105 protein-coding genes and 1 rRNA gene (1 of these 106 cut by a window edge) are annotated in these 112,492 nt (G+C 61.7%); 58 read left to right on the top strand and 48 right to left on the bottom strand.

Going from position 1 to position 112,492, the window contains the following annotated elements:
- Together rrf and D0544_RS00005 are read left to right on the top strand one after the other, a co-directional pair.
- A 5S ribosomal RNA gene (rrf, locus tag D0544_RS17470) occupies positions 1-74 on the top strand; the annotation flags it as partial.
- A 126-nt stretch (positions 75-200) separates the two neighbouring features.
- Positions 201-1,757: a cation:proton antiporter family protein gene (locus D0544_RS00005; RefSeq protein WP_125015811.1), complete on the top strand. Its 1,557-nt coding sequence runs from the start codon at positions 201-203 to the stop codon at positions 1,755-1,757.
- A gap of 41 nt (positions 1,758-1,798) precedes the next feature.
- On the opposite strand, the gene ppa is transcribed toward D0544_RS00005, so the two are convergent.
- Positions 1,799-2,329: an inorganic diphosphatase gene (ppa, locus tag D0544_RS00010; protein WP_125013619.1), complete on the bottom strand. Its 531-nt coding sequence runs from the start codon at positions 2,327-2,329 to the stop codon at positions 1,799-1,801.
- 221 nt (positions 2,330-2,550) lie between these two features.
- Here ppa and D0544_RS00015 point away from each other — a divergent pair, with 221 nt between their 5' ends.
- Positions 2,551-2,886: a rhodanese-like domain-containing protein gene (locus tag D0544_RS00015; RefSeq protein WP_207905728.1), complete on the top strand. Its 336-nt coding sequence runs from the start codon at positions 2,551-2,553 to the stop codon at positions 2,884-2,886.
- A gap of 37 nt (positions 2,887-2,923) precedes the next feature.
- Here D0544_RS00015 and D0544_RS00020 read toward each other — a convergent pair whose 3' ends face one another.
- Positions 2,924-4,897 (bottom strand): type IV pilus assembly protein FimV, encoded by a 1,974-nt coding sequence (locus tag D0544_RS00020; RefSeq protein WP_125013621.1) that lies wholly within the window; start codon positions 4,895-4,897, stop codon positions 2,924-2,926.
- 321 nt (positions 4,898-5,218) lie between these two features.
- Between D0544_RS00020 and D0544_RS00025 the strand changes: the two genes are divergently transcribed.
- The 3 genes from D0544_RS00025 to D0544_RS00035 all read left to right on the top strand — a co-directional run bounded on the left by D0544_RS00025 (position 5,219) and on the right by D0544_RS00035 (position 10,856).
- On the top strand, positions 5,219-9,100 hold the full coding sequence (locus D0544_RS00025) for a DUF1631 family protein (protein WP_125013623.1): 3,882 nt from the start codon (positions 5,219-5,221) through the stop codon (positions 9,098-9,100).
- A gap of 80 nt (positions 9,101-9,180) precedes the next feature.
- Positions 9,181-10,062, top strand: coding sequence for an NAD(P)-dependent oxidoreductase (locus D0544_RS00030; RefSeq protein WP_207905729.1), 882 nt, complete (start codon positions 9,181-9,183; stop codon positions 10,060-10,062).
- A 2-nt stretch (positions 10,063-10,064) separates the two neighbouring features.
- Positions 10,065-10,856 (top strand): hydroxypyruvate isomerase family protein, encoded by a 792-nt coding sequence (locus D0544_RS00035; protein WP_125013626.1) that lies wholly within the window; start codon positions 10,065-10,067, stop codon positions 10,854-10,856.
- Here the strand turns inward: D0544_RS00035 and D0544_RS00040 are convergent.
- Positions 10,848-12,458 carry a DUF3369 domain-containing protein gene (locus tag D0544_RS00040; protein ID WP_207905730.1) on the bottom strand — a complete coding sequence of 537 codons (1,611 nt, stop codon included), beginning with the start codon at positions 12,456-12,458 and terminating at the stop codon, positions 10,848-10,850. The genes D0544_RS00035 and D0544_RS00040 overlap by 9 nt on opposite strands.
- A gap of 118 nt (positions 12,459-12,576) precedes the next feature.
- On the bottom strand, positions 12,577-13,491 hold the full coding sequence (gene mnmL, locus D0544_RS00045; protein ID WP_125013628.1) for a tRNA modification radical SAM protein MnmL/YtqA: 915 nt from the start codon (positions 13,489-13,491) through the stop codon (positions 12,577-12,579).
- Between the two features lie 46 nt (positions 13,492-13,537).
- Between mnmL and D0544_RS00050 the strand changes: the two genes are divergently transcribed.
- The 4 genes from D0544_RS00050 to D0544_RS00065 all read left to right on the top strand — a co-directional run bounded on the left by D0544_RS00050 (position 13,538) and on the right by D0544_RS00065 (position 16,352).
- A complete protein-coding gene (locus D0544_RS00050; RefSeq protein ID WP_125013630.1) occupies positions 13,538-14,125 on the top strand; it encodes a 2-thiouracil desulfurase family protein in 588 nt (195 codons plus the stop codon).
- 180 nt (positions 14,126-14,305) lie between these two features.
- Positions 14,306-14,932 carry a c-type cytochrome gene (locus tag D0544_RS00055; RefSeq protein ID WP_125013632.1) on the top strand — a complete coding sequence of 209 codons (627 nt, stop codon included), beginning with the start codon at positions 14,306-14,308 and terminating at the stop codon, positions 14,930-14,932.
- A gap of 20 nt (positions 14,933-14,952) precedes the next feature.
- Positions 14,953-15,546: a hypothetical protein gene (locus D0544_RS00060; protein WP_125013634.1), complete on the top strand. Its 594-nt coding sequence runs from the start codon at positions 14,953-14,955 to the stop codon at positions 15,544-15,546.
- Between the two features lie 44 nt (positions 15,547-15,590).
- Positions 15,591-16,352, top strand: coding sequence for an amidohydrolase family protein (locus tag D0544_RS00065; protein WP_125013636.1), 762 nt, complete (start codon positions 15,591-15,593; stop codon positions 16,350-16,352).
- Positions 16,353-16,396: 44 nt separating this feature from the next.
- Here D0544_RS00065 and D0544_RS00070 read toward each other — a convergent pair whose 3' ends face one another.
- Positions 16,397-17,662, bottom strand: a complete 1,266-nt coding sequence (locus D0544_RS00070) for a 6-phosphofructokinase (protein WP_125013638.1) — start codon at positions 17,660-17,662, stop codon at positions 16,397-16,399.
- 222 nt (positions 17,663-17,884) lie between these two features.
- Here D0544_RS00070 and mpl point away from each other — a divergent pair, with 222 nt between their 5' ends.
- Positions 17,885-19,270 carry a UDP-N-acetylmuramate:L-alanyl-gamma-D-glutamyl-meso-diaminopimelate ligase gene (gene mpl, locus D0544_RS00075; RefSeq protein WP_125013640.1) on the top strand — a complete coding sequence of 462 codons (1,386 nt, stop codon included), beginning with the start codon at positions 17,885-17,887 and terminating at the stop codon, positions 19,268-19,270.
- A complete protein-coding gene (locus D0544_RS00080; RefSeq protein WP_125013642.1) occupies positions 19,260-19,874 on the top strand; it encodes a flavin prenyltransferase UbiX in 615 nt (204 codons plus the stop codon). Before mpl ends, D0544_RS00080 begins: the two co-directional genes overlap by 11 nt.
- A 22-nt stretch (positions 19,875-19,896) precedes the next feature.
- Here the strand turns inward: D0544_RS00080 and D0544_RS00085 are convergent, their stop codons facing one another.
- Positions 19,897-20,457 (bottom strand): DedA family protein, encoded by a 561-nt coding sequence (locus tag D0544_RS00085; protein ID WP_125013644.1) that lies wholly within the window; start codon positions 20,455-20,457, stop codon positions 19,897-19,899.
- A gap of 78 nt (positions 20,458-20,535) precedes the next feature.
- Between D0544_RS00085 and D0544_RS00090 the strand changes: the two genes are divergently transcribed.
- From D0544_RS00090 to lipA, 11 genes are all read left to right on the top strand, one after another.
- A complete protein-coding gene (locus D0544_RS00090; protein WP_125013646.1) occupies positions 20,536-21,792 on the top strand; it encodes a glutamate-5-semialdehyde dehydrogenase in 1,257 nt (418 codons plus the stop codon).
- A 42-nt stretch (positions 21,793-21,834) separates the two neighbouring features.
- Positions 21,835-22,176, top strand: a complete 342-nt coding sequence (rsfS, locus tag D0544_RS00095) for a ribosome silencing factor (protein ID WP_125013648.1) — start codon at positions 21,835-21,837, stop codon at positions 22,174-22,176.
- Positions 22,177-22,183: 7 nt separating this feature from the next.
- The gene (gene rlmH, locus D0544_RS00100; protein WP_125013650.1) at positions 22,184-22,651 is read left to right on the top strand and encodes a 23S rRNA (pseudouridine(1915)-N(3))-methyltransferase RlmH; all 468 of its coding nucleotides are present in this window, start codon (positions 22,184-22,186) and stop codon (positions 22,649-22,651) included.
- Positions 22,652-22,662: 11 nt separating this feature from the next.
- On the top strand, positions 22,663-24,531 hold the full coding sequence (mrdA, locus tag D0544_RS00105; RefSeq protein WP_125013652.1) for a penicillin-binding protein 2: 1,869 nt from the start codon (positions 22,663-22,665) through the stop codon (positions 24,529-24,531).
- On the top strand, positions 24,528-25,670 hold the full coding sequence (gene rodA, locus D0544_RS00110; protein ID WP_125013654.1) for a rod shape-determining protein RodA: 1,143 nt from the start codon (positions 24,528-24,530) through the stop codon (positions 25,668-25,670). Before mrdA ends, rodA begins: the two co-directional genes overlap by 4 nt.
- An 81-nt stretch (positions 25,671-25,751) precedes the next feature.
- Positions 25,752-26,738 carry a lytic murein transglycosylase B gene (gene mltB / locus D0544_RS00115; protein ID WP_125013656.1) on the top strand — a complete coding sequence of 329 codons (987 nt, stop codon included), beginning with the start codon at positions 25,752-25,754 and terminating at the stop codon, positions 26,736-26,738.
- The gene (locus D0544_RS17385; protein WP_125013658.1) at positions 26,716-27,624 is read left to right on the top strand and encodes a septal ring lytic transglycosylase RlpA family protein; all 909 of its coding nucleotides are present in this window, start codon (positions 26,716-26,718) and stop codon (positions 27,622-27,624) included. The genes mltB and D0544_RS17385 overlap by 23 nt, the downstream gene beginning before the upstream one ends.
- 148 nt (positions 27,625-27,772) lie before the next feature.
- Positions 27,773-28,957 carry a D-alanyl-D-alanine carboxypeptidase family protein gene (locus tag D0544_RS00125; RefSeq protein WP_125013660.1) on the top strand — a complete coding sequence of 395 codons (1,185 nt, stop codon included), beginning with the start codon at positions 27,773-27,775 and terminating at the stop codon, positions 28,955-28,957.
- Between the two features lie 93 nt (positions 28,958-29,050).
- Positions 29,051-29,347, top strand: coding sequence for an HP0495 family protein (locus tag D0544_RS00130; RefSeq protein WP_243647211.1), 297 nt, complete (start codon positions 29,051-29,053; stop codon positions 29,345-29,347).
- A gap of 30 nt (positions 29,348-29,377) precedes the next feature.
- Complete coding sequence (lipB, locus tag D0544_RS00135) at positions 29,378-30,058, top strand: lipoyl(octanoyl) transferase LipB (protein ID WP_125013662.1); 681 nt, start codon at positions 29,378-29,380, stop codon at positions 30,056-30,058.
- On the top strand, positions 30,055-31,038 hold the full coding sequence (lipA, locus tag D0544_RS00140) for a lipoyl synthase (protein WP_125013664.1): 984 nt from the start codon (positions 30,055-30,057) through the stop codon (positions 31,036-31,038). The genes lipB and lipA overlap by 4 nt, the downstream gene beginning before the upstream one ends.
- Before the next feature lie 69 nt (positions 31,039-31,107).
- On the opposite strand, the gene D0544_RS00145 is transcribed toward lipA, so the two are convergent.
- The 4 genes from D0544_RS00145 to leuS form a co-directional block, all read right to left on the bottom strand.
- On the bottom strand, positions 31,108-31,656 hold the full coding sequence (locus D0544_RS00145) for a hypothetical protein (RefSeq protein WP_125013666.1): 549 nt from the start codon (positions 31,654-31,656) through the stop codon (positions 31,108-31,110).
- A gap of 159 nt (positions 31,657-31,815) precedes the next feature.
- Positions 31,816-32,841: a DNA polymerase III subunit delta gene (gene holA / locus D0544_RS00150; RefSeq protein ID WP_125013669.1), complete on the bottom strand. Its 1,026-nt coding sequence runs from the start codon at positions 32,839-32,841 to the stop codon at positions 31,816-31,818.
- Positions 32,838-33,407, bottom strand: a complete 570-nt coding sequence (locus tag D0544_RS00155) for an LPS-assembly lipoprotein LptE (RefSeq protein ID WP_125013671.1) — start codon at positions 33,405-33,407, stop codon at positions 32,838-32,840. The genes holA and D0544_RS00155 overlap by 4 nt, the downstream gene beginning before the upstream one ends.
- Positions 33,408-33,410: 3 nt before the next feature.
- Positions 33,411-35,873, bottom strand: coding sequence for a leucine--tRNA ligase (gene leuS, locus D0544_RS00160; RefSeq protein WP_125015815.1), 2,463 nt, complete (start codon positions 35,871-35,873; stop codon positions 33,411-33,413).
- A gap of 266 nt (positions 35,874-36,139) precedes the next feature.
- Here leuS and D0544_RS00165 point away from each other — a divergent pair, with 266 nt between their 5' ends.
- Positions 36,140-36,616, top strand: coding sequence for a hypothetical protein (locus D0544_RS00165; RefSeq protein WP_125013672.1), 477 nt, complete (start codon positions 36,140-36,142; stop codon positions 36,614-36,616).
- Positions 36,617-36,687: 71 nt separating this feature from the next.
- Positions 36,688-37,461, top strand: coding sequence for a YdcF family protein (locus D0544_RS00170; RefSeq protein ID WP_125013674.1), 774 nt, complete (start codon positions 36,688-36,690; stop codon positions 37,459-37,461).
- On the opposite strand, the gene lnt is transcribed toward D0544_RS00170, so the two are convergent.
- The 5 genes from lnt to miaB all read right to left on the bottom strand — a co-directional run bounded on the left by lnt (position 37,445) and on the right by miaB (position 42,774).
- Positions 37,445-38,962 carry an apolipoprotein N-acyltransferase gene (gene lnt, locus D0544_RS00175; protein ID WP_125013676.1) on the bottom strand — a complete coding sequence of 506 codons (1,518 nt, stop codon included), beginning with the start codon at positions 38,960-38,962 and terminating at the stop codon, positions 37,445-37,447. The two genes, D0544_RS00170 and lnt, sit on opposite strands and share 17 nt — an antisense overlap.
- Entirely contained in the window at positions 38,962-39,804 is an 843-nt protein-coding gene (locus tag D0544_RS00180; protein WP_125013678.1) for an HlyC/CorC family transporter, read from the bottom strand. Before D0544_RS00180 ends, lnt begins: the two co-directional genes overlap by 1 nt.
- 35 nt (positions 39,805-39,839) lie before the next feature.
- Positions 39,840-40,298 (bottom strand): rRNA maturation RNase YbeY, encoded by a 459-nt coding sequence (ybeY, locus tag D0544_RS00185; protein WP_125013680.1) that lies wholly within the window; start codon positions 40,296-40,298, stop codon positions 39,840-39,842.
- Entirely contained in the window at positions 40,295-41,329 is a 1,035-nt protein-coding gene (locus tag D0544_RS00190) for a PhoH family protein (protein ID WP_125015816.1), read from the bottom strand. Before D0544_RS00190 ends, ybeY begins: the two co-directional genes overlap by 4 nt.
- Before the next feature lie 101 nt (positions 41,330-41,430).
- Positions 41,431-42,774: a tRNA (N6-isopentenyl adenosine(37)-C2)-methylthiotransferase MiaB gene (gene miaB / locus D0544_RS00195; RefSeq protein WP_125013682.1), complete on the bottom strand. Its 1,344-nt coding sequence runs from the start codon at positions 42,772-42,774 to the stop codon at positions 41,431-41,433.
- Between the two features lie 140 nt (positions 42,775-42,914).
- Between miaB and D0544_RS00200 the strand changes: the two genes are divergently transcribed.
- The 3 genes from D0544_RS00200 (at position 42,915) to D0544_RS00210 (ending at position 45,433) form a co-directional block, all read left to right on the top strand.
- A complete protein-coding gene (locus D0544_RS00200) occupies positions 42,915-43,241 on the top strand; it encodes a DUF1820 family protein (RefSeq protein WP_125013684.1) in 327 nt (108 codons plus the stop codon).
- 507 nt (positions 43,242-43,748) lie between these two features.
- Positions 43,749-44,192 carry a glycine zipper 2TM domain-containing protein gene (locus D0544_RS00205; protein ID WP_125013686.1) on the top strand — a complete coding sequence of 148 codons (444 nt, stop codon included), beginning with the start codon at positions 43,749-43,751 and terminating at the stop codon, positions 44,190-44,192.
- Between the two features lie 188 nt (positions 44,193-44,380).
- Entirely contained in the window at positions 44,381-45,433 is a 1,053-nt protein-coding gene (locus tag D0544_RS00210) for a peptidase M42 (protein WP_125013688.1), read from the top strand.
- A gap of 11 nt (positions 45,434-45,444) precedes the next feature.
- Here D0544_RS00210 and D0544_RS00215 read toward each other — a convergent pair whose 3' ends face one another.
- The 11 genes from D0544_RS00215 to D0544_RS00265 all read right to left on the bottom strand — a co-directional run bounded on the left by D0544_RS00215 (position 45,445) and on the right by D0544_RS00265 (position 56,118).
- A complete protein-coding gene (locus D0544_RS00215; protein ID WP_125013690.1) occupies positions 45,445-46,056 on the bottom strand; it encodes a tetratricopeptide repeat protein in 612 nt (203 codons plus the stop codon).
- A gap of 79 nt (positions 46,057-46,135) precedes the next feature.
- On the bottom strand, positions 46,136-46,789 hold the full coding sequence (locus D0544_RS00220; RefSeq protein WP_125013692.1) for a hypothetical protein: 654 nt from the start codon (positions 46,787-46,789) through the stop codon (positions 46,136-46,138).
- An 11-nt stretch (positions 46,790-46,800) separates the two neighbouring features.
- The gene (gene hemL, locus D0544_RS00225) at positions 46,801-48,081 is read right to left on the bottom strand and encodes a glutamate-1-semialdehyde 2,1-aminomutase (protein ID WP_125013694.1); all 1,281 of its coding nucleotides are present in this window, start codon (positions 48,079-48,081) and stop codon (positions 46,801-46,803) included.
- 11 nt (positions 48,082-48,092) lie between these two features.
- Complete coding sequence (gene thiE, locus D0544_RS00230; protein WP_125013696.1) at positions 48,093-48,713, bottom strand: thiamine phosphate synthase; 621 nt, start codon at positions 48,711-48,713, stop codon at positions 48,093-48,095.
- Positions 48,710-49,501: a bifunctional hydroxymethylpyrimidine kinase/phosphomethylpyrimidine kinase gene (gene thiD / locus D0544_RS00235; RefSeq protein ID WP_125013698.1), complete on the bottom strand. Its 792-nt coding sequence runs from the start codon at positions 49,499-49,501 to the stop codon at positions 48,710-48,712. The genes thiE and thiD overlap by 4 nt, the downstream gene beginning before the upstream one ends.
- Positions 49,498-50,886 (bottom strand): DNA repair protein RadA, encoded by a 1,389-nt coding sequence (radA, locus tag D0544_RS00240; RefSeq protein ID WP_125013700.1) that lies wholly within the window; start codon positions 50,884-50,886, stop codon positions 49,498-49,500. The genes thiD and radA overlap by 4 nt, the downstream gene beginning before the upstream one ends.
- 61 nt (positions 50,887-50,947) lie before the next feature.
- Complete coding sequence (locus tag D0544_RS00245; protein WP_125013702.1) at positions 50,948-51,319, bottom strand: PilZ domain-containing protein; 372 nt, start codon at positions 51,317-51,319, stop codon at positions 50,948-50,950.
- Positions 51,320-51,432: 113 nt separating this feature from the next.
- The gene (gene ettA, locus D0544_RS00250; RefSeq protein WP_125013704.1) at positions 51,433-53,094 is read right to left on the bottom strand and encodes an energy-dependent translational throttle protein EttA; all 1,662 of its coding nucleotides are present in this window, start codon (positions 53,092-53,094) and stop codon (positions 51,433-51,435) included.
- A gap of 167 nt (positions 53,095-53,261) precedes the next feature.
- Positions 53,262-54,569 (bottom strand): TRAP transporter large permease, encoded by a 1,308-nt coding sequence (locus tag D0544_RS00255; RefSeq protein ID WP_125013706.1) that lies wholly within the window; start codon positions 54,567-54,569, stop codon positions 53,262-53,264.
- Entirely contained in the window at positions 54,569-55,087 is a 519-nt protein-coding gene (locus D0544_RS00260; protein WP_125013708.1) for a TRAP transporter small permease, read from the bottom strand. The genes D0544_RS00255 and D0544_RS00260 overlap by 1 nt, the downstream gene beginning before the upstream one ends.
- A gap of 56 nt (positions 55,088-55,143) precedes the next feature.
- Complete coding sequence (locus tag D0544_RS00265; RefSeq protein WP_424220684.1) at positions 55,144-56,118, bottom strand: TRAP transporter substrate-binding protein; 975 nt, start codon at positions 56,116-56,118, stop codon at positions 55,144-55,146.
- Positions 56,119-56,687: 569 nt separating this feature from the next.
- Here D0544_RS00265 and glyA point away from each other — a divergent pair.
- From glyA to ribA, 11 genes are all read left to right on the top strand, one after another.
- Positions 56,688-57,941: a serine hydroxymethyltransferase gene (gene glyA / locus D0544_RS00270; RefSeq protein ID WP_125013710.1), complete on the top strand. Its 1,254-nt coding sequence runs from the start codon at positions 56,688-56,690 to the stop codon at positions 57,939-57,941.
- Positions 57,942-58,115: 174 nt separating this feature from the next.
- Positions 58,116-58,583: a transcriptional regulator NrdR gene (gene nrdR, locus D0544_RS00275; protein WP_125013712.1), complete on the top strand. Its 468-nt coding sequence runs from the start codon at positions 58,116-58,118 to the stop codon at positions 58,581-58,583.
- Between the two features lie 19 nt (positions 58,584-58,602).
- On the top strand, positions 58,603-59,745 hold the full coding sequence (gene ribD, locus D0544_RS00280; protein ID WP_125013714.1) for a bifunctional diaminohydroxyphosphoribosylaminopyrimidine deaminase/5-amino-6-(5-phosphoribosylamino)uracil reductase RibD: 1,143 nt from the start codon (positions 58,603-58,605) through the stop codon (positions 59,743-59,745).
- A 7-nt stretch (positions 59,746-59,752) separates the two neighbouring features.
- Positions 59,753-60,421 (top strand): riboflavin synthase, encoded by a 669-nt coding sequence (locus D0544_RS00285; protein ID WP_125013716.1) that lies wholly within the window; start codon positions 59,753-59,755, stop codon positions 60,419-60,421.
- Between the two features lie 24 nt (positions 60,422-60,445).
- A complete protein-coding gene (ribBA, locus tag D0544_RS00290) occupies positions 60,446-61,555 on the top strand; it encodes a bifunctional 3,4-dihydroxy-2-butanone-4-phosphate synthase/GTP cyclohydrolase II (RefSeq protein WP_125013718.1) in 1,110 nt (369 codons plus the stop codon).
- A gap of 30 nt (positions 61,556-61,585) precedes the next feature.
- The gene (gene ribH, locus D0544_RS00295) at positions 61,586-62,062 is read left to right on the top strand and encodes a 6,7-dimethyl-8-ribityllumazine synthase (RefSeq protein WP_125013720.1); all 477 of its coding nucleotides are present in this window, start codon (positions 61,586-61,588) and stop codon (positions 62,060-62,062) included.
- Between the two features lies 1 nt (position 62,063).
- Complete coding sequence (gene nusB / locus D0544_RS00300; protein WP_279387266.1) at positions 62,064-62,525, top strand: transcription antitermination factor NusB; 462 nt, start codon at positions 62,064-62,066, stop codon at positions 62,523-62,525.
- Positions 62,525-63,487 carry a thiamine-phosphate kinase gene (thiL, locus tag D0544_RS00305; protein WP_125013722.1) on the top strand — a complete coding sequence of 321 codons (963 nt, stop codon included), beginning with the start codon at positions 62,525-62,527 and terminating at the stop codon, positions 63,485-63,487. The genes nusB and thiL overlap by 1 nt, the downstream gene beginning before the upstream one ends.
- 1 nt (position 63,488) lies before the next feature.
- Positions 63,489-63,965 carry a phosphatidylglycerophosphatase A family protein gene (locus D0544_RS00310; protein ID WP_125013724.1) on the top strand — a complete coding sequence of 159 codons (477 nt, stop codon included), beginning with the start codon at positions 63,489-63,491 and terminating at the stop codon, positions 63,963-63,965.
- 34 nt (positions 63,966-63,999) lie between these two features.
- Positions 64,000-64,647, top strand: a complete 648-nt coding sequence (locus D0544_RS00315) for a retropepsin-like aspartic protease family protein (RefSeq protein ID WP_125013726.1) — start codon at positions 64,000-64,002, stop codon at positions 64,645-64,647.
- 117 nt (positions 64,648-64,764) lie between these two features.
- The gene (gene ribA / locus D0544_RS00320) at positions 64,765-65,364 is read left to right on the top strand and encodes a GTP cyclohydrolase II (RefSeq protein ID WP_125013728.1); all 600 of its coding nucleotides are present in this window, start codon (positions 64,765-64,767) and stop codon (positions 65,362-65,364) included.
- Between the two features lie 19 nt (positions 65,365-65,383).
- Here ribA and dxs read toward each other — a convergent pair whose 3' ends face one another.
- The 3 genes from dxs to D0544_RS00335 all read right to left on the bottom strand — a co-directional run bounded on the left by dxs (position 65,384) and on the right by D0544_RS00335 (position 68,486).
- A complete protein-coding gene (dxs, locus tag D0544_RS00325) occupies positions 65,384-67,294 on the bottom strand; it encodes a 1-deoxy-D-xylulose-5-phosphate synthase (protein ID WP_125013730.1) in 1,911 nt (636 codons plus the stop codon).
- 68 nt (positions 67,295-67,362) lie between these two features.
- Positions 67,363-68,247 (bottom strand): (2E,6E)-farnesyl diphosphate synthase, encoded by an 885-nt coding sequence (gene ispA, locus D0544_RS00330; protein ID WP_125013732.1) that lies wholly within the window; start codon positions 68,245-68,247, stop codon positions 67,363-67,365.
- Entirely contained in the window at positions 68,244-68,486 is a 243-nt protein-coding gene (locus tag D0544_RS00335; protein WP_125013734.1) for an exodeoxyribonuclease VII small subunit, read from the bottom strand. Before D0544_RS00335 ends, ispA begins: the two co-directional genes overlap by 4 nt.
- A gap of 302 nt (positions 68,487-68,788) precedes the next feature.
- Between D0544_RS00335 and pomA the strand changes: the two genes are divergently transcribed.
- Positions 68,789-69,550 carry a flagellar motor protein PomA gene (pomA, locus tag D0544_RS00340; protein ID WP_125013736.1) on the top strand — a complete coding sequence of 254 codons (762 nt, stop codon included), beginning with the start codon at positions 68,789-68,791 and terminating at the stop codon, positions 69,548-69,550.
- Between the two features lie 39 nt (positions 69,551-69,589).
- Complete coding sequence (locus tag D0544_RS00345) at positions 69,590-70,585, top strand: flagellar motor protein MotB (protein WP_125013738.1); 996 nt, start codon at positions 69,590-69,592, stop codon at positions 70,583-70,585.
- A 138-nt stretch (positions 70,586-70,723) separates the two neighbouring features.
- Here D0544_RS00345 and D0544_RS00350 read toward each other — a convergent pair whose 3' ends face one another.
- A complete protein-coding gene (locus tag D0544_RS00350; protein WP_125013740.1) occupies positions 70,724-71,032 on the bottom strand; it encodes a hypothetical protein in 309 nt (102 codons plus the stop codon).
- Positions 71,022-71,675 carry a hypothetical protein gene (locus tag D0544_RS00355; protein WP_125013742.1) on the bottom strand — a complete coding sequence of 218 codons (654 nt, stop codon included), beginning with the start codon at positions 71,673-71,675 and terminating at the stop codon, positions 71,022-71,024. Before D0544_RS00355 ends, D0544_RS00350 begins: the two co-directional genes overlap by 11 nt.
- Before the next feature lie 122 nt (positions 71,676-71,797).
- Here D0544_RS00355 and D0544_RS00360 point away from each other — a divergent pair, with 122 nt between their 5' ends.
- The 3 genes from D0544_RS00360 to D0544_RS00370 all read left to right on the top strand — a co-directional run bounded on the left by D0544_RS00360 (position 71,798) and on the right by D0544_RS00370 (position 74,593).
- On the top strand, positions 71,798-73,474 hold the full coding sequence (locus D0544_RS00360) for an ATP-binding protein (protein WP_125013744.1): 1,677 nt from the start codon (positions 71,798-71,800) through the stop codon (positions 73,472-73,474).
- Positions 73,471-73,860, top strand: coding sequence for a hypothetical protein (locus D0544_RS00365; protein WP_125013746.1), 390 nt, complete (start codon positions 73,471-73,473; stop codon positions 73,858-73,860). Before D0544_RS00360 ends, D0544_RS00365 begins: the two co-directional genes overlap by 4 nt.
- 73 nt (positions 73,861-73,933) lie before the next feature.
- Complete coding sequence (locus D0544_RS00370) at positions 73,934-74,593, top strand: glutathione S-transferase family protein (RefSeq protein WP_125013748.1); 660 nt, start codon at positions 73,934-73,936, stop codon at positions 74,591-74,593.
- 16 nt (positions 74,594-74,609) lie between these two features.
- Here D0544_RS00370 and D0544_RS00375 read toward each other — a convergent pair whose 3' ends face one another.
- From D0544_RS00375 to D0544_RS00390, 4 genes are read right to left on the bottom strand one after another with little or no spacing between them, the layout of a single operon-like run.
- Positions 74,610-75,791 (bottom strand): MFS transporter, encoded by a 1,182-nt coding sequence (locus D0544_RS00375; RefSeq protein WP_125013750.1) that lies wholly within the window; start codon positions 75,789-75,791, stop codon positions 74,610-74,612.
- Complete coding sequence (locus D0544_RS00380; protein ID WP_125013752.1) at positions 75,784-76,662, bottom strand: DMT family transporter; 879 nt, start codon at positions 76,660-76,662, stop codon at positions 75,784-75,786. The genes D0544_RS00375 and D0544_RS00380 overlap by 8 nt, the downstream gene beginning before the upstream one ends.
- Positions 76,659-77,333 (bottom strand): class I SAM-dependent methyltransferase, encoded by a 675-nt coding sequence (locus tag D0544_RS00385; RefSeq protein ID WP_243647212.1) that lies wholly within the window; start codon positions 77,331-77,333, stop codon positions 76,659-76,661. The genes D0544_RS00380 and D0544_RS00385 overlap by 4 nt, the downstream gene beginning before the upstream one ends.
- Positions 77,334-79,565, bottom strand: a complete 2,232-nt coding sequence (locus D0544_RS00390; RefSeq protein WP_125013754.1) for a S9 family peptidase — start codon at positions 79,563-79,565, stop codon at positions 77,334-77,336.
- A gap of 173 nt (positions 79,566-79,738) precedes the next feature.
- Here D0544_RS00390 and D0544_RS00395 point away from each other — a divergent pair, with 173 nt between their 5' ends.
- Together D0544_RS00395 and D0544_RS00400 are read left to right on the top strand one after the other, a co-directional pair.
- Entirely contained in the window at positions 79,739-80,653 is a 915-nt protein-coding gene (locus tag D0544_RS00395; RefSeq protein WP_125013756.1) for a histone deacetylase family protein, read from the top strand.
- A gap of 73 nt (positions 80,654-80,726) precedes the next feature.
- Complete coding sequence (locus D0544_RS00400) at positions 80,727-81,563, top strand: mechanosensitive ion channel family protein (protein WP_125013758.1); 837 nt, start codon at positions 80,727-80,729, stop codon at positions 81,561-81,563.
- A gap of 62 nt (positions 81,564-81,625) precedes the next feature.
- On the opposite strand, the gene D0544_RS00405 is transcribed toward D0544_RS00400, so the two are convergent.
- The 4 genes from D0544_RS00405 to hutI form a co-directional block, all read right to left on the bottom strand.
- Positions 81,626-82,924, bottom strand: coding sequence for an NAD(P)-dependent malic enzyme (locus D0544_RS00405; RefSeq protein ID WP_125013760.1), 1,299 nt, complete (start codon positions 82,922-82,924; stop codon positions 81,626-81,628).
- A 193-nt stretch (positions 82,925-83,117) separates the two neighbouring features.
- Complete coding sequence (locus D0544_RS00410) at positions 83,118-83,873, bottom strand: spermidine synthase (protein WP_125013762.1); 756 nt, start codon at positions 83,871-83,873, stop codon at positions 83,118-83,120.
- A gap of 3 nt (positions 83,874-83,876) precedes the next feature.
- Positions 83,877-84,860, bottom strand: coding sequence for a formimidoylglutamase (hutG, locus tag D0544_RS00415; RefSeq protein WP_125013764.1), 984 nt, complete (start codon positions 84,858-84,860; stop codon positions 83,877-83,879).
- On the bottom strand, positions 84,844-86,073 hold the full coding sequence (gene hutI / locus D0544_RS00420; protein WP_125013765.1) for an imidazolonepropionase: 1,230 nt from the start codon (positions 86,071-86,073) through the stop codon (positions 84,844-84,846). Before hutI ends, hutG begins: the two co-directional genes overlap by 17 nt.
- 154 nt (positions 86,074-86,227) lie before the next feature.
- Here hutI and hutC point away from each other — a divergent pair, with 154 nt between their 5' ends.
- The 3 genes from hutC to hutH are packed head-to-tail and all read left to right on the top strand — an operon-like array spanning position 86,228 to position 90,180.
- A complete protein-coding gene (gene hutC / locus D0544_RS00425; protein ID WP_125013767.1) occupies positions 86,228-86,956 on the top strand; it encodes a histidine utilization repressor in 729 nt (242 codons plus the stop codon).
- A gap of 9 nt (positions 86,957-86,965) precedes the next feature.
- Positions 86,966-88,642 carry a urocanate hydratase gene (gene hutU / locus D0544_RS00430; RefSeq protein WP_125013769.1) on the top strand — a complete coding sequence of 559 codons (1,677 nt, stop codon included), beginning with the start codon at positions 86,966-86,968 and terminating at the stop codon, positions 88,640-88,642.
- Positions 88,642-90,180, top strand: a complete 1,539-nt coding sequence (gene hutH / locus D0544_RS00435) for a histidine ammonia-lyase (protein ID WP_125013771.1) — start codon at positions 88,642-88,644, stop codon at positions 90,178-90,180. The genes hutU and hutH overlap by 1 nt, the downstream gene beginning before the upstream one ends.
- A 63-nt stretch (positions 90,181-90,243) precedes the next feature.
- On the opposite strand, the gene D0544_RS00440 is transcribed toward hutH, so the two are convergent.
- Positions 90,244-91,794: an ATP-binding response regulator gene (locus D0544_RS00440; RefSeq protein WP_125013773.1), complete on the bottom strand. Its 1,551-nt coding sequence runs from the start codon at positions 91,792-91,794 to the stop codon at positions 90,244-90,246.
- A 71-nt stretch (positions 91,795-91,865) separates the two neighbouring features.
- Positions 91,866-94,817 (bottom strand): response regulator, encoded by a 2,952-nt coding sequence (locus tag D0544_RS00445; protein WP_164880772.1) that lies wholly within the window; start codon positions 94,815-94,817, stop codon positions 91,866-91,868.
- A gap of 248 nt (positions 94,818-95,065) precedes the next feature.
- On the opposite strand from D0544_RS00445, the gene D0544_RS00450 reads away from it, so the two are divergent.
- Both D0544_RS00450 and D0544_RS00455 read left to right on the top strand, forming a co-directional pair.
- Positions 95,066-95,941 carry an SDR family oxidoreductase gene (locus tag D0544_RS00450; RefSeq protein ID WP_164880773.1) on the top strand — a complete coding sequence of 292 codons (876 nt, stop codon included), beginning with the start codon at positions 95,066-95,068 and terminating at the stop codon, positions 95,939-95,941.
- A 122-nt stretch (positions 95,942-96,063) separates the two neighbouring features.
- Entirely contained in the window at positions 96,064-99,831 is a 3,768-nt protein-coding gene (locus D0544_RS00455; RefSeq protein WP_125013778.1) for an EAL domain-containing protein, read from the top strand.
- A gap of 61 nt (positions 99,832-99,892) precedes the next feature.
- Here D0544_RS00455 and accC read toward each other — a convergent pair whose 3' ends face one another.
- The 4 genes from accC to dsbD all read right to left on the bottom strand — a co-directional run bounded on the left by accC (position 99,893) and on the right by dsbD (position 104,244).
- Positions 99,893-101,233: an acetyl-CoA carboxylase biotin carboxylase subunit gene (gene accC / locus D0544_RS00460; protein ID WP_125013780.1), complete on the bottom strand. Its 1,341-nt coding sequence runs from the start codon at positions 101,231-101,233 to the stop codon at positions 99,893-99,895.
- A 30-nt stretch (positions 101,234-101,263) separates the two neighbouring features.
- Positions 101,264-101,719, bottom strand: a complete 456-nt coding sequence (gene accB / locus D0544_RS00465; RefSeq protein ID WP_125013782.1) for an acetyl-CoA carboxylase biotin carboxyl carrier protein — start codon at positions 101,717-101,719, stop codon at positions 101,264-101,266.
- A 51-nt stretch (positions 101,720-101,770) separates the two neighbouring features.
- Positions 101,771-102,217 carry a type II 3-dehydroquinate dehydratase gene (gene aroQ, locus D0544_RS00470; protein WP_125013784.1) on the bottom strand — a complete coding sequence of 149 codons (447 nt, stop codon included), beginning with the start codon at positions 102,215-102,217 and terminating at the stop codon, positions 101,771-101,773.
- A gap of 197 nt (positions 102,218-102,414) precedes the next feature.
- The gene (gene dsbD / locus D0544_RS00475) at positions 102,415-104,244 is read right to left on the bottom strand and encodes a protein-disulfide reductase DsbD (protein ID WP_125013786.1); all 1,830 of its coding nucleotides are present in this window, start codon (positions 104,242-104,244) and stop codon (positions 102,415-102,417) included.
- A 230-nt stretch (positions 104,245-104,474) separates the two neighbouring features.
- Here dsbD and D0544_RS00480 point away from each other — a divergent pair, with 230 nt between their 5' ends.
- The 4 genes from D0544_RS00480 to D0544_RS00495 all read left to right on the top strand — a co-directional run bounded on the left by D0544_RS00480 (position 104,475) and on the right by D0544_RS00495 (position 107,018).
- Complete coding sequence (locus D0544_RS00480; RefSeq protein WP_125013788.1) at positions 104,475-105,161, top strand: tetratricopeptide repeat protein; 687 nt, start codon at positions 104,475-104,477, stop codon at positions 105,159-105,161.
- Between the two features lie 124 nt (positions 105,162-105,285).
- Entirely contained in the window at positions 105,286-106,308 is a 1,023-nt protein-coding gene (locus D0544_RS00485; RefSeq protein WP_243647213.1) for a DUF2333 family protein, read from the top strand.
- Positions 106,309-106,324: 16 nt separating this feature from the next.
- Positions 106,325-106,648: a translation initiation factor Sui1 gene (locus D0544_RS00490; RefSeq protein WP_125013792.1), complete on the top strand. Its 324-nt coding sequence runs from the start codon at positions 106,325-106,327 to the stop codon at positions 106,646-106,648.
- A 94-nt stretch (positions 106,649-106,742) separates the two neighbouring features.
- A complete protein-coding gene (locus tag D0544_RS00495; protein WP_125013794.1) occupies positions 106,743-107,018 on the top strand; it encodes a hypothetical protein in 276 nt (91 codons plus the stop codon).
- On the opposite strand, the gene D0544_RS00500 is transcribed toward D0544_RS00495, so the two are convergent.
- Entirely contained in the window at positions 107,015-107,620 is a 606-nt protein-coding gene (locus D0544_RS00500) for a Crp/Fnr family transcriptional regulator (protein ID WP_125013796.1), read from the bottom strand. The genes D0544_RS00495 and D0544_RS00500 overlap by 4 nt on opposite strands.
- 116 nt (positions 107,621-107,736) lie before the next feature.
- On the opposite strand from D0544_RS00500, the gene D0544_RS00505 reads away from it, so the two are divergent.
- The 3 genes from D0544_RS00505 to D0544_RS00515 all read left to right on the top strand — a co-directional run bounded on the left by D0544_RS00505 (position 107,737) and on the right by D0544_RS00515 (position 111,248).
- Positions 107,737-108,543, top strand: a complete 807-nt coding sequence (locus D0544_RS00505; RefSeq protein WP_125013798.1) for an SDR family oxidoreductase — start codon at positions 107,737-107,739, stop codon at positions 108,541-108,543.
- Positions 108,544-108,555: 12 nt separating this feature from the next.
- A complete protein-coding gene (locus D0544_RS00510; RefSeq protein WP_125013800.1) occupies positions 108,556-109,443 on the top strand; it encodes a bile acid:sodium symporter family protein in 888 nt (295 codons plus the stop codon).
- 119 nt (positions 109,444-109,562) lie between these two features.
- Positions 109,563-111,248, top strand: coding sequence for a phytoene desaturase family protein (locus D0544_RS00515; protein ID WP_125013802.1), 1,686 nt, complete (start codon positions 109,563-109,565; stop codon positions 111,246-111,248).
- Between the two features lie 12 nt (positions 111,249-111,260).
- Here the strand turns inward: D0544_RS00515 and D0544_RS00520 are convergent, their stop codons facing one another.
- Positions 111,261-112,073, bottom strand: a complete 813-nt coding sequence (locus tag D0544_RS00520) for an acyl-CoA thioesterase (protein ID WP_125013804.1) — start codon at positions 112,071-112,073, stop codon at positions 111,261-111,263.
- A 45-nt stretch (positions 112,074-112,118) separates the two neighbouring features.
- Positions 112,119-112,492 carry the 3' portion of a flagellar brake protein gene (locus D0544_RS00525; protein ID WP_164880774.1) on the bottom strand. 262 nt of this gene lie beyond the right edge of the window, so 374 of the gene's 636 nt are visible here — the last part of the coding sequence; its start codon lies off the right edge, out of view; the stop codon is at positions 112,119-112,121.

Here is a 112,492-nt window from a genome sequence, read left to right on the forward strand (position 1 = left end):
AACTCAGAAGTGAAACCTCTTAGCGCCGATGGTAGTGTGGGGTTTCCCCATGTGAGAGTAGGTCATCGTCAAGCTTTTACACAAAACCCCGATCTGCACAGGTCGGGGTTTTTTTATGCCTTGCTGACGCTGCCGGGTATACTCTTTGGTGTTGAGACCTGTTCACGTTGCACATCGATGGAGTATGCCCCTTGGACCCCATGATCCTACTCTTTGCCTTCGTGTTCGGCTTGGCTGCCCGTCAGTTAGGGTTGCCGCCACTGGTTGGCTTTTTGCTAGCTGGATTTGGCCTTAATTTTAGTGGCGTCGAAGCAACAGAGCTGCTGCAGAATATCGCTGACCTGGGAGTCACATTGCTGCTTTTTTCCATCGGGTTAAAGCTCGATGTACGCCAGCTTCTGAAGCCCGAAATCTGGCTTAGTGCCTCGCTTCATATGGGGCTAACAGTATTGCTCTTTATTGGGGTCTTAAAGGTGGCCGCCTACAGCGGATTATCACTTTTGCAGGGTGTTGATGGACGCGCCCTTGTCCTGATCGGTTTTGCACTCAGTTTTTCCAGTACCGTCTTTGCAGTTAAGGTGCTGGAGGACAAGGGTGAGGTTCGTAGCCTCTATGGGCAGATCGCGATCGGTATTCTCATCATGCAGGATCTTTTTGCAGTGCTCTTCATTAGCGCTTCAAAGGGGGAATGGCCATCGCCCTGGGCGCTCTCCATTTTGTTATTGCCACTGATCCGCCCGCTCATGTTTCGCATACTGGATCGTGTCGGTCACGGTGAAGTACTGGTTCTGTGCGGTCTGTTCTTTGCGCTGATATTCGGTGCTGAGCTCTTTTATCTGGTTGGCCTAAAGCCGGATTTGGGCGCGTTGCTGATCGGTATGCTTCTCGCCTCCCACGATAAGGCCGGGGAGATGGCAAAGGCGCTCTTTAACCTTAAAGAGCTTTTCCTGGTCGCTTTTTTTCTAACCATTGGGCTCACCGGACTGCCCACCTGGGAAACATCGGTGGTAGCACTCTTGGTTGTGTTGGTCCTGCCCCTTAAGGTGGCACTCTATTTTGCACTTAGCAGCCTTTTTGGCCTGCGGGCAAGAACCAGCATGCTGAGTGCTTTCGCGCTGGCCAACTATAGCGAGTTTGGGCTGATTGTCGCGGCCATTGGCTGGAAGTCAGGCTTGATCTCCGAACAGTGGCTGATCGTGATGGCGTTGGCGCTCTCTTTCAGCTTTATCCTCTCATCACCGCTCAACAGTCATGCGCTGTTAATTTATCAACACCTGGGGCGGTACCTCAATCGCTTCCAGCGGGCACGCCAGCACCCCAGTGACCGGCCTCTTGAGCTAGGAAACCCAGAAGCCCTGGTGTTCGGCATGGGGCGCATTGGTGCAGGCTGTTACGATTCGCTCCGCGCTCGCTTTGGTGATGTTGTGGTTGGAATAGAGCACGACCCGTTGAAGGTTCAGCAGCACCGGGAAGAAGGACGCCGGGTTGAGTTGGGGGATGCGACCGACAGTGATTTCTGGGACAAGCTACGTACCGGGGACCGGTTAAGGCTGGTTATGCTGGCGATGCCACACCACCACAGTAATCTTTTCACAGCCAGCCAGCTCAGAAAGAGCGACTACCAGGGGCGCGTTGCTGCGGTTGTGCGCTTCAATGATGAGGCCGAAGAGCTGCAGGCGGTTGGTGTTTCATCGGTGTTTAACATGTACGAGGAGGCCGGGGCTGGCTTTGCGGACCATGTGTGCGCTGAGGATTGAACAATGGTGGCGGGCAGCGGTCGCTGCCCGCGCCAGGTACCTTAGCCTTTGTAAGCGGCTATGGAGTCCATGATCGCTTTTTTCGCAGCGTCTGCATTGTCCCAGTTGTCAACCTTGACCCATTTGCCCTCTTCCAGATCCTTATAGTTCTCGAAGAAGTGCTGGATCTGCTTGAGGAGCAGCTCAGGAAGATCGGTGTACTCCTTGATGTCCTTGTAAAGGGTGGTGAGCTTATCGTGGGGAACGGCGATCAGCTTGGCATCTTCACCGCTCTCGTCACTCATGTTCAGTACACCGACGGGACGGCAGCGGATGACTGAGCCCACGGCTACCGGGTAGGGGGTTACCACCAGTACGTCCAGGGGGTCGCCATCGTCGGCCAGGGTGTTGGGGATATATCCATAGTTGGCCGGGTAGAACATGGGGGTTGCCATGAAGCGGTCAACGAACACCTCGTTGCTGTCCTTGTCGATCTCGTATTTGATTGGAGCACTGCTGTTGGCCGGGATCTCGATCGCTACATAGATATCGTTAGGAGCGTCTTTTCCGTAGGGGACCTTGCTAAAACTCATGATGTCGCCTTTTAACTGATGCGTTGGAGAAATGGTGGGCGCAAAGTATAAAACCTGATCAGCGACGATGCCAGCATGCTGAGCGTTAAGTCGTGGTGGGATGGGGGGAAGGAGGCAGTGGATTTGGCGTCTTGAGGGGTTTAGTGTGTGGAGTTACAGACGAGTGCGGCAGGCTTCCCGAGTATGCTGCCTTTTAATTTGATTGGAACGAGGTAAGCCAGATGATGACAAAGGTCCGTGCAGGATTGGGTGCCGTACTTATGGCGGTTTTGGGGATCAGCTCAGCGGCCATGGCGGCAGGGCCCTCCCCGGATGAGTTGGTGATTGATGTTCGCACCCAGGCTGAGTTTTCCGGTGGCCATTATCCTGGGGCTACGAACATCCCCTTTGATGTCATCGAGAGCCGTATTGAGGCGCTGACCAGCGACCGTGACCAGCCGATTGCACTTTACTGCAAAAGTGGCCGGCGTGCGGGCATTGCATTGCAAACACTGGAGGCGATGGGATACACCCGGGTCACCAACTATGGTGGCCTGTCCGACATTTCGGCGCCCTGATCGACCCGGGGACGCCGGGGGAAGCCGCTAGTGGGGGCTATCCCTTCGGGTCCTTTTGCTTGCTTTCTTTCCCGGCCGCTTTGCTGCTCTGGATTTTGTGCCACTCCTCTTCCGATGCGCTGTCCAGGTCCAGGTCAAGCCCGGTAAGAGACTCCTGGGGCGGGAAGTAGTCCAGTTCTTCGCTGTTGAGCCCCAGCTCCTCATCGGTGAGAAGCACCTCGTCGAGAGTGTCGGGGACGGCTTCCTCGGGTTCGGAGAGCTCATTTGAGAGCGGCCTGTTCATAAGGCGCCTGAGCTCACGCAGCTGCTGCAGCACGGCCTCGCTTGGGCTGCCATCCAGTTCAGCGGCCAGCTGGTCAAACGCCTCAGTGTTCTCCTCTTTGCAATGCAGTTCTAGTAAGGTCAGCTTGAGGTCTTCGCGGTCCGGGTCCTGGGCAAGGGCATCCCTTATCAGGGCTTTGGCTTCACGCAGTCGCCCATATGCCAAATAGATATTGGCGGCGCGTATGGTCTCGTCGAGTTCGTCCTCCTCCTCTTCGAGGAGCTGGTCATCCTCGATTCGAAGTGGGTCTGGCTCGGGGGTGCGAAACACAGGTTTTTTTATGGGCTCATCCGGCTCCTCCCGGGAGGGCATGGCAAGCTCCGTATCGTTGGTCTCTTTTTCACGAGTAATCAGGGTGTCGGCCGTCAGGGTCTCGTTGCGTTGATTGATGCCACGCCTGATCAGCAGCCAGATCAGCGCTATAAAGAGTAGAAGCGAGGTGGCTGCTGCAGCAAGGAAGGCGGGATGGGTAATCACCTCCCGGGAGCTGAGCGCGGTTGGTGGCTGGTCGACACGGATATTGACCAGGTTGCTGTTTGGGTTTGCGTCGGCCTCGAGGCGGGTCGTTGTATTGGTAGACGATGACGGCTGGGGGCTGTCGCCAGCGGCTTGCAAAGAGGCCACTGCCGGTAGCGATGATCGCTCGTTGGCCAGGGTCTGGTCCAGCGATTGCTGTTTCACCTTGAGCGCTTCCAGCTCTTCGTACTGCTGCAAAATGGTTCTGAGCAGAACAGCTTTCTCCTCCATCAGCTCATTATAGGTCGACTTGAGCTGGGCGATATCTTGAGTGGCCAGGCTCTGCTCTTCATCAGCGGACAGCAGGCGCAAGCGATCACTGCCTGATTCGGGGGGCAGGGGGGCGGGCTCGCGTGGCGGTGTTGCTGGGGGCGGGGGCTCGTTAGCCCTGGTTTCGGAAGCGGCGACAGCGGGAGCCGCGTTGGTCCCAAGAGCGGCTATTGCCTGATTGCCCTTGCTGATCTGGGTGGCTATGTAGCGGCGTGCTTCGTTCTGGTTGAGAGCCATTACGTCGCTTTGTGTGGGAACCTTTAACCGCTGGTTGGTCTTAAGGAGGTTGATGTTGCCGTTGATGAACGCCTTTGGGTTCATCTGGTGCAATGCCTGCATGGTTTGGCGCACACTGACCTGCTCGGAGGGGCGTAGCCGGCTGGCGATGATCCAGAGAGAGTCGCCGGGGCGGGTTTGGTAGTGCTCCGTGGAGGGGGGCGCAGGTGCAATTATTGACTCAGTCTCCTGGGGGCGACTGCTGCCAGCGGCATCCGGTGCCGTGGGCGTTTCGGCGGGTGGATCGAGTAGCACGGCGTATTCGCGCAGTAACTGCCCCCTGGACCACTGCAGGTCCAGCACAAAATTGAGGAAAGGCTCCTTCACGGCATCCTTGCTGGTAACGAGCAGGTAGGGGCGTCCGCGGTTATTTGTGCGTAGCTCGAATTTCAGTTGGGTCAGGAATTGATCACGGGCAATGCCCATGCGTTGGAACGCTTCCCGTCCTGCCAGTTTGGCGATTACCTCTCGGGGTTCGACGCTTTCCTCGGTGGTCAATTCAATCTCGGCCCACAGAGCGCTACCCAGAGTCGACTTGACAGTGATCTGCCCTACCCCCATCGCCAGGACCGGGTTGGACAGAAGCAGCGTGCTGCACAGGGCAGCGATCGAACACTGACGCAACATATCCTAGATTTCCTTCATTTCCCTGATGGTTGGCGCGTAAATCTCACGGCAAGAGGCTATGGTGGTGTGTCGGCCATAATCCCGTCTCTAATTCTGTGCCCTGCTTCTATTTTTAGCACAGAGTCTTTTGTATTTCAGAATACTTTATAGCTGTTTGTTAAAAAGGAGGGGGAGGGCGCCTTTAGCATCCTAATCAGCATACTGAATATCGAAAGTCGGCATATGGCATGCTTTCGTATAATAGCGCTATGATAAGGTGAGCTTGGGGAGCCAACCCAACCAGTAGCTGTACTCCCACACGACAGGAAACGATGGGCCAGGATGAGGGACGAACGCAGAACATCGGTACGTATACCCTTTAACTGCCGTGCGCAGTTGATGGTGATGGGCCATTCGGCGCTCGGCTGCCGAGTGTCGGATCTGTGTTCAGGGGGATTCTACCTGACCCAGATTATGGGCTTGGCCAGAGTTGCCCGGGACCCGCTTAACCCGATGGTCGAAGGGGCTCAAGCCGAAGTGCTGGTCTACCCAACCGGAGTTGAAGGGGAGGTACCACTGCGTTTCAGCACCTTCGTTCGGCGCATTGAGCAAGACTCCCTGGGAGTTGAGTTGGCCGCGCCCGGGTCGGTGCATATCACCAGTCTGATCGAAATGGCTCGCAACCACACTCAGCAGGTGGCTCATGAAACCTACCGGCGACCGCCCCAACCTTCGCTGGCCGTGCGCAGTGAGTTGGTGGCGCGCTTAAGGCCCTCGGTGGATCATAGCCTCTCAGCGGTGCTGGATGACTTCTTTGAGTCTGCATCCAGCCGCCTACTGACATCAGCGGGTCAGGCGAGCAACAATACCGAGCAAAGCCAGTACTTTGACCTGATGGGCGAGCTGAAGAAAAGCCGCCAGCTGTTCTCTCGGCAGATTATGCGCCAGCTGTTGGAGGCCTGGGATGCCTTTGCCAAACCGGTTGTGGTGGTCAAGGAGGTGGCACAGCAGCACCCTGAGAACGACCTGTCGGTGGTGGACAAAGATGAGTTTGAGGACTGGCTGGCCATTAACGTCATGGTGAGCAATGCGGAAGCCAAGTATCGACAACAGGTTGAGTGGCTCCAGGCTCGACTGAGTGTGCTGGCCGGACGTGATCTGGAGGCCTCCAGCAACCCTTTCAGCCCAGATTATCTCTACGCTTGCATGCAAGGGGCCGTGGGAATGATCACCACTACCTCGCGCTTGCAAAAAGAGCTGTACAAGATTTTTGAGCTGGCGGCACTACCTCGATTGGGTGAGCTCTATGCGGTATTCAACGAGCAGTTAAAGGCCGCAGGCGTGCTACCTGACATCGAAAAGCGCCGTAAAGAGCGCCGCCAGGGAGCGGCACAAAGCCGACAGGAGGCGAGAGCCGAATCCCCTCACCCCCACCAACAGGTACCAGAGGCCGACCCTGCACCGCATCAGCAACGGAGTCGGGCCGAGGACGGGAGTGCGTCCCTCGCCGCGCTGGAAAGCATACAAAACCTGTTGGCCTGGCGGCGAGCCTCGGCGACAGTGGCGCCCCATGCCCCGAAAGGAGCCGCCAACAGTGATGAGTTCTCTGCTGTGGCGCCTGCGTCGGCTAAGAGCGCTAAGTGGTCCCAGGTGGAGTTGATGGCTGCGTTGACGGTACTACAGGGTCAGCTGCGGGATGCCGTACCGCAGGCGTCAGGGCAGGACTTAAGGGACCAGCTTGCATCGACGCTGAGTTCATCTGATCTTCAGCAGCGGGAGTTTAGCGACATACAAAAGGATTGCCTCGATATTGTCGATTCGCTGTTCGAGGTGCTGATGAACCACCATGACATACCCGAACGCATTCAGCCCTGGCTCAAAGCGCAGCAGGTCCCCCTGTTAAAAGTATTGGTCCAGGACCAAAGTTTTTTTAATAATCCCCAGCACCCGGCCAGGCAGGTATTGAACAAGATGGCCAGGCTGGCTGCGGCCCCCAGTGGGTCGGTCGAAAGTATGCAAAAAACCCTCAAAGGCTACTGCGACCGAATTATCACCGAGTATGACCGCGACCCCGGTGTGTATGACGAAGTGCGCCAGGAGCTGGACAAACTTGAAAGTCGGCAGTTGCAGGCGATCGACCGCAACACCCAGCGACTGGTTCGCAGCTACGATGGCCAGCAAAAGCTGAAGCAGGCGAAACAGGTGGTGGGCTGCGAAATTGACTTGCGCATCGGCGGTCGACGCGTTCCCCCTGTGGTAATGGAGTTGCTGGATATCGGTCTGCGGGACGCCATGGTGTTGACCTTTGTACGAGAGTCCGTCAACAGCGAAACCTGGCACGAGCTTTGGCAACTCTTTGATCAGCTGTTGGAGTGGCTGGGCGTGTGCAAGCGGCGCGAGGTGGGGGCTGAGCTGGAGCGGTCGCTGGAGACGGCGGCGCTGCTGGAGATGGTTGAGCGCTATCTCGAGATTCCGGCGGTTGACCCCTTTAGGCGAGATCAGGTGATCGAGCAACTTCAGCAGGCTCTCCTCCTGGACCCCTCGGCCCAGACACGGGAGGACTGGATCGAAGTGCCGGTCGTCAGCACCCCCAGGGATGATCGAGAGCATTCCGAGGAGACTGAGAGTGTAGTCGGTGCGCGCTGGAGACTGAGGGCCAAGCGTCTTCAGGTCGGGGATTGGTTGGGCCAGATTGATAGTGCCGATCGCTCGGGTGATATTAAACTGGCCTGGATCGGTGACGGTTTCTCGACATTTGTGTTCGTCAACCGCCAGGGGTTGAAGGCCGTAGAGTACGAACTTGATGAGCTGGCCCAGGCAATGAGCGAAGGATTGCAGCCGGTCGACCACCGTTCGGAGGACTCCCTGTTGGATCAGGGTATATTCAATATTGTCCAGAACGTCTATCGAGATATGGCCTATCAGACCAGCCATGACCAGCTGACTGGATTGTTGAGTCGAAAGGCGTTCGAAAAACAGCTGCAGGGGCTGGTGTTCGCGGGCCATCAGGCGGAGCGAAGCCATGCTCTTTGCTATATCGATGTCGACCTGTTCAAGGTGGTCAACAATAACTGTGGCACCGAAGCGGGCGACCAGCTGCTTCAGGAGGTCGCCCTGACCCTGGGTGAAGCTGAACACCCCATTCTGTTGAGTGGGCGGGTCGGGGGCAATGAGTTTGCGGTGGTGTTTGAGGGCATGGGGTTGGAACCCGCGCTGCTGGCGGCAGAGTCCCTGCGATCTGCCGTAGAGTCGATGGAATTCAGCTGGGGGGATAAACGACTCCCGCAAACCGTCAGTATCGGGGTGGTGGAGATCAACACCTTTGCCAGCTCTGCGGCGGATCTTTTGCACAACGCCAGCGCCGCCTGCATGAAGGCCAAGGAGGGGGGGCGTAACCAGGTGATTGCCTTCCAGCCCGGGGCAGAGTTTTCACGGCAGAGTGAAGAGATGGCTATGCTGGCACTGGTTCAGCGCGTGTTGGAGGAGGAGTTGTTGGAGTTGCGATGCCAGCGCATTCAAAACCTCGCCAGCCCCAATGCGCCGGGCCATTACGAAGTGCTGTTGAGTGTTCGGAATGCGGAGGGGGACGATATTCCGCTGGAGGATTTCATTCGGGCGGCGGAGAAGCACAACCGGATGGCCGCCGTGGATCGCTGGGTCATCCGCACCCTGTTCCAGTGGATTGCCGATCACCCGTTGCAAGCCGAGCTGATGGGCAGTTTTTCGGTCAACCTGTCGGGTAACTCCCTGAATGACAACCGGTTGATGGACTATATTCTCGAGCAGTTTTCCGCCAAGGGCGTTGCCCCCGAGCGAATCTGTTTTGAGGTCACGGAAACCTCCACCATCACCCACATCGCCAAGACCGCGGACCTGATTAGGGAGTTGAAGCGTTTCGGTTGCCGTTTCTCACTGGATGACTTCGGGACAGGGCTTTCCTCCTTCGCCTACCTCAAGCAGCTCCCTGTGGATTACCTGAAGATCGACGGGGTATTTATCAAAGAGATTGCCCGAAGCCCGGTGGATTTTGCCATGGTGAGGTCGATTAAAGAGGTCGGCCATTTCATGGGCATGGAAGTGATCGCTGAATATGCGGAAAGTGATGACGTATTGCGTTGCCTGCGTGAGATAGGTGTTGACTATGCACAAGGCTACGCCGTCGAAAAGCCTCAGCCCCTGAGCTACTTCCGGGAATATTTTTCCGACCCGGTATTTGCCTCCTAACAACCACTTTACCCACCCGGGTCAGGCCTGCCCTCCGTTTTGCGGAGGGCAGGCCGGGTGACAGCGATTTACAGGAAACAGTGAGCATGGAAAAACTGGGATTTATAGGTATCGGACTTATGGGGGCAGAAATGGTGCCGCGCTTTCTCGATGCCGGCTATGAGGTCTTTATCTGGAACCGGACAGTGGAAAAGATGGCACCCCTGGCGCAGCGGGGCGCGCGTCCCTGCGCGTCGATTGCCGAGTTGGTCGAGAGTGCGGATATCCTTCTGCTCTGTCTGGGGGACACGGCCGCCGTTGAGAGTGTCGTGTTCGGCTCTGGCGGTATCTCCTCCCAGGGGAGGCCGAGCCAACTACTGCTGGATTTGTCGAGTATCGATCCGGGGAAAACCCGCCAGTTTGCGGCGGACCTGAAGGCGAGTGCCGGAGTGGCATGGGTTGACTGTCCGGTGTCGGGCGGGGTTGTGGGTGCCCGTCAGGGCTCGCTGGCGATCATGGCTGGAGGCGAGGAGGCGGTTATCGAGCGTGCGCGGCCGATACTGGAGTGTGTTGGCCAGCGGCTGACCCGTATGGGGCCGGTGGGGAGCGGCCAGTTGACCAAGGTTTGCAACCAGATGATTGTGGGCTGCAATGCGATGGTCATCGCCGAGATGATCGCATTGGCCCAGCGCGGTGGCGTCGATGCCGAGAAGATTCCACAGGCACTGGCGGGCGGCTTCGCGGACTCGCGTCCTTTGCAGATATTGGGTCCGCAGATGGCGACTCACTGTTTTGAGCCTGTTGCCTGGCATGTCAGAACGCTGCTGAAGGATCTGGATACGGCGCTTCAGGTCTCCCGGGAGGCGAACAGCCCCGTGCCCATGAGTGCAGCCGCTGCCCAGCTGATGCGTGTGCATGCGTCCAGGGGAAATGGCGAACGGGACCCCTCTACCCTGATCCAGCTTTACTGTGAGGCCGAATAACGATGCCCAAATTTTGTGCCAATATCAGCCTGCTTTACACCGAGGTTCCCCTTGAGGAGCGGGTGTCGAGGGCTAAAGCCGATGGTTTTGAGTCGTTCGAGGTCCAGTTTCCATACAGCATTGAGCCCGCCGAGTGGCGCAGGCAAATGGATCTGCACGGGGTCGACTGCGTGCTGTTCAACGTGGAGGCCGGTGACCTGATGCAGGGCGGTGAGGGGCTGGCCGCGGTGCCCGAGCGGCAGGCGTCGTTCCGGCAGGCGGTCGACCAGGCGCTGGTTTATGCGCAGTGGCTGCGCCCCGCGGTGATCAACGTGCTCCCCGGGCGCTGTCGCCGTGCGCAGCAGCGGGATCTCTACCTGAGCACTCTGGGGGAGAACCTGGCCTATGCTGCCGAGCGGTTTTCAGCGTTGGGGATTACTACCTGCCTGGAGGCGATCAATACCACTGATATGCCCGACTTCCTGATCCATAACAGCGGGCAGATGGCGCAATTGCTGGAGGCCGTCGGCCGCCCCGATGTAAAAATGCAGTATGACCTCTACCACATGGCAATGATGCAGCAGCCGCTGACGGCAGACCTGGGGCACTACCTGGATCGCATTGGTCACATACAGTTTGCCGATGCGCCCGGGCGAGGTGAGCCCGGCAGCGGTGAGTTGGATCTTGCCGGATTGTTTGCCGAAATCGATCGCTTGGGGTATCAGGGCTGGGTCGGTGCCGAGTACCGCCCCACCCGGGAGACCTCCTGCACCCTTGGCTGGAGGGGACCTTCTCAGGACCTGAGCCTAGGGTGAGCCGCTGGGGCGACTGTCCGAAACAGGGGGCGGTCGAAAGGCATCCCGGTAGCGCTCGCGGATCAGGAGGACCTGGTCGAGGTTATCAAACAGCAGGTCAACCACCCTTGGGTCAAACTGTGCTCCCCGCTCCCTGCGAAACAGTTCCAGAATGGCGTCCAGCTCCCAGGCCTTTTTGTAGCAGCGGTCGCAGGCGAGGGCATCAAACACATCGGCGACGGCGGTAATACGCCCGGCGATATGGATCTGCTCTCCTTGTAAGCCGTTCGGGTAGCCGCGGCCGTTCCAGTGTTCGTGGTGCTGATGCGCAATAATCGACGCCATCTGCAGAATGGGACGGTTGGAGGTGCGCAGCATCTCGTAGCCAATACCCACGTGCCGTTGCATCACCTCCCACTCTTCGGCCGAGTGCTTTGCCGGCTTGTTGAGCACGGCATCGGGGATGCCGATCTTGCCCAGGTCATGCAGCGGGGAGGCTGATTTAATGATGGTAGCCTCCTCCTCGCTGAGGCCAGCCTTGAGAGCCAGTAGGTAGGAGATTTCGGCGACCCGCTTGACGTGATTGCCCGTCTCCTTGGAGCGGGATTCGACCGCTTCGCCAAGCATATAGACCGTTTCCTGTTGGGTTTGCTCCAGCTCATCCTTGAGGTGGGTGTTTTCGAAAGCGATAGCAACGTTGGTGCAAAAGATCTCGATCAGCTGGCGGTCCAGTTCATTGAGCTGGCCGACATTTGAAATGCACAGCAGGTGCACCTGACCGCTACGGGTTTCAAAGTAGGCGACCATATGCTCATCGAAATACTGGTTGCAGCGCTCGCGGGTGGCCTGTTCCAGTGCATCGTAGACGGGCTTCTCCAGCATGTTATGGCAGTTGTGCTGCCCCACCAGTGGCTCGTAACTGCCGGTCCCCGCCAGTACATGGTAGCCGTTGCCTTCCCGGGTTACAGCAAAGCCGCTGGCCACTTTAAAGTAAGCCGCATGTTCGCTGAGATTCAGCAGTGAGGTGAGCTGCATGAGGACCGCTGAGGTGAAACGCTGAAGCGAGGTAATCTCGAAAATATGGGAAGAGGATAGAATGACCTGCTCGAGCCCCCTGCGGCTGGACTCCAGCGCGGTGATGTCACGGAATGAGCGCAGGGTGGAGTACATCAAAGTGCGCAGCTTGGTGGCGGTAAGCTCCGTCTTATCTTTGTAATCATTGATGTCATAGGCCGAGATGACGGTCTCCTCCGGGGCCTGGCCCGGTTGCCCGGTTCGCAGCACCAGTCGGATGCGGCTGTTGCCCAACTCTTGGCGAATGGCCTTTACCAGCTCCAGGCCGGCGTGGTCGGTCTCCATCACCACATCGATCAAGCCAACCGCGATATCGGGGTGCTGCTCGAGCGTGTGACGGGCCTCCTCGGCCGAATAGGTGCTGAGGATCTCAAGGCGGCGGCCTGCAAACTGGTAATCGGAGAGCACCAACCGGGTTACGCTGTGCACCTCCTCTTCATCATCGACCACCAGGATTTTCCATGCGGGCAACGGCTGGATGGGGTGTGATGCCTCCGACCGTTGATCAGGAAACTCATCGGCAAACATAAAGCTGGAGCTGTCCTTCATTAGCGGTACTCGTTCGCAAACAAAAGGCGGTCCCCTGGGGACCCTTAGCCAAGTTTAGACGAGAAATTGTTAGGCAATTAAGGCGGAATCTTTTGGCGGGATATAAGCAAAATGGGTTTTATTGCGAGAGGTAATGCTCGCCCGGTTTCTGCGTCAGGCGCTGGTGGATCTCGCCCAGTACTCCCCACTTGCTGCGACACCACTGGGGAGCCAGCAGGTAATCGGGCGACCCTGAACCGTGCAGGCGGTGGAAGATCAGCCCGGGGGGGGCGCGGCGAATGATCTCGGCCACCGTTTCGCAATACTCATCCAGCGACAGCTCCTCTATCTCGCCCCGCTTCCACTGGCGCGCAAGTTGGGTGCCCTTGACGATATGCAGTGGATGGACCTTGATGGCGTCAACTCCGAGCTCAATCACCCTTGCGAAGCTGTCGAGGGCGTCGCTGCCCCGTTCGCCGGGGAGGCCGATGATCAGGTGAGTGCATAGCTGCAGTCCGCGCGCTCGCACGCGCTGGACAGCGTCGCGGTATTCGGCGAAACCGTGCCCGCGGTTAACGGCGGCGAGGGTGTCATCCCGTGCCGACTGAAGCCCCAGCTCGAGCCACACCTCTTTGCCTTGGCGTTGGTAGCTGGCCAGCAGGTCCAGTACCGGGTCGGGGACGCAGTCGGGGCGGGTGCCGACCGCCAGTCCGATGACCTGGTCGCAGGCCAGTGCCTCGTCATAGAGCTGTTTGAGCCGCTCCAGCTCGCCATAGGTGTTACTGTAGGCTTGAAAGTAGGCGATGAATTTACGCGCCCCGGTCATCTGACTCATCCGTCGGCGCCCCTGCTCAATCTGCTCGCGGACACTGTCGTAGCGGGTGGTTTGCGGGCTGAAGGAGTTGACGTTACAGAAGGCGCAGCCGCCTATGCCTCGGCTGCCATCACGGTTGGGGCAGTTAAAGGCGGCGTTGACCGAGAGCTTGTACACCTTCTCGCCGTACTTGCGCTGCATGGCTTGGCCGAAGGTGGTAACGTAACGCGTGAGATCCATGGTTAAAACGGGGTATCTGATTGGGCGGCTATAGTAAGGCCGCAGGATGCATCCGACCAGAGCGGTCGCCTGGGAGTTAGGTGGGAGTTGGCCAATCCTTGACCTGGGTCATCCGGAGAGGGGGGAGGGAGGTGGTGTGGAGCGGGTGTTGGTGAGCGCTTGCCTGCTGGGGCAGCGAGTTCGTTATGATGGAGAGGGGTTTGAGCCCGGCGATCTGCTCCTGCGTTGGCAGGGTGAAGGGCGCACCCTGGCGCTGTGTCCCGAACAGGCGGGAGGGTTGGCGGTACCGCGACCTCCGGCGGAGATTGAGGGGGGGCAGGGAGGGAGCGTACTGGCGGGAGACACACGCGTGATCACCCGCAGTGGTGCCGACCTGAGCGACGCCTTTATTCGAGGGGCTGAAGCGGCGTTGGCGCTGTGCCGGCGCGAGGGGGTGCGCATGGCGGTGCTCAAGGCGCGGAGCCCCTCCTGTGGTAACCGGGAAAGTTACGATGGCAGCTTTACAGGTGTGCGTGTCAGTGGGCAGGGGGTGACCGCTGCGCTGCTGATGAGGGAGGGGGTGCGGGTGTTCAATGAGCAGGAACTGGAGGATGCTGAACGCTATCTGCAGGGACTGGAGTCACTGTCCGGGTAATAATTTTTTTTGAATTGAGACCATGGGCGCACTCTGGTGTCAACTTCTGTGCGCCAGATCTTTAAATGTGCTAAGCGCGTCAGTGACCCGTGGGGGAGGGCTGGTATATCATAGCGGCCTTTTAGGGATACTCTTCGCCTGAAGGGCGTCCCCCTTGTGCGCACGATTGAGGATTTACGGATGAGATACATGGTTTTGCTGCTGTCGTTGATGGCCTCTTTGGCTCAGGCCGAGACGGTCGAGCAGTTGATGACAAAACTGAATGCGATTCAGAATGACCCTAAGCTGTACGAGAGCGCCCTCTATCGTGCGGAGCAGCGCTCGGTGCTGTGCGGTCATTGCCACGGGGTAGATGGTAATAGCAAGCGAGACCATATTCCGAATCTGGCTTCCCAGCGGGCCGAGTACCTGCTGACCCAGTTCGAACTGTTCGGCAACGGCAAACGTCACGATTATGTGATGAGCAAACTCGCCAAAACCCTCAGTGAGGATGAGCGGGTGGATATCGCCATCTTCTTCTCTCACCAGGCGGTGGTGCCCCGTGAGAGCAGTGCCCCGGGGCCGCTGTTGGCAAAGGGTAAGAAAACCTACGAAGCGACCTGCGTGGCCTGCCATGGTGCGGATGCGTACGGACAGGGGCTGCAACCTCGCCTGGCGAGCCAGCCGGTCCAGTATCTGGTCAATACGCTGCAAACCTACCGTGACGACCCCAGTGTGCGGCCGCTCTCGGCCATGCATGATATTGCCGGCAAGCTGAGTGATGGCGAGATCTCTGCATTGGCCGCTTACCTCTCCAGCCTGCCCTAGGGCCCCGACCCTTGCGAACGATGGGGTGGCGACTGTGGTGTGGTGTGGGGCTGCTGCTCTCCGCCGGCCTGCTGCATGGCGAGGAGGTCCGCTCGACGGACCCGCTGTGTGGGCTCTATAGCCAGCGGGTCGCTGAAATTCTCTACTCGCCCACCGCCCTCTGGCAGCGTACAGGCCAGCCGTTACAGGCGATCCGCCTGGTGGAAGACCTGGAAGCGCAGGGGCGTTACTGTGCGGCCCCCCCTCGGATCCAGTCTCATGGACCGGGCAGCGCTCTGTTGTGCGCCGAGCTGGATCGCCTGTTCAGGCGTCACTCGGGGTATCTGGCGCGTCAGTGGGCCGTGAGCGAAAGTGACGGGCAGAGCCTTTCCCTCTTCCAGCTCATGGGGGAGAAACGGGGGCGCTACTGCCCCGGTGCCCTCCCCCTGGCCATTGATCCGTTAAGGGGGTTGACGCGAGCATTGTCCTTCACCCTGCTGACCGACCCATCGATCCCGGCCCTGCCGGCCTCCGCGCCCCTGCCCGCCGCCTCCCTGCCGGCATCGGGCCCACGGCTCAGCATGGGCTGGTATTATCTCGGGGGCAGTGCGGGGCTCCATCCGCACTACCGGTAGTAGTCTACACTGGGGAACTGGCAGCCTATCCAGACGAGCCCTCGATGTCCCGATCCCTGTTTGACGCCCACCTGCACATCATCGACCCTGCCTACCCACTGATCGCCAACCAGGGCTATCTGCCGGAACCCTACGGGGTCGACGATTATCGGCAGGAAGTGGCCCCCTTCTCGATGGCGGGCGGGGCGGTGGTCTCCGGCTCTTTCCAAGGGTTTGACCAGACTTACCTGCTGGCGGCGCTGGAGCGGTTGGGGTCCGGCTTTGTGGGGGTGACCCAGCTGCCCCGGCACACGTCGGACGAGGAGTTGGAGCGGCTCGACCGGGCGGGGGTGCGGGGCATCCGTTTTAATCTCTATCGGGGTGGTTCAGAGGGGGTTGAGCAGCTGGTGGGTATGGCGCAGCGGGTTTTCGAGCGCTGCGGCTGGCATACAGAGCTCTACGTTGACTCCCTTGCGCTGGCACCCCTATTGCCGGCGCTGGGGGATATTCCCCGCTACTCCATCGATCACCTGGGGCTGCGTCGCGAAGGATTGCCGTTGCTGCTGCGGGCGGTAGAGCAGGGGGCGCGGGTCAAGGCCACCGGGTTCGGGCGGGTGACCCTGGATGTGGCGGACAGCCTGCGGCAGATCCACCAACTGGACCCCAGCGCCCTGATGTTCGGCACGGATCTGCCGGGTACCCGTGCACCCCGGCGCTTTCAGGCGGCCGATATCGCACTGGTGGAGGAGAGCCTCGGGAGCAAGGCGGCGGAACGGGTGTTGCGGCTCAATGCGCTGGCATTTTATCGCTGCGGGGGAGAGGGCTGACGTAAGGGGTGGGGAGCTGCGCGGCGGCGCAGCTCCTGCCAGGGTTAGTCGAACTTAAACTCGGTACGCAGCTTTTTCTCAACCAGCTGGTTTTTCAGGGTTACGTAATGGGGCAGGCCATTGACGTAGGGAGGGTAGTCTTCGCCCTGAATCAGCGGTGACAGGTACTCACGACAGGAGTCGGTGATGGCGTAGCCGTTATCCTTGATAAAGTGGATCGGCATCTTCTTCTCCTGGTTGGCTACCTGGCTCAGAGGCGCCTCCCCCACCCTCCAGCTGTAGGGCTTGTCCGACTCGCGCACGATAATGGGCATCACCGCATTGCGACCGGCCAGGGCGAACTCAATGGCCGCCTTGCCCATGGCGTAGGCTTGCTCCACATCGGTGGCGGAAGCAACGTGGCGCGCCGCCCGCTGCAGGTAGTCGGCAACCGCCCAGTGGTACTTGTAGCCCAGTGAGTGCTTGATCATGGTGGCCAGGGTCGGTGCCACACCGCCCAGCTGGGTGTGTCCAAAGGCGTCCTTGTTGCCAGAGTCGGCAAGAAAACGGCCATCTTCGTACTGGGCGCCCTCGGAAGCCACGACCACGCAGTAACCGTATTGCTTCACGCACTGCTCGACGCGGGCGAGGAACTGCTCGCGGTCGAACGCGATTTCCGGGAACAGGATAATGTGGGGCGCGTCCCCCTCCTTCTCGGCGGCCAGGCCGCCGGCGGCTGCGATCCAGCCCGCGTGGCGTCCCATGACCTCCATGATGAACACCTTGGTGGAGGAGTTGCACATGGAGGCGATATCCAGCGCCGCCTCCTTGATGGAGACCGCCACGTACTTGGCGACGGAGCCGAAGCCGGGGCAGTTATCGGTAAAGGGCAGGTCGTTATCGACGGTCTTGGGGATGCCGACGCAGGTGATCGGGTAGCCCATCTTCTCGCTGATCTGGGAGACCTTGTAGGCGGTATCCTGGGAGTCGCCACCGCCGTTGTAGAAGAAATAACCGATGTTGTGCGCCTTGAACACCTCGATCAGGCGCTCATACTCCGCCTTGTTCTCCTCCAGGTTGTGCAGCTTATAGCGGCAGGACCCAAAGGCCCCGGCGGGAGTGTGTTTAAGGGCGGCGATATCCTCGCAGCTTTCCAGGCTGGTATCGATCAACTCTTCGCTGAGGGCACCGACGATACCGTTGTGGCCCGCATACACCTTGCCGATTTTGTCGGGGTGCTGGCGAGCGGTTTCGATCAGTCCGCAGGCGGACGCGTTAATGACAGCCGTTACGCCGCCAGACTGGGCGTAGAAAGCGTTTTTGGGGGACATCAGGAGACTCCTGCAGGGTTAGCTTGGATGGGGGCGAATCATACTCGAAAATGGGATCATTTGCATAAGGGGATCTACGCATCGGTGCGCCGGTAGCCCTTGCGCCCCCTGATATGTGGCCGGTTTGCCGCGGTCGGCGGTTGGGCCGGATGGGCGTTGTGGCGCAGCCGTGGTAGGCTTGCCGTTTTTCACTCATTGTCTACAGCGATTGTCGGGGCCTCTATGCACATACACATTCTCGGGATTTGCGGTACCTTTATGGGGTCGCTGGCGGTATTGGCCAAGTCCCTGGGGCATCGTGTGACGGGCTCTGACCAGAATGTCTATCCGCCGATGAGTACCCAGCTGGAGGCCCATGGGATCGAGCTGGTGGAGGGGTACGATCCCGCCCAGCTGGAGCCGGCCCCCGATCTGGTGGTGGTGGGTAATGCCATGTCGCGGGGCAATCCCGCCGTGGAATACCTGCTCGACAAGGGGTTGCCTTACCGCTCGGGGCCCCAGTGGCTGGCGGAACAGGTGCTGCAGGGGCGCTGGGTGCTGGCGGTGGCGGGTACCCACGGTAAAACCTCGACCAGCTCGATGCTGGCCTGGATCTTGGAGTATGCCGGCATGGCGCCTGGTTTCCTGATTGGCGGGGTGCCGGGTAACTTTGGTGTCTCGGCGCGGCTGGGGGAGACCCCCTTCTTCGTGATCGAGGCGGACGAGTACGACAGCGCCTTCTTCGACAAACGCTCCAAGTTTGTCCACTATCAGCCCCGCACCGCGATCCTCAACAACCTGGAGTTTGACCACGCGGATATCTTTCCCGACCTGGCGGCGATACAGCGCCAGTTCCACCATCTGGTGCGCACTATACCGTCCTCAGGACTGGTCATCTTTCCGGCCGGCGATGAAGCCCTGCAAGGGGTACTGGCCGAGGGGTGCTGGAGCGAGCAACAGCCGCTCTCGCTGACCGATGCCGATGCCACCTGGTTTGCCCGTCCCCTGGCAGCTGATGGCAGCCGCTTTGAGGTCTGCCATCAGGGACAGCGTGTCGCCGAGGTCAGCTGGTCCCTGCTGGGGGACCATAATCGGGCCAATGCCCTGGCCGCCATCGCGGCCGCCCGCCATGTGGGGGTGACTCCGGCGGTGGCCGCTGAGGCGCTGGGCAGCTTTGCCGGCATCAAGCGGCGCCTGGAGCTGATCGCCGACTGCGGTGGGGTGCGCGTATACGACGATTTTGCCCACCACCCCACCGCCATCGAGACCACCCTGCGGGGGCTGCGGGCCCGGGTCGGGCAGGAGGGGCGGATACTGGCGGTGATCGAGCCCCGCTCCAATACCATGCGCATGGGGGTGCACCGCCCCAAACTGGCTCCTGCGACCGCCTGTGCTGACCGGGTCTACTGGTTCCAGCCGGCGGGGGTCGACTGGGCCCTTGAGGAGGTGGTGGCCCAAAGCCCCGTTGAGGCGGATGTCGAGTCATCAGTGGAGCAGTTGGTGGAGCGGTTGTTGCTGGAGAGCCGGGCAGGAGATCATATACTGGTGATGAGCAATGGCGGTTTTGGAGGGCTTCACCTCAAGCTCAAACAGGCCCTCGAGGAGCGGTATCCACAGCATGAGCACTAAACGCGTTACCCTGGCTTTAACCGGTGCCTCCGGCGCCCAGTACGGGCTCTGCCTGCTGGAACAGCTGCTGGCGCAGGGCTGCGAAGTCAGTTTTCTCATCTCCCGCGCGGCTCAGGTCGTAGTGGCCACCGAAACCGATCTCAAACTGCCGGGTGCACCCGCCGAGCTGGAGCGCTGGTTTGCCGAGCAGTACGCCGGGCTACCGGGGCGGGTAAGGGTGTATGGTCGTGAGCAATGGATGGCGCCGGTGGCTTCGGGCTCCGGGGCGCCCGCGGCGATGGTGATCTGCCCCTGCAGCACCGGTACCCTGTCGGCGATCGCCTGCGGAGCCAGCAATAACCTGATCGAGCGGGCCGCGGATGTGGCGCTCAAGGAGCGCCGCCAGCTGATCCTGGTGCCGCGGGAAGCGCCCTATTCGGAGCTGCACCTGGAAAACATGCTGCGCCTGACCCGCATGGGGGCCATGATACTGCCCGCCAGCCCGGGCTTTTACCATCGACCTGCCAGTGTCGAGGAGATGGTGCAGTTTGTGGTGGCGCGGATTCTCGACCAGCTGGGGCTGGAGCAGCGCTTTGTGCCACGCTGGGGAGAGCCCTCGCCCTAACGGGACGGAGAGGGTGGAGTGATCAGGGCCACCATTGGTAGAGCCACTCCAGCGAGGCGAGGGTATCGGGGTTGGTGGCTGCCCCCGCCAGGTAACCGGGTAGCAGGTAAACAGGCGCCCAACCGACCGCCGACAGCAGGTTGATGGCCACGAAGCGTTGTGCGGGCATCTCCAGCATGCCGGCCACCATCGGAATCACCGGCCTGAGTGGGCCGATAAAGCGGCCCAGGACCACGCTCAGCATGCCGTGGCGCTCGAAAAAGCGCTCCCCATTGTCGATCCACTGGGGGTTGTTGCGGAACAGGCGGGTGCGGCTCAGCGGGCCGTGGCAGTAGCGCCCCAGCAGGTAACTGAGGTTATCGCCGGCGATGGCGCCGATAAACCCCCAAAACAACAGGTTTTCCAGCGGCATGCCGCTGCTGGCGGCGAGCAGGGCGATGCCAAACAGCATCACCACCCCGGGCAGCACCAGCCCCACCAGGGCCAGGGACTCGGCGAACGCGGTCAGGCAGGTGACCAGCCCCAGCCACTGCTGGTGCTCCTCCAGCCAGGTGAGAAGCGGTTCAATCAATGCAAGGTCCATGAATAGGGGCGACTCCCGCCTGCGGGCAAGTTATAATCGGGCAAATTTTCGCTGCTATTGTCCCAATCTGGAACCCCTATGGATGTAAAAGAGTATATGGCGCAGGTCGGGCGCCGTGCCCGGGCCGCATCCCGTGAGATCGTCAAGGCCTCCACCGCGCAGAAAAATGCTGCCCTGCTGGCCACCGCCACCGCCCTCGACAGTGCTCGCACCGAGCTGGCCAGCGCTAACCAGAAGGACCTGGAGGCGGGGCGCAGCAAGGGGCTGGATGAGGCGATGTTGGACCGGCTGGCGCTCACTCCGGCCCGCATTGATGCCATGATCGAGGGGCTTCGGCAGGTGGCCGCCTTGCCCGACCCGGTGGGCACCATCAGCGATATGCGTTACGTACCCAGCGGGATCCAGGTGGGCAGGATGCGGGTGCCTTTGGGGGTGGTGGGAATCATCTACGAGTCCCGCCCTAATGTGACCGTTGATGCCGCCAGCCTCTGCCTCAAATCCGCCAACGCCACCATCCTCCGCGGCGGCTCCGAAGCGATCCACTCCAACCAGGCGATCGCTGCCTGCATTCGCCAGGGGCTGGCCGCGGCCGAGTTGCCACAGGATCTGGTGCAGGTGATTGAAACCACCGACCGTGCGGCAGTGGGGGAACTGATCACCATGCCCGAGTACGTCGATGTGATCGTGCCCCGCGGCGGCAAGAGCCTGATTGAGCGCATCAGCCGCGATGCGCGGGTGGCGGTGATCAAGCACCTCGATGGTATCTGCCATGTGTACATCGATGACCGTGCCGACAGCGGCAAGGCCCTGAAGATTGCATTGAACGCCAAGACCCACCGCTACGGCACCTGTAACACCATGGAGACCCTGCTGGTGGCAGAGTCGCAAGCTGAGCAGCTGCTGCCGGAGCTGGCAGCGCTCTACGCTACCCACGGGGTAGAGCTGCGGGGTTGCCCCCGTACCTGTGCACTGCTCCCCGAGGCGGTGCCAGCCACCGAGGCGGACTGGTCGACCGAATACCTGGCGCCGGTCCTGGCCATCCGCGTCGTCAGCGGTATGGAGCAGGCGATTGAACACATCAACCGCTACGGCTCCCACCACACCGATGCGATCGTCACTGAGGATTTAAGCAAGGCGCGCCGCTTCCTGACCGAAGTGGATTCCGCCTCGGTGATGGTCAACGCCTCCACCCGCTTTGCCGACGGCTTTGAATATGGGTTGGGGGCTGAGATCGGCATCTCAACTGACAAGATCCACGCCCGCGGACCGGTGGGCCTGGAGGGGCTGACCTCTGAAAAATACGTTGTGTTCGGAGATGGCCACATCCGCCAGTAATCCGAGCTGATCCTATCCCTAACGGAGAGATTTTTTTACTACATGCAATCTGAACAACTGAAAGACCTGGTGATCGAGTCCCTGGAAAACATGAAAGGCAAGGAGATCACCTGCCTCGATGTGCGGGAGCTCACCGACATTACCGACTACATGATCATCGTCAGCGGTACCTCCAATCGTCACGTAAAGTCATTGGCCGACGCCGTGGTAGAGGATGCCAAAAAGCAGGGGATTCGACCCCTGGGCAGTGAGGGAGAAGCCGGCAGCGAGTGGGTGCTGGTGGATCTCGATGAAGTGGTGGTGCACGTGATGTTGCCCGCTACCCGTCAGTTCTATGACCTGGAACGCCTGTGGGAGGGCTCCACAAGGCACGCCGCCGACTGATTCCTCCATGCGAATTCGCCTTATTGCCGTAGGTACCCGGATGCCCGACTGGGTTCAGCAGGGCTACCAGGAGTACGCCAAACGTCTGCCCGCCGACTGCGCGCTGGAGTGTGTCGAGATTCCGCTGGGCAAACGTACCAAGGGGGCCGACATCAAACGCGCCCAACGCAAGGAGGGGGAGGCGATGCTGGCGGCTATCGGCAGTGGTGATCGGGTGATCGCCCTCGAGGTGGGTGGACGCGCCTGGAGCACCGAGCAGTTGGCGCAGCAGATGCAGCAGTGGCGGCTCGAGGGTCGCCACCTGAGCCTGCTGGTGGGCGGACCCGAGGGTCTGGCGCCGGAGTGCGTGGCGCGGGCCGACCAGAAGTGGTCGCTGTCGCCGCTGACCTTGCCCCACCCGCTGGTGCGGGTACTGCTGTCGGAGCAGCTCTACCGCGCCTGGAGTATCCTCAACAACCACCCCTACCACCGATAAACAGATACGATATGGCCCGCCCAACCGCCATCAAGGATACCCGCAGCGAGGCAAGGATCTTCACCTCACGCCTGCTGCTCTCCCTGTTTGTGGTGCTGGGGTTGGTGGGGGTGCTGGTGGCGCGCATGATCAACCTGCAGGTGGTGCAGCACCAGGAGCTCAGCACCCAGTCCGATGAGAACCGGATTCACCTGCAACCCCTGCCCCCGACCCGGGGACTGATCTACGACACCCACGGCGAGTTGCTGGCAGAGAACAAGCCCAGCTATACCCTGGTGCTGGTGAAGGAGCGGGTTGCCAATCTGGATCAGACCCTGGACAGCTTGCGGGAGATGGTGTCGATCAGCGATGAACAGGTGGAAAAGTACCGCGAACTGGCACGCCAAAGCCGCCCCTTCGAGTCGGTTCCTCTCAAATATCGCCTGCAGGAGGAGGAGATTGCCCGCATCGCGGTCAATGAGCACCGGCTTCCCGGTGTCGAGGTGGAGGCGCAGCTTGTGCGTTATTACCCCAGAGGTGAGCACTTTGCCCATTCGGTGGGCTATGTGGGGAGCATCAACGAACGCGAACTCAGTGGGCTGGATCCTGACGCCTACAGTGGCACCCGCACCATCGGCAAGATTGGTATCGAACGCTTTTACGAAATCCAGCTGCTGGGTAAAGCGGGTTACCAGGAGGTGGAGACCAATGCCCGTGGCCGGGTACAACGGGTCATCAGCCGCCAGGACCCTGAGCCCGGCAGTGACCTGACCCTCTATCTGGACAGCCAGCTCCAGCAGGTGGCCATAGAAGCCCTGGGTGAGCACCGGGGTGCGGTGGTGGCGATGGATACCCGCACCGGCGGGGTGCTGGTGATGGCCAGCACTCCAGCCTACAACCCTAACCTCTTTGTCACCGGGATCGCCAGTCGCGACTACAGCCAGCTGCGGGACAACCCCGACCGGCCCCTCTACAACCGGGCCTCCCTGGGTGAATACCCGCCGGCCTCCACCATCAAGCCGATGGTGGCCCTGGCCGGCCTCGACAGCGGGGTGACCAGCCCCGGTTACACCATTTTTGATCCCGGCTGGTATCAGTTGCCCGGTGAAGAGCGACTCTACCGCAACTGGAAGCGTGAGGGGCACGGCACGGTGGATATGGAGCGTGGCATCATGTACTCCAATGACACCTATTTCTACGACCTGGCCCTCAAGCTGGGGATCGATAACATGGACCACTATCTGGCCGGCTTTGGCCTCGGGCAGCGGATCGGGCGCGATATCTCCGAAGAGCGCCCGGGGCTGATGCCTTCGCGGGACTGGAAGCGGGGGGCCCGTGGTCGTCCCTGGTACCCGGGGGAGACCCTGATTACCGGGATCGGCCAGGGGTATATGTTGGCGACTCCCTTGCAGCTGGCGGCTTCGACAGCCGTGATCGCCAACCGCGGCCACTGGATCCGCCCGCAGTTGTTGAAACAGGCTTCACCGGGCTTCGAGCAGCCGGTGAAACCCGACCTGCCAGATGTCGAGATGAAAAAAAGCGAGTACTGGGACCTGGTCATCGAAGCGATGCGCAAGGTGGTCCACCACCCCCGGGGAACCGCCCACTACCGCATCGGGCGGGATATCACTTACCAGATGGCGGGTAAAACCGGCACAGCCCAGATTGTGGGGATCAAGCAGGATGAGGAGTACGATGCCGAGAAACTGGCCGAGCGTAACCGTGATCACGCACTCTTTGTCGGCTTCGCTCCCCTGACAGCGCCGCAGATCGCGGTCGCGGTGGTGGTCGAAAACGGTGGCAGTGGCAGTGCGGCCGCGGCCCCTATCGCCCGCAAGGTACTGGACGCCTATCTGCTGCCCCGTATCGAAGCGGGGCTGGTGGCGGGAGGAGCCCCATGAGCCGGCTGGATTTTGAGCGCCAACTGCCCCTCAGCGAAGAGAATATGCAGAGCCGGGCGGTCTTCTGGTTGCGACTCGACCCCGTGCTGCTGGGGCTGTTGCTGTTGCTGATGGGGGGCGGGCTACTGGTACTCTACAGCGCCAGCGGCCAGAACCTGGCCATGGTGACCCGGCAGGCGGTTTATCTTACCGTGGGGTTGGTGGGCATGATCGTGATCGCCAATATCCCCCCCCGCATCTTTGAGCGCTGGTCCCCCTGGGTTTATGTACTGGGGATTGGGTTGCTGGTGGCGGTGCTGGTCAGCGGCACCGGGGCCAAGGGGGCCCAGCGCTGGCTGGCGCTGCCCGGCTTCCGCTTCCAGCCGTCGGAGATCATGAAACTGGTGATGCCGATGGTGGTGGCCTGGTATCTGGCCAAGCGAGTGGTTCCCCCCAGCTTCAGGCACCTGTTGACCGCGCTGGCCCTGATCCTGTTGCCGGTGCTGTTGATCGCCAAGCAACCCGACCTGGGCACCTCGTTGCTGATCGCCGCCTCTGGTGTGTTTGTTCTCTTCCTGGCGGGACTGCAGTGGCGCATTATTTTTGGCGCCGTGCTGGCCGCGTTACCCTTTGCCTGGGGGATGTGGCACTTCCTGATGCGCGAGTACCAGAAGCAGCGCGTACTCACCTTCCTGAACCCGGAAAGCGACCCCTGGGGGTCTGGCTGGAATATCATCCAGTCCAAGGTCGCCATCGGTTCGGGAGGGATTTATGGCAAGGGTTGGTTTGGTGGGACCCAGTCCCAGCTCGACTTTTTGCCCGAGAGCCATACCGACTTCATTATTGCGGTGCTGGCCGAGGAATTTGGCCTGGTCGGGGTGCTGCTCCTGTTGGTGCTCTACCTTGCGATCATTGCCCGGGGTATCGTCATCGCTCTCAATGCCCAGACCCTTTTTGGTAAGCTGCTGGCGGGCAGTATTACCCTGACGTTTTTTGTCTACGTATTCGTTAACATCGGCATGGTGAGTGGTTTGCTGCCGGTGGTGGGGGTGCCGCTACCGCTGGTGAGCCGGGGAGGAACATCGGTGGTGACCCTGTTGGCGGGATTCGGGGTGTTGATGTCGGTGCACTCGCACCGTAGCTGGCTGGGGCGAGGCTAAGCGCCGGGTTGCCCTCTCTTGAATTATCTGACACCGTGTAGCAGTGAGCGTTGTAACCCTTGCGAGGAGGAAGACCCAAGAATGAGACGGTTGCCGGTACTGGGGATATCACTTTGTTTGGCGGCGGGTGGTGCGCTGGCCGCAGATTACAGTGGCTCGCCACAGGCGCTGGCACTGATCGAGGAGATGGTCGAGGAGCACCAGTACGACCGGGAGACCCTGCAACGGGTGTTCGACTCGGCCGAGCGCAAGCAGCCGATACTGGATGCCATCGCCCGCCCCGCCGAACGAACCAAAACCTGGGGCGAATACCGCAAGATCTTCCTGACCCCGGCCCGCACCGAGGCGGGCCTTGCGTTCTGGCAGCAGCACGCCGAGGCGCTGTCGCGGGCCGAGCGCGAGTATGGGGTGCCGGCGCAGATTATCGTTGCCATTATTGGCGTCGAGACCTTTTACGGAAAGCACAAGGGACGGTTCCGGGTGGTCGATGCCCTCTCCACCCTGGGGTTTGATTACGAGCCCCGCCAGAGCTTCTTTCGCAAACAGCTCAAGGAGTTCCTGCTGCTCAGTCGCGAGCAGCGATTCGACCCCCTCGAGCTGACCGGCTCCTACGCCGGGGCAATGGGCTTTCCTCAGTTTATCCCCAGTAGCTTCCGCGCCTATGCGGTCGACTTTGACGGTGATGGCCAGATCGATATCTGGAACAACCCCGTTGATGCCATTGGCAGTGTCGCCAACTATTTTCGCCGCCATGGCTGGCAGCAGGGGGCCCCCGTGGTTACCCGCGCCCGTGTCAGCGGTAGCCGTTACGCTGACGGAGTCTCCGATAAGCTGAAGCCGGCGCAAACTCTTGAGCAGCTAGAAGCCCTGGGGTGGGAGCCCTTACAGGCACCTGCGGCGGACGCCAGTGTGCGTGGGATTCGCCTGCAGGGTGAGCGGGGCAGCGAGTTTTGGGTGGGGATGCACAACTTCTATGTCATTACCCGCTACAACCACAGTACCCTCTATGCGATGGCCGCCTACCAGTTAAGCGAGGAGTTGAAAGATGCCCAGGCCAAGGCGCTTTGATCTCTCGCGAGGGGCGCGATGGGCGCTGCTGTTAAGTAGCCTGCTGCTGGCTGCCTGCAGCAGTGACCGCAGCCTGAGACCCGGCGTTGACGGCGCGCCCGATGGCCACTTTGATGTGTCCACCGTACCCGATGCGGTCCCCCGCACCCACACGGGGCCCGTCAAGTCGACCCCCTATAGCCTGTTTGGCGTCAAGTATTACCCTCTTTCCACCGCGGTGGGGTATCGCCAGGAGGGAACCGCCTCCTGGTACGGCACCAAGTTCCACGGCCATAAAACGGCCAACGGTGAAACCTACAACATGTACGCCATGAGCGCAGCCCACAAAACCCTGCCGCTGCCCTCCTATGCGCGAGTGACCAATCTGGCCAATGGCCGCTCCGTGGTGGTGCGGGTCAACGATCGTGGCCCCTTTCACGGCGATCGCCTGATCGATATGTCCTATGCGGCAGCACATAAACTGGGGTTCTTCGGCCAGGGCACCGCGCGGGTGCGGGTGGAAGGGATCGACCCGGCCAACTTCAGGGCTCAGGCCGAGGAGAACGGAGCCGGGCCGGTATCCAGGGGACTGAGCACGGAGGCGCCCGCGACCACGTCATCACAGGGGGCTGCTCCCTTGCCGGCACCCGAGCGGGCCACCGAGCCCCGCCATCCACGCATGTTCCTGCAGGTGGCCGCCCTGCAGAATGCGCAGTCGGCCCAAAGCCTGCAGCGGCGTTTGAGTGAAGTAACCCGCTTCCCCGTGGCTGTGGTGGCCGGTATCGAGCACCCTGCCCCCCTGCATCGCGTACGTATCGGCCCCTTTGCCACGCTGCAAGAGGTTGAAGAAGCGAAGCAACAGGTCGATAATGCCGCGCTGGGCGCTCCCCATCTGGTGTATGAGTAGCGGTTGTCGGCAGCGACACCGTGCCCAGCCGCTGGTTTGTGAACTCGTTCCCGTGCGAGTGCCATTGTCGGGGAATTTCTAACCCGCCCCAGGGTCTCACTAGTGACCCCTAGCCCTTCATTCAAAACAGGATAGTTTTTCACTGCTTATGCGATTCTTTGGTTTTCGGTTCATTTACCTGCTGGCACCCCTGGTGCTGCTCCTCTCCGCCCCCCTGAAAGCGGCCTCGCCGATCCCTTCCGCTCCCTCGCTGGCCGCCAGCAGCTATCTGCTGATGGATGCTGATAGCGGTCGTATACTGGTGGAGTCCAATGCCCACCAGCCCTTGCCGCCGGCCAGCCTGACCAAGCTGATGACCGCCTATGTGGCTGAAAACGAACTGGCGGCGGGTAATATCGGGGCCCAGGATGAGGTGCTGGTGAGCGAGAAGGCCTGGAAGATGGGGGGCTCCACCATGTTTATCGAGGTAGGTGAGCGGGTGCCGGTGGAGGAGCTGCTGAAGGGGATTATTATCGTCAGCGGTAACGACGCCAGTGTCGCCATCGCCGAGCACATCGCCGGTAGCGAAGAGGCCTTTGCGGATGTCATGAACAGCACTGCCAGTGAACTGGGTATGAGCAATACCCATTTCGTTAACGCCAGCGGCTGGCCGGCGGATGATCACTACACCACCGCCGCGGACCTGGCCAAACTGGCGCGGGCAATCATCTACCGGCACCCCGACCGCTACGACATCTACGCCGAGAAGTATTACCAGTATGGCGTCGATAAGAAGACCGGCAAGCCGCTGCGTAAACAGCCCAACCGTAACCGCCTGCTGTGGAGTAACAGTGCGGTGGATGGCCTCAAGACCGGGCACACCGAGGAGGCCGGTTTTTGTCTGGTGACTTCGGCCGCGCAGGATGGTCGTCGCCTGATCTCGGTGGTGATGGGGGCCAAGAGCGAAAAGGCCCGCGCCAGCGAAACCCAAAAGTTGCTGACCTATGGGTTCCGCTTCTTTGAGAACGCGTTGGTTAAGCGCGGAGGCGAATCCCTGCAGAGCCCCAGGGTCTGGAAAGGGACTGTGGATCAGGTGGCCGTCGGTGTCAGCGAGGATATTGTGGTGACCATTCCCCGCGGCCAGAGCAAGAACCTGAGCGCGGTGATGGAGCTGAACCCCCAGCTGGAGGCGCCCCTGAAGCAGGGCCAGGTGCTGGGTGAGGTGAAGGTTAAGCTGGGTGATGAGTTGATTGAAACCGTACCGGTGGTGGCGCTGCAGGCGGTCGAGGCGGGGGGCTTCTTCAAGCGCCTGTGGGACTCGATCATGCTCTTCGTATACGGTCTCTTTGCCTGAGGCCAGGGCTGCGATCGCGGCCCGCTTTGTATTATAATTGACCAGCCGGAGCCTGGCTCCGGCCTTTCTGTTTCTATCCCAGGCGGTATTCGTGTGAGCGAAATCATTATCAACGGGCAGACGACCGAGCAGCCCGAAGCCCCCAAAATCGAGTTTCCCTGTGACTACCCGGTGAAGATCATGGGGGAGGCCGAGGTTGATTTTATTGAATTTGTGCTGGAGGTGATCACCCGCCACGACAGCAGCTTCGATGGTCAGCATGAGGTTAAAACCAGTCGTAACGGACGCTACCATTCGGTAACGGTGGTGATCACCGCCACCGGAGAGGTCCAGCTCAAGGCCCTGCACCAGGAGTTGATGGGCAGCGGTCGTGTCAAGATGGTGCTCTAACCCCTGCGACCCCCTATCCAAGGCGATCCCATGAGTAGTAACGATAATGACCAGGCCCTGCTGGTTCGCGAGCTGGGAATGGTGGAGTATGAGTCCACCTGGCAGCTGATGAAGCATTACACCGACACCCGGGGCCCCGACAGTCGCGATGAGTTGTGGTTACTGCAGCACCCCCCGGTGTATACCCAGGGGCAGGCGGGCAAGGCAGAGCACCTGCTGATGCCCGGGGATATCCCGGTCGTACAGGTGGACCGCGGTGGCCAGGTGACCTACCACGGCCCCGGCCAGCTGGTAGCCTACCTGCTGGTGGATATCAGGCGGCGCGGTAAAGGAGTGCGCGACCTGGTGACTGCGATCGAACAATCCATTATCGACACCCTGGCCGAATGGCAGGTTGAATCCCGTGCCCGGGCCGATGCCCCGGGGGTTTATGTGGGGCAAGACAAGATCGCCTCCCTGGGGTTGCGGGTGCGGCGCGGCTGCTCCTATCATGGCCTGGCGCTGAACGTGGATATGGATCTGGAGCCCTTTTTACGTATCAACCCCTGTGGTTACGCCGGCCTGGCGATGACCCAGCTCAGTACCCTGGTCGGCCCGGTACAAATGGAAGTCGTTAGCGACAGATTGAAACAGAACCTGACCCACTTGCTCGGGTATAATCGCTGCGAGACTACCACCGACCCCCTGCAACTGGACGATATCCCCCTATGAGTGCAAACAACGAGACTACCAGCAAACCCAAGCGCGTCGAGCAGGGGGTTAAGCTCCGCGGAGCGGACAAAGTTGACCGCATCCCGGTCAAGGTAATCCCCACCGCCAAGGAGGATATGCCCCGCAAGCCTGACTGGCTACGCGTCAAGATGCCGGCCTCACCGGAGATCAGTCGCATCAAAAACCTGCTGCGCCAACACAAGCTGCACACGGTGTGCGAAGAGGCGGCCTGCCCCAACCTGGGCGAGTGCTTCAGTGGGGGGACGGCCACCTTCATGATCATGGGCGACATCTGTACCCGTCGCTGCCCCTTCTGCGATGTGGCTCACGGCCGTCCCAACGCACTGGATGCCAATGAGCCCAGGCAGCTGGCCGAGGCGATTGCCGATATGAAGCTACGCTACGTGGTGATCACCTCCGTTGACCGGGATGACCTGCGGGATGGTGGGGCCGGCCATTTCGCCGACTGTATCCGCGAAGTGCGTGCCCTTAGCCCCGATATCCAGATCGAGATTCTGGTGCCCGACTTCCGCGGGCGCATGGAGATCGCGCTCGATATTCTCAGCGAAACCCCACCGGACATCTTCAACCACAACCTGGAATCGGTACCAAGCCTCTACAAGAAGATTCGCCCGGGTTCTGACTACCAGTGGTCACTCACCCTGCTCAAGGAGTACAAGCGCCGCAATCCGCAGGTGACTACCAAGTCGGGGTTGATGCTGGGGTTGGGGGAGACCATCGACGAGGTGATCGCCGAGATGAAGGATATGCGTGCCCACGACATCGAGATGATCACCCTGGGCCAGTATCTGCAGCCGAGCCGTAACCACCTGCCGGTGGACCGCTTCGTTCATCCCGACGAGTTTGCCGAGCTGGCCGCCATTGCCCAGGAGCTGGGGTTCTCCAAGGTGGCGAGCGGTGCCCTGGTGCGCTCCTCCTACCATGCAGACCAGCAAGCCAAAGGCGATCTTCTCTGCTAGTTCGTAGACTATGTAAGCCAATAAAAAAGCGGCCACGGCCGCTTTTTTATTGCTGATCGGTATCGGGTGCTAGAATCCACTGGCCCGCGACCATTGGCTATCGGCCGGGGGGGGGAGGGAGGAAAGATCCGCTGCCGGAGTGAGGTTGACCCGCTGCTCCAGCTGGTTCAGTGCGACCAGAGCGGCCTCCAGGCTGTCGGGCCAGATCACCTCCACCGCAGGGCCCATCATATCCACCAGCAGCGGCTGAACCCCCAGCGCACGGCGCAGTAGCTCGAACTGGGTAAAGCTGATCCGGCTGCGCCCGAGGCGTTGGGCGAGGAGCCACTCCAGGTGGACCTCGTGGGTGGCCTTGTCAATGGTGGCCACCTTGACCCGGCGGTAGCGCTCATCCCGGGGGGAGCAGGCCAGGGCTTCGGCGATGCGGGGGATCTCGCTGCCATAGCGTGCCATCAGGCCCGGATCCAGATGCAGGTTGCGCCCGAGATCGTAGCGGCCAATCTGGGCACTGTGGGCCAGCTGCTGGCAAAACTGCGATCGAGACAGATAACCGAAGCTCGGAAGTCGGAGGTTGGAGGGAACCAGCACAGGGTATTGCCAAAAGGGAGCCTGGGACATCGTAAGCCTTAACGCATTGGATAACAGGCTTTCTATTGTCTACACCGGGGCGAACTTCGCTATCGTCGATTACCGTGGTGATCTAGGGGAAACCCGGACAACCGAGCGGGCGGGCTGCGGGGTAGCGCACCCGCCTAGGGAAAAACCGAAGTCAACGGCTCAGTAGTCAGCCGCGGGGGTTCGTAGGCCGGCCAGTCGCAGGCAGAGAGCGCTGAGCTCGTCCCACACATTGCCCGTCTCCATCCCCTTGATGGTGCGATCAATACGCGCGGCGTGTTGCAGCATCATGCGCCATTCCCGCTCGGAGAGACGCGTCAGGGCACGGCGAACCGGCGCTTTACGCTTTTCCCACACGCGCTGGCTTTTGAGTACCTGTTCGACCGCCTGCCCCTGCTGTAACAGCCGCGCCATACTGCCCAGGCTACGCAGCTCACGGGTCAGGGCCCAGAGGATGACGGTAGGCTCGCTACCTTCGGCGCGCAATCCGCTGAGCATACGAGCGCTGTGGATGGCATCGCCGGTCAGGGCGCTGTCCACCAGGGAGAAGATATCAAAGCGGGCACTGTCGGAGACCACGGCGTTGATGGTATCGACCTCAACCCGCTCACCGGTAGCCAACAGCCTGAGCTTTTCGATCTCCTGCTGGGCGGCCAGCAGGTTGCCCTCTACCCGATCGGCCAGCAGCTGCACCGCATCGGGGCTGGCGGCCAGGCCGGCGGCTGCCAGGCGCTTCTGGATCCAGCCTGGAAGGGCGGCGGCGTCGATCGGCCATAGCTGGATCAGCACGCCAGCCTGCTCCAGCATCTTGAACCATTTGCTGCGCTGGGCCGCAGCATCCATCTTTGGCAGGACCAGTAGCAGTACGTTGTCGGGGGAGGCGTTTTCGGCGTAGTGAGTCAGCGCCTTGCTGCCCTTGTCGCCCGGCTTGCCGTTGGCAATCCGCAGTTCAATCAGCTTGCGATCCGCAAAGAGGGAGAGGCTGTTGGCGCTTTGCAGAAGGTCGTTCCAGTCGAAACCGCCATCGGCGTGCATTAACTCCCGCTCGCTGACGCCTTGCTCACGGGCTGCCAGGCGGATGCTGTCGCAACACTCCTGCAGTTGCAGGGGGTCATCGCCGCTGACGATGTAGAGCGGTGCCAGCCCCTTCTTGAGGTGGCTGGCGAGCTGCTCTGCACGGAGTTTCATTGCGCGGCCGGAGCGGCCTGTTGGGCTTGCAGCTCGCGAGCCTCGGCCGCCTGCTGTGCTTGCGCCAGCTGGGCCGAGGTGATCGCCTGCAGGCGCAGCATCAACTGTTGAACCAGCGACCGCTCCAGCTCACGATCGATCATCTTGCGTTCGGAGATCGATGCGGTGGTGTTGTTCTGGTCCGATTGGTAGGTACGCTGCGCGTCAAGGCTAAAGGGACCCATTAGCTCCGTACCATTGCTGTTCTGCAGGTTAAAGCGCAGCGTGCCGCTCACTTCGAACTGCGCACTCTGGCCGGTGCCGGTAAAGGTGATGGCTCGCTGGTCGGTGCTGTATCCCAGCACCGCCAGTGAGAGATCCGCCGTTTCGCTCAACTCAACACCGTTGCTGGTGAGGCTCTGGCGCAGTGCCTGGGAGAGCGGGCTGCCACTTTGAACGCCGCTCAGGTTGAGACGCTGGAGCTCGCTGGGCAGGCTCACTTCCCCGCGCAGCTGGAACCCGCAACCGCTGGCCAGCAGCAGAAGCGTCAACAAAGACAGCCACAATCCATAGCGCGCTGGTTTCATGGGTTAACCTACTACGATGTTGATCAGTTTGTTGGGCACTACGATGACTTTACGCACCGTCAGCCCTTCGGTAAAGCGCTGGACGTTTTCGTCAGCGATCGCCAGGGCTTCGATGCTGGCTTTGTCCAGATCGGCATCCACCTCGATCCGCGCCCGCAGTTTACCGTTGACCTGAACCACGTACTCGATGCGGCTGCGGGTCAGGGCGGACTCGTCTACCTGGGGCCAGGGTGCGTGGATTACCGCCAGCTCATGACCCAGCAGCTGCCACAGGCGGTGGCTGATGTGAGGGACGATGGGCGCCAGCAGCAGGGTAGCTGCTTCCAGCGCCTCCTGAACCACCGCACGGGACTGGGCATCGTCGTCGGCCAGGCGGGTCACCTCGTTGCTCAGTTCCATCACCGCGGCAATGGCGGTGTTGAAGGTCTGGCGGCGGGCAAAATCATCGGTCACCTTGGCGATGGTCTCGTGAGTCTTGCGGCGCAGGTCGCGCTGGGCATCGTTGAGCTGGCTAAGGTCAAGCGCTGCTGCCTCACCGCGGGCGAGGTGCTCCTGGGTCAGCTTCCACAAGCGTTTGAGGAACTTGAAGGCCCCCTCTACACCGCTGTCAGACCACTCCAGTGACTGGGTGGGGGGCGCCGCAAACATGGTGAACAGACGTACGGTGTCGGCACCGTAACGGCTGATCAGCTCCTGGGGGTCAACGGTGTTGCCCTTGGACTTGGACATCTTGCTGCCATCCTTGAGCACCATGCCCTGGCAGAGCAGGCGTTTGAAGGGCTCGTTGCTGTCCACCAGACCGGTGTCACGCAGCAGCTTGTGGAAGAAGCGCGCGTAGAGCAGGTGCAGGATTGCGTGCTCGATACCGCCAATATACTGGTCCACCGGCAGCCAGTAGTTGGCCGACTGGGGCGACAGCATCGCCTCATCGTTGTGGGGACTGGTGAAACGGGCGAAATACCAGGAGGACTCCATAAAGGTGTCGAAGGTGTCGGTTTCGCGGGTAGCCGGCTGACCATTGTGCTCGCATTTGGCCCACTCGGGGTCACTCTTGATGGGCGACTGCACGCCGTCCATCTCCACCTCTTCGGGCAGCACCACCGGCAGCTCCTCCAAGGGAACCGGGATCTCTTCGCCGTTCTGGTACTTCATGGGGATGGGGGCTCCCCAATAGCGCTGGCGGGAGACACCCCAGTCGCGCAGGCGGTAGTTGACGGTCACCTTGCCCTTGCCGAGCCCCTTGAGCTTTTTGGCGATGGCGTTGAAGGCGGCTTCAAAGTCGAGGCCGTCGAACACGCCTGAGTTGACCAGGATCCCTTTATCGACGTAAGCGCCGTGGCTGATGTCACAGGCCTCCCCGGCGTTGGCAGGGGCGACCACCTGCTCGATCGGCAGGTCATATTTGCGGGCAAACTCCCAGTCGCGCTGGTCGTGGCCGGGTACCGACATCACGGCACCGCTGCCGTAATCCATGAGGACGAAGTTGGCGACCCAGATCGGGATTTCGCGCCCGCTGAGGGGGTGGATCGCCTTAAGCCCGGTATCGACCCCGCGCTTCTCCATGGTGGCCATGTCCGCTTCGGCGACCGAGCTGTGTTTGCACTCCTGGATAAAGGCGGCCAGCTCGGGGTTGTTGGCGGCGGCGGCCTGGGCGATCGGGTGCTCGGCGGCCAGGGCGACATAGGTCACGCCCATGAGGGTGTCGGGACGGGTGGTGTAGATGCTGAAATGGCTGGCGACCTGCTCCACTGGCTGGGCCAGGTCGAAGCTCATCTCCACCCCCTGGGAACGACCAATCCAGTTGCGTTGCATCGCCTTGACCTGGTCGGGCCAGTCCTCCAGCTCATCGAGATCGTTGAGCAGTTCCTCGGCGTAGGCGGTGATGCGAACAAACCACTGGGGGATCTCCTTACGCTCTACCGGGGTATCACAGCGCCAGCAGCAACCTTCGATTACCTGCTCGTTGGCGAGCACGGTGGCGTCGTTGGGGCACCAGTTAACGGCGGAGGTCTTTTTGTAGACCAACCCCTTCTCGTAGAGCTGGGTGAAGAACCACTGCTCCCACTTGTAGTATTCGGGACGGCAGGTGGCGATCTCGCGGCTCCAGTCGTAGCCGAAGCCGAGCTGCTTGAGCTGGCCCTTCATGTACTCGATGTTTTCGTAGGTCCAGGGAGCCGGAGCGGTGTTGTTCTTGATGGCCGCATTTTCAGCCGGCAGGCCGAAGGCGTCCCATCCCATGGGCTGCAGTACATTCTTGCCTTGCATGCGCTGGAAGCGGGAGATCACATCGCCGATGGTGTAGTTGCGCACATGTCCCATGTGCAGGCGTCCGCTCGGGTAGGGGAACATGGAGAGGCAGTAATATTTCTCCTTGCCATTGTCCTCGGTTACCTCGAAGGCCTTGGTCGTGGCCCAATACTCCTGGGCGTCGGCTTCAATCTCATGGGGCTGGTACTGTTGATCCATCATTCTCGCGCTTGGAAGTGATAAAAAGAGGGGGTCGGAATAATAAGAAAATCTAAACAGCGAAGGATACAGCAGCGGGGTTTTGACGGGTAGTGTTTATCCATGGTCTACCCTTAATTTAAAGCCTGAACGCACCCGTGTCGCCGCCTGTCAGGCGGAGCTTCTTCCCGTTTAAACTGCACCCGCCCGATGGCACAGGTTTCACTGTGGTGTGAACTGGAGATGGCGGCTACCGAGCAGGCGCCAGCTAACGCCGAGGGTTCTGTATGCGGGAAGTGCCTAATGATCGAGGGGGGGGGCAGGAGGATATCTGTGCGCGACTATTGCAGCGTTTGCAGCAGGCGATCACCGATTTTGAGGCCCGCCCGCCCCCCAAGTTGTTAGCAGGGGTTGAGAGCCTCGCCGGGCCCGATGTCGAGCTGCGGGATATCAGCAGCGAAGAGCTCTGTATGCTGGCCGCCTGCATGAGTCGGGATGCGGACTGGTTACACCGGTGCCTGTGGGGGCGGGATCTGTCGATGGCGGACCTGTTGATCGCACTGGGGGCAGAAACAGGAAACGAGCCTCGCGCCAGCGTCTCCTGCCTGCGCCATTTCCGTGCCCAAACCCACGTGGAGGCAGGCAGTTATCGATGTGTTCGCTGCCGGCAGCTTCAGCAGCTGGATGCGCCGGCCCCCCTGTCGACATGCCGGGGCTGTGGTGATAGCGTCTTCTACTGCGTTAGCCGCCTGCGGGACATCTGACCCCCAGCGGCCTCCCTCTGGCCTACCGCCGCGCTGTCTGGGCCCGGTCACGACACGGATGAGCTGAACTCTTGGTTGGATGGATACTGCTGAAGAGCCTACTACTCCCCCCTGGAAACCAGGTCGCCACAGCCTTGCTGGGAGGGCTGCTACGGCTTCGTTGGCCGCGTCTGGGGGGCGCCCTGATCCTGTTTTCCCTGCTGAGCCTCTACCTGCTCAGTATCCCCTTTGTGGCCACCCAGCTGGCATTTTCTCTGGAGCAACAGTCATCCCCTGTGACGCCGGAGGGATTGTCCAAGGCCCAGTTGCTGGTGGTGCTGGGGGGAGGCCGCCAACCGGCGGCGCCGGAGTATGACGGGCGCGACCGTCCCTCGGTACTGGCGACTGAACGCCTGCTCTATGCGGCCTTCCTCGCCCGCCGGAGTGGCCTCGAGCTGCTGGTGACCGGGGGGGTAGTAGAGGGATGGGAGGAGGAGAGCGAAGCGCAGTTGATGACGCGCCTGCTGCAGCAGGAGCTGGGGGTGCGGGTACTCTGGCAGGAGGGGGCAAGCCGTACCACCCATGAAAATGCGATCAACAGCCGGGCATTGTTGCCCGACTCGATTCAACGCATTGCGCTGGTTACCCATGCCCTGCACATGCCCCGTGCACGCAGGGCCTTCGAACGCGCCGGGTTTGAGGTGATACCGGCTCCCCTCGGCTACCACCGACTGAATCCGGCACAGCCGGCACTCCTCCATTGGTTGCCCTCCGTCCGCTCGCTGTTACTGAGTCGCGATGCCCTGCACGAGTGGTTGGGGGGGAGCTGGTACGACCTCAGAGCGCGCCTCAGGAGCCCCTTCTGAACGGGGTCGATAGCAGCAGGGAGAGGAGTAGCAGGACAAGCAGCGGCCAGGAGCCGGTGGTGCTGAAGGGGGTGTTACCCGTCATCGGAAAGACACTGGCTCTCAGCGCCCCCGGTTCAAACTGGGGCAGTTCGGCCAGCAGGGCGCCTTGCGGGTCAACCACCGCAGTGACCCCGTCGTTGGTCGCCCGGATCAGGTAGCGGCCATTTTCGAGCGCCCGCATGCGCGCCATCTGCAGGTGCTGGTGCGGGCCTATAGAGGCGCCAAACCAGGTGTCGTTGCTGATGGTGAGCAGCAGGTCAGCCTTGGCCCCCATACCCGCTACCAGGTCGGGGTAGACCACCTCGTAGCAGATCAGCGGAGCGAGCTGGTAGGCGCCCGCTCGCAGCAGAGGTTGGTCTGCGGGACCGCGGGCGAAGTCGGACATAGGCAGGTCAAAAAAGGCGATTAGCCCCCGCAGGAGTGACTGCAACGGAACGTACTCACCAAAGGGGACCAGCTGCTGCTTAAGGTAGTCCCCCTCTCCTTGCCCGAGGCTGGTGATGCCGTTGTAAAAAGCCGCCTGGCCGCCCTCCAGCTGGCGATAGATCGGAATGCCAGTGACCAGGCTGGTTTGTGTGCTGCGGGCGTGGCTGGACAGTTGCTCGAGGTAGGGTTGCATACGATGTTGCAGCGCCGGAATGGCATTTTCGGGCCAGACCACGAGGTCGGCGTCCCAGTGATCGGCGGTGAGAGCTTCCAGCCGTCTCAGGGTGTTGTCCAGAAACGCCTGGTTCCACTTCATCTGCTGGGGGATGGCCGGCTGGATCAGGGCTACTTTAAGAGCCGGTGCGCTGGGCTGGCTCCAGGGGTGCAGGCCCAGCAGTACCCCGCCTCCCACTAATGCACCCCAGCCCAGACTTCCAACTATCAATACCCTGGACGGGGTGCGCTGGCGAATCCACTCACCCAGCAGGGCGCCGCCGGCGACGAGCAGGGCGCTGAGGCCGTAGACCCCGCTCACCGGTGCCCAGCCGCTAACGGGGGTATCCAGCAGGGCATAGCCCCAGAGTAACCAGGGGAAGCCGGTAAAGAGCCAGCTGCGACTCCATTCCGCCAGCACCCAGAGCACCACAAACCCCAACAGGGCGATGCGCTGGGCGGCGCAGTGTTGCCTGAGACGGGCGTAGCACCAGGCAAAGGGGGCGATGAACAGCAACGCCATACCCAGGCAAAACAGCAGGGTCAGAACGCTCGCCAGGGGGACTGAGGCGGCACCGAACTGGTGGATGCTAACGTAGACCCAGGAGGTGCCTGCACCAAACAAACCCAGCCCGTAGGCGGTACCGCGCCACAGCGCCTGGCGCGGGGAGAGGGGGTAGAGCAGGAGGTAGAGCAGGGCGCTGGAGAGCAGAGGGAGCGGCCACAGGTCGAGGGGGCTGAACCCCCCCACCGCCAGCGCTCCGCTGGCCAGAGCCAGCGTTTGGGCTCGCCACCCCCCCTGCCAACTGCCCCGGGGCATTAGTTGGTGCTTACTCTGAGCAGACGGATGCGGCGGTTGTCGGCGTTCAGGATGCGGAAGTTGAAGCCCTGCAGGCTGAGCTGCTCGTTGCGCTTCGGCAGGTGCCCGAAGCCCTGCATAACGATCCCCCCGATGGTATCAAACTCGCGGTCGCTGAATTCGCTGCCGAACTGTTCGTTGAAATCCTCGATGGGGGTCAGGGCCTTAACGATAAAGTCATTCTCGCCCACCTGCTTGATAAAGTGCTCGTCGTCAACGTCGTGTTCATCCTCGATATCGCCAACGATCTGCTCAAGCACATCCTCGATGGTGACCAGTCCAGCCACGCCACCGTACTCGTCTATCACTACCGCCATGTGGTTGCGAGTGGCACGGAACTCCTTGAGCAGGACATTCAGGCGCTTGCTTTCGGGCACGAAGGTGGCCGGTCGCAGAATTTCTCGAATATCGAACTCACTCGGTCCGTCGTTGAGCAACAGGGTAAGCAGGTCCTTGGCCAGAAGGATGCCGATCACGTCATCCATGGTGTCGCCAATCACCGGAAAGCGGGAATGGGCCGACTCGATGATGCTGGGAAGGAACTCCCGGGGCTGCTGGCAGGACTTGATGCAGACCACCTGTGAACGCGGAATCATGATCTCCCGCACCTGCATGTCGGCGACGGAGAGTGCACCCTCAATGATGCTCAGCGCCTCGGCATCCACTATGTCGTTGGTTTCCGCCTCGCGCAGCTGCTCCAGCAGCTCGCTGCGGTTTCTGGGGTCGCCGGAGAAGGCCATTGCTAGCCGCTCCAGCCAGCTTCGGTGACCGGGACTTTGGTTACTCGATCGATCTTCGCTCATTGGGGTCTCGTGGGTTGGTTAGAAATATTTGCTGTTCAGTCGTCGTCGGCCTGATAGGGATCCTGGAAGCCCAGCTGCATCATCAGCTCGGTTTCAAGGGTCTCCATCTCCTGCGCTTCCTGATCATCTATATGGTCAAATCCCAGCAGATGCAAGGTGCCGTGGATGATCATGTGGGCCCAGTGGGCCTCCAGGGCCTTGTGTTGCTCGCGGGCCTCGCGTTCAACCACCGGGGCGCAGATCACCAGGTCACCCAGCAACGGCAGCGGGATACCGGCCGGGAACTCGGCGGGGAATGATAGGACGTTGGTTGGCCCTTGCTTGCCACGGTATTGCTGGTTGAGATCTGCGCTTTCTGCTTCGTCGACCAGGCGTACGCTGAGCTCCGCTTCGGTGCGTCGCCCTGCCAGGGCGACTTCGGCCCAGTGGTGCAGGGTTTCCTGGCTGGGGGTCTCGTTATCACAGGCGACCTGCAGGTCCAGTTCAAGGCTCATTGGCCGGCACCTCCGCGGGGGGCGTGCTGGCCATCCTGTTGTTCGTGGCGGCGGTCACCCTGGCTGTCGTCGTGGAGGTCGTAGGCTTCTACAATCCGCTGCACCAGCGGGTGGCGGACCACGTCCCGCGAGCTGAAATGGGTGAAGCCGATCCCTTTGACGTCCTTCAGGACACGGGTGGCCTGTACCAACCCCGAGCGAGTGCCCCGGGGGAGGTCAACCTGGGTAATGTCGCCGGTGATGACCGCAGAGGAGCCGAACCCGATCCGGGTCAGGAACATCTTCATCTGCTCAGCCGTGGTGTTCTGGCTCTCATCCAGGATGATAAAGGCATTGTTAAGGGTGCGGCCGCGCATATAGGCCAGCGGCGCCAGCTCGATGACGTTTTTCTCGATCAGTTTTTCGACGCGCTCAAACCCCAGCATCTCGTAAAGAGCGTCGTAGAGGGGGCGCAGGTAGGGGTCGATCTTCTGGCTCAGGTCGCCGGGCAGGAAGCCGAGTTTCTCTCCCGCCTCCACCGCCGGGCGCACCAGCAGGATGCGGCGCACCTCTTCGCGCTCCAGGGCCTGTACGGCGCAGGCGACGGCGAGGTAGGTCTTGCCGGTGCCGGCCGGGCCGATACCGAAGTTGATATCGTGCTGACCGATACTGCGAACATAGCCCTGCTGGTTGGGACCGCGGGGCTTGATCAGCCCGCGCTTGGTCTGGATGGTGACCGGCGGGTGGGCAGGGTCATCGTTCGCGGTGATCTCATCGAGCCCCGACTCCTGCAGAAACAGGTGCACCAGGTCAGGGGTCAGGTCGGTACCGTTACCCGTTTCCCGGTAGAGTTGCTTGAGGACCTGCTCGGCGGCCTGTGAATTGCTGTGGTTGCCCACCAGCTCGAACTGGTTGCCGCGACTGCGGATGCGCACGTTGAGGCGTTCCTCAATCTGCTTCAGGTGTTCGTTGAACTGCCCGCAAAGGTTCGCAAAGCGCTGCGTATCGTGGGGGCTGAGGCTGAATTGATAATGGTTCTGGTGTGCGTTCAAGGTGTCTGTATCGCCGTAAATGGCGGCAATCCTGCTTGCCTTCAAGGATATACCCGTGGAGGCAGAAAGCAAGATCGCCGAGAATGGGGTCAAAGGTCACACTAGCGGGGAGCCACGCTATCATCGAGGGTGGCGCGCAGGCAGTTGGGCAGCGCTTCTTCGATCTTCACCTGGACAAATTTACCGATCAGGCGCGGATCGCTGGCGCTGAAGATGACGACCCGGTTGTTTTCGGTGCGGGCCTGAAGCTGGCCGGGATCGCGTTTGGAGTAACCGGTTACCAGCACCTCTTCGGTGTTGCCCACCATGCGTCGGCTGATCTCCATCGCCTGCTGGATAATACGGGTTTGCAGGATTTCCAGGCGCTGCTTCTTGATCTCCTCAGGGGTGTCGTCCTTGAGATCGGCCGCGGGGGTGCCGGGGCGGGCGCTGTAGACGAAGCTGAAGGAGTGGTCGAAGCCGATCTCGGTAATCAGCTTCATGGTTTGCTCGAAATCTTTTTCGGTTTCGCCGGGGAAGCCGATAATAAAGTCGGAGGAGATGCTCATGCCGGGGCGCAGTTTACGCAGGGCGCGAATCTTGGACTTATACTCCAGCGCCGTGTGGCCGCGTTTCATGGCGGCCAGGATTCGGTCGGACCCACTCTGTACCGGCAGGTGCAGATGGCTCACCAGCTCGGGGACCTCTTCGTAGACCGCTACCAGGGCATCGGAAAACTCAATCGGGTGAGAGGTGGTGAAGCGGATGCGGCCAATACCCTCGATCGCGGCGACCAGTGTGATCAGCTCGGCCAGGTCGGCGGTCGAGCCGTCCTCGCGCAGGCCGCGGTAGGCGTTGACGTTCTGCCCCAGCAGGTTAATCTCGCGAACCCCCTGCTCGGCGAGGTGTACGCACTCGGCGATGACATCGTCGAAGGGGCGGCTGACCTCCTCCCCGCGGGTGTAGGGAACCACGCAGAAGGTGCAGTATTTGCTGCACCCCTCCATCACCGAAACAAAGGCGCTGGGGCCATCGACACTGGGCTCCGGCAGGCGGTCGAACTTCTCGATCTCCGGGAAGCTGACGTCAACCACCGCCTTCCCGGTGGTGCGCATGGCGTCAATCATCTCGGGAACCCGGTGCAGGGTCTGGGGGCCAAACACCAGGTCGACGTGGGGCGCGCGCCGGCGGATGGCGTCCCCCTCCTGGGAGGCAACGCAGCCGCCCACACCGATCATCAACTCGGGATTTTTGTCCTTCAGCTTTTTCCAGCGCCCCAGTTGGTGGAACACCTTCTCCTGGGCCTTTTCACGAATCGAGCAGGTATTGAGCAGCAGCACATCCGCCTCGTCGGCGTTGTCGGTCAGCTCGAGTTCGTGGCTTTCGCCGAGCAGGTCAGCCATACGCGCCGAGTCATACTCGTTCATCTGGCAGCCGTGGGTCTTGATAAACAGCTTCTTGGCCATATCAGGTAGTCGTTTGGAATCGCAATCATATAGGGGGGATGGGGGGACCGCGCATTATATAGGCAGCGATGGATAAATCCTAGCTGTATGCTATTCTTACGCCCCCTCCGAATCAGCCCTATTTCAAGGGTAGAGAGTCCATGGCAAAACAGATTTTCAAGGTGATATTTATTAATGATGGGCAGGTGTTTGAGCTCTATGCCAAACAGGTCTATCAGAGCGATCTATACGGGTTTATCGAGGTTGAGGAGTTCCTGTTCGGGGAGCGTAGCCAGCTGCTGGTGGACCCCGCAGAAGAGAAGCTCAAGAGCGAGTTTGCCGGTGTCCGGCGCAGTTATATCCCGATGACCTCCATCATCCGCATTGATGAGGTGGATAAAGAGGGAGCGGTGAAAATGCATGCGTGCCAGGGTAACAAGGTGACCCAGCTGCCGTTGCCCCCTCTCAAACCCGGCAGCGACCAATAATGGCAAATATCCTACAAAGCCCAGGCCAGATCTCTACTGTGGTGGGGCCGGCCGCTCGCGCATACTGAACCTGCCTAGGATAGCATTCACACAAGGACGTGTATCAGGCAAACATTGCAGGAGCATTACCCGGAAGGATCCGGAGTTGCCTGACCCGAAACAACCCGTGCATTCGCCGGGTTGTTTTTTTATGTACAGGATGTACGGTACGCCGCGGGGCCAGGGATGGCCAGGAGCGGCGTGGGTGGATCCATAGCCGATCGTTGCTCCTGCAAGCGACACTCCTGACGTCCCTGTCAGTGGTACGCCGCGGGGCCAGGCGGCAAAACAGGCTCCCACAGCATTTCTGCTGTATGGGGTTTTAGTTCGACATCCATATTTCGCACGCCGCGGCTTAATCCCTATTGGTACCTGAATCCGAGCTTGTGCGACCAGGCTGCTGCTATAGTTTTCAGTGTTCAGGAGTCCGGTTAAGGTCAGGCAATGGTGATTAAGAGGGCGTTATTTATGAAATCCAAAATGTCAGTGGTGTCGTTGGTGCTAGCTGCGGTGTTCCTGGTTGGCTGTGCGACGCCGGGGACTACGACGGGAGAGATGGAGATCCGGTCGGGGGTTATTCAGTCCATTACGCCAACCCAGATTGAGTCGAGTCATCATCAAGGGATCGGGGCGATTCTTGGGGGGCTGGGCGGTGCCGCGGTGGGTAGCTTGTTCGGCAATGGCTCTGGGCGTGATGTGATGATGGTGGCTGGAGCCGTGGGCGGAGGGTTTGCCGGCAATGCGGTACAGAAAAACTACGACCAGCCGATTGCGGGGCAGCAGATTCTGGTACGGCTCAATAACGGCGTCCTGGTGACGGTGATCCAGCCGGTGAATGCGCAGTTGGCCCCCGATATGAAAGTGTACGTGCAGGGTGCCGGCACCGAGGCTCATGTGGTGCCTCAATACTAGCGCAGAGAGGGGCGGTTGATCATTACCGGCTGGGGTAGGCGTGCGAATGACCCCCATTTTTGTTTGAAGGGTTTTCGTTCGCTGGGCTTCCAGTAAAGCCTGTTAAAACAGTAGCTGGATTTTCTAAAAATACTCCATAATCAGCTGTTGCCTGATCCTTTGTCATGCCCTGCGATGGAAGCCCTGTCATGTTGAGTAGCGAGTTTATCGATCTGTTGAAGATGTTGGTGCGCCAGCCCAGCGTGGTGGGGGCGGAGCACTCCTTTTTCAGAGTCCTGCAGCGTGAGCTGGAGGAGCGTGGAGCCAAGGTTGTCTGGTACGAGGGGTTGCTGGTGGCGCAAGGCAGCGACCCTTTCAGTGTGATGCTTTCGGCCCATGTTGATCGCCATGGCCTGATCTGCACCGGACCCAACGAGTTCCAGTATGCCGCCTTTGTGGCGGGCAACCGCACGGACCTGCTAAATAACTCGGTCTCCGAGGAATTGATGAGCAAGGTAACGCAGCGTTTTATCGGTGAGCCGGTGTACGCCTACGAGCCCTGGTCCGGTGTCTACCGGGGCAATGGTGTGATTCGAAGCGCATCGGTGTGTGAGTTTCGACATAACCTGATTTTCGAGGTCGAGGGGTTGGAGAGCGTCGTGGCGGGTACCCCCATCGCGTTCCGGGATCAGTTAAGGCTCAGTAACGGCCGTCTGGTGGGGCAGCTGGATAACGTGCTCTCGGCGGCCGCACTGGTGCATCTTTTCAGTCTCGGCTTCCAGGGCACCGCGTTTTTCACCGCACAGGAGGAGGCGGGTAAGAGTTGGCGCTTTTTGCTGGAGTGGTTTCGTCGCTTCGGTGGCTCCACCAACCGCCTCTTTGTGGTGGACACCAGCCCCTTTCCCTCGGTGGAGACGGCCAACCAGCAACTGCTGGTGCTCAGGGAAAAAGATGCCAACGCGCCTTTCAACCGGGAGAGTACCCAGCTGGTTGAGCGGCTCTGCCGGGAAAAGGGGTTCAGCTACCTCTATAAGGACCGTTACATGGAAGCTGAAAACCAGCGCCGGATCGCTGAGGGAGAATCCCCCGGCTCCCTGGGCAGTACCGAGATGGGGCGTTCAATCGCCGCCTCCAATGGCTTGGTGGATGGCACGACTATCCAGATACCCACCACCGGCTACCACACCATGGAGGAGTCTGCCGGTTGGGAGTCGGTTGATGCCTTTATGGAGGTGCTGAAGTCACTCTCCAGCATCGAGTAGGGTTAACCGGGTCAGTCGTCCAGCAGCCCGCTTGGGTCCGCGGGATCGAGTGGTACCTGAGTGTCGGGGCTGGTAGCCAGGCTGGCGCGGTAGTTCTTGAAGATCCGGCTTAGGGTGTAAAAGGCTTGCAGCTTTTGCTCTTCGCTGAGCTCCTCGGCGAACAGGTCCATGGCGCTGATGGCTTCGTCAAACCCGTTGACGGCGGACATCTTCATCATGATGTAGGCCTCCACCAGGTTGGGGGCAGTACCCTCACCCCGATAGAGCATGAAAGCGATCTGGTATTGTGCCTGGGCATGGCCTTGCAGGGAGGCTCGCTGGAACCAGAGCATCGCCTGTTGGGTGTCGCGTGGAATCACCACCCCTTCGTAGTAGAGGTTGCCCAGCAGGAACTGGGCTTTGGGGTCGCCCCCGGAAGCCGCCTGTTCGCAAGCTGCCAGGGCGTAGGGGAGGTCTGGCTCCCGGGGGCTGATGCGGCAGCGCTCAGAGGCGGGCACCAGCAGGGAGTCTACATCGAATTTCAGGTAGTTGAGCGGTGGGGCGGCTTGTGCGTTGAGGGAGGGGCTACTGGCCAGCAACAGGGTGCTGAGCATCAGGCTAGCCAAGGGTCTCAATTCAGGCACAACGATTTCCGCAGGGGTTGGTTAAAAACAGATCGCTTTGTTTATACACCTGCCGACCAGCTTTGTAAATAAGTCCATACTAACCTGCTAGCGACCTTTCCTGCTGGATCTGCTTCTTCATTCGGTGTCGAAGCAGGAAGAAAAGCGAACTCGCAAGAAAGAGGTTGGACAGGGCCAGCAGGTAGTGGAACAGGTCGACCCGGAGCAGCCCGCTGAGGTTGACTTCGGTGCCGATCACCAGACCGGCAATGGCACTGGCGAGGCTGCCGGCCAGACCGAACAGTGCAATGGTACGGTGACGGCGTAGCTGGACAAGGGAACAGGCGGCGATCAGCAGCAGCGCAGAAGCGCCTAGCAGCAAACGGTACTGGGGGATCCACTCCAGCCGTCGGGCAACCTCAAAAGCCACCATCAGGGCCAGCAGCAGGCGCCCCCAGCCGGGTCGGCTCAGGGGGCGGGGCAGGGTGAGGCAGAGAAATGCGGTGGCGATCAGTGGCAAGGCCATGAAGGTGGCGGCCTGGCTGAACAGACTATGGGCTTCGCGCCACTGCTCTCCGAGGCCAAAGCGCAGGCTGCCAAACAGGGCGGCCAGGGTAAAGCCCAGAAAGCCCACCATGGCGCCCAGGGCCGCTGCGCGGTCGCCCTCGCTGGCGTTGCTGCGCTGCGCCACCATCACCATGGCAAAGCCACTGCTCAGGCAGAGGACCGCGTCGGAGATTGCCGTACTGAGCATGACGCTGTCCGTTACAGTTGGGCGAACGCCTTCTCGGCAGCGTCCAGGGTCAGCTGGATCTCCTTCTCGCCGTGAGCTTTGGAGACAAAGCCCGCCTCGAAGGCGGAGGGGGCCAGGTAAACCCCCTGCTCCAGCATCAGGTGGAAGAAGCGCTTGAAACGCTCGGCGTCACAGGCCATCACCTGCTCGAAGCTGGTGACAGCCGGCTGCTCGGTAAAGAAGAGACCGAACATGGCGCCCACCTGAACCGTGGTGAAGGGGATGCCTGCCTCCGCCGCGCGCTGCTTGAGGCCGTTCAGCAGTTGCGCGGTGGTGGCGCTGAGTTCGTCGTAAAAGCCTTCGGCGGAGATCGCCTCCAGCATGGCCAGGCCCGCCGCCATGGCAACCGGGTTACCGGAGAGGGTGCCCGCCTGGTAGACCGGGCCCGCGGGAGCCAGCTGCTGCATGATCTCGCGGCGTCCCCCGAAGGCACCGACCGGCATGCCGCCGCCGATGATCTTGCCCAGGGTGGTGAGGTCCGGGGTGATGTTGTAGATCGACTGGGCGCCGGCCAATGCCACCCGGAAGCCGGTCATCACCTCGTCGAAAATCAGTACGCTCTGGTGCTGGTCGCAGAGTTCCCGCAGGGTTTCGAGAAACCCGGGCTGGGGCGGAATGCAGTTCATGTTGCCGGCCACCGGCTCGACGATGATGCAGGCGATCTGGTCGCCCATCTCGGCAAAGAGGGCGCGCACCGCATCGCTGTTGTTGTAGGGCAGGGTCAGGGTGTGTTCGGCTACCGACGCGGGTACGCCGGGGGAGTTGGGGACTCCCAGGGTCAGGGCACCGGAGCCCGCCTTGACCAGCAGGGCGTCGGCGTGGCCGTGGTAGCAGCCCTCGAACTTGACGATCTTGTCCCGGCCGGTGAAGCCTCGGGCCAGGCGGATGGCGCTCATGGTGGCCTCGGTGCCGGAGTTAACCATGCGCACCTGCTCAATGGAGGGAATCAGTTGGCACACTTTCTCCGCCATACGGGTCTCGATCTCGGTGGGGGCACCAAAGCTGAGTCCGCGGTCGATCTGCTGGAGAACCGCATTGATCACGCTCGGGTGGTTGTGGCCCAGGATCATGGGTCCCCAGGAGCCGATGTAGTCGACATAGGCCTTGTCATCCTCATCGAAAAGGTAGGCGCCCGCCGCACGTTGGAAAAAGACGGGGGTACCACCGACACCGTTGAAGGCGCGGACGGGGGAGTTGACTCCACCGGGGATGCTGAGTTTGGCCTGGTCGAAAAGCTGCTCGGATCGGGACATGGGGATTCCTGTTAAAAACGGTCAAAGATGCGGTTGAGGTCGCGGGCGCGCTGCTCGATATCCCGGCTCGAAAAGAGATCGTGAATCACTGCGATAGCGTCCGCGCCACGGGAGATCACCTGGGCGGCATTATCCACGGTAATGCCGCCGATGGCTACCAGCGGCAGGTGCAACTGTGAGCGTGCCCGCAACAGGAGGTCCAGCGGCGCTGGTGGCGCATCCGGTTTGGTGTGGGAGTGAAAGAAACGGCCGAATGCCACGTAGGAGGCGCCCCCCTGCTGGGCTTCCCGTGCCAGCTCCAGTGAATCGTGGCAGGTGATGCCGATGAGGGCGTCCGGCCCCAGCTCGGCACGGGCTTGCTGCAGTTTCAGGTCGCCCTGGCCCAGATGTACTCCGGCCGCCTGGCAGGCTTTGGCCAGCGCCAGGTCATCATTGATCAGCAACGGAACCGAGTAACGGTCGCACAGCCGCTTCAGGTGCAAGGCTTGTTCAAGGCGGCGCGCGTCCCCCGGCTCCTTGTCGCGGTACTGCAGTAGGCGGACCCCGCCGCGCAGAGCCTGCTCCACCGCGCCAGGCAGCTGGTCGGGGGGGAGCAGGCAGGCGTCGGTGATGGCGTAGAGACCCTTGATCATTTGGAGGGCAGGTCCCCTTGCCGGTGCAGGCGCCGGGGAAACTGCTGGCCTTGCCCGAGAGGGTAAGCGCTTACCAGGCTGCGGTAGCAGTAGTCCAGTGCGCTTCTGCAGGCATCTCCTGGGGCGGCTCCCTGGGCCAGGCGTGCCGCCAGGGCGGCGGCGAGGGTGCAACCGCTGCCGTGGTATTCACCGGCGAGACGTTCGCAGTAGAAGTTTTGTCGCTCGCCGCTGGCTGAGGCCAGCTGGTGACGGATCTGCTCCCCAGGGGCGTGGGTACCGGTCAGCAGCAGCCGTCGTGCGCCCTTGCGAAAGAGGCGCTCAAGTGCCTGCTCGGGGTCAGTGTCGCCGGCCAGAGCGGCCAGCTCATGGGTGTTGGGGGTGCAGAGATCGGCGCGGGGGAGCAGGTCTCCCAGTGCCTCCAGTAAGCCTTGGCGGGCCAGGCTGCCACCGCCGCCCCCGGCCAGGACCGGATCCATGACCAGTGGTGTGTCGGGGTAGGGGGCAATGATCTTCTGCACCGCCGCAACGATCTGCGGCGAGCCCAGGGCTCCCAGTTTGAAAGCGTCCGGTCGCAGGTCGGCGAGCAGCACCCTTGCCTGCTCAAGCAGGAGTTGGGGGTCGCAGGGTAACAGCTGCAAAACGCCCCGGCTGTCCTGCACCGTCTGGCAGCTGATCAATGGGCAGCAGTGGGCGCCCATGGCGGCGATCGCCTCGATGTCGGCGGCGATGCCAGCGCCACCGGTGGGGTCAAGTCCCGAGATTGCGACCACTACCGCCGGTCGACTCATGGTTCGCAATCCTGGATGCGATCCAGCGCCTCGCTAAGGCTGGTGACGCCAAACAGCTGAATGCCCTCGATCGGCTCCCGCGGCAGGTTAGCCTTGGGAACGATGGCCTGTTTAAAACCATGCTTGGCGGCTTCCTGGATTCGTTCCTGGCCGTTGGCCACCGGTCGGATCTCGCCGGAGAGTCCCACCTCACCGAAGGCGAACAGCTGCTGGTTGATGGGGCGGTCGCGCAGGCTCGAGAGGATGGCCAGGATCACGGGAAGATCGGCGCTGGTCTCGCTGATGCGCACCCCGCCCACCACGTTGACGAACACATCCTGGTCGCTGGTGAAGATGCCCCCATGGCGGTTGAGGACCGCCAGCAGCATCGCCAGCCGGTTCTGGTCGAGGCCAACGGTGACTCGCCGCGGGTTACCCAGCTGGGACTCCACTACCAGTGCCTGCAGCTCCACCAGTAATGGGCGGGTACCCTCCCAGAGCACGTTGATGATGCTGCCGGAGACCTTCTTGTCGTGGCGGTTGAGGAAAATGGCCGAAGGGTTGCGCACCTCCTTGAGGCCTCGCTCGGTCATGGCGAAGATCCCCAGTTCGTTGACCTGGCCGAAGCGGTTCTTGGTGGCGCGCATGATTCGGTAGCGGGAGTCATCGCTGTTGCCCAGCATCAGCTGGGTGTCGATGATGTGAGAAAGGGTCATGGGGCCCGCCAGCGAGTTGTCCTTGGTGACGTGGCCGACGATCAGCAGCACGGTGTTGCTCTGTTTGGCGAAACGGGTGAGAAAGGCGGCACTCTCCCGCACCTGGGAGACGCCGCCGGGGGCGGAATCGATGCCGCTCATGTACATCACCTGGATCGAGTCGATCACAATGATGCCGGGCTTCTCGCGTTCGGCGATGGCGACTACGCTTTCGGCGCTGGTTTCGGCCAGCATCTTCAGTTGGTGGGTGGGCAACCCCAGGCGCTGGGCGCGGCTCGCGATCTGTTGCAGAGACTCCTCACCGGAAACGTAGAGGGCCGGCATGGCCTGCGCGATGTGGCAGAGCACCTGCAGTAGCACGGTGCTCTTGCCGGCGCCGGGGTTGCCCCCCAGCAGGACCGCGCTACCAGGAACAAAACCGCCCCCCAGAACCCGGTCGAACTCCTCGATGCCGCTGGAAAAACGGGGTGTCTGGCCGACGTCAACATCGGCCAGTAGCTGCACCTCGCTGAGGGCGCCGGCAAAACCGCTGCGGGAGGCCGTCGTGGCGAGGTGGGGGGCGGTGCTGCCGAGGTTGATCTCGACCAGGGTGTTCCAGGCCTTGCAGTCGGGACATTGGCCCTGCCACTTGCTGGATTCGCTGCCGCAGTCGTTGCATACGAATGCCTTGCGGGATTTTGCTTTTGCCATGGGGGTCAGGGTATCAAAAATCCCGGGGCGTTGGGGGCGCCCCGGGGTGGTAGAGGAGGGGTTAGTGGCTGAGTGCGCTCAGCTCGCGCTCCAGCAGCTGGTGGTCACCCAGGTTCAGCTCTGCCAGACGTTTGAGCAGGGTAATGCTGTCGAGATCGATCTGGCAGCAGGAGAAACCGGTGAGGCCGCCGCGCTCATGGGCAAACTCGAGCAGCATCTCGATCTGGTGCTCGCTGTCGAGGTTGACGTCGATCTTGCAGGGGCTGTCGAGGGAGAGGTCACAGTCATCGCCCAGGCGAACCAGGACCCCATTCAATGAGATGTCGACCAGGCTTACCGGCCAGCGTTTACCCTCCTGGCTGATCACACTATCCGCGTCAAAAGCAAAGCGGGTGAAGTGACGGCGGTCGGTGGGCGTATCCCCTGAAGACATAGCGATCGTTCCTGCGGTCGGTGGGCGGCGAGTTGCCGATTACCTAGAACTATAGTGATTTTTGCCCCGGGGGCAAGCATCGGTACCGGAGTGCCGATGCTGGCTGCCGCCGGTCAGGCCAGGCGTTTGTACTTGACCCGCTTGGGCTGGGCATCCTCACCCAGGCGCTGTTTGCGGTCGGCCTCGTACTCGCTGTAGTTACCCTCGAAGAAGCTGACCTGGGAATCCCCCTCGTAGGCGAGGATGTGGGTGGCGATGCGGTCCAGGAACCAGCGGTCGTGGGAAATCACCACCGCACAGCCGGGAAACTCCAGCAGCGCCTCTTCCAGGGCACGCAGGGTTTCCACGTCGAGGTCGTTACTGGGCTCATCGAGCAGCAGCAGGTTGGCACCCTGTTTAAGAGTGTTGGCCAGGTGCAGCCGGCCCCGCTCACCTCCGGAGAGATCCTTGACGAATTTCTGCTGGTCGGCGCCCTTGAAATTAAAGCGTCCCACGTAGGTGCGGGAGGGAATCTCGTAGCCGTTGATGCGGAGGATATCCTGACCGTCAGAGATCTCCTGCCAGACACTGTTGCTGCCGTCGAGGGCGTCCCGGCTCTGGTCAACGAAGGCCAGCTTAACGGTGTCGCCGACGCTGATGGTGCCGCTGTCGGGTTGCTCCTGCCCGCTGATCATCTTGAACAGGGTCGACTTACCGGCGCCGTTACCACCAATGACGCCGACAATCGCCCCCTTGGGGATGGTGAAACTGAGGTTGTCGATCAGCAGCTTGTCACCAAAGGATTTGCTGACCCCCTCAAACTCGACCACCTTGTCCCCCAGGCGCGGTCCGGGTGGAATGTAGATCTCGTTGGTTTCATTGCGGCGCTGGTAATCCTGTGAACTCATCTCCTCGAAGCGGGCCAGTCGCGCCTTGCTCTTGGACTGGCGCCCCTTGGCGTTGGAGCGAACCCACTCCAGCTCGTGTCGAATCGACTTCTCACGGGCCTGCTGCTGCTTCTCCTCGCGCAGCAGGCGCTCCTCCTTGGCGCCCAGCCAGGCGGAGTAGTTGCCCTCGAAGGGGATGCCGTAGCCACGGTCGAGCTCGAGGATCCAGCTGGCGGCGTTGTCGAGGAAGTAGCGGTCGTGGGTGATCGCCACCACGGTACCGGGGTACTCATGCAGGAAACGCTCTAGCCAGCCCACGCTCTCGGCATCCAGGTGGTTGGTGGGCTCGTCGAGCAGCAGCATGTCGGGGCTGGAGAGCAGCAGGCGGCAGAGGGCGACCCGACGCTTCTCACCGCCGGAGAGGTTTTTCACCTGGGCGTCCCAGTCGGGAAGACGCAGGGCGTCGGCGGCCACCTCCAGCTTGCGCTCCATGTTGTGGGCGTCGGCGGCCTGGATGATGTTTTCCAGGCGCGCCTGTTCGGCGGCCAGGGCATCGAAATCAGCATCCGGCTCGGCGTAGGCGGCGTAGACCTCATCCAGGCGCGCCTGCGCTTCTGCTACCTCGGAGAGCGCCTCCTCCACCACCTGGCGCACGTTCTTTTCCGGGTCCAGTTGCGGCTCCTGGGGCAGGTAGCCCACCTTGATGCCAGGCTGGGGGCGTGCCTCCCCCTCGATCTCGGTGTCTACCCCGGCCATGATCCGCAGCAGGGTCGATTTACCGGAGCCGTTCAGCCCCAGTACGCCTATTTTGGCGCCGGGGAAGAAGGAGAGGGAGATGTTTTTGAGGATTTCACGCTTCGGGGGAACGATCTTGCCCACCCGGTTCATGGTATAGACGTATTGAGCCATCGGTATTGGATTCCGCCAGTGAGATTGGTGCGAGTCAGCGAAATATACCGAACTGGCCCCTTAATGGCTATGGCGCGGGGCCAGGACAGGTGCAGGGGAGGCGCTCGCGGACCACCCGTCAGGGGGTGACCCGCGATGGCTCAGGGTGCGACCCCGCCAGCGCTGTTTTACCGCTGTGTCATGGTGGTTGGCAGGTAGGTGACAATCTCCGGGAACCAGCTGATTAGCAGGATCGCTGCCAGAATCAACAGGAAAAAAGGCAGCGCCGCGCGGGCGACGTAGAGTATGTCCTTGCCGGTCAGTGCTTGGATCACGAACAGGTTGAAGCCAACCGGCGGCGTGATCTGGGACATCTCGACCACGAGGACGATATAGATGCCGAACCAAAGCAGATCAATGTTGGCCTGCGCCACCATAGGTAACACCACCGCCACCGTTAGCACCACCACAGAAATCCCGTCCAGGAAACAACCCAGGGCCACAAATAGCACGGTTAGGTAGATCAGCAGCTCGAAGGGTGACAGTGCCAGGGTCCCGATCCATTCTGCCAGGGCTTTGGGGATGCCCAGGAAGCCCATCGACAGAGTGAGGAAGTGGGCTCCTACCAGGATCAGGCCGATCATGCAGGAGCTCTTAACGGCCCCCAGCAGGCTCTCCATAAAGCTGGACCGGCTCAGCGAACCGGATGCTGCGGCCAGAATCAACGCACCGAATACTCCCAGGGCGGCAGCTTCGGTGGGTGTGGTCAGGCCACCGTAGATGGAGCCCAGCACGAACCCGATCAGGCCGACAATCGGTATCAGCTTGCGCAGCGCCTTTATTTTGGCGCCTAGGGAGATCTGCTCCGCATCATGCTGGGGAAGCTCACTCTTGTTGAACATCGCCCAGATCATGGTGTAACCCATGAACAGGGTCACCAGCATCAGCCCGGGAAGGGCTCCTGCGATGAACAGCCGGCCGATCGATACCTCGGCGGCGACACCGTAGACGATGAGTATGATTGAAGGGGGGATCAGCAGGCCCAGGGTGCCGGATCCGGCCAGAGTCCCCACCGCCATTCGGTCGCTATAGCCCTGGGCCTTGAGCTCCGGCAGGGTCATTCGTCCTATGGTAGCCGCGGTGGCAGCCGAGGAGCCTGAGACGGCTGCAAAGATGCCGCAGCTCAGTACATTGACGTGCAGCAGCTTGCCTGGCAGCCCACCGAGCCAGGGGGCCAGCCCCTTGAACAGATCCTCCGACAGGCGAGTACGGAACAGTACCTCGCCCATCCAGATAAACATCGGCAGTGCCGTCAGCGCCCAACCCGTGCTGGCCCCCCAGCTGGAGGTGGCGAACAGGAGGCCGATCTGGTCATTGCCGGACAGGTAAAGGCCGAGGGCGCCCACGCCTACCAGCGCCAGGGATACCCAGACCCCCGCAGCCAGCATCAGCAGCATGGCTGCGGCGAGAATGATTGAAACCAGGGCGATCTCCATCAGAGCTCCTCCATAGTGATTTCGCCCTCATGGGGCATATAGGAGGGCTCTTTACCTATCAGTAACAGGATCAGGTCATCCAGCACGGCGATGGTAAGCGCCAGAGAACCCAGGCCTACGGGAATCTGGGGTATCCATAGGGGGACGGGTATATAACCGTAGGAAACCTCTTCGAAAACGTATGACTCCCATATCATGTGCCAGCTGTAGTAGGCGATAAAACTGGTCAGGGCGAGGGCAAAAACCAGTACCACCAGCTCTTGCCGGTAGCGAGCGCGTTTGGACCATTTCTGGATGACCAGGGTGACCCGGATATGCCCCCCCTCGTGGAAGGTATACGCCAGCCCGAAGAAGGTTGCCGCGGCCAGGGCATAGCCGGAAAAGTCTTCCGCTGAAGGGACGATAAAACCGAAGAAGCGGCCGACCACCTGTGCCAGGATGATCAGCATGATGAGGACAATGCACAGCCCGGATGCGTAACCGGAGGCCAGGTAGAACTTATCTCGAAGGGCGTTCATGGTCGGGTCCTTGCTAGCGTCACCCCGGCCAGGGGCCGGGGCTTGGGGATCGGTAACTATTGATAGAACTGGTTAAGGATGGCACCCACCTCTTCGGGGGCTTCCTCTTTCCACTCCTTGATCATGATCTCTCCGATCTTTTGCAGCTCAGTCATCAGCTCGGGTGAGGGCTCGGTCACAGTGATGCCGTTTTGGGCCAGGGTTGCGGTGTCCTTGGTGGCTTGGGCGCGCACACCGTTCCACCCCTTCTCCTCGGCATTGGCGGCGGCGGTCAGGATCACCTGCTGGGTCTCTTTGTCCAGGCGGCGGAAGGCTCGCTTATTGACCACGACCACGTTTTTTGGAATCCAGGCTTTGACGTCGGTGTAGTGGCTCAGGTAGTCCCAGGCCTGTCCGTTAACGCCGGTGGAGGGAGAGGTGATCATGGCGTCAATGATGCCGGTGCTGAACGCCTGAGGGATTTCGGGCACCTGCACCGTTGTGGGGGTGGTGTTCATCAGGTCGGCCAGACGTGAGGTTGAGGGGCTGTAGGCGCGCATCTTGAGCCCCTGAAGGTCGGCCAGCTTGCTAACCGGTGCCTTGGTGTAGAGGCTTTGAGCGGGCCATGGAACGGTGTAGAGGAGAACCATTCCCTCTTTGTCGAGCTGCTTTTCAATCTCCGGTTTGGCCGCTTTCCAGAGTTTCTCGGAGTCCTCGAAATTGGTGGCCAGGAAGGGGATGTTGTCGTGTTTGAAGACCGGGTGGGTGTTGCCCATGATGCCGATAAAGACTTCACCCATCTGTACCTGGCCGGTTCTTACCGCGCGGGGGATCTCAGGGTGTTTCACCAGTGAGGCGCCGGAGTGAACGGTGATGTCAAGTTCGCCACCGGTGCCTGTCTTGATCTCTTCGGCAAACTGATGGGCAATCTGGGTGGGCAGGTTGGCATCCCCGTAGGGGGTGGGCATATGCCATTTAGTGGCGGCCTGGGTTGCGGAGGCCGTGAGTCCGCCCAGGATAAGCGCGGCGGCGGCAAATTTTTTTATCATCATAGGAGCCTTCCTTTATTTTGGTGGTTATCTCTTGCAACTGGGAGCAGCAGGACTGGCGGGAGCTTGATGTAAAGCGAGCCTCTTTATATAGCACCTGCTAGTGGACAGCCTACATCAGCGAGGGGGGTGGGGATAGGCTTAGGGGACTGTCCGGGGGGATGTAAGCCGGATGCGGGGAGGCTGGTTGTTGTGCCAGCAAAGGCTTGATGTCGAGCCTGGTCGGGCAAAACCTGAAGCGCTACAGGGTTCTGCTATGCAGGCGGGAAATGCGGTGGTCAGCATCGGCAGGCACCTGTGGAGCTGTCTGCGCTTCGGCGCTCCGGCAGGGTAACGCAGCCCCCATCACCGGTAAATTATGGCTTTTTGTGGCTTTTTTGTGGTTTTTTGTGGCGGGCGAACAGCCGTGTGTGGCTTCTCTGAGGTTGGGGGGGCAACGAGGGGGCCCGATCCAGCCCTTTTACCCCTGCCCGCCAGTGGAGCTGGCGGCGCAAAATGGGATGTCATCGGCGGTGCCTTGCTGTACAATCTGCGCCCACTTTTTCGATTGTGTTCTTGCCAAGAGGGTTGCCATGTTTACACAGGATATGACCATTGCCGGTTACGACGATGAACTCTGGAATGCGATGCAGGGCGAAGCCGTGCGTCAGGAGGAGCATATCGAACTGATCGCGTCTGAAAACTACACCAGCCCCCGGGTAATGGAAGCGCAGGGCAGCAAGCTCACCAACAAGTACGCCGAAGGCTACCCCGGCAAGCGCTACTACGGCGGCTGTGAGCACGTCGATGTGGTGGAGCAGCTGGCGATTGACCGCGCCAAGGCGCTTTTCGGTGCCGCCTACGCCAATGTGCAGCCCCATTCGGGCTCCCAGGCCAACGCGGCCGTCTACATGGCGTTGTGCAAGCCCGGTGATACCGTACTGGGCATGAGCCTGGCCCACGGTGGCCACCTGACCCACGGTGCCACCGTCAGCTTCTCCGGTCGTATCTACAATGCGGTCCAGTACGGCCTCAACGCTGACACCGGCGAGATCGATTACGACGAAGTGGAACGTCTGGCCCTGGAGCACAAACCGCGCATGATCGTGGCCGGCTTTTCCGCCTACTCCCGGGTGGTGGATTGGCAGCGTTTCCGCACCATCGCCGACCAGGTAGGCGCCTACCTGATGGTGGACATGGCCCACGTGGCCGGCCTGATTGCGGCCGGGGTTTACCCCAGCCCCGTAGGTATCGCCGATGTGGTTACCTCTACCACCCACAAGACCCTGGGTGGCCCCCGTGGCGGCCTGATTCTGGCCAACGATGACGAAGAGATCCAGAAGAAGCTCAACTTCGCGGTCTTCCCCGAGAGCCAGGGTGGCCCCCTCTGCCACGTGGTAGCCGCCAAGGCGGTCTGCTTCAAGGAGGCGATGGAGCCCGAATACAAGGCCTACCAGACCCAGGTGGTGAAGAACGCCCAGGCGATGGCGACGGTGCTGCTGGAACGCGGCATCAAGGTAGTGTCAGGCGGTACCGACGACCACCTGTTCCTGGTTGACCTGATTGGTAAGGAGTTCACCGGTAAGGACGCAGAAGCGGTGCTGGGCAAGGCCAACATCACCGTCAACAAAAACGCCGTCCCCAACGATCCCCGCTCCCCCTTTGTCACCAGTGGGCTGCGCATCGGTACCCCGGCCATTACCCGTCGTGGTTTCAAGGAGCAGGACGCCGCCAACCTGGCCGGCTGGATCTGTGACCTGCTGGACGACATCAACAACGAAGCGGTGGTGGCTGAGGTCAAGGCCAAGGTGCTGGAGATCTGCGCTCGCCTGCCGGTTTATCGTTAAGGCGTCGCTTCCCATGGAACGCCCCTGTGACCACGGTTGCAGGGGCGTTGTCGTTTAGCGCCCCGAGCCGCGGCGGTTTTCGGCCGCCGGCACTTGTTTTTGGGGGGTAAGCCAGTAGACTTCACAGCCATACCCCGACGTTCCGGCCCCAGGCCCTCTTTCAGGCGATATTGCATGCACTGCCCCTTCTGTAATGCACACGATACCAAGGTGATCGACTCCCGGCTGGTGGCCGAAGGCGTTCAGGTGCGTCGACGGCGCGAGTGCCTCTCCTGCTCGGAGCGCTTCACCACCTACGAGGGCGCCGAGCTGTTGCTGCCGAGGCTGATCAAGCGCGATGGCAGCCGGGTTCCCTTCGATGAGGAGAAACTGCGGGCCGGCATGCTACGAGCGCTGGAGAAGCGCCCGGTCAGCGTGGAGCAGATAGAGGAGTCGATCAGCCGCATTAAGCATCGACTGCAGGCCACCGGAGAGCGGGAGGTCAAATCCTTCGATGTGGGCGAGATGGTGATGCGGGAGCTGCAGCGCCTCGATGAGGTGGCTTATATCCGTTTTGCCTCCGTTTACCGGCGTTTCCAGGACCTGAATGAGTTCCGGGAAGAGATCGAACGGCTCGAGAAGGAGCCGCGTCCGAAGGCTTAAGGACCTGGACCCACCCCCCATGAGCGCACCCCATCCAGCCGTGTTTGATCGCCAATGCATGGCCCGTGCCCTGCAATTGGCCAAGCGCGGGCTCTACACCACTGACCCCAATCCCCGAGTCGGCTGCGTGATTGCTCATAACGGGCAGGTGCTGGCCGAAGGGTGGCACCAGCGAGCCGGCGAGGGCCATGCCGAGGCGAATGCGCTGGCGGTGGCAGGCGACGCCGCCCGGGGGGCTACCGCCTACGTGACCCTGGAGCCCTGCAGCCACTTTGGCCGTACGGCCCCCTGCTGTGACGCCCTCATCACCGCGGGTGTGGCGCGGGTGTGGGTCGCCATGACCGACCCCAACCCCCTGGTGGCCGGCAGCGGGATAGAACGGCTGCGGGAGGCCGGCATTGAGGTGGCCTGCGGGCTACTGGAGGATCAGGCGCGGGCGCTGAACCCCGGATTCATCAAGCGCATGGAGCGGGCCCGCCCCTTCGTGCGCCTGAAGTTGGCGATGAGCCTCGACGGGCGCACCGCTATGGCCTCGGGAGAGAGCCAGTGGATCACCGGCCCTGAGGCCCGTAGGGATGTGCAGCGGTTGCGGGCTCGTAGCTCAGCCATCATCACCGGTGTCGAATCGATCCTCGCCGATGACTCGGCCCTGACTCTCCGGGCCGAGCAGCTGGGGCTGGCGGAGGCTGAGGCCATCTGCCGTCGCCAACCGCGGCGGGTGGTGCTCGATAGCGATCTACGCACACCCCCCTCAGCCCGGGTGCTGCAGGGACAGGGAGCGACGCTGGTGGCCTGTGCCGCAGGTGCCGACCCGCTGCGCCGACAGGCTCTTGAGGCTGCCGGCGCCGAGTTGATTGAGCTGCCCCGCGAAGGCGATGGGCTGGCCCTGGAGCCGCTGCTGGCAGCACTGGCCCAGCGCGAGTGCAACGAGGTATTGCTCGAGACGGGGGCCACCCTGGCGGGGGCCGCAGTGGCCGCCGGCCTGGTTGATGAACTGGTGATCTACATGGCACCACTGCTGATGGGGAGTGACGCGCGTCCGCTGCTGAGGTTGCCGATTGCAACCATGGCCGAGGGGCGGGAACTTGAGATTGTCGATATGCGGGCGCTGGGGCGTGACTGGCGCATCACCGCGCGGCCCCGTACAGACGGGAATGGGTGAGGCGAGGATGTTTACCGGAATCATCGAGGCGGTCGGCCGTATCGCCCGTATTGAACTCAAAGGGGGCGATCTGCGGCTCTGTGTCGACAGCACCACCCTGACGCTGGACGATGTTAAACTGGGCGACTCAATCGCTACCAACGGGGTCTGTTTGACGGTGACCGGGCTGCTTGAACGGGGGTACTGGGTTGATGTTTCCCAGGAGACCCTGTCCTGTTCCACCCTTGGCGAGCTATCGGTGGGAGCGGCGGTCAACCTGGAAAAGGCGATGCAGGCCGGCGGCCGCTTTGGCGGCCATATGGTCAGTGGCCATGTGGACGGTATTGGTCGAGTGTTGTCGATTCGCGATGAGGGGCGCAGCCTGCGTTACCGCATTGAGCCTCCCGCGGAGTTGGGTCGCTACATCGCCAACAAGGGATCGATCACGGTGGACGGCGTGAGCCTGACGGTGAACGGTCTGGAGGGCAATAGCTTCGAACTCAATATCGTTCCCCACACCGCGGAGCAAACTATTATTAGCCGGTACCGTGAAGGCGACCGGGTGAATCTTGAAGTGGATTTGGTTGCCCGTTACCTGGAGCGACTGCTGCAGGGGGATAGGTCAACTGCTGCAGCGCCGGGGATGACGCAGGAATTTTTGGCGCAGCATGGCTTTCGTGGCCGTGGACGTCGCTAACACAGAGTGAACAGTGAACCCAATATGAAACTCAACAGCATTGAAGAGATTATCGAGGATATCCGCCAGGGCAAGATGGTGATCCTGATGGATGACGAGGATCGCGAGAACGAGGGCGACCTGATCGTGGCGGCGGAGAAGATCACCGCCGAGCAGGTCAACTTCATGGCCGCCAAGGCGCGTGGGCTGATCTGCCTCACCCTGACCGGCGAGCGCTGCGACTTTCTCGGTTTGCCCTCCATGGTACAGGGGGGGAATGGCAGTCAGTACGGCACCCCGTTCACCGTCTCCATCGAAGCGGCCGAAGGGGTGACTACCGGCATCTCCGCAGCGGACCGTGCTCTCACCATCCAGCGCGCGGTTGATCCGCGCTCGACGCCGCAGGACATTGTGCAACCGGGGCATATCTTCCCATTGCGAGCCCGCTCCGGCGGGGTGCTGAGCCGTGCCGGCCACACCGAAGCTGGCTGTGACCTGGCGCGTATCGCCGGGCTGATACCAGCGGCGGCGATTGTCGAGGTGATGAACGAGGACGGCACCATGGCGCGCCGGCCCGACCTGGAAAAGTTTGCGGAATTGCACGGCCTCAAGATCGGCACCATCGCCGACCTGATCCACTACCGCATCCTGCATGATCGCACGGTGGATCGCATCGACGAGAAGACCCTGAGTACCGAGTTTGGTGATTTCACCATGACCCTGTTCAAGGATACGATCCACGGCCGCTCCCATGTGGCCCTGAGCAGGGGGCAATGGCGTGCCGACCAGCCCACCCTGGTGCGGGTGCATGTGGCGGACGCCCTGCGTGACCTGATCGGCCTGCACCAGCCGGGCAGTGGCACCTGGTCCCTGCGCAATGCGCTCAAGCGCATCGCCGAAGAGGGCTCTGGCGTGGCCGTGCTACTCAACAGCGACGACAGCATGGGCATGGATCCGGCCCTCGACAGCTTCTTCAACCCACAGCAGCGTGCAGCGGGTAAAGACGGTGCCTATCACAACATTGGTACCGGCTCGCAGATTCTGCGGGAGATGGGCATTGGCAAGATGCGCCTGCTCAGCTCTCCCATTCGTTTCAGTGCCATCTCCGGATTCGATCTGGAGATTACCGAATACCTTCCCTACGAAGAGCAGTAGCGACTGCCTTCAAGACGACGAGGATTTTATATGTCTACCATCAAGACGATTGAAGGAAACCTGACCCCCAACGGCGGCCGCTATGCCATCGTGGTGGGTCGCTGGAACGCCTTTGTTGTAGAGAGCCTGCTGGAGGGAGCGGTCGACTCCCTGACCCGCCATGGCGTGAGCGACGACAACATTACCATTATCCGTTGCCCCGGCGCGTTCGAGATCCCGCTGGTGGTGAAGAAAGCGGCCAAGTCCGGTAACTACGATGCGGTGATCGCGCTGGGCGCGGTGATCCGCGGCGGCACCCCCCACTTCGAATACGTGGCAGGGGAGTGTGTGAAGGGGCTGGGCGTGGTAGCCCTGGAGTCCGAGGTTCCGGTCTCCTTCGGTGTCCTGACCGTCGACTCCATTGAGCAGGCGGTTGAGCGCTCCGGCACCAAGGCGGGGAACAAGGGCGAGGAGGCGGCCATGTCCGCGTTCGAAATGGTCAACCTGCTGAACGAAATGGGTGAGTGAGTTGAGACAGCAAAGCGATAACCGAATCAACCCCTCCGCCCGCCGCAAGGCGCGCCAGCTAGCGCTGCAGGCGCTCTATCAATGGCATATGGCGCAGGCCAACGTCAGCGATATCGAGGCCCAGTTCCGCACGGACAATGACTTCGACAAGATCGATGGTGAGTATTTTAGCGAGCTGCTGTTGAACATTCCGAAGCTGCTCGACGAGGTCGATGGCGGCATTGAGCCGTTGCTGGATCGCGGGCTGGACGAGCTCGACCCTATAGAGCGGGCCATTCTCCGAATCGGTGCCTACGAGCTGCTGCATCGTCATGACGTGCCCTACCGGGTTGTCATCAACGAAGGGATCGAGCTGGCCAAGCGCTTCGGTGCCTCCGAGAGTCACCGTTACGTCAATGGCATTCTCGACAAGATGGCGGCCAAGGTGCGCTCGCCGGAAGTGAAGAGCCACCGTAAGCCCTGATGCCGGGTGAGTTTGAGCTTATCCGGCGCTACTTTGACTGCGCAGGACTGAACCAGCACTCCCCATCGGTTGTGCTGGGGATTGGCGATGATTGCGCGATTCTCGACCTGCCCGCCGAGCAGCGCCTCTGCTTCTCGATGGACAGCCTGGTGGCCGGTGTCCATTTTCCTGCTGCCGCCGATCCGGCCCTGATCGCCCGCCGTGCGCTGGCGGTCAATCTCAGTGACCTGGCGGCGATGGGAGCCTCCCCCCTCTGTTTTACCCTGGGATTGACGTTGCCGGAGGCCAGCGATGAATGGCTGCAGGCATTCTCCGCAGGGCTGGCCGCCGAGGCCGCTGCCCATGGGGTCAGCCTGGTGGGGGGGGATACCACCCTTGGCCCCCTCAGCATCACCCTGCAGGTGCAGGGGCTGCTGCCCCGCGGCGGTGCCCTGCGCCGTGACGGGGCGCGGGAGGGTGAGCTGGTTATTGTCAGTGGTACCCTGGGGGATGCGGCGGCGGCGCTGGACCTGCTGGAGCAACCGGCCGCCGCATTGACACCCAACCGGCAGCAGCTGCTCGAGCGCTACTACCGCCCGCAGCCGCGGCTTGAACTGGGGCAGGCGCTGCTAAAGATCGGTGCGGGCTGCGCCATCGATATCTCCGACGGCCTGCTGGCCGATCTGGGGCATATCCTCGAGCGCAGTTGCGTCGGTGCCCGAATCGACCTGGGTGCCCTACCCCTGTCGGCTGCCCTGCGGGCCGAGTGCCCCGAACGGGCCCTTGAGCGGGCGCTGAATGGAGGCGATGATTACGAACTCTGTTTTACCCTGGCCGAGCCCCTCTGGCAGCAGCACCGGGAGTCTCTTTGTGCCTGGGTGGCCTGCACCCCGATCGGCCGTATCGGCCGCGCCCCGGGGCTGACCGACGCCCAGGGTGCGCCGCTGGTCGCCAGCGGCTACCAACATTTCCGAGGAGAGTAGCATGGCCGATACCCCGTCCAGTGTATGGCGTAACCCGATCCACTTTGTAGCGTTCGGCTTTGGCAGTGGCGCAGCCCCGGTGGCCCCCGGCACCTTTGGTACCCTGGCGGCGATCCCCTTCTACCTGTTGTTGCAGTATCTGCCGCTGGCGAATTACCTGCTGGTGGTGCTGGTGGCCTTTGTGGTGGGCTGCTGGCTGTGCGATATCACCTCGCGGGATATCGGGGTACACGACCATGGCGGCATCGTATGGGATGAGTTTGTCGGCCTCTGGGTTACCCTGATCGCCGCCCCCCCGGGCTGGCTGTGGATCTGTGTCGGCTTTGTCCTGTTTCGCCTCTTCGATATCCTCAAACCCTGGCCGATTCGTTGGCTGGATCGGCGGGTCGGGGGCGGTTTCGGAATCATGGTGGATGACCTGATCGCCGGGCTCTTTGCCTGGGGCGTCATGCAACTGCTACAACTTTGGGTGGTCTAATGCCCAGTCGGTAGCGAGGGAGAGAGTCGGGGTGATGGTTAGAGCTCGATTATGGCTGTTCCCCCTGCTGTGGCTTCCCTTGACGCTGCAGGCCGCGCCCGAGGTCAGGGTGCAGGGGCTGTTTCCCGGGGCTGCGGTGGTGATTATCGATGGCGAACGGCACCTGCTGAAGGTGGGGCGCAAGCCCGTCAAGGGGGTCAGTGTGCTGGAGGCTGATGCCCAGAGTGCCTTGCTACTGATTGAGGGCCAGCCGCGGCGCCTGACCCTGTCACGGGAGGTCAACAGCCGCTTTACCCAGGCCCAGCGGCGCCAGGTGCGGCTCAGCCTCGATGCCGCTTCCGACAGCTATCCGGTGTTTGGTGCCATCAATGGCCGTCCCCTGCAAATGGTGGTGGATACCGGCGCCAGCCTGGTGGCGATGAGTTCGCAGCAGGCGCAAATCCTGGGTCTCGACTACCTGAAGGGCGATCCGCTTCCCCTGACCACCGCCAGCGACCAGGTGATGGGATATGCGCTGACCCTGGATCGGGTCAGCATCGGCGGCATTGAACGCCGCAATGTCCGCGCGGTGGTGGTGGAAGGCCGTTTTCCAACCCAGGTGTTGCTGGGGATGAGCTTTCTGCAGCACCTTCGCATCGAGCATCAGGGCAGCGTCCTGTTGCTGGAGGAGCGCTCCCCCTAGGGGGCGTGCGCTCCCGGCATCCCGAGGCGGCGCTGTAATGGTGTGCAGGACCGGGCTGGCCTGTTAGAATGCCGCCCTCGACCGCGCTGCTGTGGCAGGTATTTTTAGGAGTCATCAGTGTCCATACGTTACGTCGCCACCTCGAAATTACCCACTCCCTATGGGGTGTTTGCCATGCATGGCTTCGAGGACAGTGAAACCGGCAAGGAGCATGTTGCCCTCACCATGGGGGTGGTGGACGATGGCGAGCCGGTCCTGGGTCGGGTCCACTCCGAATGCCTGACCGGGGACGCCCTGTTCAGTATGCGATGCGACTGCGGTGCCCAGCTGCAGGCTGCGCTGCAAGCCATTGCGAAAGAGGGGCGCGGAGTGCTGCTCTACCTGCGCCAGGAGGGGCGGGGCATCGGCCTGATGAACAAGATTCGCGCCTACAAGCTACAGGATGCCGGGGCCGACACGGTCGAGGCTAACGAGCAGCTGGGGTTCGGTGCCGATATGCGAGAGTACGGCATGTGCGAGGTGATGCTCAAGCAGCTTGGGATTCGCTCGCTGCGACTGATGACCAACAACCCGCGCAAGGTGAAAGCGATGGAAACAGTGGGGGTGACGGTCACCGAGCGCTGTCCGCTGCAAACCGGTCGTAACCCCCATAATGAGCGTTACCTGCAGACCAAAGCGGGTAAGCTGGGGCACTGGATCACCCCTCCCGAAACCTGAGTTGAGTTGGCGCCGGGCCCTAGCGCTTGGCGCTTTTGCTGGGCTGTTCGGCCGCCAGGCGGTCCTGAACCGCGCTGATGATACCGGCGGCATCGAGGCCGCATTCGCTCAGCAGCTCCGTTGGCTTGCCGTGCTCGATAAATCGATCGGGAATACCGAGGTTCAACACCGGGGTCTGTAGCCCCTGACCCTGCAGGAACTCGTTGACCGCCGACCCGGCGCCCCCCATGATCGACCCCTCTTCCAGAGTGACCAGCAACCGGTGGTTGAGGGCCAGCTGGCGTACCAGCTCTTCGTCCAGGGGTTTCACGAAACGCATATTGGCCACGCTGGCGTTGAGCGACTCCGCCGCCTTGAGGGCGTTGTGCAACAGGGTACCGAAGGCCAGAATGGCCACCCCCCCATCCCCCTGGCGTTGCATCTCGCCCTCGCCGATGGGCAGGCTTTCCAGCGCAGGCTGAATCTCGACCCCGACACCGCTACCCCGTGGATAGCGCACCGCCGCCGGACCGCTGTGACGGTAGCCGGTGGTCAGCATCTGCCGGGTCTCGTTTTCATCGGCCGGGGTCATGATCACCATGTTGGGGATGCAGCGCATGTAGGCGAGGTCGTAACAACCGGCATGGGTGGGACCATCCTCCCCCACCAGCCCAGCGCGGTCGATGGCAAAGAGTACGTCCAGGTCCTGCACGGCGACGTCGTGGACCAGCTGGTCGTAGGCCCGCTGCAGGAAGGTGGAATAGATGGCAACCACCGGCTTGCCGCCATCGCAGGCAATACCGGCAGCGAGGGTAACCGCGTGCTGCTCGGCGATGGCAACGTCAAAGTAGCGATCGGGAAAGCGTTCGGCAAATTCGATCAGGTCGGAACCGTCCTTCATGGCCGGGGTAATGCCTACCAGCATCGGGTCCTGCTCTGCCATATCCACCAGCCAGCGGCCAAATACGTTGGAGTATTTGGGAGGGGTGGGTTTGGGGGTGGCGACCTTGATGGGGGCCTCGGGCTCCAGTTTGGTAATGGCGTGGTAGCCGATCGGGTCCTGTTCGGCGGGGGCAAAGCCGTGCCCCTTCTGGGTGACCACATGGAGGAACTGGGGCCCGTTGAGGTTGCGCATGTTATGCAGGGTGCTCACCAGGGCTTCGAGGTTGTGGCCGTCGACAGGACCGATGTAGTTGAAGCCGAGCTCCTCAAACAGGGTGCTGGGGGCCATCATCCCCTTGACGTGCTCCTCGGTGCGGCGGGCCAGCTCCCAGGCTTTGGGAATGCCGCTCAACACCTTGCGGCTGCCTTCACGCATGGTGTGGTAGGCGCGGCTCGAGAGCAAACGCGCAAAGTAGTTGGAAAGACCGCCCACATTGGCTGAAATCGACATGTCGTTGTCGTTCAGTACCACCAGCAGGTTGGCATTAACCTCGGAAGCGTGGTTCAGTGCTTCAAAGGCCATGCCGGCGGTCATGGCACCATCACCGATGACGGCAATGGCGCGGCGGTTGCGACCCTGCATACGCGAGGCAATTGCCATGCCCAGGGCGGCGCTGATGGAGGTGCTGGAGTGGCCTACACCGAAGGTGTCGTAGGGGCTTTCGCTACGGCGGGGAAAGGCCGCCAGTCCATCGCGCTGGCGCAGGCTTAACATCGCCTCGCGGCGTCCGGTGAGGATCTTGTGGGGGTAGGCCTGGTGACCAACGTCCCATACCAGCCGATCCTCCGGGGTGTTGAAGATGTAGTGCAGGGCGATGGTCAGTTCGACTACGCCGAGGCCGGCCCCGAAATGACCGCCGGTCTGGCCGACACAGTAGAGCAGGTACTCCCGCAGCTGTTCCGCCAGTTGCGGCAGCTGTCGCGGCTCGAGTTCGCGCAGCTGTGCCGGTATATCGACCCGGTCCAGCAGAGGCGTATCGGGTCGGTGGCGGGGAATCTCGTGAAGCATAGAGCGGCTGGCTGTCTGGGTCGGTGTCAGGTATGGGCACAGGACTGTGAGCCGGCCATTCTACTCTGCTAATGGCTGCGATGCACTATGTATCGAGCGAGCTCCCGCAGGGGGGAGGCCTGGTCGTTGAAGGGGACGAGGGCATCGAGCGCCTCCTCCAGCAGGGTCTGTGCCTTGTGCTTGGCCCCCTCCAGTCCGAGCAGGGCCGGGTAGGTGGGCTTGTTGAGGGCCTGATCGGCGCCCTGGGTTTTACCCAGGGTTTCGGTGTCCGCCTCCACGTCGAGTATGTCGTCCTGAACCTGGAACGCCAGGCCCACAGCGCGGGCATAGCGTTGCAATCGTTGCAGCTGGTCGGCTGAGGCACCGCCAATGCGGGCGCCCATTTCGACGCTGGCGCAGATCAGGGCGCCGGTCTTGTGGTTGTGCATCTGCTCCAGCTGGTCGAGACCAAGGGGCTTGCCGACGGCGGCGAGGTCGATCGCCTGGCCTGCCACCATGCCGTAGAGACCGGCGCCTCGGGCCAGTAGCTGCACCAGCTGCAGTTGCAGGCCACTGTTGTGGGTGGGCACTGGTTGGCAAAGCTGTTCGAAGGCCAGCGCCTGCAGGGCATCGCCGGCGAGGATCGCGGTCGCTTCGTCATAGGCGATGTGGCAAGTGGGTTTTCCCCGGCGCAGGTCATCGTCGTCCATGGCAGGCAGGTCGTCGTGGACCAGCGAGTAGGCGTGGATCAGCTCGACCGCGGCGGCCGCCGGCAGCGCCTGCTCAGGGTCTCCCCCAAGGGCCTCGCAGCTGGCGAACACCAGCATGGGTCGCACCCGTTTGCCGCCATTGAAGAGGCTGTAGGCCATCGCCTCGCGCAGGCGTTCGGCGCCGACTGGCGCGCTGGCCAGCAGTTGTTGCAGGTGACGATCCACCCGCTGCTGGCTGATCTCGAGGTAGCGTTGGATGCTCATTCGTTATCGGTCGGCTCGAAGGGTTCCCGGATCAACTGCTGCTCCCGTTCTACCAGTAGTTCCACTTTTTGTTGGGCCTGGGTCAATGCCTGTTGGCACTCGCGGGTCAGGGTAACGCCCTGCTCGAACGCTTGCAGCGATTGCTCCAGCGACAGCTCGCCGGACTCCATCTTCTCCACCAGCGCCTCGAGCTCGGCGAGGGATTGCTCAAAGGCAAATCCCGGCTTCTTTTTGGCCATGATCGATCACTCGTCTTAATGAAGGCGCCACAGTACCTAACTGCCTCGCGGCGGTCAAACCATCGCAGGCGCTGCCCCTGACCGCCCTCATCTCCCACAAGCCAAAGGGCGTAACCGGGTTCGCAAAAGTGGCCGTGCAGGGGAGCCTGATCGTGCTAAATGGCGGGGGGCGCTGGTGCCTCGGGGCGATTTGGGATAAATTTCCTACTCTCTGTATTTGTTAGCGCCGCCGGCCAGCACGTTCTCGCCCGTGACGCTGGTAGCGTCAGTGGACCCATCAATAGACTGTAAAGGAGTAGTGCGTGGATTTAGCGACCCTGGTGGGCCTGCTTGGCGCCTTCTGTATCGTCATCTCCGCCATCATTTTCGGAGGTTCGGCGGGGGTGTTCTTCAATATCCCCTCCATATTGATTGTGGTGATCGGTACCATCTTTACCGTCCTGATGAAGTTCACCCTCAAGCAGTTTTTTGGTGCCTTTCGCGTTGCCGGTAAAAGTTTCAAGTTCAAATCCTCCGACCTGAACAGCCTGATCGATGAGATCGTTGAGTTGGCGGATATCGCTCGCAAGGGAGGGCTGCTGGCGCTCGAAGAGAAGGAGCCAAGCCACCCCTTCCTTAAGCAGGGGATACAGTTGCTGGTCGATGGCCATGACCCCGCGGTGGTGAAGGCGATGCTGACCAAGGATATGCGCCTGGCGGTGAGCCGCCATGAGAGCGGAGCCAAAATCTTTTCCGCCATGGGCGATGTCGCTCCGGCCATGGGAATGATCGGTACCCTGGTGGGTCTGGTGCAGATGCTCGCCAATATGAGCGATCCCAAGTCAATCGGCCCGGCCATGGCGGTGGCGCTGCTGACTACCCTCTACGGCGCTATGATCGCGACCATGTTCGCGCTGCCCATGGCTGACAAGCTGGCGCTGCGGCGCGATGAGGAGGCGCTGACCCAGGCGCTCATCATTGATGCCTTGCTGGCGATTCAGGAGGGGCAGAACCCACGGGTGATCGCCTCCATGCTGCGCAATTACCTGCCCACCTCGGCCCGAGAGGTCGAGGAGGCGGGATGATGCGGTCTCCGGTGATGGACCTCGAGCGCCGGAGTCTTTATGGCTGACACAGACCTGGAAGATTGCGACTGTCCGAAGTGCCCTAGAGGACTGCCGCCCTGGTTGGCGACCTTTGCGGACCTGATGTCGCTGCTGATGTGTTTTTTTGTTCTGCTGCTCTCCTTTTCCGAGATCAATGCGCTGAAGTTCAAGCAGATCGCGGGCTCCCTGAGGGACGCCTTCGGGGTGCAGTCGGAGCTGAAGCTGAAGGAGATCCCCAAGGGCACCAGCATCATCATGCAGGAGTTCAGCCCGGGTAAACCGGAGCCGACGCCGATCAACGAGGTACGCCAGTTCACCACCACGGTCACCCAGCCGGACCTGGACTTGAGCTGTACTCCCGGGGACGAGACCCGAACCGGCCAAAGTGCCGCGGTTGATGGCGTGAAAAACGAGCAGACTGCACAAAAGGTACAGCAGCTGATCGAACAGACAGAGTCCCGCGCCCAGCAGTTGGCCACCGTGCTCAGTCAACAGGTGGAGCAGGGCAGCATTGAGGTGGAAACCAAGGGCCGCAAGATCATTATCCGGGTGCAGGAGAACGGCTCCTTTGCCTCGGGGTCGGCAGAGCTGGAGGCGGAGTTCTACCCGGTGATGGAGAACATCAAGCGGGTGCTGCGCTCGGTGGAGGGTACGATCGCCATTGAGGGGCACACCGACAGTATCCCGATTGATACCGAGCGTTTTGAGTCCAACTGGGCACTCTCTTCGGCGCGCGCCGTCTCGGTTGCACATGCCCTTATTATCGGCCGTGATGGTATCGATCCGTTGCGGCTGCAGGTGAGGGGCTATGCGGAAACCCGGCCCCTGGAGTCCAATGCGACCCCCGAGGGACGCGCCAAGAACCGGCGGGTTGAGATCGTCCTCACCGAAGGCCTGGATCCTGCTCTCAAGGCCGACCTCAAGGAGCTGCGCGAGACCGATACCCGTCTCTACGACAGCCTTGACCTGCAGGACAGCGAGCTCTTCAACCTGCGCCCGGACGAGGTGTTCTAAGCGCTGCTGCTTTATTGAGCGCGTTGCCGCAGGTGGCGCGCTTCATGGGGTGGCGACATCTATCCACAGGTCACACACAGTGACCTCCCCCTTTTCTGTGTACAAACAGCTGTGCACAACCGCGGACCTGTTCCCACCTTACTGACCGCAGCGCTCCTGCAGCTGGCGGCTCAGCTGTTGGTAGCGGTAGAGCGATTGGCGCTGCGTGTCGGCCACTCGCCGGCCCTGGCCGAGGCAGAGAAACAACTGTCGTTGCAGGCCCTGGTTGTGTTCCCGGACCTGTGCGACCTGGGCGGGGAGGCAGTAGCCGGGCGCCCGCTCGACGCTGGCTTGCAGCTGCTGGAGTTCCCCTGCAGTAGGGACCTTCAACGAACAGGGAAGGGGCGCTGACAGCCCCGCCGGACTGAATAGCAGCCCCAGCAGCAGCGCGCCGATCCTAGAAGTCATTTAACAGCCTCCCCAGCCAGCGGTCGCTGCCGGTGACCAGCCGTTGCCACAGGCTGGACTGCTGCTCGCAGGCGCGGTTGATACGGATCGTCAGGGAACCGTCGGCGTAGCGTGCCGGTTCCCGCGGCTCGCTCCGGGTAATAAGGCCGGACTGGGTGAGGTAAACCCGGTAGCGGCGCTGGGGGTCCATTGTCTGATAGGTGGAGCTGCCGTACTCGGCGTCCAGGAGTCCGTTAAATCGTCCCAGCCAGGCGCTGAGCGCCACCAGGTCGAGGGTGGGAGTGTGACCGATATCGTAGGCAAGCTGGGGGCGCTGGTTGGCCTCCCCCAGATTCTGGTAGCGTCCGCTCAGGCGCTCCAGGCGGTAGCGGGCATCCAGCCCCAGGAGGGTGGCGACGGTTTTCCACTTGATCACCTGGGCGTCAATGCGCCATTGGTCACCGAACAGTTCGAACTCTTCCCGCTGGCAACCCTTATGGCCGCTGAGTGTGGCCAGATAGTGCTGTGGCCCGAGGGAGCGAAACTCGATCTCGGCCAGCGGGCGCTCGTAGCTGAGGCGCTCCACGCTGTAAAACCATCCCAGGGTTGGAACCAGGGAGAGCAGCAGCAACAGGGCCAGGGGAAGCAGCAGGAGGCGCTTCATCGGGCTGGGGCACCGTCGGGACGGTGATGGTTGGGCGACGTTGGGCGAGGGGCGCGCATGGTAATTGGATCGGCTTTTTCCTATGCTGGTGCTAGATTCCGACGCGAGTATCCTGCGGTTGTATGACCAGTTTATCAAGAACCCTGCTGAAAAGGGTGCTCTCCATCTACTTCGCGCTCACCTTTCTGGTAACCCTGGTGCAGGTGGTAGCAGAGTTTTACAGCGCCCGTTCAGTGATCGAGATGGATATGCGGCACACCATCGATGGTTTGCAGCAGGGGCTGGCGCAGGCGATTTGGGAGATTAACCCGGAGCAGGAGAACGCGCTGGTGGATGGGCTGCTCCAGCTTCCCGCTGTGGTGGGGGTGGACATATTGCACCACGATGATGAGTCCCATATTCGCCGCGGTATTCTCCCCGAGCAGCGATTGCCCCGCCTCGACAGCAGTACGGATGCCCGCTCGGTTCGGGGGGATGGTCGCCTGTTTGGGATCGAGGCCCCGCTGACTTACGCCGATGCGGGTATCGATCGCTGGGTCGGAACCCTGACCCTTTACTCCAGTGACCAGGTGACTTTCGAGCGGATACGGGTGAGCCTGGTGTTCCTGATCCTTAATGCGATGTTCAAAACCGCCCTGCTGATCTTTATGTTTCTGTGGGTGTTTCGGATCTACCTGTCGCGTCCCCTGGCCTCCTTTGCCCAGCAGATCAGCAATATGGATCTGCACAATTTGGAAAAGAGTCATCTGCATCTGCAGCAGCCCGGTGAAAATGAACTCACCCTGCTGAGCAAGGGGTTCAACCGGCTGGTGGATAAACTGATCGATAACCGCAGCGAACTTGATCGCCACAGAGCCCTGTTGGCCGAAGAGGTGGAGCGCAAAACCCTGGCCTTGCAGCAAACCTTGAACGAGGTCGAGGCGAGGGAGCAGTCCCTGGCCAGCGAGGTCGAATTGCGACTGCAGGCCGAGCAGGAGCTTAAGGCCAGTTATGCGGCGCTGAAACAGTCTCAGGGGGAGCTTTACCGGGCGCAGGACCAGCTGGTGGCTTCGGAAAAGCTCAATAGCCTGGGGCAGATGGTGGCGGAGGTGACCCATGAGCTCAATACCCCGATTGGGGTGGCGATCACCACCAGCTCCTATCTGGAAAACAAGATGCGGGAGCTGGAGAGAGGGTTCAAGGAGCGCTCCATCACCAGCACCCAGATGGAGCAGTTTCTTGCCGGCGGGCTTGAGAGCGCCGAGCTGATTCGGGTGAACATGCAGCGCGCCGCCGAGCTGGTGGGGGATTTCAAACTGATCGCGGTGGATGAGGCCAGCAACCGCATGCGCAGGTTCAACCTGAAGGAGTACCTGCAGGGGATCGTCCACTCGCTGCACCACAAATTCAAGCGCACGACTCACCGGATCGAGCTGCGGTGCGAGCCCGATATCGAGCTCTACTGTCGGCCCGGCTCGATCGCACAGATCCTGATTAACCTGATGATGAACAGCCTGGTGCATGGGTTCGAGTCACAGGAGAAAGGGAATATCTGTATTGAGGCCAGCAAGGAGGGAGATGACTGGGTCTGTATCGACTACAGCGACGACGGTCGGGGGATGTCGGCGGAACAGCTGCAGCGGGTTTTCGAGCCCTTTTTTACCACCCGGCCCGAACAGGGAGGCAGTGGGCTGGGAGCGCATATTGTGCACAAGCTGGTGACCACAGACCTGGGCGGTGAGATCAGCGTAGACAGTGAGCCGGGGCAGGGGGTTCATTACCGCTTGCGCTTTCGAAGGCTGCAGGAGAATGAGCAATGAAAGAGCATGGCAGTTTCGAGATAACACGCCGGGGGCGCATCATCGAATGTGACTGCAGCGGAACCTGGAACCGGGAAACCGCCGACCGCTACTGTCGCCAGCACCGGGCGCTGGTGCGGCAGATAGGGAGTCAGCCCTGGGCCAAGATTCTTGATCTCAGGGGGTGGGAACTGGGCACCCCCGATGTGGTGGTGCCCCTGCGAGAACTCTACGTCTGGTGTGTACTACATGGCCAGGTTCGACAGGTGAATATTCGTCACCAGAGCCTGTTCAAACAGTTTCACCTGGAGAACATCGTACCCACCGATTCCAGTATTGAGTTCCTCGATGAGGATGACTGGGAGGCTGCTCGGGCGCGGCTGGCCGCCGAAGGGTTTCTCTCCTGATCCCGGCTTTGCTTGAGTCTGCCCGAAAAACCCTCTAGCCTGATCTTTTCGGCCACCATCGAGGATCTGCTCTGTGCTTAAGCTTTATGGTTTCAATGTCAGTAACTACTACAACATGGTCAAGCAGGCCCTGCTGGAGAAAGGAGTCCCCTTTGAAGAGATCAAGGTCTACCCCAACCAGGAGGAGTCGTATCTGGAGATCAGTCCCATGGGCAAGGTGCCCTGCCTATTGACCGAGCAGGGGCCGCTGACTGAAACCAGCGTGATTCTCGACTACCTCGAAGAGAGCCAACCCGGTGAACCCCTGTACCCTGCCCAGGCCTATGCGCGCGCCAAGGTGCGTGAGCTGATCCACGAATTGGTGCTGTATATTGAGCTACCGGCGCGTCGCTGTTTTGGCGAGGTTTTTTTCGGCGGTACCACCTCAGCGGAAACCAAGGCCGAGGTAGAGGCAACCTTGTTGAAGGGGGTGTCCGCCCTGCGCCGCCGCAGCCAGTTCAGCCCCTTTATTGCGGGGGAGAGCTTTAGCTACGCGGATATCGTTTTCCTTCACAGCTTTGACCTTGCCAACCAGGTTGCGGAGCGTCTGTTCCAGCGCAACCTGTTTGACGAGCTGCCGGGGGCCCAGGCACTGATGGCCCGGCTGGCCGAGCGGCCGATGTCCCAGCGGGTGGCTGTGGAGATGCGCGCCGGCATGGAGGAGTTTGTCCAGCTGCGCTCGGCCAAGCCCTAGAGCCGGTCAACGGGGGCTATTGTGGTTGGGTCGTCCCTTCGCCCTGCGGCAGGCGCATCAGCAGCAGGCAGGCGCCCACCGCCAGCAAAATCAGGGGGATCGCAATCTGGTTCATCTGCGTCCAGCCCAGGATCGACTCCAGCGGGCCGGAGCTGAGGGAGGAGAGGGTAACCCCGGTGAAGATAATAAACTCGTTGGCGGCCTGGGATTTCCCCTTTTCCCGCTCCTCGTAGGTGGTGGTCACCAGCTGTGTGGCGCCAATAAACATAAAGTTCCAGCCTACCCCCAGCAGCGTCAAGGCGCTGAGGAACTGCCACTGCTCCTGCCCCCCCAGGTTGATCGCGCAGCAGCCCAGCATCAGCAGGGCTCCACAGAGAATCACGCGCAGGGCGCCGATCCGCTGGATCAGGTGGCCGGTGAAAAATGAGGGTAAAAACATCCCCATCACATGCCACTCGATCACTCGCGCCGCCTGGTCGAAGGCGAAGCCGCAGCGGGCCATCGCCAGCGGGGTGGCGGTCATCAGCAGATTCATCACCGAATAGGCGAGGGTGGCGGCGAGCACAGCGACAATAAAGTGGGGTTGTTTGAGTATCTGGCCAAGGGGGCGGCCCTGACCCGATTGCCGGCTGTGGTCCTGGGTGGGGATGTCGACACCGCTGAGCAGCACCAGGGTCAGGCTGTAGAGGGCCACCAAGGCGTAAAAACTGCCAATAAAGGGGGCCGCGGTGAACCACTGATTGCTGGAGACCGCGATGTTGGGGCCCAACACCGCGGCGATCACTCCCCCCGCCATTACCAGCGAGATGGCACGTCCCTGCTGGCCCGGGTTACTGGCGTCCACTGCGGCAAAACGGTAGAGGGTACCAAAACCGATGCCGATCCCCAGCAGCAGGGTACCGAGGCAGAAGAGGGCGAACTGCTGCTCCAGCAGCGCCGAGGCGCAGGCCAGGGCGCCAGCGATGCCGAAGCAGTTACCCAGCACGAAGCCGCGCCGCCGGCCGATCCGGTCCATGATCAGGGAGGCGGGGATGGTACTCATCATCAGGCCGATAAACTGCAGGGCCAGGGGCAGCGTGATCAGCTCCGTGGAGGGCGCCAGTTGTTGGCCGATCAGGGCGCTGACCGCAATCAGCAGTACATTGCCCGTCGTGAGCAGGGCCTGGCACAGGGACAACAGAAGAACGTTTTTATTCACGGTTGCTCGCTCCGCTGGGTCGAACGGCGGTGGAGATCAAAAACACCGCCAGCAGGGTGATCGTGCCGCCGGCGATCACCTGTAGTGAGAGGGACTCGTTAAACCAGAGATAGCCCTGTAATGCGGTGGCTGGCGGCACCAGAAAAAAGAGGCTGGTGACCCGGTTGATCTCGCCCTGGCGGATCAGCAGCAGCAGCAGCAGGATGGTCACCACCGACAGGATCACTACCGACCAGGCCAGGGCGAGGGAGAAGGTGAGGGTCCACTCTACGGCTCGCTCATCCCACAACAGGGCGGCGGGACCGAACAGGATCAGGGCCCCCAGGTACTGCCAGAAAGTGCTTTGCAGCAGGTGTTGCTGCTGGCAGAAACGTTTCTGGTAGAGGGTGCCCAGGGTGATCCCCAACAGCGCCGCCAGCGCCGCAGCGACACCGGCGAGCGGCAGCTGCAGGGCGCCCTCCTTGGGCCATAACACCAGCGCGATGCCAATCACCCCCAGCAGCAGCCCCAGCAGCTGGCGCGGAGGTGGGCGGAAGCCGGAGAAGGAGACCGCGATCAGGGTGGTCAGCAGGGGTTGCAGTCCAACCAGCAGGGCGGTGACCCCGGTCGGGGTGCCGAAGTCGATGGCGATAAAGACCCCCCCCAGATAGATGCCGTGCAACAGCACACCCACCACCAGCATGTGGCCGATCTCCCGGCGCTGGGGCCAGGGGGCGCGCCAGATCAGGACCAACAGGAGCAAACAACCCAGGTTCAAGATCATCCGCAGGGCCAGAAAACTCATCGGTTCGGCGTAGGGCAAGCCGAAGCGCGCACCGATGAAGCCGGTGCTCCAGAGGAACACAAAAAGGGTAGGGATCAGCACTTTCATTGGGAAACCGTGGTGGAGGGCTTGTGCAGCAGGATCACATCGCTGCCGACAAATTCTACGGTAGCACGTTGCTGACGGCACCAAAAGATGAAGGTCTCTCTGCTAAAAAAGGCGATATGGGTCGGGTCCCGAATGTAGTGCCAGCGGGCGAAGGCCTCCTCCGAGGTTACCATCTTGGTCATCAGTCCCAGCCAGCCTCCGGGTCGCAGGCAACTCCACAGGGCTTGCAGTGTCTGGCCGGGCTGTGAAAGGTGCTCAACCACCTCGGTGGCGGTAATGAAGTCATACTGGCGGCAAAGGTGCTCTGGGTGGTCGGCAAAATAGAGATCATAGAGCGTCATCGAAAATCCCTGTTCCTCCAGCATCATGGCCAGGGCCGGCCCGGGGCCACAGCCGAAATCGAGCCCCTCGGCACCAGGTGACAGGCGCTCACTTAAAGGGACTGACAGGCGTGACAGGAAACGACGATAGCCCCTGTCCACCGGGTCGTTATTGTGCAGCGCATACTCCGCCTGCTCATGCTCCGGGCTGAGGTGGTACCGGGCCGGCACCTGCACCAGCTGACAGTGAGGGCAGCGCAGGTAGTGGCGACGGGTATCCTGGTGAAAGGGGATACAAGGGGCCATGCCGCAGAGGACACAGGCCTGGGGCTGGGAGTGGATCGGTTCCATTCAGCGGTTAAAACATTCGCGCAGGAAACGTTGCAGGTGACGGTAGTATTCCAGCTGGTTATCGAACTTACGGAAGGGACCGTACTCGTCGCCCTTGATCAGGGTTTCCACGGTCACACCACGGGTTCTCAGGTTGGTGGCCAACCGATCGAGGTCCTGCATGCGGGCACGCTGGTCGAGGCGCCCCTGGGCCAGCAAGAGGGGGATGCGGATCTGGTCGATCGCGCTCAGCGGAGAGTCCGCCTGTAGCTGGGCAAAGGACTCACGGGGATCGCCCATCTGCTGCTGGATCACCACCCGGTTCACCTCTTCGTTGGCGGGGAGTGTATCGAGCCAGTGCAGCGGGTTGAGGGGAGCGGCCATGGCGGCGGCGCAGCTGTAATCGGCCGGGTAGAAGGCGGCCGCAGCGATGGCCGCATAGCCACCATAGCGCTCTCCGATAATCGCTACCTGCGAGCGATCGGCAATGCCCTGTCGGCGCAGGTAGGCGACGGCGTCGGAAAGGTCCTGCTGCATGATCCCATGCCCCCAGCGCCCTGCCAGGGCGTACTGCTTGCCGTAACCGGTGGAGCCGCGGTAGTTCACCTGCATCACCCCGAAGCCGCTGCTGGCGAGGAACTGGACGAGGGGGTCAAACCCCCAGTGGAAACGGCCTCGATAGGGCTGCGCGTGGGGCAGGATCACGAAGGGCAGGGTGCCGCGCTGGTAGCCCTGGGGCAGGGTCACGTAGCCGTGCAGCATGAAACCATCGCGGGCCCGGAAGTTGACCGGTCGCATGGGGGACATTTGCGCACGCAGCGGGTAGGGCGGGGTGTCAAAGAGCTCACGGTAGTTGTCGTCGGAGCGTTGGTAGAGGAAAAACCGGGGCGGTTCCATATCGTTGAGGATACGGAACAGGACGCGGTTGCCATCCCGGCTGCTACTCAGCTTCTGCAGGGTGCGTTGGCCGGAGCGTTGGAAAAGGTCGGCAAACAGTTCTCCGTCCTTGTCATCGAAAAAGTGATAGTGGGGTTTGTCGGTTTCGTAGGCAACACCCACCACCCGCTGCTCTACCCCCGCGACCACCAGTTCGCTCAGGTCGGCTTCGGGGTTTTCATACAGCAGCTCCTGCAGCTGGTTGGTGGCCGGGTCGTAGAGTTGGATGGCGAGGGTGTCGCGCTCGATATTACTGCTGACGTAGAGGCGCTGGTTATCGGCGGTAAAGCGCAGTGGGTCGACCCGGTCCGGCCAGGGGCTGGTATGAGAGACCCTGAAAGCAACCTCCTCGTTGTCACGGTAAAGCAACTCCCGCTGCAGGCCGTTCTGGCTGATGGCCGCGCGGAGCTTGCCCTCATGGTCGGTGAGCCACTTGACGATGGTGCCAGTGTTGGTGGCCACCCGCTGCTGCTCCCCGGTTTCCAGATTCAGGCGGTAGACATCATCGAAGCGGCGGTCACGGCGGTTGCTGGTGATCAGGATATGCTCGGGGTCGCTGAACAGGGGATCGAGTAGGCGATGACGTACCCGGCTATCCTCCGTCAGCGGGCGCCGGCCGCGCTTTTCAGGGGTGACGAGGAACAGCTGGCTGCTCTGTTGCTGCGGGTTGGCCACTTCGTAGACCAACTGGGAGTTGGAGATCCAGCGGTAGTCGCTGACGCTGTGGCTGCGCTGGTTGCTCACCCGCATGGGCGCGACATAGAGCGCGTTGCGCTCCTTTTCGCTGAGCTCGTAAAGGGAGAGACTGGTGACGGTATCGGGAAACAGGTTGTTCTGCGCCGATCCAGAGCGGGCGTACTCCTGCTCCGTGCCGCCCCCGGCACGCGGGCGGGGCTGCTCCCCGCTCTCGGAGGCGGGCGCCATGTTGAGGTTGATATCGTCACCGGGCTCGGTGGTGGCTTGCTCGCTGTTACCGTTTCCGGCAGGGGCTTCAGCGCTGGCCTCGTCATTGGTGGCTGCAGGTGCCTCTTCCTGGTCGGTCGCGGGGCTCTCCTCCGGAAGGGTAGCCGGCAGCACGGGGCGGGGGATGGGCTTGTCCAGTAGCCGGATATAGAGGTTGAGATGTTGCTGCCAGGGCCTGAGGAAGGAGATCATGCGACCATCGGGAGAGAGTTGGGGACTCTGCTGTGCCGGTGGCGTGAACAGTTCCCGGGCAGGCAAAGGCTGCGCCGCCTGGGCAGGCGTCAGCGCCAGGCTTAAAGAGAACCCCAGCAGTGGTAGCAGGGCGCTGAAGGTCGTGAGTAGAGCTGGTCTCATCTTTGGGTCCGCAGGCTGTTCGGGAGTCGGGGCTGCGCGCCGGATTGCTGCACTCTGTACAGTCTTGTTTCGATTATAGTAACAGCAATGCCGAAGGCGTGCCCGCCCCACTTTTCCTGCATCGCAGGGCGGGGTAATCTCCCCCCGGCAGACTCTTTTCAGGCGACAGGTCTATGCATTTACCGTTGGTTTATCATCCCTCCTACAGCTACGAGTTTCCGGAGCAGCACCGCTTTGCGATGGTGAAGTTTCGCTACTTGCACGATTACCTGCGCCAGCGGGGTATCGCCACGACGGATAACCTTTACCGCTCAGGCCCCTGCTTGCACAAGTGGCTGTTACAGGCCCACTGCCCCGATTATCTTACCCGCCTGCGTGAAGGCACCCTCAGCCACAAGGAACAGCGGGAGTTGGGCCTTCCCTGGACACCGGGGCTTGCCAAGCGCACCTTTATATCCCCCGGTGGAACCCTGCTGACGGCGCTGTTGGCGATGCGCTATGGCGTTGCCTGTCACCTTGCGGGGGGTACCCATCATGCGCATTATGATAAAGCCTCGGGTTTCTGTTGCCTCAACGACCTGGCGGTCACAGCCCTGGCGATGCTGGAGCAGCCGGGTATAGAGCGGGTTCTGGTTTTTGATTGCGATGTGCATCAGGGGGATGGGACCGCGGCCATATTGGCAGCACGGGATGACGCCTTTACCTGCTCGATCCACTGCGAGAAGAACTTCCCCGCCCGCAAGCAGCTCAGTAATCTGGATGTGGGGCTGGTCGATGGCATAGAAGATGAGGCCTACCTGCAGATCGTCATGGAGACACTGCAGCAGTGCCTCGACCGGGTGCGCCCCGATCTGGTGTTGTACGACGCAGGCGTCGACGTCTTTGCCGGTGATCCCCTGGGTCGGGCCTGTATCAGCGAGGAGGGTATTGCCCGTCGTGACCGGCAGGTACTCGGAGCGATCCGCGAACGCAACATTCCGGTGGCGACCGTGATAGGGGGCGGCTACGACGATGACCGGTGGGCGCTGGCGCGACGCCACGCCATCGTGGTGGAACAGGCGCTCGCGCTACAGGGCAGCCAGGCCTGATCGCTATGCTACTATCGATGGGGTGGGCTCGTCGCTCTGAGGGCCCGGTATGACCGACGGGGGAGATCGATCGATGGATCAAGAGGTGCTGCAACAGGAGTTTGCACAATTGCAGAATATCTACAACATGGTGGCCGAGTTCCTGGTGCAATACAGCTTCCAGATCCTCGGTGCCCTGATTATTTTCCTGCTGGGACTCTGGTTAGCCGGGCGGGTGCATCGCTTCATCGCCGCCCTGTTGGCGCGTCACAACGTCGATGTCACCCTGGCCGGCTTTATCTCCAACCTGGCGCGTATCCTGGTGATCCTGATGATGGCGATCATCGCCCTTGGCAAGCTGGGGATCAGTGTTGCCCCCTTTATTGCCGCCCTTGGTGCCATGGCCCTGGGTGCGGGGTTGGCGCTGCAGGGGATGCTCTCCAACTATGCCGCCGGCGTCACCATCATCCTGACCCGCCCCTTCGTGGTGGGCAATACGGTGAAGATGCAGGGGGTGTGCGGGGTGATCAAGGAGATCAACCTGTCGATGACGATCCTCACCAATGAGGAGGGGGAAGAGATCAGTATCCCCAACAAGCACATCGTGGGGGAGATCCTCCACAACAGTTTTGAATATATGCTGGCGGAAACCCGCATCGGCATCAGCTACGCGGCCGACCCGCAGCAGGCGATCGACTGCCTGAGCGCGGTGCTGGCGCAGCGCCCGGAGGTGGCCAGCGAGCCGGCTCCCCAGATAGGCATCGACAGCTTCGGCGACAGTGCGATCGAGATCGGCATCCGCTACTGGGTGCCGACCCGTAACTATTACGGGGTCAAGTTTGCGGTTAACCTGGAGCTGTTCAGTGCCCTAAAGACCGCGGGGATCAGCATCCCCTTCCCGCAGCGGGAGGTACGCATGCTGACCGACTAGGGATCGTCGGGCATAAAAAAGGGACACCGAAGGGTGTCCCTTTTTTTGTCGGCGGTTGCGACCTAGAGGCCCTGCTCGGCAGCCTCGCGCACGGCGTTGGCCACCGCGTCATGGACGCTGCGGTCGAGCGGGTCCGGTGTCAGTGCGCCCGACGGGGTCAGCCCTGCAAGACACTCCGAGGCGGCGATCAGCATGGCGTCAGTGAACTTCACCACGCCGGCATCAATGGCGCCACGGAACAGCCCCGGGAAGCCGAGCACGTTGTTGACACTCTTGCCATCGGCGGCGAAGGCGGCGCCTGACTGCAGTGCCACTTCGGGCTCGATCTCGGGGTCAGGGTTGGTCAGGGCCAGGATCACCTGCCCTTCACGCACCATCTCGGGCTTGATCAGCCCCTTAACGCCGGTGGTGGAGATGACGATGTCCGCCTGCGCCATCAGCTCGCCGAGGCTGGCGCGCTGGCCGCCCAGGGACTCGAGTTGTGCCATGGCATCCTGGTTAAGGTCGGTACCGATCACCCCCTCGACGCCATATTCGAGCAACAGGCGGGAGATACCGATGCCCGCCGCGCCGAGTCCGATCTGGCCGACCCGACTCTTCTTGAGGTCACGGCCCACCTGGCGGGTGGCGGTAATCAGGGCCGCCAGCGCGACCACGGCGGTGCCGTGCTGGTCGTCGTGCAGCACCGGGATATTGAGTTTCTCGATCAAGGCCTTCTCGATCTCGAAGCAGGTGGGGGCGGAGATATCCTCCAGCTGGATGGCACCGAAGGAGGGGGCGATGGCGGCCACCGTATCGATGATTACCTGGGGGTCCTTGTCCTCGATCAGGATCGGCACCCCGGATAGGTCGGCGTAGGCGTCAAACAGGGCCGCCTTGCCTTCCATCACAGGCATACCGGCCACCGCGCCAATATCCCCGAGGCCGAGGATGGCGGTGCCGTTGGTCACAACCGCTACGGTGTTGGGGATGTTGGTGTATTCCTTGGCCTTGACCGGATCCTTCTGGATCGCGAGGCAGACCCGTGCCACGCCGGGGGTGTAGATATCCCGCAGCACCTGCTGGGAGGTCAGCTGAACCTTGGAGACCGTACGGATCTTGCCGCCGCGGTGGCGGTCAAACACGCGGTCGGAACGGCCCAGCATGCGGGCGCTCGGAAGCTGGTCGATACGTTCGCACAGGTCGTGCTGGGCGGTTTCGTCGATCTCGATGGTCAGCTCCCACTGGGTGTGGGTGGATGTGCGTGCGACCGCCTCAAGGTTCTCGACGGTGAGGCCGGCATTGCCTACCAGCTGCAGAACCTGGGCGAGGTTTCCGGGTGCGTGCTCAACTTCAAACAGCAGAATCTCTGGTATCTTCATACGCCCTTTAGCCCCTTGTGGATAGAGCCCGAGCGCTGCGCCCGGGCGGATTGAACGGTGGTTCTCGTGTGTTGTTATTAGCTCGGCCCCCATTGCCTGGCGGGCGGATCAGGGCCGCTATTATACGTAATTTCTCTAGGGTTTCTCGCCGACCTTAGTGGAATGTTCGCCCTCGGCTGCAGGGCGGGAGGATTCAGTCCAGGCGGGTAATGGCGGAGGCGACCCGCTGCAGGGGGGCCTCGACCCGCCGCCCCAGGTCCCGGGCCTGGCGCTGCAACAGACGCGGGTTGAGCTCAGGTGCACGGTCGTTGAACAGGTAGAGCACCAGGTTGCCCTCCGGCACCTCAACCCCCAGCAGCTGGCCGTCAAATTCGCGGCTCAACGCGCGGATGGCGTCGGGGTAGGCCCACTTCTCCTCCAGCCACAGGTTGAGTACCAGGATGCCACGACGGCTCAGGGCCTGCCGGCAGCGCCGGGTGTAGTCGAGGCTGAGCTGGGCCGGGTTCATGCAGTCGTCGTGGAAGAGGTCGCTGAAGATCAGTTCATACCCCTGCGGGAGGGCCTCGAACTCGGTGGCATCCACCTGGTGAATGCGGTGGGCGGGGGCCTGGTTGAGGAGGAAATACTCCTGCGCCACGGCGATCACCTCGGCCCGGTACTCCAGCACGTCGAGTTCGATGGTCGGGTCGATGCGTAGCAGGCAGTGCACCAGACTGCCGCCGCCGAGGCCTGCCAGCAGGGCGCGCTGAGGGGGGCGCTCGCAGAGGGCGTAGGCCATCAGCATCGCCTGGCAGTACTGATAGACCGGGCTCCAGGGGCGCTCGATGAGGATGCAGCTCTGCTCGGCGTCGCCATCGAAGCTGAGGAAGCGGCGATCCCTATCCTCGAACACCTGGATCGCCCCGAGGCCATCGTAACGGCGGTGTATTTCATGCCCGGTGATCGCCATCGGCTAGTCGCTGAGCAGTCGGTAGGCGAGGCGGGCGGCGGCGCGGGCGCCGACACCGGTAGGGTCGAACTGGGGGTTGTACTCGGCCAGCTCGGCGAGCTGCAGCTTGGGACGCCCGCTGGGGTGGCGCGCAGCGGTCACCAGCGGCAACAGCGCCTCCACCATCTCCAGGGAGACTCCGGGGCACGCGGGCGCGCTGACTCCCGGCATGGTGGCGGCGGGTAGCACATCAAGGTCGATGCTGAGATGGATCCAGTCCACCTGGCTGATAAAACGCTGCAGCTGCTTGCGGCACTCCTCCAGCTGCAGCAGGGTCATCTCCCGGTCGAGGCGCCACTCCACGTCAAATTGTTCGGCGTAGTCGAACAGAATCGGCGTGTTGGCGGTCTCGCTCACCCCCAGGCAGAGGTAGCGGAAGGGCTGCTGCTGGGCCTGGCAGTGCACCGCGATCTGGTGAAAGGGGGTTCCCGAGCTGGGGCCCGCAGCGGGGTTGCGCAGGTCGAAGTGGGCGTCGAAGTTGATGATGCCGATGCGCACTCGCGGGTCACCGCCGCCCTGCCGCAGCAGGTGATTTTGCAGTCCGAGGAAACTGCCCCAGGCGATCTCGTGGCCGCCACCCAGTAGCAGCAGGCGGTGGCCGGAGTCGAGGATGCTGGTGCAGTGGTCACTGAAGCGGGCCTGGGCCTGCTCCAGCTGCTGCCCGTCGCACAGCAGGTTGCCGGCGTCGTAGATCGGCCCCTGGAAGGTGGCCGGCAGGCCGGCGAGGGCGCGGCGCAGGGCGTCGGGACCCAGGGCCGCACCGGTGCGCCCCTGGTTACGACGCACCCCCTCGTCGCAGCAGAAACCGCTGATCACCACACCCTCGTCCACCGGCAATTCGCCGTCGAGGGGGTAGGGCAGCATGCGGTGGTGCCAGCGCTCGCCGCGGCGGCCATCGAGGGGGTCGCTGCGGCCGCGCCACAGGCTCATGTCAGCGCTCTGATACATCTTGTCCCTCCTTCATAATGCAGTGGGGGCGGTTAACGCCAAACTGCCACACCAGCTCGGCGGGGTGGTCGATCTGCCACAGCAGCAGGTCGGCCAGCAGCCCCTCGCGCAGCTGACCGCGCTCGGAGGCCATGCCCAGCGCCCGGGCGGCATGGCGGGTGACACCGGCCAGTACCTCCTCGGCGCTGAGACCGAACAGGTTAGCGGCCATCTGCATCGACAGTCGCAGCGAGGCCTGTGGGCTGCTGCCCGGGTTGAAGTCGCTGGCAACCGCCATGGCCACGCCGTGACGCCGCAGCTGCTCGATGGGGGGCAAGCGGGTTTCGCGCAGGAAATAGAAAGCGCCAGGCAGCAGGGTGGCAACGGTTCCCGCCCGTGCCAGGGCCATCACCCCGCTTTCGTCAAGGTGTTCGAGGTGGTCGACCGACAGCGCGCTGTGGCTGGCGGCCAGGTGGGAGGCGCGCAGGTTGCTCAGCTGCTCGGCGTGGATGCGTACCGGTAGCCCGTGCCGGCTGGCGCTCTGGATCACCCGCTCGCACTGGGCGAGGGAGAAGCCGATCTGCTCGCAGAACATATCCACCGAGTCCGCCAGCTCCTGGGCGCTGACCGCGTCCATCATCTCGCCGCAGACCCGGCCGATGTAATCGTCGGCGCGCCCCTGGAACTCCGGCGGCAGGGCGTGGGCAGCGAGGAAGCTGGTGTGCACCGTCACCGGGAACTCGCGCCCCAGGCGGCGGGCGACCTGCAGCATACGCAGCTCGGTATCGACCTCCAGTCCATAGCCGGATTTGATCTCGATGCTGGTCACCCCCTCGTCGAGGAAGGCCTGCAGACGGGGTTGGGCCAGCTGGAACAGCTGCTCCTCACTGCTGGCGCGGGTGGCCTCGACGGTCGCGCGGATCCCTCCTCCCTGCTCGGCGATCTGTTGGTAGCTTGCCCCCTGCTGGCGCAGTTCGAATTCGTGACAGCGGTTGCCGGCGAACACAAGGTGGGTGTGGCAGTCGATCAGGCCTGGGGTGAGCCATCCGCCGCCACCATCGCGGACCTCGGTGGCGGGGACGGAGGGCAGATCGTCGGCCGGGCCGACCCATGCGATGCATCCCCCTTTGATGGCCAGCGCCCCCCGTTCAATGGTGCCAAAGGGCAGCTTGATCTCCGGGTCCATGGTGGCCAGGCGGACATTGGTCCAGAGGGTATCCCAGTGAGGGGTCATAACGGGCTCCGTATCCATAGGGTCGGTGGTAACAGGGGTGTTATAGCGCACGCCACGGCGGCGGGCGAGAAGATTTGTCTACTCTACTTGTATATCGTTGTATATACAAGTAAGCTTGAATCCAATCCACTACAAGCTGCCGGTGATCCCGCCCATGGCCAACCCCAACAGTGAACCCCGTTACCTGACGATCAAGCGCTTTATCTGCGAGCAGATCGAGCAGGGCGTATGGCCCGAACACAGCCAGGTGCCGTCGGAGAACAGCCTTTGCGAGCAGTTTGGGGTGAGCCGCATGACGGCACGCCGCGCCCTGCAGGAGCTGACCGGCGATGGCGTATTGCTGCGCCACCAGGGGCTCGGCACTTTCGTGGCCGAGCGCAAGCCGGTGGGCTCGCTGCTGGAGGTGCGCAACATCGCGGACGATATCAGCCAGCGGGGCCATCGCTACAGTAACCGCATCCTCTGTATGGAGGCGCGCCCGGCGGGCGATGAGATGGCGCTGGCGCTGGACCTGCCGCCGGGCAGTGAGCTTTTCCGCTCGGTCATCGTCCACCTCGACAACGAGGTGCCGGTGCAGTGGGAGGAGCGTTACACCAACCCGGCACTGGCCCCCGACTACCTGCAGCAGGATTTTTCGCTCACTACCCCCAACCGCTACCTCAGCCAGGTAGCCCCCCTGGCCGGTGGTGAGCACACGGTGGAGGCGGTGTTGGCCACCGAGGAGCAGGCGCGGGCGCTGGAAGTAGCCCAGCCCGAGGCCTGCCTGTTGATCAAACGACGTACCTGGTCCAGCCAGGGCGTGGTGAGCTACGCGCGCCTGCTGCACCCCGGCAGTCGCTATCAATTGGGTGCCCGGCTGGTGCCGGGCGCGAACCTGACTTAGGAGAGAATGATGAGCCTGAATCGAAAAGACCCTGCACGGGTGATCAAGCCCAACACCGGCACTGAGCTGGAGGCCCGCAGCTGGTTGACTGAAGCGCCGCTGCGCATGCTGATGAACAACCTGCACCCCGATGTCGCCGAGCGCCCAGAGGAACTGGTGGTCTACGGCGGCATTGGCCGCGCCGCGCGCGACTGGGCGTGCTACGACAAGATCGTCGAGGTGCTCAAGCGCCTGGGGGATGAGGAAACTTTGCTGGTGCAGTCCGGCAAGCCGGTGGGCGTATTCCCGACCCACGCCGATGCCCCCCGGGTACTGATCGCTAACTCCAACCTGGTCCCCCACTGGGCGACCTGGGAGCATTTCAACGAGCTCGACCGCCAGGGTCTGATGATGTACGGCCAGATGACCGCCGGTTCCTGGGTCTATATCGGCTCCCAGGGGATCGTGCAGGGCACCTACGAAACCTTCGTGGCGGTCGCCAAACAGCACTTTGGCGGTGAGTCCAGGGGGCGCTGGGTGTTGACCGGTGGCCTCGGCGGGATGGGCGGCGCCCAGCCGTTGGCCGCCACCATGGCCGGCTTCAGCATGATCGCCGTGGAGGTGGATGAAACCCGCATCGATTTCCGCCTGCGCACCGGCTACGTGGACCGCAAGGCCACCAGCCTCGATGAGGCGCTGGCCATGGTCGAGACGGCCCGTGCCGAGGGCTCTGCCGTCTCCGTCGGACTGCTGGGTAATGCCGCCGACGTATTCGCCGAGCTGGTGGCCCGGGGCGTGACCCCCGATGTCTGTACCGACCAGACCAGTGCCCACGATCCCCTCAACGGCTACCTGCCCCAGGGCTGGACGCTGGCGGAGGCGATCGAGCGGCGTCAGCGCGAGCCCGAAGTGGTGGTGGACGCCGCCAAGGCGTCGATGGCAGTACAGGTGCGCGCCATGTTGACCCTGCAGGAGCGTGGCGCCGCCACCCTCGACTACGGCAATAACATCCGCCAGATGGCGCTGGAGAAGGGGGTGAGCAACGCCTTCGATTTCCCCGGCTTTGTGCCCGCCTACATCCGTCCGTTGTTCTGCGAGGGGATCGGTCCCTTCCGCTGGGTCGCCCTCTCCGGCGACCCCGAGGATATCTACAAGACCGACGCCAGGGTGAAGGAGTTGATCCCCGATAACCCCCACCTGCACAACTGGCTCGACATGGCCCGTGAGCGGATCCAGTTCCAGGGGCTGCCTGCCCGTATCTGCTGGGTCGGCCTCAAGGACCGTGCCCGCCTGGCGTTGGCCTTTAATGAGATGGTGGCCAGCGGTGAGCTGAAGGCACCGATCGTGATCGGCCGTGACCACCTCGACTCCGGCTCGGTGGCCAGCCCCAACCGCGAAACCGAATCGATGCTCGATGGCAGTGATGCGGTCTCGGACTGGCCGCTGTTGAACGCACTGCTCAACACCGCCGGCGGAGCCACCTGGGTGAGCCTGCACCACGGCGGTGGTGTGGGCATGGGCTTCAGCCAGCACGCCGGGGTGGTGATTGTGGCCGATGGTACCGAGGCGGCGAAGCGCCGCCTGGGCCGTGTGCTGTGGAACGATCCGGCCACCGGGGTGATGCGTCACGCCGATGCCGGTTATGAGAGTGCGCAAAACTGCGCCCGAGAGCAGGGCCTCGACCTGCCCATGCTGGAGACAAAATAATGAGCAATACACTGCTACTGAACCCCGGCTTCCTGACCCTGGCGCAGCTGCGCGCGGTCTACCACGAGGGGGTTGAAGTGACCCTGGATCCCGCCTGCGAGGCACAGATCCATCGCTCCCAGGCGGTGATCCAGCAGGTGCTGGACCGCAACGAGGTGGTGTACGGCATCAACACCGGCTTTGGCCTGTTGGCCAACACCCGTATCGAGAAGGATCAGCTGGAGACCCTGCAGCGTAGCATCGTCCTGTCTCACTCCGCCGGCATCGGCGAGCCGATGAGCGAGGCGGTGGTGCGCCTGATGATGATACTCAAGATCAACTCCCTGGCGCGGGGCTTCTCCGGCATCCGCCTGTCGGTGATCGAGGCGCTGTTGGCACTCTACAACAAAGGCTTCTACCCGGTGGTTCCCAGCAAGGGATCGGTGGGGGCCAGTGGCGACCTGGCGCCCCTGGCGCATATGAGTGCCATTCTGCTGGGCGAGGGTGAGCTGTTCTTTGAGGGTAAGCGAATGCCCGCCCGCGAGGGGCTAGCCCTGGCCGGTATGGAGCCCCTGACCCTGGCCCCCAAGGAGGGGCTGGCTCTGCTCAACGGCACCCAGGCCTCGACCGCCTTCGCCCTGCGCGGGCTGTTTGCCGCCGAAAACCTGTTTGCAGCCGGGATGGTGACCGGCGCGCTATCGGTCGAGGCTGCCCTCGGTAGCCGCAAGCCGTTTGATGACCGCATCCACGCGGTGCGCGGCCACAGGGCACAACGCGCGGTCGCTGCCTGCTACCGTGAGCTGCTCAGCCACAGCGAGATCGAAGCTTCTCACGCCTGCTGCGACCGGGTACAGGATCCCTACTCCCTGCGCTGTCAGCCCCAGGTGATGGGCGCCTGCCTGCAGCAGATCGAACACGCCGCCTCCATCCTCGAGGTGGAAGCCAACGGCGTCTCCGACAACCCACTGATCTTTGCCGAGGAGGGAGAGATCCTCTCCGGCGGTAACTTCCACGCCGAGCCGGTGGCGATGGCGGCAGATAACCTGGCGCTGGCGATCGCCGAGATCGGCTCCCTTTCCGAGCGCCGCATGGCGCTGCTGATCGACAGCCACCTGAGCCAGTTGCCCCCTTTCCTGGTGGACAATGGCGGCGTCAACTCCGGCTTTATGATCGCCCAGGTGACCGCCGCAGCCCTGGCCAGCGAGAACAAGAGCCTGGCCCATCCGGCCTCGGTGGACAGCCTGCCCACCTCCGCCAACCAGGAGGATCATGTCTCCATGGCCACCTTCGCCGCCCGCCGCCTGGCGGACATGGCGGAAAACACCGAAGGAGTGCTGGCGGTGGAGCTGCTGGCCGCCTGTCAGGGGCTGGATTTCCGCACGCCACTGAAGAGTTCCGAGCCGCTGGAGCTGGCGCGCAGCCGGGTGCGCGCACGGGTGCCCTTCTATGACAAGGACCGCTACTTCGCCGACGACATCGCGGCGGTGGTGCCCCTGATCCAGGAGGGGGTGTTCAACACCATGATGAGTGCTGAGTTGCTGCCCTCGCTGGACAACTGAGGATCCCTCCGTTGAAAAAAAGGGCCCACCATGTGGGCCCTTTTTCGTTGCCGTCTGTTTTCGTTAAACCGTGGGCAGGGTGAAGCGGAAGATGGTGCCCCCCTCGGGGTGGCGCTCGAAATAGAGCCGCCCTTCGTGGGAGTTGATGATGGTCTCGCAGATCGAGAGGCCGATCCCCATACCGCTCTCCTTGGTGGTGTAGAAGGGGGTGAAGAGTTTCTCCTCGGCGTCGGCCGGCAGGCCGGTGCCGCGGTCGATCACCGACACCTGCACCTGGTGGGTGTCGGGCAGGAACTCGGTCTCCACCAGGATACCCAGGTCGCGCCGTTCGCAATCGCGCATCGCCTCCATGCCGTTACGGATCAGGTTGAGGGCGACCTGCTGGATCTGTACCGGATCGACCCGCAGCAGGGGCAGGTTGTCGGCCAGGCGGGTATGGATCTCCATGCAGTTGTTGCGGGCGTCGACCTCGGCCAGCCGCACCACGTCCTGGATCAGCTTGTTGCAGCTGACCTCCTCCAGCACGTGACGGGGCTTTTTCACAAAACTGCGGATGCGGGCAATGATCTCCCCGGCCCGCCGCGCCTGGGTGCCGATCTTCTCCAGCGCCTCGGTGAGGCTTTCGCGGTCGAGGGGGTCACGCTGCAGGAAGCGGGTGCAGACCTGCGAGTAGTTGGAGATCGCGGTCAGCGGCTGGTTGACCTCGTGGGCAAAGCCCGCCGCCATCTCGCCCATGGTGCTGAGCCGGGAAACATGGGTGAGGTTCTCCTTCTGGCTCTGGATCTCATCCAGCGCCTGCTGCAGCGCCTGCTGCTGCTGTTTCTGTTCCGTGATGTCCCGAAACAGTACCACGGCACCGCGGCACTGGCCGGACTCCATGATCGGGTTGCAAGAGAGGTTGGCGGCGAAGGGGGTGCCGTCTTGATGCAGGCAGGTGACATCCTCCAGCCGCTGGCTGCTCCCTTCACGCAGGGTGATCTGCAGGGGAGAGGGACTGGCCAACGCCTCGGCCGGCTGACCCAGCAGGCGGCGGTGGAACTCGCTGCCGATCAATTGTGACTCGCTCCAGCCGCTGATGTCGCAGGCGGCGCGGTTGGCAAAGGTGATCTTGCCCTCAATGTCTATACCCAGGATGCCCTCGCTCATCGCCTCAAGGATGCGCTCGTTTTCCGCCTCCAGCTGCCGGTTGCGGGCCGACAAGGCCGCTTCAAGCTGGTGGATCTTGAGCTGGGTCTCGACCCGTGCGATCACCTCGTCGGACTGGAAGGGTTTGGTGATAAAGTCCACCGCCCCCAGCTCCAGACCCTTCACCTTGTCCTTGGTGTCGTCGAGGGCGGAGAGAAAGATGATGGTGATCCGTTCGGTAAGGGGATCGGCTTTGAGCTGGCGACACACCTCGTAGCCATCGATACCCGGCATCATGATATCCAGCAGGACCACCGCCGGCATCGCCTTGCGCGCAATACGCAGGGCGCTTTCCCCGGTTTTGGCCACTAGCAGGCGGTAACCGCGGCCGTTGAGGGTTTGCAGCAGTACCTGCAGGTTGGTCGGGTTATCGTCGACCAGCAGGATGCAACTATCGGCAACGTCGCCGACAGGGGTCTCCGAATCCATGGGGATTACCTATTGGGCTATGGGGTCAGTCTCCTATTGTGGAGGCTGGGGGAGGGGGTCGCAAGGGGCAATCAGGCGTGACCGGACGCCAGCCGGGCGCAGAGCTGCTCCAGTTGTTCAAAGTCGACATTGCGGGCCAGCTGGTCGATCAGCCGCGCCAGCTCCTGCGCCTGGGGTTGCTCGTTCCCCAGGGTGCTTGCCAGCCGCTGCACCGCTTCGATATCCCCCAGCTCGAGGGCCCCCTGCAGCTGGGCGGCGATCTCCAGGCTCAGATCCGGGGAGAGACTGGGAGGGCAACGCTCGCGATCGCCGGGCGGATCGTTACGGGCATCCTGCTGGTAATGGATCCCCAGCAGATGGGCGATCTTGGTGAACAGCTCCGCGCTGTTGAACGGCTTGCAGACGAACTCGTCGCACTCGTAATCCGCCAGCCGTTGCTGGCTGTCGGTGTAGACGCTGGCGGTAACGGCAATCACCGGCAGGTGGTTGAAGGCGCTGTCCTGGCGCAGGGTATGGATCGCTTCCAGGCCGCTCATTACCGGCATACGCAGGTCCATCAGCACCAGGTCGGGGGCCTGTTCGCGTATTATCTCCAGCGCCTGCTGCCCGTTCTTGGCCTCCAGAGTATGGAAACCAGCCCTCTCCAGCAGGCGGGTCAGTACTTCGCGATTGATGCGCTGGTCGTCCGCCACCAGTATCCGATACTGCTCGCCGGCGGGCAGGCGTGGATCGGTCAGCTCCTGCCAGCGGGGAGAGTGCTCCTCGACGGTATCCTCCTCGCGGGCTTCGATCAGGGGGACGCTGAAGTAGAACTCGCTGCCCTGGCCGGGGACGCTACGGACCTCCAGCTCGCCCCCCAGCACCTTCACCAGGCGGCGACTGATGGTCAGCCCCAGTCCGGTACCGCCAATCTCGAGCCCTTCGGCGGTCTGGCCGAAGGGGGCGAAGATCATCCTCTGTTGGTCGGACGCGATGCCGACCCCGGTATCGCGGACGCAGAAGCGAATACGCTGGCCGCCGTAGGGTTTGACCTCCACAAAGATTCCCCCCTGGCGGGTGAATTTGACCGCATTGGCCAGCAGGTTGAGCAGTACCTGCTTGAGTTTGACCCCGTCGGTGTGGATGGCTGAGGGCAGGCGCGGATCGATCTCAAGCTCCAGGCGGAGCCCCTTGGAGTCGGCCCGCTGGCTGACCATCTGGTGCACGCTGTCGAGTACCCGCCGCAGGTGGATGGCCTCCTGGTTCACCTCCAGGTTGCCGCCCTCGATTTTGGAGAGGTCGAGGATATCGTTGATCAGCGACAACAGGTGTTGGCCGCACTCCTCGATGGCGCGCAGGCTATCGCCCTGCTCGGGGCTCAGGCCTCGCTCCCGTTGCAGGATCTGGGCGTAGCCGAGCACCCCGTTGAGGGGGGTGCGCAGCTCGTGGCTCATGTTGGCGAGAAACTGGCTTTTGGCGTGGTTGGCCGCCTCCGCCTCGTCGCGGGCACGGATCACTGCCTGTTCGGTCTGCTTGGCACGGGTGATATCCCGGGCGATCGCCTCCAGGCCGGTGATCGTCCCGTCGGCATCGGAGACCGCCACGGCGTACACCTCGATAAAGCGGGGCTGGCCATCGGGATGCTGAACCCGCAGTTCGACCGGGTCCAGGTTCTCGCCCGTCAGCACCTGGTGGGCGTAGCGGCTGGCGTGGGGGTTGTGGAGCGGATCATTGAACAGCTGCTGGTGGGTGTCGATAAAGGCCTGTACCTCGATCCCCAGGGTGTCGGTCACTGATGGGGAGACGTAGGTCACCTCGGCGTTGCGGTTCATGACGAAATAGAAGTAGTTGCCCTGCATCCCCTCCACCAGGCGCCCGAGGTTATTCTCGCGGGCCTGGCGCAGCGCCTCCTCACGGGCCACCAGTTGGCGGGACATTCGGGTAAAGCTGCTGGCCAGTACGCCGATCTCATCGCGGCTGTTGATCGCCAGCTCGGTATCCAGCTTGCCCTCGGCAACTTTGTGCACCGCCCGTTGCAGCTGGATGATCGGCTGCGAAATCAGCCCGGATACCACCCACACCGAGGCGATGATCAGCAGCAGGGAGAGCACCAGCAGAGTCGCCTCGATCCCCGCTTCGCGGCGAACCGCAGCCAGTGCGACCGATTCCGGCAGGAAGGCTGCCAGTGCCCAATCGGAGGACTGGATAGGCGCGTAGCTGACCCACAGCTGCTCATCGCCGAGGCGGATGCGCCGGGTCTGGGTGGTGCCGGTTTCGCCGGAGAGAATATTGCCGGCCAGGGCCAGCAGCTCGCGGTTGTGGCCTTCGGCGGCGATGCGGATCAGGTTGTCACCGACTACCGCCGAACGGGCACTGTAGACCAGGTCTCCGGTGCGGTTGATGATAACAAAGCGCAATCCCGGCTCGGTGTCCTGGGGCAGGATGGAGGCGATAGTCTCCAGTTTGAGGTCGATGCTGGTGACCCCGCGGAAGCGACCATTGCGGTAGAAGGGGGTGGCGAAGGTGGTAACCTCGGGCTCGGCCGGGGTGGCGTCGCGGTAGGGGGCGGTCCAGGTCCCCTGCCAACTGCGTTGGGGGGTCTCCCACCACTCCCAGTCGCCCTGGGTGTAGTCGTAGCCGATGGCGGCCAGGTCCAGCGCCTCGACCCGGTTGTCGTCGCGGTAGGCGTAGGGGGCAAACAACGGCTTATCATCATAGCCTCCGGGGACGAAGGCCACTGCGGCGCCGTAGACGGTCGAGCTCTGGCGCACGTTGGTGCGCAACAGTTCGTAAAGCTGTTGCGCTGACTGGTCGGGGTTACTCTCCAGGAAAATGGCGGTACTGCGGGCGATCTGCGCCAGCTCGCGCATATGGCCATCCACTTTGCTGGCGTAGTGCCAGGCCATCTGGGTGAGACGCTTCTCGGTCTCCGCTGTGGCCCGCTGCTGCCCCTGGATCAGGCCGGTGCCAAAAATCACCACGTAGATCAACGTGATCGGGACCACGGTAAAAAGAATAATCTTCTGGCGAATGGATGCGTGCACGCTGTACCTGTCCCGGGTTTTGGCCCGACAACCCATCCTCTACGGGGTAATCGGGCGGATCAACAATTATCCGGCGACCTGCGGGGCGAACCAATAGGTAATTGTGCCTACGAAGGGCTGCATAACCTGGTTGTCGGTGGTTCTGCGCAGCGCAACACTGGGGTACTATGGCAGGTACTCACCCCCCTGTGATCGGGGCGGGAACGGGGGTAACCCGTCAATCCGGGAAGGACAGACAGCAACAGCCGATGAAAATTCTGATTATTGGTGGTAGCGGACAAACCGGCAGCCGACTGCAACAGCGACTCGATGACAGCTCGTTGGAGTATTTCGCTCCCTCACGGGAGTTGCTCGACCTGACCGACAGTCGCCAGCTGCAGGAGGTGTTTGACAGCTATCGGCCGGATATTCTGGTCAATGCCGCCGGTTACCGGAATGCCGACCAGGCCGAAACCGAGCCTTCGCGCTGCTTCGCCCTCAATCGGGACGCGGTGGCAGAGCTGGCCACGCTTTGTAGCCAGTATGGATCCATCCTTTTCCAGATCTCCTCCTACATGGTGTTCGATGGCAAGAAGAACGACGCCTACACCGAAAAGGATGCGGTCAACCCGTTGGGGGTGTTGGGGGGGAGCTATTGGCAGGGAGAGCAGCAGATACGCGAACGTTGCCCGCGGCACATTATCCTGCGGGTGGGTTGGATGATCAGCGAGCGCAAGTTTGAGTTGCTGCGTAATATTATCGACCAGCTCAAGAATCCCAGCCCCTTCAACGTGCTGGGAAATCGTTATGGTAATCCGACCCCGGCTGATGATGCCGCACGGGTGATCACGGCGGTCATTCAGCAGCTTGACTGTGGTGCCGAACCCTGGGGTACCTACCACTACGGCGGGGTGAATGCCGTCAGCGAAAGCGAACTGGCGCGCACCATTTTGCGCGAGGTGGCCGAGTACGATGAGGTGGCCACCGACCAGTTGAACGTACTGACGGCCGCGGTCGATGATGAGTCCCGCAAATTCCCCCTCAACAGTCGCCTCGACAGTACCCGCCTGCTCCATACGTTCGGGATTCATGCCAACGACTGGACCGTTGGCCTCTCGCGCCTGATCAAAAGTTTTTACGTCTAGTGGCTGGGGTCAGCAATAGACGGTTGCCGGGAGCCCGGGAGCAAGCAGTATTGATGCGACTATAATGACTCGGACTGCAGTGTTAGGGTGTAATAACTTCCTCAAAAGGCTGGATTAAACGCATGAGTGACACGAGGGTGTACTCTGGCCGCCCTGCCGCGGTCGACCTTCAGGCAAAGATGGTGCTTGAGCACCTCCCCGTATTGGTATGGGTAGTCGATGCCGAGGGTTGCCTGTTGCATGTCGAAGGCAAGGCGTTAGCTCTCTTTGGTGGCAGCGAGGCTACCTGGGTAGGGCAGTCAGCCGCTTCACTGTTCAGTGGGGATGAGGCCAAACAGCAGGGAATCAACCGGGCGCTTGAGGGAGTATCGGGCAGCGAGATCAGTCAAATACAGGGGCGCTGGATTGAGACTCACTACAGCCCGCTGTATGACGCCAACGGGGATATTGAGGGAGTCAGCGGACTTACCATTGATGTGAGCGATCGGCATGATTTTGCTCGCCAGTTGGAAAACGTTGCTAAAGGGGTGTCGGCCCAGACTGGGGACTCCTTCTTCAGGTCCCTGACCTTTCATCTTGCCCAGGCGTTGGATGTCGACATCGCTTTTGTCGGACGCCTGTCGGAAGACGGGACTCGGGTGACTACCTGTGCGGTCTGCTCCCAGGGCGAACTGGCAGATAACTTTACCTACGAACTGGCCAATACCCCTTGTGAAAATCTTCTCGATCAAGGGGTGTGCAGCTACGCGGATGACGTTCACCTGCAGTTCTCCAGGGACCGGGAACTGGCTGAGCAGGGAATCCGGGGTTACGTTGGGGCCCCTCTGCTGGATGCTTCGGGTAAGGTGCTCGGTATTCTTGTGGTGCTCTCTCGACAGCCGTTGACCGATGTCGCTCGGGTTGAAAACCTGCTCACCATATTCTCCTCGCGAGCCGCCGCCGAGCTACAGCGCGAGCGGGATGATAGCCAACTGATGGTGCTGTCGCAGGTGGTTGAGCAGGGACCGATGAGCATTGTTATTACCAATGCCGAAGGGTGTATTGAATACGTTAACCCTGAGTTCTGCAGACGGATGGGATACTCGCTGACAGAGGTCCTCGGTTTGACCCCCAGGGTGATAAAAAGTGAGCATACGCCCGCTGAACACTTCAGGCAGCTTTGGAGTACCATCAAGTCCGGTCGGGTCTGGCGAGGGTTAATGATTAACCGCGCCCGCGATGGGCGGGAGGTGGTTGAAAACCAGGTCATTGCCCCGATTAGGGGGGAAGACGGTGAAATATCCCATTTTGTGGCGATCAAGGAGGACCTGTCACAGCTGCACCACTCCGAAGCCAACCTGCGCCGCATCAACGGTATGATGGCGCTCCTTTCCTCCTGCAACAAGGCGCTGGTGCGGTCGCAGTCCGAGGGGGAGCTGCTGGAGCGGGTGATGGGGTTGATCGCCCGTCAAGGGGAGTACGAGATGGTCTGGCTGGGCCGACTGGAACCTGCTGCGCTCAAGCCGATGGCGCTGGCGGGTGATGCCGGCCAGCGGCTGGCGCCAGTATTCCTCCAGCCTGAAATCTTTGACCTTTCCTGCCGGGCTCGTGACGCCTCCTCGACACTGGTGTTACAGGCGGATGAGTCATTGGACGTCCCCTTGGCTCTCAGCCAGCAGCAGATTCTGAGTGCTATTGTGCTTCCGGTATCAGGCTCGTCGCTTCAGGTTGATGCCTGCCTGTGGATCTGCAGCCGCAATGAAAATGCCTTTGATCCGCAGCTGCGTACCCTCATGGAGGAGCTGGCCGAAGATCTCGCCTTCGGGATGGTCATGCAGCGTACACGACTAGCGCTAAAGGAGAGTGAAGCCCAGTTTCGCTCCCTGGCTGAGGACTCTATGGTTGGCATCTATATGATTCAGGATGGCCAGTTTGTGTATGCCAACCCTGAGATGCATCGGGTGTTCGGCTACCAGCCAGGGGAGATCGTGGGTCAGCGCTCGGTACGTGATTTAGTCTCACCAGAAGACCGTGAGCGAGTTGAGTTCAATTTATCTCAGCGCGTCAAGGGTGAGGTGCACAGCATCCATTATGACTTTATTGGTGAGCGCAAGGATGGGGCCCGGGTCTGGGTCGATGTCTATGGCGCACGCACTGAGCATGAGGGGAAGGCTTCAGTGGTCGGTACCTTGCTGGACGTCACCGAGCGACGAAGCACCGAAGACCGGTTGCAGCTGATGGATCGGGCCATTTCCGCAGCCGGCGATGGTATAGCCATAATGGACGTGACCGACCCCGGTTTCCCCCTGGTCTATGCCAACCCCGCTTTTGAGACCATCACGGGATACAGCTTTGCTGAACTACAAGGGAAAAACGCCTTCCGCCTGCTATTTAACGATGCCAATAGTACCAGCCTCGATAGAATCCAGGCGGCGGTAGCGGAAGGGGAGGGCACCACCCTTGAAGTGGGGGGCTACCACCAAAACGGAAGCCTGTTCTGGGCCGAGCTGTCGGTGGCCCCCGTCACCAACTCTGCAGGGATCATCAACCATTATATTGCCGTGGTGAGTGATATCTCGGAGCGGAAAAGCTATGAACAGCAACTGGAAAACCTGAGTAATTATGACCAGTTAACCGGTCTGGCGAACAAGGCACTGATGCGCGATCGCCTGAGCCAGGCGTTGATTCAGGCGCAGCGTCGTGGCCAGGTGGTTGCGCTGATGATGGTGGATCTGGATCGCTTCCGGCTATTGACCCAAAGTGTGGGGATGGTGGTGTCCGATCAGGTGCTTAAACGGATCGGTCAGCGACTGGAGGGGGTTACCCGTAAGGGGGATACCGTTGCCCGCCTGGAGTCGGATAACTATGCGGTTGTGTTAAGCGACCTGACCAGTCTTGATGATGTTGCTCCCAAGGCGTACGAACTGATGGAGGCGGTCTCCCGGATCATGGATCTGGACACCCTGAGTGTCAACCTTACCTGCAGTATCGGTATTGCCGTCTACCCGCAGGATGGTCAGGATGCCCAGTCGTTGTTGCGCAATGCCGAGGCGGCCCTGTTCAAGGCGATGGAGGAGAAAAACAGCTTTCGGTTTTATACCAGCACCCTCAATGCCACGGCACACCAGCGGTTATCTTTGGAAGCGGAGCTGAGCAGGGCCTGCACTCGCAACGAATTTGAGCTCTTCTACCAACCCAAGGTGCTGCTGGCGGATTCCCGTGTTTTCGGGGTGGAGGCCCTGATTCGCTGGCGTCATCCCGAGCGGGGACTGGTCTCCCCGGCGGAGTTTATCCCGGTTGCCGAAGACAGCGGCATGATCTCCCAGATTGGCGCCTGGGCGCTGGAAGAGGCTTGCAATGCGATGGTGCGGATCAACCGTAACTGCGGCACTTCGTTGTCGGTGGCGGTCAATCTCTCGGCCCGTCAGTTCAATGATAACCAACTGTGCCAGCGTATCGAGCGGGTATTGCAGACATCGGGTCTGGAACCGTCACTGCTGGAGCTGGAGCTGACCGAGAGTATGCTGATGCACGAGCCGGAGCAGGCTTTGCAGGTGTTGGCCCAGATCAAGGCCCTGGGGGGCACGGTGGCGCTGGATGATTTTGGCACCGGCTACTCCTCCCTGGCTTACCTCAAGCGCTTCCCGATCGATACCCTGAAGATTGACCGCTCCTTTATCCGTGATATTGCCGAGGATAGCCAGGATCGGGCAATTACCCGGGCGGTCATTGCGCTGGCCGAAACGCTGGAACTGAAGGTGGTCGCCGAGGGAATCGAGACGGAGTTCCAGCGGGAGTTTTTGTTGCGCGAGGGGTGTTACTCCATGCAGGGCTTCCTGTTCAGTCGCCCCCTGCCGGAACCGGAGCTGTTGGCGTTGCTGGCAGCCCACTCCCCGGACGAGGCGCCCTAAGGCCCAATAAAAAACCCGATCATCGATCGGGTTTTTTATTGGGTGATCCCGCAGGGATTGCCTATTCGGAGAGCTTCTTCTCCAGGTAGTGGATGTTCACCCCGCCGGTGATAAAGGCCGCGTCACGCACCAGCTCCTGCTGCAGCGGGATGTTGGTGCTGATGCCCTCAATCACGATCTCTTCCAGTGCCTGGCGCATGCGGCGCAGGGCCACATCGCGGGTGTCACCGTGGGTGATCACCTTGGCGACCAGGGAGTCGTAGTAGGGGGGAACCGTGTAATCGCTGTAGAGGTGCGTGTCGGTCCGTACGCCGAAGCCTCCGGGCGAGTGATAACGAGTCACGGTGCCGGGGCAGGGCATAAAGGTCTTGGGATCTTCGGCATTGATACGGCACTCGAAGGCGTGACCGTTGATCTTGATCTCCTCCTGCTTGAGGGAGAGCGGCTGGCCGCTGGCGATCAGTAGCTGCTCCTTGACGATATCCACACCGGTAATCATTTCGGTGACCGGGTGCTCCACCTGAACCCGGGTATTCATCTCGATAAAGTAGAAACCGCCATCCTCATAGAGGAACTCGAAGGTGCCGGCGCCGCTGTAGCCGATGTCGATGCAGGCCTGCACGCAGCTCTGCGCTACCTGCTGTCGAATATCATCGGGAATGCCGGGGGCTGGAGCCTCCTCCAGAACCTTCTGGTGACGGCGCTGCAGCGAGCAGTCGCGGTCAAACAGGTGCACGGCGTTGCCCTTGCCGTCGGCCAGTACCTGGATCTCGACGTGGCGGGGGTTCTGCAGGAACTTCTCCATGTAGACGGTGCCATCGCCGAAGGCGGCCGAGGCCTCGCTCTGGGTGATGCTGATGGAGCTGAGGAGGGCTGCTTCGCCATGCACCACACGCATACCCCGTCCGCCGCCACCAGCGGCAGCCTTGATGATCACCGGGTAGCCGATCTCGCGGGCCAGCTTGATGGTGCGCTCGGGGTCGTTGTTGAGAGCACCGTTGGAACCGGGAACCGTGGGTACGCCGGCCTTGCGCATCGCTTTGATGGCGGAGACCTTGTCACCCATCATGCGGATCACCTTGGCGCTGGGGCCGATAAAGGTGAACCCGCTGCGCTCCACCTGCTCGGCGAAGTCGGCATTTTCGGCGAGGAAGCCGTAGCCGGGGTGGATCGCGGTTGAGTCGGTTACCTCGGCCGCCGCTATGATCGCCGGAATATTGAGGTAGCTGTTGGTGGGGCTGTTGGGGCCAATGCAGACGGATTCGTCGGCCAGGCGCACGTGTTTGAGGTTACGGTCCGCTTCGGAGTGGACGGCAACGGTTTTGATGCCCAGCACCTTGCAGGCTCGCAAGATGCGGAGGGCAATTTCGCCTCGGTTGGCGATGAGCACTTTTTCCAGCATGGTAGGATCCTGTCCGGGTCGGTAAACGATTTAGACGATGGCGAACAGGGGCTGGCCAAACTCGACCGGCTGACCGCTTTCCACCAGGATTGCCTCGATCACGCCGGCTTTGTCGGCTTCGATCTGGTTCATCATCTTCATCGCTTCGACGATGCAGAGCGTGTCACCCACCTTCACCTGCTGGCCCACCTCAACAAAGTTGGCGGAACCGGGAGAGGGCGCACTGTAGAAGGTGCCGACCATCGGGCTGGTGACCAGGTGTCCTTTGTGGGCGGGTGCGGCTTCCTTCTCGGCGGGTGCGGCTGGCGCGGGGGCAGCCGGAGCCGGAGCCGCGGCGGCCACAGGGGCGGCCACGGGGGCGGCGCTCAGGGCGCGGCCAGAGTTGCGGCTGATGCGTACGGATTCCTCACCCTCTTTGATCTCGAGTTCGTCGATACCGGATTCTTCGAGCAGCTCAATCAGTTTTTTAACTTTTCGGATGTCCATGATGTGTCTCTTTTATTCAGTAGTGGAGGCAGGCGTGCCTGCGGGTAATCGTTAAACGCCCTGATCGATCTGGGCCAGGGCGGCCTGAAGTGCCAGTTCGTACCCCTGGGGGCCCAGGCCACAAATCACGCCGACCGCCAGGTCGGAGAAGTAGGAGTGGTGGCGAAAGGGCTCCCGTTGGTGCACGTTGGACAGGTGCACTTCGATAAAGGGGATCTCCACCGCCGCCAGGGCGTCGCGCAGCGCAACGCTGGTGTGGGTAAAAGCAGCGGGGTTGATCACAATAAACTGGATCCCTTCGCGGCGGGCGTCGTGGACGCGTTCGATCAGCTCGTACTCGGCGTTGCTTTGCAGGCATTGCAGGTGATGCCCGGCCTCCTGGGCCTGGCGAATCAGCCGGCTGTTGATCTCATCCAGGGTGGTGGCGCCGTAAATCTTCGGCTCGCGGGTACCCAACAGATTGAGATTGGGGCCATTGAGTACGAGGATGCTTGCCATGGACCGGGATCTCTAGCGAAAGGGGTGTATGTCGTGGTGAATGGTAAGGATTTTGACCGATCTTGCCGGCAAAAGTCCATAACAGGCTTGTAACAGGAGGTTACTGCAGGGTTACATAGAGCGTAATTGTGACCGGGTTGTGTTTTGGGACGGGTGCGTGACCCTGAGGTCACGCACCTTAAGGGATGCCCTAGCGCCTAGCTCTCGGCCAGCGCCTGTTGCAGGGTGGTGCGCAGTGACTCCGCGGAGGGCTCCCCCTGCACACGCAGGTGGACCAGCTCGCTACCCTGGCGGTCATAGAAAAGGAAAGCAGGGGGGCCAAACAATTTGAAGGCTTTCAGCAGCTCCTGTTGAGCCTGCTGGTTGTCGGTTACATCGGCGCGAATCAGGGTGAAACGCGTGAGCTGGTTGTAGATCGCCGGCTGCGGGAAGATCTCCCGCTCGGTGATCTTGCAGGAGATGCACCAGTCGGCATAGAAGTCGACAAAGACCGGCATCTGTTGTGCTCGTGCCTCATCGACGGCGCGCTGGAGTTCCGGCAGGCTGCTGACGGATCGGAACTCCAGGGCCGGTGCGCCGGGGTTAGAGGTATTGGCGCTGGCGGTGCTCCAGTTGAGCTGCAGGGGGCGTAGCGGGTCGACGTTACCCTGCGCGGCACCGATCACCAGGCAGCCGCCGTAGATCAGCATGATCAAACCCAACCCCTGCCAGAGGGCGGGCCAGCCGCGTTGTCCGTCAAGCCGCAGGGCTCCCATGAAGATGGCCGATACCACCAGCAGGGTTGCCCACAGCAGCAGGGTGACGGGGCCCGGCAATAGCCGTTCCAGCATCCAGATCGCGACCCCCAACAGCATCACCCCAAACACCGCCTTGACGCTCTCCATCCAGGCCCCCGCCTTGGGTAGCAGGCTGCTGCCTCCTACGGCCAGGATCAGCAGCGGGATGCCCATGCCGAGCCCCAGGGCAAAGAGGGCAAAGCCCCCCAGCAGGGCGTCACCGGTGGTACTGATATAGACCAGGGCACCGGCCAGGGGGGCGGTAACACAGGGTGAAACCACCAGCGATGAGAGTACCCCCATTAGCAGGGCGCCGCCCAGGCTGCCACCCCGGGAGCGCTCGTTAAGGCTCTGGACCCGGTTTCGCAGGGCGCTGGGCAGCTGCAGTTCATAGAAGCCGAACATCGACAGCGACAGCAGCACGAAGAGTCCGGCAAAGGGGATCAGTACCCAGGGTGATTGCAGTTTGGCCTGCAGGTTGAGACCGGCGCCAAAATAGCCCATCAGGGTGCCGGCAATGGCGAAGGTCAGGGCCATGCCCAGCACATAGGCGCTGCTGTAGGCGATGGTGTGTCCCCGGCTCGGGGGGTGTTGGCCATTACCGACGATAAGGCTGGAGAGAATGGGCACCATCGGCAATACACAGGGGGTAAAGGTCAGCCCCAGTCCTGCGATCAGGAACAGACCGATGATCACCAGCCAGCTGCTGTCACTGAGGAGACGGGTAAACTGCTGGTCTTCGGTGGCTGCGTTGCGGGGTGCCGCACTGCTGTCCGCCAGCTGTGCACTGCCGGGCTGGTTGAGCAGGGCGATGCGCTGGGTGTGGGGGGGATAGCAGAGCCCTGCGTCGGCACAGCCCTGGAAGGTGACGTCCAGTTCCAGGAAGTCACTTGCCCCGGGGATAACCAGCGGGATAGTGACATCGCTGGTGTAGACTTCCAGCTCCTGCTGCTGGAACTGGTCGTACTTGGGTTTACCCGGCGGGAGCTGGGCAGGTTGCAGGCTGCTGTCCCCCTCAACGGTGACAAACTTGAATCGGTTGTTGTAGAGGTAGTGACCTTCGGTGACGCGGAAACGGATGTTAGCCAGTTCGCCGTCGAGGCTACCATCTACCTGAAACGCCTCCTCGACCGGAAGAAATTCGCTGGCATTGGAGTTGGCGTCACTGAACAGGTTGCTGAACACGGCGCTGTAGGCCGGTGTGGCCAGCAGGGCGGTCATCAGAATTAGCAGGGAGGTTAGGGTTCTCATCGGGGCTCATCAATGGGACCAGGGGCGTCACGTGGGTTGGCCCGCGGTTGGGCGAGCCTGCCAGTTAAGACACCATAATGGGCGACAAGGTTTCAATCTTACCACAGACCCCGGGGGGAACCGATGATCCGGGTCTAGATTTCGGTCCCCGTTGGGGACTCTGTGTTGACGGGCTCCCGTTAGCGGTGAGTTAATGGGCGTTTTAGTCGTCGGGTAAAGGGGTGTTTGGGGTGATCAGGGTAAGAGTGCTGTTGTTGCTGGCGTTATCGCTGTTGTCGGGGTGTGCCCTTGAGGGTATTCGCACCCAGAGTGCCACTGCGCCTGCCCCCTTGAGCGAGGAGCAGCGCCTGCAGTCACGTATCGCCTGGTTACTACTGGAAGCTGACGAGGCTATGGCGCGCCAGCAGCTGACCACCCCTGAAGGAGATAATGCCCTCAACCGCTACCAGGATGTCCTGCGGTTGCAGCCCGGTAACCTGGAGGCCCAACAGGGGCTACAGCGAATCGTGGACAGTTATCTGGGATGGGCCCGTTCCGCCATGGGTCGTGGTGACCTGGCCAAGGCGCAGGTCTACCTTGACCGCGCGCGCCTGGTGTCTCCCAACTCCCCCAAAGTGATTGAGGCTCAGGCTCGGCTGGCGGGTGCCGGTGCGGTGGATTCGGCCGATAATGAGTTCCCCATTGACCCCGCGCAGTTGCGCCAGCGCAGTGCTAAGCTGGCCGCCCATCTCGCCGAAGTGGGGCGAAAAGTGGAGCTGAAGCAGGCGGTGTTCCTGATCATCGCTCCGCGGGATGTTGATGGGCGCTGGATATTCCAGCAGATGCAACAGGGGGCCACCGGACGCCTGCGCGGGAATTTCGAGATCGGTTCCCAACCCCGGGTCCGCTTGCAGCAAAAGCCGGGTTCCAACGGCTAGCCTGCAGCGAGGCTGTGCTACTATCGGCAGCGCAGCGACTACACTTATGGCGGCCTCAAAACGGCCCGTTTGACCCACAGAGGAAACCACCACAATGGCACTGTCAGCTCTCAAGGACCGATGGATGGATTATATAGCCGACCGGCGTGCAAGCGTCGGTGGCTCATGGCTGGGCAGGACGCTGTTTGCCCTGGTATTGATCTATGGGGTGCTGGTGATTGCGCTGGGCATCTACTGGAGTGTCGAGCCGGACGCCTTCTCGGTACGCGAAAACGCCAGCCAGATGGCCGCCGAGCAGCAGCGCCAGCTGGTGCCCGGTTATACCACCACGGCAACCCTGGTGCGGGTGTCAGAGACGCTGCTGAACAAGCCTGGGGGGTACCTGCGTAACGACCTTTTCCCCCCGGGGCTATTGCTCGACAACATGCCGAGCTGGGAGTACGGGGTACTGATCCAGATTCGGGATCTGTCACGGGGAATGCGCAAGGACCTGAGTCGCTCCCAGAGCCAGTCCAAGGAGGATCCGGATCTGGCGATTGCCGAGCCGCAGTTCAACTTCGATGCCAACAGCTGGATGCTCCCCTCGTCGGAGAAGGAGTACCGCCGGGGTATTCGCTTGCTGCGTCGCTATCTGGACCGCCTCTCCGACCCCCAGCAGCCCAACGCACAGTTCTATACCCGAGCCGACAATCTCAATAACTGGCTTGCGGATGTAAGCGCTCGCCTCGGTAGCCTGTCCCAGCGTCTCAGCGCCAGCGTTGGTCAGGTGCGGGTTAATACCGACCTGGCCGGAGATCGGAGCGCCACCCAGTCCACCGCCACCGGCGCTGAGCTGGTGGTGAAAACTCCCTGGCTGCAGATCGACGACGTTTTTTATGAGAGCCGCGGTAGCGCATGGGCCCTGATCCATATACTGCAGGCCATCGAGGTAGACTTCGCTGATGTGCTGCAGGACAAGAACGCATTGGTGTCGCTGCGCCAAATTGTACGCGAGCTGGAAGCGACCCAGGAGACCATGTGGAGTCCCATGGTGCTGAACGGTAGCGGTTTCGGGGTGTTGGCCAACCACTCTTTGGTGATGGCGTCTTATATCTCCCGCGCTAACGCCGCCATTATCGATCTCCGTGCATTGCTGGCTCAGGGTTAAGGGGTAACAGGAAAAGATGAGTAACAGTCGATTGGTCTACTCAACCGATGGTGGACGCATCAAGCCAGGAGAGGATGACAGTAACAAGAGCCCGGTCGGTGATGGTCATGTCAGGGTGCGCCGTGAAACCAAGGGGCGTGGTGGTAAAACCGTCACCACCATCAGCGGCCTGCCGCTGGAGGAGAAAGCCCTCAAGGAGCTGGGTAAGCAGCTCAAACAGCGCTGTGGGACCGGCGGAGCCGTCAAGGATGGGGTCATTGAGATCCAGGGAGAACACGCTGAACTGCTGCTGGCAGAGCTGAAAAAGCGCGGTTACGATGCCAAGCGCAGCGGCGGTTGATAGCGAAAGGTCTAATTAGAGGGAAGCGAAGGCGCTGCTAGCATCGGCTCTGGTTGGGGCCCTCCCACGACACAATAACAACAACAGGCAATTTATGAATTACAACAATCAGCTGACCTACGTACTTCTCACCTCTCCCAGCTTCCTGGTCATGAGCTATCTGCTGATGGGCTCAGGTTACGTGATCTGGGGAATAGGCGGGTTGATCGTCTACTTCTCCAGCTGGATCTTTTACCGGGTGACGGTGATTCGTGCCGTCAACGAAGGCAAGTCCGCGGGCTTGTGGGCCCTGATCTATATGGGGGTGCAGATCTCAATGATCTCGATGCTGGTGGTTGGCATCTACCTGAGCGCCACCAAGCCGGTCTAGCGCGGATCCGTCCCGGCCTGTAAGGCGTTTTTTCGGCGCGAGATCAGTCGGCTGAGGGCCACCGGGGTGATCCCCAGATAGGAGGCGATCATATACTGGGGAGTCTGCTCGACCAGCTCGGAGAAACGCTCCAGGTAGCGACCATAGCGCTGTTCGGCATTGAGTTGCAGCAGTTCAAATTCGCGCACCTCCTTTTGCAAAAAAATATGTTCGGCTAACCGGCGCCCCAGCTCCAGCCAGCAGCGGTCGCCCTGGTATCGCCGGGTAAGACTGAGGTAGGGCAGAGTCAGCACACGGGCCGGAGTCACCGCCTGTATGTACCCTCGGGAGGGTTCGCCGGTGATCAGCTCCGCCAATGGCGCCAGTAACTCGCCCGGGCCGTGGAAGTGTTTGGTGAACTCCTTGCCCTCATGGGATAGGTAATAGCTGCGACACAGGCCGTCGCATACCTGGTACGCCATGGTGGGTCGCTCACCCGGTTGCAGCAGCCACTCGCCTTTGTGCAGCTGTCGCTCCCCCACCTCCGACTCCAGCTCCAGCCACTGGTTGAGCGGCAGGGGGAAGAAGTCGCACAGGGTTTTATAAGCGGTTGGGTAGCGCATGGCGGGTTAACCTGAGTTAATGACAGGACGCTCAGGGAGCACCTACACTGCGCAAAAAGAATAACAGGCCGGTCGGTTGCGCTCCAGCACAGACCGGCGTCGCGGAGAGTGATCAGATGTACCCATTAGCAGATCGAGTGGTATTGGTGACCGGGGCCAGCGGTGGCCTGGGCAAAGCGTTGTGTGCCGAACTGTTGGGCAAGGGGGCGCGAGTCGTCGCCGCCGACGTGGACGAGCAGTCGCTGGCCCAGTTGGTAGAAGAGCTGGGAGGCGATCGCCTGAAAACCCATCGACTTGATGTTACCGACCCCCAGGCCTGCGCGCGGGTGGTGGAGCAGGTGATCGCCGAGTGGTCGGCGATCGATGTGCTGATCAATAACGCCGGGGTGACCCATTTCAGCCGCTTCGACGTCAGCGAGCTGGAGGGTCTCCGGCGAGTTATCGACATCAACCTTCTGGGCAGCATCAATGTGACCCAGGCGGCTCTCCCCTCTATCATCCAGCGCCGGGGGATGGTGGTCGGGCTCTCCAGTGTGGCCGGCTTTTCACCTCTCTATGGTCGCAGTGCCTACAGCGCCAGTAAGCACGGCCTTGAGGGGTTTCTCTCCACCCTGCGCGTGGAGCTGGCGGAGACGGGGGTGCGGGTGCTGACGGTGTGTCCGGCCTTTATCCAGACCCAGCCCGTGCAGCGCCCGGCATCCGCGCCCCAGGGGGTGGCTCGCCCGGGACAGGCATCAGCGACCGCCGGTCGGGTGATGATGCCCGGGGAGGCCGCGGCGGCCATCGTGACCGCCATGGAGCGGCAACAGCGACGCCTTCTGCTGGGCAAGGTCGCCTATTTCGCCTGGTTCCTCAGCCGTCTCTCTCCCCGCCTTTATGAGTGGGTCATGGTGCGCCAGACCCGTGGCGAAGTGGAATCCTGACGGAGTCGAAGGATGGAGCCAATCATAGGTTACGACCAGAGCCAACAGTGGCTTCTCAACAGTATTCTTGCCCTGATCACACTTGGTATCGCCCTCGAGTTAAGGGTGGCCGACTTTATTGCGGTGCTGCGCCAGCCCCGCGCAATTTTTGTGGGAGCGCTGGCCCAGCTGCTGGTGTTGCCGGCGGCGACCTGGGTACTGATTAGCCTGGTGCCGATGCACCCGGGCATCGCCCTGGGCCTGCTGATGGCGGCCTGTTGCCCGGGGGGCGGCATGTCCAACTTCTTTACCAGCCTGGCCAAGGGCAACGTGGCACTGTCGGTTTCGATGACGGCGATCTCCTCCTCGATCGCCATGCTAATGCTGCCGATCAACTTCCTTTTTTGGGCCAGCATCAACAGCGATACCAGCGAGTTATTGCGGGCCTTCGATATCGACCGCGGGGAGTTTATTCTCAACCTGCTGATGATCCTTTTGATCCCGCTGCTGGTGGGGTTGATGGTTCGTCACTTTTGGGCGGGATTTGCCCACGGGCTGATGAAGCCGCTGCGGGTGTTTTCGCTGATGGCCCTGCTCACCTTTGTATTGGCGGGCATCGGTGGCAACCTGCAACTCTTCAGCGTCGTTATGGCGCCGGTGTTGCTGCTGGTCACGCTCCACAATGCCATGGCGTTGGGCATCGGCTATCTGGTTTCACGAGCAGGGGGACTGTCGGTGGTTGACCGCAGGGCTATCACCCTCGAAGTGGGTATCCAGAACAATGGACTGGGGCTGGCGATTATCTTTGCCTTTTTTGATGGCAATGGTCATATGGCGCTGGTGGCGGCCTGGTGGGGCGTATGGCATCTGGTGTCGGGGGCGATCCTGGCCTGGCTATTTTCCCGTCGACCCCTGCAGTGAACCTAACCCGGTGCAGGCTTCCTCGCGGTGCCTGGGCTACTGGTTTACACTCGGGTGGGCGTTGGGCACCCTGCGGGGATTAGGCCCGCCTTTTTCATCACTCCAGCGCAGGAAGCGATATGACAGAAGCGCAGGCACAGGGCAACCCCCTCCGCATTGGAAGGCGATACCGCCGGGGGCGGGTCGAGGGGCACTTCGATGCCATTATCATTGGTTCCGGCCCGGCCGGCCTGGCCGCCGGGGTCTGCCTGTCCAAGAGCGGGCAGCGGGTTTTGGTGCTCGAACAGCACTACACCGCCGGCGGCTTCAGCCACAGTTACAGCCGGAAGGGATATGAGTGGGATGTGGGCGTGCACTACATCGGTGATGTCGGTCACCGGGGTACGGTGGCCAGCCGGCTCTGCGACTATCTCTCCGATCGCCAGCTGCGCTGGGCCTATATGGGCGACAATTACGATCGCTTTTTGATGGGTAGCGAACGCTTCGATCTGCGGGCGGGCGAGAAGGCCTTTCGGGAGGGGTTGGTGGAGCGTTTTCCTGAAGAGGCCATGGCGATCGACCGTTACCTTGAGCTGATTCGCCGGGTCTCCAAGGCGATGCCCGGCTTCAGCCTCGACAAGCTGCTGCCCCGCTGGGCCGTTTCCCTGCGGCGGCTTATCTGGCCGTTACCCGACTGTTTTAATCGCCCCACCTATCAGGTGCTGCGGGACCTGACCGCCAACGAAAAGCTGATAGCGGTACTCTGTGGCCAGTACGGCGATAATGGCCTACCCCCCAAAAAGTCCAGTTTCCTGATCCATGCCCTGATAGCCCGTCACTACCTGAATGGCGGCTACTATCCGGTGGGCGGAGCCTCACAGATTGCTGCCAGCCTGCTGAAACCTATCCGGGCCGCCGGTGGTGAACTCTTTACCTACGCCCGGGTCGAGCAGATTTTGGTGGAGGGGGGGCGTGCCGTTGGTGTGCGCATGGTCGATGGGCTGGAGATCCGCTCCCCAAGGGTGATCAGTACGGTGGGGGTGTTTAACACCTTCAATCGACTGCTGCCGGATTCCGCCGCTCGAGCTGGAGGTTATCGGGAGAAATTACACGGGGTGCGGCCGGCGATGGCCCACGTAGGGGTTTATATTGGCATTCGTGAGAGTTCTTCATCCCTTGGCTTAGAGCGCACCAACCTCTGGATCTATCCCGACGAATTCCATGACGCCAATCTGGACAACTTCTGCCAGGATATGCGACGCCCCTTTCCGGCGGTCTATATCTCCTTCCCTTCCGCCAAGGACCCCAGCTGGGAGCAGCGCTATCCGGGGCGTGCCACCATTGAGATGGTGGCGCCGGCCCCCTGGAAGTGGTTCGCCCCCTGGCAGGACAAACCCTGGGGTAAGCGGGGTGAGGACTACGAGGCACTGAAGGCGCAGTTGGGTCGTCGGCTGCTGGAGGTGCTCTACGAACAGTTGCCACAGCTGAGGGGCAAAATCGATTACTACGAGGTATCGACGCCGCTGTCGACGGCGCATTTTGCTGGCTATAGCCAGGGTGAGATCTACGGTATCGATCATGACCCCGCGCGCTTCGAGCAGCAATGGCTACGCCCCAAAACCCGCATCAAGGGGCTTTACCTGAGTGGCCAGGATACGCTTACCTGCGGCTTTATGGGGGCCCTTGCCAGTGGGGTGATCAGTGCCATTGCGGTGCTTGGCTGGCGCGCTCATGGTGTGCTGCGGGGGCTTGCGCGGCGCCAGCCCCGGCGTGTCCCTGAACAGGCGACGGCGTCGCCCTCCGCAACGATGCGTGAAACCGGCTAGCGCCCTTGCGGGTCAGGGGCTGTTCTTTTTATCGTAGACGGCTATCAGTTGACTGCTGAGGGCCAGCAGGTGGCCATCGGGGTGATAAATCATCGCCTCTGTGTGGGCGTAACCGTGATGGGCCATGCGGATGCTGGCGTCGTAGTAGAGCCATTCGCTGCCATCCAGTGGCTGCTCCAATAATGACAGAGGGTAAGCCAGCTCCAGGCTCCAGGTAACGGTTGCGCAGGGACAGGGCCGTTTCAGCTTCTGGATCACCGTGGGGGGCCAGGCATCAATCAAGGCCACCAGGTGGGCATTGCCGAACGTGGCGGGTGGCTCGGAAAACCGCATCCAACCGCTTATGTGGTTATGGGGACTGTTGGAGAAGGGCAGGCCGCCGCTGCTGTAGATGAAATCGATATGCTGTACAAACGCCGGTGTGATGCCGGCAAGGTAGCCAAAGCGCTGCCCCTGTTCCGGGTCTGGTAGTTGCGGCGGTTCGGGACGCAGCTCCAGCCCGGAGTCGCGCTCGATGCCATAGCAGGCGCTCAATTGACAGACGGTTTTGTCGTTTTGCAGGGCACGACCACTGTATTGGGAAATAGACCCTCCCACGGAGAGTGCTTCGGTACTCAGGTGGCACTCCTGCTCGGTCCGTAGTGCGCCGCTGAAGTTCACCAGCACCGAGCGCAGGATGCGTTCGTCGGGCACCTGGGTATCAATAGCGCGCAACACCAGGGCCGCGCTAAGGCCGCCAAAGGTGGTGTGCCCCTGTCCCCAGTCGGGGGTAATGCTGATGGGCTTTTGCTGCGCGGCCAGGGCCAGGTAGTCGTCGATTAACACAAGAGGGCTCCTCGGGGGCTAGTGATGGGTGCGTAGGAATAATGGCTAACGCAGATGGGTATAGACGTAGGCGTGCAGGATCAGCTGTTCCTGCTCGGGCAACTCCCCAAACAGCACCCCGTAGGCCGCGACGCAGTCGGGAAGCCGGCAGCTATCAAGTACCGTGCGCACCTCGCCTTTCAGGTTCAGTACCCGGCTGATGTTAGCGACCTCCAGCTTCACTGTGATGATCAGTTGATCCCCTGAGCGCAGGTGATCGTGACGACTTTCAAGGCGGCAGCCGCCGGTACTGAGATCGACGATGGTGGCCGGTATCTTTTCCCCGTTGACCTGCAGCGAAGCGATCTGCTTGACCTCGATACGCACTGCCCGGCGGATTTCGTCGGTTGCAATCGCGTTGGGGTAGCGCAGGTGCAGGC

The sequence above is a fragment of the Aestuariirhabdus litorea genome, from assembly GCF_003864255.1.
GTDB classification, from domain to species: Bacteria; Pseudomonadota; Gammaproteobacteria; order Pseudomonadales; family Aestuariirhabdaceae; genus Aestuariirhabdus; species Aestuariirhabdus litorea.

Excerpts from the sequence above, each read along its gene's own strand:
- D0544_RS00005 (WP_125015811.1), top strand. The coding sequence starts at position 201 with ATGATCCTACTCTTTGCCTTCGTGTTCGGCTTGGCTGCCCGTCAGTTA.
- ppa (WP_125013619.1), bottom strand. The coding sequence starts at position 2,329 with ATGAGTTTTAGCAAGGTCCCCTACGGAAAAGACGCTCCTAACGATATC.
- D0544_RS00015 (WP_207905728.1), top strand. The coding sequence starts at position 2,551 with ATGATGACAAAGGTCCGTGCAGGATTGGGTGCCGTACTTATGGCGGTT.
- D0544_RS00020 (WP_125013621.1), bottom strand. The coding sequence starts at position 4,897 with ATGTTGCGTCAGTGTTCGATCGCTGCCCTGTGCAGCACGCTGCTTCTG.
- D0544_RS00025 (WP_125013623.1), top strand. The coding sequence starts at position 5,219 with ATGAGGGACGAACGCAGAACATCGGTACGTATACCCTTTAACTGCCGT.
- D0544_RS00035 (WP_125013626.1), top strand. The coding sequence starts at position 10,065 with ATGCCCAAATTTTGTGCCAATATCAGCCTGCTTTACACCGAGGTTCCC.
- D0544_RS00040 (WP_207905730.1), bottom strand. The coding sequence starts at position 12,458 with ATGAAGGACAGCTCCAGCTTTATGTTTGCCGATGAGTTTCCTGATCAA.
- mnmL (WP_125013628.1), bottom strand. The coding sequence starts at position 13,491 with ATGGATCTCACGCGTTACGTTACCACCTTCGGCCAAGCCATGCAGCGC.
- D0544_RS00050 (WP_125013630.1), top strand. The coding sequence starts at position 13,538 with ATGCATCCGACCAGAGCGGTCGCCTGGGAGTTAGGTGGGAGTTGGCCA.
- D0544_RS00055 (WP_125013632.1), top strand. The coding sequence starts at position 14,306 with ATGAGATACATGGTTTTGCTGCTGTCGTTGATGGCCTCTTTGGCTCAG.
- D0544_RS00060 (WP_125013634.1), top strand. The coding sequence starts at position 14,953 with ATGGGGTGGCGACTGTGGTGTGGTGTGGGGCTGCTGCTCTCCGCCGGC.
- D0544_RS00065 (WP_125013636.1), top strand. The coding sequence starts at position 15,591 with ATGTCCCGATCCCTGTTTGACGCCCACCTGCACATCATCGACCCTGCC.
- D0544_RS00070 (WP_125013638.1), bottom strand. The coding sequence starts at position 17,662 with ATGTCCCCCAAAAACGCTTTCTACGCCCAGTCTGGCGGCGTAACGGCT.
- mpl (WP_125013640.1), top strand. The coding sequence starts at position 17,885 with ATGCACATACACATTCTCGGGATTTGCGGTACCTTTATGGGGTCGCTG.
- D0544_RS00080 (WP_125013642.1), top strand. The coding sequence starts at position 19,260 with ATGAGCACTAAACGCGTTACCCTGGCTTTAACCGGTGCCTCCGGCGCC.
- D0544_RS00085 (WP_125013644.1), bottom strand. The coding sequence starts at position 20,457 with ATGGACCTTGCATTGATTGAACCGCTTCTCACCTGGCTGGAGGAGCAC.
- D0544_RS00090 (WP_125013646.1), top strand. The coding sequence starts at position 20,536 with ATGGATGTAAAAGAGTATATGGCGCAGGTCGGGCGCCGTGCCCGGGCC.
- rsfS (WP_125013648.1), top strand. The coding sequence starts at position 21,835 with ATGCAATCTGAACAACTGAAAGACCTGGTGATCGAGTCCCTGGAAAAC.
- rlmH (WP_125013650.1), top strand. The coding sequence starts at position 22,184 with ATGCGAATTCGCCTTATTGCCGTAGGTACCCGGATGCCCGACTGGGTT.
- mrdA (WP_125013652.1), top strand. The coding sequence starts at position 22,663 with ATGGCCCGCCCAACCGCCATCAAGGATACCCGCAGCGAGGCAAGGATC.
- rodA (WP_125013654.1), top strand. The coding sequence starts at position 24,528 with ATGAGCCGGCTGGATTTTGAGCGCCAACTGCCCCTCAGCGAAGAGAAT.
- mltB (WP_125013656.1), top strand. The coding sequence starts at position 25,752 with ATGAGACGGTTGCCGGTACTGGGGATATCACTTTGTTTGGCGGCGGGT.
- D0544_RS17385 (WP_125013658.1), top strand. The coding sequence starts at position 26,716 with ATGCCCAGGCCAAGGCGCTTTGATCTCTCGCGAGGGGCGCGATGGGCG.
- D0544_RS00125 (WP_125013660.1), top strand. The coding sequence starts at position 27,773 with ATGCGATTCTTTGGTTTTCGGTTCATTTACCTGCTGGCACCCCTGGTG.
- lipB (WP_125013662.1), top strand. The coding sequence starts at position 29,378 with ATGAGTAGTAACGATAATGACCAGGCCCTGCTGGTTCGCGAGCTGGGA.
- lipA (WP_125013664.1), top strand. The coding sequence starts at position 30,055 with ATGAGTGCAAACAACGAGACTACCAGCAAACCCAAGCGCGTCGAGCAG.
- D0544_RS00145 (WP_125013666.1), bottom strand. The coding sequence starts at position 31,656 with ATGTCCCAGGCTCCCTTTTGGCAATACCCTGTGCTGGTTCCCTCCAAC.
- holA (WP_125013669.1), bottom strand. The coding sequence starts at position 32,841 with ATGAAACTCCGTGCAGAGCAGCTCGCCAGCCACCTCAAGAAGGGGCTG.
- D0544_RS00155 (WP_125013671.1), bottom strand. The coding sequence starts at position 33,407 with ATGAAACCAGCGCGCTATGGATTGTGGCTGTCTTTGTTGACGCTTCTG.
- leuS (WP_125015815.1), bottom strand. The coding sequence starts at position 35,873 with ATGGATCAACAGTACCAGCCCCATGAGATTGAAGCCGACGCCCAGGAG.
- D0544_RS00165 (WP_125013672.1), top strand. The coding sequence starts at position 36,140 with ATGCGGGAAGTGCCTAATGATCGAGGGGGGGGGCAGGAGGATATCTGT.
- lnt (WP_125013676.1), bottom strand. The coding sequence starts at position 38,962 with ATGCCCCGGGGCAGTTGGCAGGGGGGGTGGCGAGCCCAAACGCTGGCT.
- D0544_RS00180 (WP_125013678.1), bottom strand. The coding sequence starts at position 39,804 with ATGAGCGAAGATCGATCGAGTAACCAAAGTCCCGGTCACCGAAGCTGG.
- ybeY (WP_125013680.1), bottom strand. The coding sequence starts at position 40,298 with ATGAGCCTTGAACTGGACCTGCAGGTCGCCTGTGATAACGAGACCCCC.
- miaB (WP_125013682.1), bottom strand. The coding sequence starts at position 42,774 with ATGGCCAAGAAGCTGTTTATCAAGACCCACGGCTGCCAGATGAACGAG.
- D0544_RS00200 (WP_125013684.1), top strand. The coding sequence starts at position 42,915 with ATGGCAAAACAGATTTTCAAGGTGATATTTATTAATGATGGGCAGGTG.
- D0544_RS00205 (WP_125013686.1), top strand. The coding sequence starts at position 43,749 with ATGAAATCCAAAATGTCAGTGGTGTCGTTGGTGCTAGCTGCGGTGTTC.
- D0544_RS00210 (WP_125013688.1), top strand. The coding sequence starts at position 44,381 with ATGTTGAGTAGCGAGTTTATCGATCTGTTGAAGATGTTGGTGCGCCAG.
- D0544_RS00220 (WP_125013692.1), bottom strand. The coding sequence starts at position 46,789 with ATGCTCAGTACGGCAATCTCCGACGCGGTCCTCTGCCTGAGCAGTGGC.
- hemL (WP_125013694.1), bottom strand. The coding sequence starts at position 48,081 with ATGTCCCGATCCGAGCAGCTTTTCGACCAGGCCAAACTCAGCATCCCC.
- thiE (WP_125013696.1), bottom strand. The coding sequence starts at position 48,713 with ATGATCAAGGGTCTCTACGCCATCACCGACGCCTGCCTGCTCCCCCCC.
- thiD (WP_125013698.1), bottom strand. The coding sequence starts at position 49,501 with ATGAGTCGACCGGCGGTAGTGGTCGCAATCTCGGGACTTGACCCCACC.
- radA (WP_125013700.1), bottom strand. The coding sequence starts at position 50,886 with ATGGCAAAAGCAAAATCCCGCAAGGCATTCGTATGCAACGACTGCGGC.
- D0544_RS00245 (WP_125013702.1), bottom strand. The coding sequence starts at position 51,319 with ATGTCTTCAGGGGATACGCCCACCGACCGCCGTCACTTCACCCGCTTT.
- ettA (WP_125013704.1), bottom strand. The coding sequence starts at position 53,094 with ATGGCTCAATACGTCTATACCATGAACCGGGTGGGCAAGATCGTTCCC.
- D0544_RS00255 (WP_125013706.1), bottom strand. The coding sequence starts at position 54,569 with ATGGAGATCGCCCTGGTTTCAATCATTCTCGCCGCAGCCATGCTGCTG.
- D0544_RS00260 (WP_125013708.1), bottom strand. The coding sequence starts at position 55,087 with ATGAACGCCCTTCGAGATAAGTTCTACCTGGCCTCCGGTTACGCATCC.
- D0544_RS00265 (WP_424220684.1), bottom strand. The coding sequence starts at position 56,118 with ATGATGATAAAAAAATTTGCCGCCGCCGCGCTTATCCTGGGCGGACTC.
- glyA (WP_125013710.1), top strand. The coding sequence starts at position 56,688 with ATGTTTACACAGGATATGACCATTGCCGGTTACGACGATGAACTCTGG.
- nrdR (WP_125013712.1), top strand. The coding sequence starts at position 58,116 with ATGCACTGCCCCTTCTGTAATGCACACGATACCAAGGTGATCGACTCC.
- ribD (WP_125013714.1), top strand. The coding sequence starts at position 58,603 with ATGAGCGCACCCCATCCAGCCGTGTTTGATCGCCAATGCATGGCCCGT.
- D0544_RS00285 (WP_125013716.1), top strand. The coding sequence starts at position 59,753 with ATGTTTACCGGAATCATCGAGGCGGTCGGCCGTATCGCCCGTATTGAA.
- ribBA (WP_125013718.1), top strand. The coding sequence starts at position 60,446 with ATGAAACTCAACAGCATTGAAGAGATTATCGAGGATATCCGCCAGGGC.
- ribH (WP_125013720.1), top strand. The coding sequence starts at position 61,586 with ATGTCTACCATCAAGACGATTGAAGGAAACCTGACCCCCAACGGCGGC.
- thiL (WP_125013722.1), top strand. The coding sequence starts at position 62,525 with ATGCCGGGTGAGTTTGAGCTTATCCGGCGCTACTTTGACTGCGCAGGA.
- D0544_RS00310 (WP_125013724.1), top strand. The coding sequence starts at position 63,489 with ATGGCCGATACCCCGTCCAGTGTATGGCGTAACCCGATCCACTTTGTA.
- D0544_RS00315 (WP_125013726.1), top strand. The coding sequence starts at position 64,000 with ATGGTTAGAGCTCGATTATGGCTGTTCCCCCTGCTGTGGCTTCCCTTG.
- dxs (WP_125013730.1), bottom strand. The coding sequence starts at position 67,294 with ATGCTTCACGAGATTCCCCGCCACCGACCCGATACGCCTCTGCTGGAC.
- ispA (WP_125013732.1), bottom strand. The coding sequence starts at position 68,247 with ATGAGCATCCAACGCTACCTCGAGATCAGCCAGCAGCGGGTGGATCGT.
- D0544_RS00335 (WP_125013734.1), bottom strand. The coding sequence starts at position 68,486 with ATGGCCAAAAAGAAGCCGGGATTTGCCTTTGAGCAATCCCTCGCCGAG.
- D0544_RS00345 (WP_125013738.1), top strand. The coding sequence starts at position 69,590 with ATGGCTGACACAGACCTGGAAGATTGCGACTGTCCGAAGTGCCCTAGA.
- D0544_RS00350 (WP_125013740.1), bottom strand. The coding sequence starts at position 71,032 with ATGACTTCTAGGATCGGCGCGCTGCTGCTGGGGCTGCTATTCAGTCCG.
- D0544_RS00355 (WP_125013742.1), bottom strand. The coding sequence starts at position 71,675 with ATGAAGCGCCTCCTGCTGCTTCCCCTGGCCCTGTTGCTGCTGCTCTCC.
- D0544_RS00360 (WP_125013744.1), top strand. The coding sequence starts at position 71,798 with ATGACCAGTTTATCAAGAACCCTGCTGAAAAGGGTGCTCTCCATCTAC.
- D0544_RS00365 (WP_125013746.1), top strand. The coding sequence starts at position 73,471 with ATGAAAGAGCATGGCAGTTTCGAGATAACACGCCGGGGGCGCATCATC.
- D0544_RS00380 (WP_125013752.1), bottom strand. The coding sequence starts at position 76,662 with ATGAAAGTGCTGATCCCTACCCTTTTTGTGTTCCTCTGGAGCACCGGC.
- D0544_RS00385 (WP_243647212.1), bottom strand. The coding sequence starts at position 77,333 with ATGGAACCGATCCACTCCCAGCCCCAGGCCTGTGTCCTCTGCGGCATG.
- D0544_RS00390 (WP_125013754.1), bottom strand. The coding sequence starts at position 79,565 with ATGAGACCAGCTCTACTCACGACCTTCAGCGCCCTGCTACCACTGCTG.
- D0544_RS00395 (WP_125013756.1), top strand. The coding sequence starts at position 79,739 with ATGCATTTACCGTTGGTTTATCATCCCTCCTACAGCTACGAGTTTCCG.
- D0544_RS00400 (WP_125013758.1), top strand. The coding sequence starts at position 80,727 with ATGGATCAAGAGGTGCTGCAACAGGAGTTTGCACAATTGCAGAATATC.
- D0544_RS00405 (WP_125013760.1), bottom strand. The coding sequence starts at position 82,924 with ATGAAGATACCAGAGATTCTGCTGTTTGAAGTTGAGCACGCACCCGGA.
- D0544_RS00410 (WP_125013762.1), bottom strand. The coding sequence starts at position 83,873 with ATGGCGATCACCGGGCATGAAATACACCGCCGTTACGATGGCCTCGGG.
- hutG (WP_125013764.1), bottom strand. The coding sequence starts at position 84,860 with ATGTATCAGAGCGCTGACATGAGCCTGTGGCGCGGCCGCAGCGACCCC.
- hutI (WP_125013765.1), bottom strand. The coding sequence starts at position 86,073 with ATGACCCCTCACTGGGATACCCTCTGGACCAATGTCCGCCTGGCCACC.
- hutC (WP_125013767.1), top strand. The coding sequence starts at position 86,228 with ATGGCCAACCCCAACAGTGAACCCCGTTACCTGACGATCAAGCGCTTT.
- hutU (WP_125013769.1), top strand. The coding sequence starts at position 86,966 with ATGAGCCTGAATCGAAAAGACCCTGCACGGGTGATCAAGCCCAACACC.
- hutH (WP_125013771.1), top strand. The coding sequence starts at position 88,642 with ATGAGCAATACACTGCTACTGAACCCCGGCTTCCTGACCCTGGCGCAG.
- D0544_RS00440 (WP_125013773.1), bottom strand. The coding sequence starts at position 91,794 with ATGGATTCGGAGACCCCTGTCGGCGACGTTGCCGATAGTTGCATCCTG.
- D0544_RS00450 (WP_164880773.1), top strand. The coding sequence starts at position 95,066 with ATGAAAATTCTGATTATTGGTGGTAGCGGACAAACCGGCAGCCGACTG.
- D0544_RS00455 (WP_125013778.1), top strand. The coding sequence starts at position 96,064 with ATGAGTGACACGAGGGTGTACTCTGGCCGCCCTGCCGCGGTCGACCTT.
- accC (WP_125013780.1), bottom strand. The coding sequence starts at position 101,233 with ATGCTGGAAAAAGTGCTCATCGCCAACCGAGGCGAAATTGCCCTCCGC.
- accB (WP_125013782.1), bottom strand. The coding sequence starts at position 101,719 with ATGGACATCCGAAAAGTTAAAAAACTGATTGAGCTGCTCGAAGAATCC.
- aroQ (WP_125013784.1), bottom strand. The coding sequence starts at position 102,217 with ATGGCAAGCATCCTCGTACTCAATGGCCCCAATCTCAATCTGTTGGGT.
- dsbD (WP_125013786.1), bottom strand. The coding sequence starts at position 104,244 with ATGAGAACCCTAACCTCCCTGCTAATTCTGATGACCGCCCTGCTGGCC.
- D0544_RS00485 (WP_243647213.1), top strand. The coding sequence starts at position 105,286 with ATGGATTATATAGCCGACCGGCGTGCAAGCGTCGGTGGCTCATGGCTG.
- D0544_RS00490 (WP_125013792.1), top strand. The coding sequence starts at position 106,325 with ATGAGTAACAGTCGATTGGTCTACTCAACCGATGGTGGACGCATCAAG.
- D0544_RS00495 (WP_125013794.1), top strand. The coding sequence starts at position 106,743 with ATGAATTACAACAATCAGCTGACCTACGTACTTCTCACCTCTCCCAGC.
- D0544_RS00500 (WP_125013796.1), bottom strand. The coding sequence starts at position 107,620 with ATGCGCTACCCAACCGCTTATAAAACCCTGTGCGACTTCTTCCCCCTG.
- D0544_RS00505 (WP_125013798.1), top strand. The coding sequence starts at position 107,737 with ATGTACCCATTAGCAGATCGAGTGGTATTGGTGACCGGGGCCAGCGGT.
- D0544_RS00510 (WP_125013800.1), top strand. The coding sequence starts at position 108,556 with ATGGAGCCAATCATAGGTTACGACCAGAGCCAACAGTGGCTTCTCAAC.
- D0544_RS00515 (WP_125013802.1), top strand. The coding sequence starts at position 109,563 with ATGACAGAAGCGCAGGCACAGGGCAACCCCCTCCGCATTGGAAGGCGA.